Origin of the sequence: Caballeronia sp. AZ10_KS36 (assembly GCF_023631105.1) — a bacterium.
GTDB lineage: Bacteria > Pseudomonadota > Gammaproteobacteria > Burkholderiales > Burkholderiaceae > Caballeronia.
The window spans coordinates 1-111,224 of sequence record NZ_JALQDQ010000001.1 but is presented as its reverse complement, the minus strand read 5'-3'; the positions used below and the strand labels follow the sequence as shown (position 1 = coordinate 111,224).

The window sequence follows — 111,224 nt, the reverse complement described above, 5'->3', positions numbered from 1 at the left end:
TAACCCGAAGACGACAGTGCCGGATCAATGACGGTTCGGCGAGCCGCGTGGCGTGGGCTGCAGGCGATGCGCGGGCAAAATGGACACGGCTAGCACCATGAACAGTTATCAGAAGCAAGATATTGCCGAGGAAGACAGCGACCACAACGTGGATTTCGGACGCCGGAATCCGCTGGAAATCGGCGTGGCGCTGCGCAATCTCGCCAATCGCGGGGATTTCCTGACCGCACAGTACGGCGACGCGCAAATCGTCACACGACTCCTGGATGTCGATGTGACGTCGCACCGCTTCACCTTCGACTGGGGCGGCGTTGCGGAGCAGAACCGCGACGTGCTGCAAGCGCCGAAGCTGATCTTTCACGCAGCGCCGGAAGGCGTGCGCGTCGAGTTCACGACGGCCACGCCGCGCCAGACGACGTTCGACGGCCGTCCCGCTTTCGAGGCGGAGTTTCCGCCGGTGCTGTATTACATGCAACGCCGCGAATATTTCCGCGTGGAAGCGCCGGTGCTCGATCCGTACATTTGCAGCGGATCGCTGCCGGATGGCGAGCGGTTCCGTTTCGAGGTGCATGATTTGTCGCTGGGCGGCGTGGCGTTGCGCACGACCGACGAGCGCGTGGCCGACATGGAACTGGGCGTGGAAATTCAGGATGCCGAACTGCACTTTACCGCGACGGGCAAGGTGACGCTCGACATGAGGCTGGTGTCGCATCGCGAGTCGACTACGCTCAAGGGCGACCGGCGGTTTACGCTCGGCTTCAAGTTCACTTCGATGCCCGGGTCGGCGGAGAATACGCTGCAGCGGCTCATTACTCAGCTCGAGATGAAGCGGCGGGCTTTAGCACGGTAGGGGGTTGCGGTTTGCTTGGAACCGCACTTGGACCGCTTTTTTGCTCTTCTAGCTTTTTGCTGTCTCTCGGGGCGCGCGGTCTTCTCTTCGTGGAACTTGTATTCGCGTCGGTCTATTAGCGTTGCCCCTCCCCGGGGCGGGGGTCACTTTCTTTGCTGCTGCAAAGAAAGTAACCAAAGAAAGCAGCTTTTTCGCCCGCGGTTTTGAATGAGGGTGCACTCCGCAGAACGGCATTGGCACTCAGCTTGAATCAGCCCTGAATCACCCTCCACGCCCGCTGTCCGCCACGTCCTCCGAGCCCCTTGGCTCGACAAAACCAGTGGAACACTTCGCACCACTGAACGACAAATTCAACTAAACGTGTCTTAGACCTGCCGGGCCGCCCTGGGCTCGGCACGCCGACGCCCGACACCTGCCCGCGCGTCGGCGCTCATTGCGACTTCTCTACTCCAGTTGCGAGTCCATTGGCTTGGCTTGGCTTGGCTTGGCTTGGCTTGGCTTGGCTTGGCTTGGCTTGGCTTGGCTTGGCTTGGCTTGGCTTGGCACGAGATTATTTCTACGTGGAGCCGTTGTGTCTAGTTGGTTTTATCGAGCCAAGGGGCTCGGAGGACGTGGCGTTCAGTGGGCGCGGAGGGTGATTCAGGGTTGATTCAAGCTGAGTGCCAATGCTCTTCTGCGGAGTGACCACGCTCTCGCTGCTGCGGGCCAGAGAAAAGCTGCTTTCTTTGGTTACTTTCTTTGCAGCAGCAAAGAAAGTGACCCCCGCCCCGGGGAGGGGCAACGCTAATAGACCGACACGAATACAAGTTCCATGAACGAACGGAACAAAGAAACCGCCGCAGCAGCAAAAAAAACCGCAAGACCAAACCCGCGAATTAGCCCAAGAACGCCCCGTACATCGCCGCATACCCCCCGCAAACATAGAAGCAAAATGCAAGAACCCAAACAACGCCCGCCGCAGGCGACCCTCCAAAAGCGTCAGAAAGGAAACCATTAAATTTCCCCGGCGAACAGCCGATATAACGTGCAATCAAGCGGCAGCGCCAGAAAAGGATTCGTGCATGTCCAACAACATCATCAACATCGGCTTGTCGGGCCTGAATGCGGCCCAGTGGGGCCTCACGACGACCGGCCAGAACATCAGCAACGCCGCCACGCCCGGCTATACGCTGGAGAAGGTCGCGTATCAGGAAGCGTCCGGTCAAAGCACCGGCTCGGGCTATCTCGGCAATGGCGTGCAGACGGTCACCGTCACGCGACAGTACAGCCAGTACCTGACGACGCAAGTCAACAACACGCAGTCGGCGAGCAGCGCGGCGAACACGTATTACACGATGCTCTCGCAGCTCAACAACCTCGTCGGCGATCCGACGTCGGGCATCGCTGCGGGCATCAGCAACTACTTCTCCGGCTTGCAGTCGGTGGCCAACTCGCCGAGCAGCACCGCCTCGCGTCAGTCGCTCGTCAGCAGCGCGCAAACGCTCGCCGATCAGATGACCTCCGCCGGCGAGCAATACGACCAGCTGCGCCAGAGCGTCAACACGCAGCTGTCGAGCGCCGTCTCGTCGATCAATAACTACGCGCAGCAAATCGCCGATCTCAACAAGCAGATCAACGGCGCAAGCGCCTCGGGCCAGCAGCCGAACCAGTTGCTCGATCAACGCGATCAGGCCGTGGCGAACCTCAGCTCGATGATCGGCGTGCAAGTCGTGCAGCAGGACGGCAACTTCAACGTGTTCATCGGCAACGGGCAGCCGCTCGTCGTCGGCAATACGCAGTACGGGCTGCAGACCGTGACGTCGCCCTCCGATCCGAGCGAGCTGACCGTCGCGTTCAAGCGGACCGACGGCACGCCGCAGACCGCCGCGAACACGCAGTACATCGACAATTCCGCGCTGACGGGCGGCGTCGTAGGCGGCCTGATCGACTTCCGCACTCAGACGCTCGATCCCGCGCAGGCGCAACTCGGCGCCATCGCGACGAGCTTCGCCTCGCAACTGAATGGCCAGAACGCGCTCGGCCTGGACCTCAGCGGCAAGGCCGGCGGCGCGCTCTTTTCGACCGGCACGCCCAACGTCTATTCCGACGCGCGCAACAAGGGCAACGGCAACGTGGCCGTCTCGTTCGCCGACGCGTCGCAGCCTTCCACGGGCGACTACACCCTGACGTACAACGGTACGGACTACGAAGTGACGGACCCGGCGTCGGGCAAATCGCTCGGCAGCATTACGCCGCCCGCCAGCAGCGGCACGTTCGACGGCCTCAACATCACCGTGTCCGGCTCGATGCAGAAGGGCGACTCCTTCAGCATTCAGCCCACGCGCGGCGCGCTGGACAACTTCGCGCTGACGACGAAGAGCCCCACCGCGATCGCGGCGGCATCGCCGGCGGTGAGCTCGGCATCGACCTCGAACACGGGCACCGGCTCGATCACGTCAGCGACGGTGGCGGCGGGCTACAGCATGCCGTCGAACATCTCGCTCACGTACGACAAGGCCGCAGGCGGTTTCACGTCGAACGTCGATGTGACCGTGAACGGCACCGCGTACACCGCGAATTCGACGATTCCGTACGACGCTTCGAAGGGACTCACGATCACGTCCAACGGCGTGAGCGCGACATTGAGCGGCGTTCCCGCCGACAAGGACGTGTTCAACATCGCCGCGAACAAGGGCGGCACGAGCGACGGCAGCAACGCGCTCGCGATGGCGAACCTCGTCTCGGCGAAGTCGCTCAATGGCGGCACCGATACGCTCACGGGTTCGTACGCGAGCTACGTGAACGACATCGGCAACCAGGCCAATCAGCTCAAGGCGACGAGTTCGTCGCAGACGGCGCTGCTCAATCAGGCGACAGCGGCACAGCAGTCCGTGCAAGGCGTGAACCTGAACGAGGAAGCGGCCAACCTTATCCAGTATCAGCAGCTCTATCAGGCGAACAGCAAGGTGATTCAAACCGCGTCGTCGCTGTTCCAGACGCTGCTCGGCATCTTCAACTGAGGCAACTCGCGATGCGTATTTCCAGTTCCCAGTACTTCAATCTGAACGTCGCTTCCATGAGCGACCAGCAGAGCACGCTGGCGTCCATGTATCAGCAGATCTCGTCGGGCAAGCGCATCATGACCGCGTCCGACGACCCGCTCGGCGCGGCGCAGGCCGTGCAGCTCACGATGCAGGGCAACGCGCTCACGCAATACGGCACGAATCAGACGAAGGCGCTCTCCTCGCTGCAACAGGAAGACTCCACGCTGAGCGACGTGAGCGACGTGATGCAAAGCATCAAGACGAAGCTCGTGCAGGCCGGCGACGGCTCGCTGACGGACGCAAACCGCTCGGCCATCGCCAATGCGATTCAGGGCTATCGCGATCAGCTCATGAACATCGCGAACACCACGGACAGCGACGGCAATTACATCTTCTCGGGCCTCAAGGGCGGCACCCAGCCGTACACGAACAACCCGTCGGGTGTCGGCGCGACTTATTCGGGCGATGCCGGTCAGCGCACGGTGCAGATCAGCGCGGGACGGTCGATTGCGGTGGGCGATCCGGGCCAGTCGATTTTCGGCAGCGTGTCGCCGACGGAAAGCGCGCCTGTTTCGAGCGCGGCTGCCACGAATACGGGCACCGGCACGATCAGCGGCGTGAGCGTTTCCGACCCGAGCAATCCGAATAACGGCAGCACCTACACGATCCAGTTCGCCGTGGATGCCACCGCTGGCACGACGAGCTACACGGTCACGGCGGTGCCGGCGGATTCGTCGTTGCCGACGACACCGACCGCGTACACGGGCAGCGCGGACATCACGCTCGGCGGCCAGAAGGTGTCCGTTGCAGGAGCGCCCGGCAATGGCGACAGCTTCACGGTGCAGCCCGCGACCGCTGGCAACAACGACATCTTCGCGACACTCGACAACCTCGTGAGCGCGCTGAAGCAGCCGACCGGATCGGACAGCGCGCACGCCGCGCTGACCAATGCGCTGACGACCGCGGGCACGAAGATCACCAACACGTTCAACAACGTGCTGGCGGCGCAGACTGTGGTGGGCGGACGCGAGCAGCAGATTCAATCGACGCAGACGGCGATGCAGACGACGCAGACCCAGAACGCATCGGATCTGGCGAACCTGACGCAGATCGACCTGGTTTCGTCGATCAGCTCGTACGAGTTGACGCAGAACTCGCTTCAGGCGGCGCAGATGGCGTTCACGCAGATTCAGAAGATGTCGTTGTTCGATTATCTGGGCGGGTAAGCGCGGCGGTATCGATAGAAGCGGCAGGAGGTTGCGGGGCATGGCTCGGGAGAGCTTTGCCCCGTTGTTGTTTTCGGCGCCGCGCAACGACGAAGGCGTAGCGTCGTTGCTGACGGTCGGTATGCCGTCTCGACCGCCGCGAGTGAATATGCGTGTAGAACCGTCGATGAAGTGGGAGGAAAATGGAAGACGCTGTACCGGACGAATGAACGCGCCGGGTTTGTAGGGCATTCCTTGGGAGAGCGGTGCGCTGTTGCGGCCTCCGGCATGGCACGGCGACGATGGCGCAGCTTCGTTGCCGGCAGTCGGTATGCCGTGTCGACCGCCGCAATCAGATACGGTGCCGATCGATGGCGTGCGTTGGAAGTCGCAGACGTTGAATTGGACGCATAAGCGCGCGATTTCGCTGAAAGCGATAGCAGTTCGCCGGGCATTGCGCGAAAGAACGGTGCCCCGTTGTTTTCTCTGGCATCGCACGACGACAGTGGCGCAACTTCCTTGCTGAAGCCGATATGCCGTGTCGACCGCCGCAATCAGATACGCGTGTCGATCGACCGATGGCGTGCTAAGGAAATGGCAGACGTTTCGAAGGGGCAGGATCAGCGCGCGGGGCTTGCGGGCGTTGCGCGAGAGAGCGGTCCTCCGTTGCTGTCCCCGACATCGCACGACGACGATGGCGCAACTTCATCGCTGACAGTCGGTCTTCCGCAATCCAATACGCGTGTCGAACAACCGATGATGTGGCAGGAAACTGAATGCCGGGGGCGGCATCCCGCCGCCGACGCCCAAGCTCAATAAAGCGCCCCAGCCACCCGCCCCACTTGCGCGATACCCGCATCGAAGATGCGCAAGAAGAACGGCATCAGATTAGGCAACATGAGTTGCAAGAGCAACAAGCCCACGAGCATCGTGACCGGAAACCCAACCTGAAAAATCCCGATCTGCGGCGCGGCCCGGTTCAGAATGCCCAGCGCCAGATTCGAGATGAGCAGCGCCGCCACGATAGGCAGCGAAAGCAGCAGTCCCGTGCCGAAGATACTGGTGCCGTAGCCGACAAGCACCCGCCAGCCCTGCGCATGCGATGCCGCCGCCACCACGTTCGCCTGGATCGGCACGTTCTGGAACGTCGTCACGAGCGCGCTGATCAATTGCAGATGGCCGTCGAAGACGAGAAACGCGAGCATCGCAAGCGTGTTCAGATAGCGCGAGATGACCACCGCATTGCCGCCCTCGCGCGGATCGTAAAGCATGGCGAAGCCGAGGCCCATTTGCTGGCCGATGAACTCGCCCGCGGCATCGACGGCGGCGAATGCAATCTGCATCGTCATTCCGATGGCCGCGCCGATCAGAAACTGATTGACGATGATCCATATGCCGGCCGCCGAGAACACCGTCGTTTGCGGCATCGCGGGCAAAGTCGGCGCGACGATCAGCGTGATGAACGCGCCGAGCGCAATCTTCACGCGCACCGGTATGGCCATGTGGCTCAGCACCGGCGCGGTGGCGAGGAGCGCGAGAATGCGCACGAACGGCCACAGAAACGCGGTGAGCCAGCCGTTCAGTTGCGCGTAGGTGACGGAGAACATCGAACGCTTTAGCCGGTGATCGCGGGCGTGATCGTGAAGACGTGGCGCATGTAGTCGAGCAGCGTCGATAGCATCCACGGACCGGCGATCACCAGCGTCACGGCGACCGCGATCAGCTTCGGAATGAACGAGAGCGTCGATTCGTTGATCTGCGTGGCCGCCTGAAACAGGCTCACGACGAGACCCACGACGAGCGCGACCAGCAGCAACGGCGCGGCGAGCAACAGCGCGACGACCATCGCCTGATGCGCCATCGTCATGACGGATTCGGGTGTCATGCGCGTCTCCTTACGATACGAAACTTTGAGCCAGCGAGCCGATGAGCAACTGCCAGCCATCGACGAGCACGAACAGCATCAGCTTGAAAGGCAGCGCGATGGTCGTGGGCGACACCATCATCATGCCCATCGACATCAGCACGCTCGCCACCACCATGTCGATGATGAGAAACGGAATGAAGATCGTGAAGCCGATTTGAAAACCGGTCTTCAGCTCGCTCGTGATGAACGACGGCACGAGCAGCGAAAGCGGCACGTCTTCCGGGCCGTTCATCGGCGGAGCCTTGGAAATGCGGGCGAAGAGCGCAAGGTCCGATTCGCGCGTCTGCTTCAGCATGAACTGCTTAAAGGGCGCGACGCCGCGCGTCATGGCCTGATCCATCGCGATCTGGCCTTCGGAGAAGGGCTTGTATGCGTCGTTGTAGGCGCGGTCGAGCACCGGCGACATCACGAAGAACGAAAGAAAGAGCGCGAGGCCGACGAGCACCTGGTTCGGCGGTGTGTTGGACGTGCCGAGCGCCTGGCGCAACAGCGACAGCACGATGATGATGCGCGTGAAGCTCGTCATCATCAGGACCATCGCGGGCAGGAACGAGAGCATCGTCAGCAGCAGCATCGTCTGCACGCTGAGCGAATACGTCGTGCCGCCGTTGGGGCCGGGGCTCGTGTTGAACGCGGGCAAACCCGCCGTGCTTTGCGCGAGTGCCGCGAGCGGCGACAGCGCGATGACGACCGGAAGCGCGAGCTTCACGCCCCGGACAATGTGACGACCGACCTGCATTACTTGCTCCCGCCGACGAACTGCAACAGACGCTTGATTGCGTCGCCAAGCCGCTGACTCTGAAAAATGACGAATGTGATAGCCATGATGTCCTGCCTCTTTCGATGGCATGAATTGTTGACTATCCCGGCCGCAAACGATGGCGCGAACAGAAGGGCAATTCGGCGCTAACTCGTTCTATTGCGAGAGCGCGTCGCCTAAAGCAAATCGGGCGTGGCCCTCGCGGAGCACGCCCGATGAATCGGCTGAACGAACAGGCTTTACTTGCCCGTACTGACGAACTTCTGAAGCCGCTTGTTCGCTTCGCCGGCGAGTGCATCGCGAAAGCGCTGGCCGAACGAGCCCGGCAACGTTTGCGCGGGCGATCCCGCAACGCCGGCCGGCACTTCGGCTTCGGCGGAACCGGCGGGCATCGTGTGAAGCAGCCGCACGTTGCCGGGGCCTGCGCCGAGCACGAGCCACGTATCGCCGACCTCGACCACTGCCACGCGCTCCTTGTTGCCGAGCGATGCGCCGCCCACCACCTTGACGAGCCCGCTGCGCTTGCCGCCCTGATACCCGAACTTGCGGGCGAGCCATGCGCAGCCGAACACGAAGCCGATGACGACGGCGAGCCCCAGCAGCGTTTGCAGCACCGCGCCGAAGCCGAGCGACGGCACCGCGCTGCCCGCGCCGACGCCCGAGGCGATCTGCGCGGCGTGATTCACGGCGTTCATGTCGGCTGCATGGGCGAAGATCGGCGCGGCCAACACGACAACGGTGGCGAGGCGTTTCATCGATTCAGCTTCCGGATACGTTCGGACGGCGTGATGATGTCCGTCAGGCGAATGCCGAACTTGTCGTTCACGACCACCACTTCACCCTGCGCGATCAGACAGCCGTTCACGAGCACGTCCATCGGCTCGCCTGCGAGGCCGTCCAGTTCCACGACCGAGCCCTGCGCCAGTTGCAGCAGGTTGCGGATCGCGATCTTCGTGCGCCCGAGTTCCACCGTCATCTGCACGGGGATATCGAGAATCATGTCGATGTCGTTGCGCGTCGAGGGCGCCGCGGCCTTCGAAAGCGGCTGAAACACGCCCGCCGATGCGACCGGCGCTTCGTTGCCGTTCTGCTCGGCAAGGGCGCTCGCCCAATCGTCCATCGAGAGTTCTTCGTCTTTCATGTCGGTCGCGCCGGGCTGGGTGCCTTCCTGCATCAGATCACTCATAACTACCTTCCTTCGTCGAATCGCTGGCGCTGCTGATCATGTTCTGGACACGCAGCGCATATTGACCATTGAAAATTCCGTAACCGCATTCCATCACCGGCACGCCGTCCACCTTGGCGACCACGTGCTCGGGAATGTCGATCGGCAAGACATCGCCCGCGCGCATGTTGAGCAGCTTCGCGAACGACGAGCGGATCTCGGCGAGCTCCACCGTCAGCTCGACTTCCGCCGACTGCACCTGCTGCGACAGCACGCGCACCCAGCGGCGGTCCACTTCGAGCGCCTCGCCCTGAATCGGCGAGGAGAGCACATCGCGGATCGGCTCGATCATCGAGTACGGGAAGCAGATGTGCAGCGTGCCGCCAATCGAACCGAACTCGATGGTGAACTGCGTCACGATGACGATTTCGTTCGGCGTCGCGACGTTGGCGAACTGCGTGTGCATCTCCGAGCGCATGTATTCGAACTGGAGCGGGCGCACGCTGCGCCATGACGCCGCGTAGTGCTCGAACACGAGGTTCAGCAGCTTGTGAATGATGCGCTGCTCGGTCTGCGTGAACTCGCGCCCTTCGACGCGCGTATGAAACCGCCCGTCGCCGCCGAAGAGGTTATCCACGACGAAGAACACGAGGTTCGGATCGAACACGAACAGCGACGTGCCGCGCAGAGGCTTCACATGGACCAGGTTCAGGTTGGTCGGGATCGGCAGATTGCGCGTGAATTCGCTGTACTTCTGCACCTTCACCGGGCCGACGGAGATTTCCGCCGAACGCCGCATGAAGTTGAAGATGCCCACGCGCATGAGGCGCGCGAAGCGGTCGTTGATGATTTCGAGGCCGGGCATCCGGCCGCGGACGATGCGTTCCTGCGTCGCAATGTTGTAGGGACGGACGCCGGCTGGCTTGTTTTCGTCGGAGACCTGGTCGATCTCGCCGGTGACGCCCTTGAGGAGGGCATCGACCTCCTCTTGCGACATGAACTCTTCGTGGCCCATGACTCTCTCGTTCCTTGGTTGGGTGCCGGGCGCTTACTGAACGACGAATTCAGTAAAGAGCACTTCCTGGATGTGGGCCGGCTGTTCGGGCGTGCTGGCGGCGGCTTCTACGGTTGCGCGCAGTTCGTCTGCGAGCTTGCGTTTGCCGTCGATGCCGGCGAGGTCGTCCGGATGCTTGGCGGAGAGCAGCAGCAGGATGCGGCTGCGGATTTCCGGCATGCGTTCGGTGAGCGCGGCTTGGCCTTTCTCGTCCTTGAGCTTGAGCGTGAGACCGACGCGCAGGTAATGCATGATGCCGTCGTCGGCTTGCAGGTTGACTGTCAGCGACTCGAGCGGGAAGAACACGGGCGGCGGCAGCGGCGCGGGCTTCGCGGGGCCGTGCGCGGACTTGCCGAGCATGAAGTAGGCGCCGCCGGCGCCTGCCCCGAGCAGGACGATCGCCCCGATGGCGATGATCAGAATGCGCTTGAGCTTGCCGCTCTTCGCGGGAACGATGGGTTGCTGGTTTGCAGTAGTGGTAGCCATGAATGCGTGCCTCTTTCGATAGGTTGAATTGTTCGCTATCGCGGCTTGTCGTGATGGGTCGAACAGAGGGGGTTTTTGGTGCCTTTTTGGGGTTCTCGGGCGGGGGCGGGCTTTTGCGGTCGCCCGTTCCGCGAGAGTGCCGTTCGCGGTCTTTGCGCCGTAACGGTTGGGGCGCTCGTTCTTACTTTCTTTCTTTGTTCGTGAAACTTGTATTCGCGTCGGTCTATTTTCGTTGGTGAAACTTGTATCCGTGTCGGTCTATTAGCGTTGCCCCTCCCCGGGGCGGGGGTGCGGACCTACGCAGTAACGCTCGGTGCGGTCTTTCTTTCGGTCGTGAAACTTGTTTTCGCGTCGGTCTATTAGCGTTGCCCCTCCCCGGGGCGGGGGTCACTTTCTTTGCTGCTGCAAAGAAAGTAACCAAAGAAAGCAGCTTTTCTCTGGCCCGCAGCAGCGAGAGCGTGGTCACTCCGCAGAAAAGCATTGGCACTCAGCTTGAAGCAACCCTGAATCACCCTCCACGCCCACTGAACACCACGTCCTCCGAGCCCCTTGGCTCGATAAAACCAACAGGACACAACGGCTCTGCCCGGAAGTAGACACATCGCGAGTCAAGCCAAGGCAAGCCCGAGCAAGCCAAGCCAAGCAGAGCCAAGCCAACGCAAGCCCGAGCAAGCCAAGCCAAGCCAAGCCAAGCCAAGCCAAGCCAAGCCAAGCAGAGCGTAGCCGAGCCAATTCAAACCAAATCACGCCAAGTCGAGTCAAGCCAAGTCACAAACCAAGTCAGGGGAGCCGAGCCAATCAACGGCGTCCAACCGATGTGCAAGAAAAGCATCGTCATTAGCGACGGGCGCGGGCACAGGCGCCGCCGCCATGGCGCCGCGTCCTCGCTGGACTCGGCCCGGCTTGCCGGGCCGTGCCTAAGCCGAAGGTTGGTGGATTAGTGCGAGTGGCAGGAAGTGCCCACTGGTTTTATCGAGCCAAGGGGCTCGGAGGACGTGGTGTTCAGCGGGCGCGGAAGGTGATTCAGGGTTGCTTCAAGCTGAGGGCCAATGCCGTTCTGCGAAGTGATCACGCTCTTACTGCTGCGGGCCAGAAAAAAGCTGCTTTCTTTGGTTACTTTCTTTGCAGCAGCAAAGAAAGTGACCCCCGCCCCGGGGAGGGGCAACGCTAATAGACCGACACGAAAGCAAGTTTCACGAACGAAAAAAAGAGCGGTGCAACGCCATCGACCGAAGCCGAACCAACCAACGCCCAGCGAGAAACAAAAGCCCTTAAGCAAAAGTATCCACAAGCCCCACAGTCCGCCGCACGACCGCAGCAACGCCCCCGCCAGCGGCCTCGAGACCGCCACCGCCACCACCCCGCCCTCCGCGAGACGAAGAAGAACCCCCGCCCTGACCATCCCCCTGCGACTGGCGCGCAAACGCCGACCCATCCGACACACTGGTACTGCCGAGACTAATGCCATTGGCCTCCATCGCCTCGCGAAGCTTCGGCATGGCGGCTTCCACCGCCTCACGCACCTGCGCATGCTGCGACACGAACAGCGCGTGCGCATGATTGTCGGCGACCTGAAGCGTCACCTGCAGCGGCCCGAGATCCTTCGGATTCAGCGTCAGTTCGGCGCTCTGCTGATCCGACTTCGACACGAACACGACCTTCTGGCTGAACGCATCGTCCCAGCCGGATGCGCTCACGTGCGGCGCAATCGCCGCGCTCGTCGCCGATGTCATCGCGCCTTGCGGGCTCGATACGCCCGAGTTCGCCGATGCCGCCTGCAACGCCACCGCATGCGCCGCCGCATCGGCAGACTGCTTGTACGCGGCGCTCGCGCCATCACCGGCCGGCGTCAGCGCATCCTGCGCCGTGGCAAGCGCGGCGGCGTTCGTCTGCGTCGCGCTCGCGGCGGCATTCTTCGCATCGCCCGATGCGCCGTTCGTCAACACGATACCGCGCGCGCCCTTCGCGCCCGCGCCGAGCAAGGCGCCCTGCGTTTCGCCCGTCGTCCCGTCCGTCGCCTTGGCGCCATTCGCCCCATTCGCGCCGCTCGCGGCATTGGCGCCGGCATGCGCAGCCGCAGCTACGGCAGCCGCATTGGCCGGCGCACCGTTCATCGCCGCGAGCGCGGCTTGCAGCGCGTCCTCTGCCGATTTCGCGTCGGTGCTTTTCTTCGCGTCGCCGGCCGCGGATGCGTCGCCGTCCGTCGATGCCGCCGTGACCGCGCCAGTCGCCGCATCGGTGAGGGCGGCGAGGGTCGCGTCGTCGGCATCGGCATTCGCGGGGTCGGCGGCGTCGGCGCGCGCCTTCGCTTCAGCGGCCGCTTTCGCGGCGGTATCGGCTGCATTCGCAGGCTTCGCGCCGGCGTTTGCGCTCGCGGCCGGCTTCGACGCGTCCGCGCCGTCGCTCTTGTCCGCATGCTTCGGCGCGTCGTGCGTCGCGTCGGTCTTGGCGTTCGCATCCGCCGATGTCGACGTCTGCGCGTCATCGCTCTTGCCGGCGTTCGCGCTGTCGTCGGGCTTCGGTGCGTCGTGCACGCTCGACTTGTCGCCGGACGTGAGCGCCTTCGCCGCGAGAGCGTCCGCGTTCGCGCGGTCGGTGATGCCTTGCAGCGTCTGCCCGAACGAAACGCCCGCGCTCGCCGCGCGCTTGGCCGTCGATGCGCTCGACGAGCTCGCGCCCGCAAGCGCGCCGATGGTTGAAACGGAGGGCATATTCGACCTCTGGAATCCTGTAATGAACTACACGCGGCGCTCGCTGCCATGACAGCCGCGCCGCTAAAAATCCGTCAGGCGCGCTCGGCTCGCATGCGCAGCACCTTCGCCGCGTGCTCGTCCGCTTCGCGCTGTTCGACACGCGCCGCTTTGCGCGCGAGAACCGCTTCGCCCCGTGCAGCCAGCACTTCGTAGCTGCCGACCTTCTGCTTCTTGAGCCGCCACTCCGGCTTCGCCGCCTCGATGCGCTGATCCGCCGTCACGAGCAGCATGCGTTGCTGCGCGATGGCCGAATCGAGCGTATCGACGAACGCCTGGAAGTTGCGCAGCGTCTGCGCCGTCGTGCCCTGCTGGGCGGATGCCGTGAAGCGCGCGTGATACTCGTCGCGGTAAGCAACGAGCGATTCGAGCTGTTTCTCGGCTTCGTTGCGTTCCTGCTGCAACTTTCCGAGCTTCTTGGTGGCGGCGTCGAGCTCTTCTTGCGCGAGTTCGATGAGCGTATTGATCGGCAGATTCTTGGACATGACGTGGCGGTTCCTGTGGTCTTCAGGGCTCTACGTGTTCTTATGACGAATGGCTCGAATACTAGTCGAAAAGCTGATGCAACAAATCAAGACTCGGTTCGAAATTTGCCTGCTCACGAAAACCTTGCTGTAAAAACGACTCCATTCGCGGATACAGCGCGATCGCGCGGTCGAGCAGCGCGTCGCGGCCGCTCGAATACGCGCCCACGTTGATGAGGTCGCGGTTGCGCTGGTAGCGCGACAGCATCTGCTTGAAAAGACGCACGCGTTCCAGATGCTTGTCGTCGATGAGCGAAGTCATCGCGCGGCTGATGGACTGCTCGATGTCGATCGCCGGGTAATGCCCCGCCTCCGCCAGCGACCGGTTCAGCACGATATGGCCGTCCAGAATGGCCCGCGCCGAGTCGGCGATCGGGTCTTGCTGGTCGTCGCCTTCGGTCAGCACCGTATAGAACGCCGTAATCGAACCGCCGCCTTCCGGCCCGTTGCCGGTACGCTCGACGAGCGCCGGCAGCTTGGCGAACACCGAAGGCGGATAGCCCTTGGTCGCGGGCGGCTCGCCGATCGCGAGCGCGATCTCGCGCTGCGCCATCGCGTAGCGCGTGAGCGAATCCATCAGCATCAGCACGTGCTTGCCCTGATCGCGGAAATATTCGGCGAGCGAAGTCGTGTACGCGGCGGCCTGCATCCGCAGCACCGGCGACACGTCGGCAGGCGCGGCCACGACGACCGAACGCGCGAGACCGTCCTCGCCCAGAATCTGCTCGATGAACTCCTTCACTTCGCGGCCACGTTCGCCGATCAGCCCGATCACGATCACTTCCGCGCTCGTATAGCGCGCCATCGTGCCGAGCAGCACCGATTTACCGACGCCGGAACCCGCGAAGAGGCCCATGCGCTGGCCGCGCCCGACCGTGAGCAGCGAGTTGATCGCGCGCACGCCCACGTCGAGCACCTTGTGAATCGGCTCGCGGTTCAGCGGATTGATGACGGGCGCGGCGAGCGGCGCATCGACCTTCGCGCCGAGCGGGCCGAGCCCGTCGAGCGGACGGCCGGACGCATCGACCACGCGGCCGAGCATTTCCCAGCCGACCGGCAGACGCTTCGCGCCCGCCATCGGATCGTTGATCGGCGCGCTTTCCAGCGGATAGACGCGCGCGCCGGGCAAGAGGCCGCCCATTTCGGTGGTCGGCATCAGAAAGAGCTTGTCGCCCGCGAAGCCGACGACTTCGGCTTCCGCCGTCGGGATCGCGCTGCCGGGCGGCAGTTCGATCATGCATTCGGAGCCCACGCCCATCTTGAGGCCGACCGCTTCGAGCACGAGGCCGGCGGCGCGCGTGAGCCGCCCGCACGGACGCAGCGGCTTCGCGATGGCGTTGCGCGACTTCATCGCGTCGAGCTTGTCGCGCCACGCGTCGATGTGCGGATTGCCCGCGAGCTTCGCGAGTTCGGCGATGGTGTGCGCGGCGTGCGCATCGGGCGCGGCGTCGCCTGCGGCTTCTTCGCTCGCGAGCGGCCCGAACGACGCCCGCGCGATTTCCTGTTCCAGCGCGGACAGCCCGTCCTGCGTGATGCGATGGTTCACCACGGCTTGTTCCTCCCGAGCGCGGCAGAGACGCGTTCCCAGCGCGACGCGTTGGTCGCGTCGATTTCGCCGGTCGCGGCGTGCGCCTTGCAGCCGCCGCGTTCGATGGCCGGGTCCGGACGCACCGTCCAGCCCGCCGATTCCAGTTCATCCTTCAGATACGAATCGACGATCGGCAAGTCGGCCGGGCTCACGATCAGCGTCGGCGCGCCCGACAGTTCCGGCTCGGCGGCGATCACTTCACGGGCGACTGCGACGAGCGCGGTCGGATCGAGCGCCAGATGCTGACGCACGACCTGCTGCGCGATATCGACAGCCAGCGCGGCCAGCGTTTCGGCGATGGCGGCGTCGGCGGCCTGAAGCGCGGTCTTGAACGCATCGGCGATCTGCGCGAGTTGCGCGGCCTGCGCGAGCGCTTCCTTGCGGCCGTCCTCGAAACCCTTCGCGTGGCCTTGCTCGAAACCCGCCTGATAGCCGAGCGCCTGACCGGCGACGTGCCCCTTGGCGACGCCGTGCGCGTGCGCGTCTTCCTCGATGCGGCGCAGATGCGCTTCGAGCGCCGCCTGTTCCGCCGCGCTGTTATCGACGGTGACGGGATCGAACGACGCCATCTCCCAGCGTTGATACGCGGAGACGGGCGCTTTCTCGCCCCGGTTCTGGGTGGCGGCGTCAGACATACGCGTCCTCCGCCTTGCCGCCTAGCTGAATCTGGCCGTTTTCCGCCAGATTGCGGACGATCTGGAGAATCTTGCGCTGCTGCTGCTCGACTTCCGACACGCGCACCGGACCGCGCGAATCGAGGTCTTCGGCAAGCAGTTCGGCCGCGCGCTGCGACATGTTCGAGAGGAACTTCTGACGCAGCCCGGGCTGCGCGCCCTTCAGCGACACGATCAGCGTTTCGGATTCCACTTCCTTCAGCAGCAACTGGATCGCGCGGTCTTCCAGGTCGAGCAGGTTCTCGAACACGAACATCTGGTCGATGATCTTCTGCGCCAGTTCCGCGTCGTACTCGCGCACGTTCGACAGCACGCCTTCTTCGTGATTGCTCGACATGAAGTTGAGAATCTCCGCCGCCGTGCGGATGCCGCCCATCGGCGCGCGCTTCAGGTTGTCGCTGCCGGAAAGCAGCGTCGTGAGCACGTCGTCGAGTTCGCGCAGCGCGGCGGGCTGAATGCCGTCGAGCGTCGCGATGCGCAGGAGCACGTCGTTGCGCAGGCGGTCGTTCAGGAGCGACACGATTTCCGACGCCTGATCGCGGTCCAGGTGCACGAGAATCGTCGCGATGATCTGCGGATGCTCGTTCTTGATGAGTTCCGCGACCGCGCCCGAGTCCATCCACTTGAGGCCTTCGATACCGCTCGTATCGCTGCCTTGCAGAATGCGGTCGATCAGCGCGCCGGCTTTGTTCTCGCCGAGCGCCTTCGTCAGCACGGAGCGGATGTACTCGCTCGAATCGAGCGACAGCGCCGTGTGCTTCTCGGCTTCCCCGACGAATTCGGTCAGCACGTTGTCGAGCTGCTCGCGCGTCACGTTCTTGAGCGCCGCCATCGTGGCGCCGATCTTCTGCACCTCGCGCGGGGCGAGATACTTGAAAACTTCGGCGGCTTCTTCCTCTCCGATCGACATCAGGAGGAGCGCGGCTTTATTGAGACCTTCAGCGTTCATCGGACACCCAGTTTTTCACGACCGTCGCGACGATTCTCGGGTCCTGGCGCGCGACCATTCGCGCGTAGTCGAGATTTCGATCGAATTTGGCCTTGTTGCTTTCATGGCCGAGGAGGCTGACCTCGGCATCCTTGTCTTCGTCCTGCTTCGCTTCGCCGCTGAGCGTGGGACCGTCGAGCAGCGAGAGTTCGTCGGCTGCGGCAAGCGCGGGCGCTTCTTCCGGCGGCGGCGGGAATGCGCGGCGCATTGCGGGCTTCACCATGCTGAAGTACAGGAACAGCCCGACGATGCCGATACCCACGTACTTCGCGAGCGAGATGCCGCGCGCAATCATGTCCGGCGTGCGCCACCAGGGCACGGCGGGCGTCAGGTCCGAGTCCGACGAGAACGCGCTGTTCACCACGTTGACCGAATCGCCGCGCTTCTCGTCGAAGCCCATCGCGTCCTTCACGAGCTGCTGCACTTGCGCGAGCTTGTCGGCGGCGAGCGGCTTCATCGTGACGTTGCCCTTGGCATCGACCTGGCGCTCGTAGTTGACGACCACTGCCACGGACAGACGCTTGATGCCGCCCGTCGCCTGCTCGTAGTGGCGCACGGTGCGATCCACTTCGTAGTTCGTCGTCGTGTCCTTGCGCAGATTGCTCGGCGCGGAACGCGTGGCGGTCGTGCCCGAGGCGGCGGCGTCGATCGGCGCGGACGCCGGCTGCGGCGGCTGGTTCGACAGCGCGCCCGGCACGCCCGAGGCGCCGCTGCCCGACGTTTCGCTCGATTCGCTCGACTGCTGGCTGCGAATAGCCGTGTTCTGCGGATTGGCGTTCGGGCCGTAGCTTTCGGCGGTCTGTTCGAGCTTCGAGAAGTCGATGTCGGCGCTCACTTGCGAACGCGCATTGCCCGCGCCGAAGAGCGGCGAAAGAATCGCGTCGATGCGCTTTTGCGTGTTGTGCTCGATCTGCTGCACGTACTTCAGTTGCGACGCGTCGAGACCGTTGACGGCGCTCTGGCTCGTGAGCAGGTTGCCGTCCTGATCGGCGATGTTCACGTTCTTGACCGGCATGTCCGGCACGCCCGAGGCCACCATGTGCGCGATCGCGAGCACTTGGCCTTCGTCGAGCACGCGGCCCGGGTAGAGGTTCACCATCACGGAGGCGGTCGGCAATTCCTTGTCGCGCACGAACACGCTCGGCTTCGGAATGGCCAGATGCACGCGCGCCGACTTCACCGACGAAATGGAACCGATGGTGCGCTCCAGCTCGCCTTCGAGCGCGCGCTGGTAGTTGATCTGCTCGGCGAACTGGCTGATGCCGAACTTCTGGTTGTCCATCAGTTCGAAGCCGACCGAGCCGTTTTTCGGCAAGCCCTGGCTCGCGAGACGCAGACGCGTTTCGTGGACCTGCTCGGCCGGCACGAGAATGGCCCCGCCGCCGTCGGACAGCTTGTAGGGAATGTTGCCCTGCTGAAGCGCGGTCACGATCGCGCCGCCGTCGCGATCCGACAGATTGCTGAACAGCACGCGATAGTCCGGCTGGCGCGACCACATCAAGAGGCCGGCGACGACCATCGCCAGAATCGCGACGGCGACGATCAGCGGCACGCGCGGGTTCGAGCGGAACTGCGAAAGCATTGGCACCCGCTGCGCGAAACCGCCGGCGGAAAGGCCCGCGCCCGCTGCGGGCGCACCTGCCGCGCCCGGCTGCGCACCCGCCAGGCCCATTCTGGCGTCGGGCGTGATCAATGAGTTGTTGGGCGTTTCCATTAGCGTCGAGGCTCCGAATCTTGGCTTCTTCCCGCGCCGCAGTGTCGTCCGCGGTAAAGGAAGTCTTTTCACGAGACGGATTATCCGCACTACCTTGCAAGTCGATTCGGTGAATAGAGCGGGGTTTTCCCCGTTCTTCGTACGCTTCGGAACGAGGCCCGCTGCTAATCTTTTTCATACCCGGACGAGCCATTTTTACCGGCCCGTCCGAGCCGGCGAGACGCCGGCATTTCCACGGTCCTGCATCAATTTGCTGTCACACGGAGTCAATATGAACTTTCCGATCAATCCGCTTTCCGCCGCGATGAGCGCCATTCAGTCGATGTCGGCGCAGGCCGCCGGCGGCGCGGGCAGCGCGGCCACGGTGGCGTCCGGCGCGGTGACCGGTCAAAGCGCGGGTTCGGGCGCGGCCACCGCAGGCAGCTTCGCGGACGCGCTGAAGTCGTCCATCGACAAGATCAGCGCCAACCAGACGACCGCGCTCAACGAAGCGCATGCATTCGAAATCGGCGCGCCGAACGTTTCGCTCAACGACGTGATGGTGGACATGCAGAAGGCCAACGTCGGCCTGCAGTTCGGCTTGCAGGTGCGCAACAAGCTCGTGAGCGCCTACAACGACATCATGCAGATCTCCGTCTGACCCCGGCGAGCGCCGCGGACCGCTTCGATCCTGCCTTTACGCGTGGTTTCGCCCTCAAACCCTTGCGCCCTAAAGCTTTTGCGTGTTTCTCCGATAACCCCGTTAGCAGCCCGGCGAACGACGGTTCGCTCGCGAAAGCGAGCCGCGCCTTCGTATTTCAAGCCGGAGCGGACGTTCGCAGGCCGGAATAGAGCCGGCGCAGACGCGGGGACGGCACGGCGACATGCCGCGTGCTTCGCGTCGCGGGGAATACAGGTTGCAGGCGGCGCGGGTGAGGGCTTGGAGCCACGCTCGCCGGCTGCATTGATTTGCACGGGACGAGACGGGGCCGGAACACGCGCGAACGCGCGCGCCGGCTAACCGGGGCGAGAAGCCGTAACAGTCGTCGAGACAGGAGCCATCGATGTTTTCGCAGGGACAGGCGGGAGCCAACGCATATGCGCGCGTGGGCGTTCAGACCGGCGTCATGGGAGCGAGCCCGCACCGGCTCATCGTGATGCTGTATCAGGGCGCGCGGCAGGCCATCGCGCAGGCGCGCATGCATACGCAGCAGAACAACGTGGGCGCGCGCGGCCAGGCGATCGGCAAGGCAATCAACATCGTCGAAAGCGGTCTTCAGCAGGCGCTCAACAAGGACGCGGGCGGCGAAATCGCGCAGCGGCTCGACGCGCTCTATTCGTACATGACGCGGCGTCTCTTGCAGGCGAACATGGAGCAGAGCGAGACGATGCTCGTGGAAGTCGACAATCTGCTGGCCACGCTCGAGGAAGCGTGGGTCGGTATCGGACCGGAAGTGGCGCAAATGACCGCCGCGGCCGTCTGAACGCAAATCGGTGGGCGACTGCCGGAGAAGAATGAAAACGACAGAAGAATATTTCGCTCACTACGAAGCCATTGCCGCGCTGTCCGCCCAGATGCTGAGAGCGGCGCGCGAAGGCGACTGGGGCGATCTGAAGGCGATGCAGGGCACGTATCGCGACCTCGTCGAACAGTTGAAGGACGCCGACCACGGCTCCGCGCTCGACGAGACCGCGCGGGCGCGCAAGCTGGACCTCGTGAAGAAGATTCTCGCCGACGACGCCGCCATTCGCGACCTCACATCGCCGAGTCTCGCGCGCCTGTCCGCGCTCTTCGCGGTCAACAGTCCGGCGCGCGTGCTCAAAAAGATGATAGGACTGCGTTAGGCAGACACGCCGCGATGCTTCGCGGACGTACTTGAGGATCTCGGCATGACAGGATTCGACTCCGCGATAGCAACGCTTCTGGCCGGCCGCTCGGACCTCGTCCTTTCCGCGATCCGCGCAGCCGATGCGGTGAACGGCGCGGCGGGCGCGGCCGCCGGACGCACGACGACGCAGGCGGGCACGTCCGCCACGGTCGATACGCCCGACACGCCCGAATCCGGCGCAGGGGGCGCGGGCCCGGCGGCATCGGCGCAGACCGAGCTTTCCAGCGTCGCGCGCACGCTCGACGTGATCTCGCGCTTGTCCGGCACGGCGTCGGCCGTCGTCGGCGACGCGCCGTTATGGCCGACGCCGCCGCGCCCCGCGAGCGCGTTCGCCGCGCTCACCACCGGCCTTTTCGATACCGCTTTCTCCTCTAACGCTGCCGCCGTCGCGGCCGCGCGCGCCGCGAGCCAGAACTTGCCGCCGCTGCCGGCGTCGGTGCTGGCGGGCGAGCTGGCGAAGACCGTCGGCGAGAGTGGGCTCTTCTACGAATCGCATCTGGCGCAATGGCTCGCAGGCCAGCGCACGGCAGCCTCGCTCGGCAACGAGCCGCAGGCCCGCGTCGATCCGCGCGCGTTGTCGCTGCCGTTCGATCTCGCGAGCGAAGGCGCACCGGACGCCGCGCACACCGCGCCGGCGTTCTCCGCGTCGCCCGCTTTCCCCGATCTTCACGACGCCGCCGCGCCGACGCCCGCGCGCGCCGTCGAGATGCCGCAGACGCCGCAGCAGGCGGCGGCGCTCGCGGCGTCGGTGCGCGACGCGCCCGCGTCGGCCCTATCGAATTCTCAGAGCGGAACCGCGAGTGCGAGCAATGCGAGCGCGCAGCCCGCGCCGTCCGGTTCGGGTTCGGCGATGCAGGCGTCGGTGGCGGCGGGCGTGCATCCCGCGACGCTCGACATCGTGCGCCAGCAGCTCGATCTTCTCGCGAACGGGCAGTTCCGCTGGCAAGGCGAGGCCTGGCCGGGCACGCGCTTCGAATGGGAAATCGCCCGCGAGCCGCGCGACGCCCGCGCGCCGGAACCGTCGGCGGACGAGCGCGCGTGGCGGACCCGCATCACGCTGTCGCTGCCGGCGCTCGGCACCGTGGACGCGGAGCTGGTCTTGAGCGGAGAGAAGCTCGTCGCGCGCATCAATGCGAGCGACAAAGGCGCGGCCCGGCTCGCGGCGGATGGCGCGGCGTTCGCGCGTCAACTGGATGCGGCGGGCATCGCGCTGGCGTCGTTTTCGGTGCGTTCGATCGACGGCGCGGCGGGCACCGAGCTCGCCCACGACGGAGGCCATGCGGCGCCGAAGCCGGTTCGGTCGCCGCTCGAACATCTGTTTCGCGCGCCGCCGCGCAGTGAAGGAGGCGCGACATGAGCACGCCGTATGGCCGCAAGCAGGCGACTGCGCTCACCTACGAAGCCGGCAATCGCGAAGCGACGCCGCGCGTCGTCGCGAAGGGCTATGGAATCGTCGCGGAGATGATCGTGCAGCGAGCGAAAGAGGCGGGCGTCTACGTGCACGAATCGCCGGACATGGTCTCGCTGCTGATGCAGGTGGATCTCGACGCGCATATTCCGCCCGCGCTGTATCAGGCGGTGGCGGAACTGCTTTCGTGGGTGTATCGGCTGGAAAACGAAGAGCCGCTGCGGGAGGCGGGGCGGGCGGTGCGCTGAGCGTGGTCGCGCGTCAATGGCGACGCTGTTCCTGCCCGCAAGCATCGTCGAATGCCGCCCGGCCACGGCAGCCAGGCCGAAGACTGCGGCGTGATCGACCTTGCAAACCGCAAGCTCTTCCAGACCATCGCGGTAGGACGTGCGCGGCAAGGCATCTTTTTCCTCGACCGCGCGCCGGTCACCGCGCCGAACGGCGCCTGAACGCGGCGGCGAACGGTGACAGAAGGGCGCTCGCGGGCGCCCTGTACTACGATTGAGTCACGGGCCGCTATCTGTTTTCCCTGCGACGCGAAAGCGTCGGCGCCCGTTTTCGTGCCGCCGCCGTCGCACTAGCCAAACGCCCGCGCCACGATCCTCGCATGGTCGAAGCGCGCCGGCAGCGTGCCGTAGACGCGCCCCATTTCGCCGCGCGCGTCGCCGAGACGCGTTTCGATGAACGCCTGCGCCACGTCCTCCGGCGCATGACGCGCGAGCAACACGCCCTGCGCACATAACGCCAACTGCTGCGCGATGCGCCGCGCCGACGCTTCCCTTTCCGATGCATCGCCCGTCAACATCCCGACGAGCGCCCCGAGTGCCGCGCCGAGCGCCGGATGCGTGGATGCCGCGTCGCGCCAATCGTCGAGAAGCGCGTGCGCCGCGTCCTGCTCGCGCTCGAACGCGCGCAGCACGTCGAGGCACATCACGTTGCCCGAGCCCTCCCAGATCGAATTGACCGGCGCTTCGCGATAGAACCGCGCCATCGGGCCGGATTCGACATAGCCGTTTCCGCCCCAGACTTCCATGGCTTCGCCGGTGAATTCGAGCGCGCGCTTGCAGACCCAGAACTTCGCGGCCGGCGTCACGATGCGCCGCCACGCGCGCTCGGACGGCGCGCTGCCCGCCGCCGCGCTGCGTTCGAACGCGCCCGCGAGCCGCATGAACAGGAGCGTCGCGGCCTCGGATTCCAGCGCGAGATCCGCGAGCACGTTGCGCATCAACGGTTGATCGACGAGCCGCGCGCCAAACGCGCTCCGATGCCGCGCGTGATGAATCGCCTGCACCAGCGCCGCGCGCATGAGCGCCGCGCTGCCGATCACGCAGTCGAGCCGCGTGAAGTTCGCCATTTCGATGATCGTCGGGACGCCGCGCCCTTCATCGCCGACCATGACGCCGTAGGCATCGAGAAATTCGACCTCGCTGCTCGCGTTCGAGCGATTGCCGAGCTTGTCCTTCAGACGCTGCACGTGAACCGCGTTCTTGCGGCCGTCCGGCGAGAAACGCGGCACATAGAAGCACGACAACCCGCCTTCGCCCGAAGCGCGCGCGAGCACCAGATGCGCGTCGCACTGCGGCGCGGAGAAAAACCACTTGTGGCCGACGAGCCGGTATTCGCCGCCGCGCCCGCCCGCGCCGAGCGGCTCGGCGCGCGTGCGGTTGCTGCGCACGTCGGAGCCGCCCTGCTTCTCGGTCATGCCCATGCCGACCATCATCGAACGCTTGCCGGCTTCGAGCGGAATGTCGCGCGGGTCGTGCTCGCGGGACAGCAGCGGTCCGGCGAGCCGCGCGTACAAGGCGGGCTCGTTGCGCAAGACCGGAATGCTGGCGAACGTCATCGTGATCGGACACAGCGAACCGGATTCGAGCTGGCCGTGCAGAAAGTAGCCCGCGCAGCGCGCGGCCATGGAGCCGGCGCGGGCGTGCGGTTCGAACGGCAGCGCGTGTAGTCCCTCGTGCCGCAACCGGCGCAGCAGTTCGTGCCACGCGGGATGAAATTCGATTGCGTCGATGCGCTCGCCGCGCGCATCGTGCGTCGCCAGTTCCGGCGTATGGCGGTTGGCCAGATCGGCGAGCGCGAGAACATCGGGCTGCGTGAGCACGCAGCCGTCGCGGGAGAGGGCGTCGGCGTGCCAGCCGGCGCCTTCGCGCTCGACCGCCGCCGCGAGCGCGCAATCGGCGGCGAACGCGTCGTAACGCTCGAGCGGCAGCGCCTGATTCGTGACCTCGTGCGTCTGACCGAACCGGCTGGCGGGTGCATCGGCGGATGAAGCATTCATACAGCGGTCTCCTGTCTCGGGCGGCGTCGGAGCCATCTCGAATTCATGAATCATAGGCCGGCGTTTCGGCGCACGGGTAGAGGCATCGCTCTCTTCATTGGCGGCCGGACGCGAGCGCCCGGTTGTCACAACGACGACAACTTTTCTGAGGCGCAGTCCTAAAGGCACGAGAGCTGAGACAAATCCGATTGTTCAGTCCGCCATGCCGACTTGCAGGACCCCGAACCTATAATCGTTCGGCCTGAATCGGGCGCTCGGCCCGGTGCAACAACGCTTTTCTGGAAGTATTCTCAATGAGCATCAACCTCAATCAGTCGGTGCAGGGCGCTTTGAACGAAAGCGTGTTGCAGCATCTCGCCGCGCGCGTCGGCTGCGCGCCCGAATCCGCCAAGCGCGTCGTTTCCCTGTGCGGGCCCGCGCTCATCGGCTCGATGATGAACAAGGCGTCGTCGCTCGACGGCGCGCGCAATCTGTTCAACGCGGTCATGTCGCCGGCCGTCAACACCCATATTGCCGAGGAACTGCCGCACTTCGTGCTGAACGACGACGGCATGCAAACGCTGCTGGCCACGAGCGCATCGGTGGACAGCGCGGTCGCCTCGCACGACAACGTCAACGCGCTCAGCGAACGCATCGCCGAATATTCGGGCGTGCCCGCGCACGTCACGCGCGTCCTGGCCGGCGTGGTCGGCGCGACCATTCTCGGGCTGCTCAAGCGCCACTTCACGCAGCACAACGGTCAGGTCGGCCAGTTGCCCACGCTGCTCGGGCACCAGTTGCCCGTCGTTCGCGCGAACATGACAGACGCCTTCGCGCAGGCGCTCGGCCTCGGCTCGGTCGGCGCGTTTCTGGCGGGCGTGGCGTCGCGGCTGAAGGCGGTGTCGTCGCATCTGGAACATCCGTCCACGCAGGAAGCCGCCGCGTTCCCGATCCACAGCGACCTGTACCCCGCGCCCGAGAGCGAGGAAACCAAGGAGAAGTCGAACAAGCGGAAGTGGCTGTGGGTAGCGAACGCCGCCGCGCTCGCGCTGTTCGCGGCGCTCGTCGCGCGCGGCTGCTCGACGGAAGACAAGCACAAGGACGCCGCGCAGGATGCGCAAGCGGACGCGTCGGCTTCGGGGGCGGCTTCCGGGTCGGCTTCAGATTCCGCTGTTGCCGCCGCGTCGTCCGACGCCGTGGCGAGCGGCGCGGCCGTTGCCAGCCAAGCGTCCGTGCCGACGCTGCTGCCGGGCAAAAACGCGCTCGCCGCGATCACCGTCGATGCGTCCGGCGTGCCGACCGTCAAGGCGACCGTCGGCAGCGACGAGGAGCGTCAACGGCTGATCGACCTGATGTCGGCCAAGTTCGGCGCGGACAAGTTCCATGCGAACGTCTCCGTCGACCCGGACACGAAACCTTCCGCATGGCTCGACAAGCTGGACACCCTCGTGCCCGTGATGACGCTGCCGGGCGCGCGCGTGCAGATCGACGGCGACAAGATCGAACTGGCCGGCAAGGCCGCCGACGCCAAACTCGGCTGGCTGGAAAAGCTGAAGGCGCTCTTTGGCTCGGGCTGGAACATCGGTCTCGCTTCGGCGCATGCGGACGCGGCGGCTTCGGATGCGGCGGCGTCTTCTGCAGCATCGGCGGCTTCAGCGGCATCGGCGGCGGTGCCTGCATCCGCTGTCGCGACTGCTGGAACTTGTTCTGCGCCAGCGATCGCGCGGATGCTGAACCTCAAGCCCATCAACTTCCGCACGGGTTCCAATACGCCGCCCGCAAGCGCGATGGCCGCGCTCGCGAAGTCGGCGCAAGCACTGAAAGACTGCGACGCGCACGGCGCGCCGATCATGCTGCGAATCGCCGGATATTCCGACAACACCGGCAGCGCGGCGCTGAACGTGGAATTGTCGAAGAAGCGCGCGGAAGCCGTGCGCGGCTATCTCGTGAAGCACGGCATTCCGGCCAATTCGTTGAAGGCCGAAGGCCTCGGCGAAGTCAATCCGATTGCCGACAACTCGACGCCGGCGGGCCGCATGGCGAATCGCCGCATCGAGTTCACGGAAGTCAACTGAGCGGGCGAGCAATGCGGGCGCGTTTCTTCGCAACGAAGATCAGCCGCCCGCGTCCGCCTTGTTGCCACGCGTACGCGCGAAACCATCGGCCATGAAGTCCTGATCGAGGTTGGCGGGCAGCACTTCCCGCGCAACCTCGATCCACGCTCGCGCCGCATGCGACAGATAGCCGTTGCGCCGCCAGCCGAGCGCCATATCCCAGTGAATCTCCGGCGCAACGACCGGCCGGCACGTGAACGCGTCGGTGTCGAGGCGTCGGCAATACGGCGCAGGCAGCAGCGCGATGCCGATTCCCGCCTGCACCAGCGCCGCCATGAAATCCCAATGCCCGCTTCGCCCGACGATGGTCGGCGTGAAGCCCGCCGCGCGGCACGCGTTCATCACGATATCGTTGAGCGCCAGGCTTTCGCCGTAGAACACGAACGGCTCGGCGGCGAGATCAGCGAGCGGAACCTCGCGCACGTCCTCCCAGCGCGCCCCTTTCGGCGCCACGAGCCATAGCAGCTGACGGCTGACCGGCAGCACGTCGAACATATCGGTATCGACGGGTTGCAGGACGCCGCCCAGTTCCAGTTCGCCGTCCATCAGCGCGGCCTCGATCGCCTTCGATCCGCGCTCGAACAGTTTCAGCTCGACTTTCGGATACCGCCGCCTGAACGCCGCGATGGCCGGCGTGAAAAGCGAGCCGCCCATCGGCGGAATGCCGATGGTGAGCGTTCCCCGCCCGAACGTGCCGAGGTCGTTGAGTTCCGCCTCCAGGCGGGCGTGCGCCGCGAGTACGTCCAGGCCGCGTTGGTAGACGATCTGCCCGGCATCGGTCAGCACCATCTGCCGGCCTTCGCGCAACAACAGCGGCGAGCCGACTTCGTCTTCGAGCGCCTTCACCATCTTGCTGATGGTCGGCTGCGTGACGAACATGTGCTCGGCGGCAGCGGTGAAGCTCTTCTGTCTGACGACTTCGACGAAATACCGCAACGCGCGCAATTCCATGATCGACTCCGGATTCCGAATTGGAATGAAGCGGATAAGGTTAAGTCATTTTTATTATGCAAACGACGGCTCTATACTCGGCTACAGGTTAACCCTAATCGCCCACAACGCCATGTCCGCCGTCCTTTCGAACGCAAGCACCACGAATACTGCCCGCGCCGCTATCAGCCGGTTCGCCCGCGTCGCGTTGCAGGCCGGCGGCATCGCGGTGATCTGGTTCGTCGCCGATTTCGTCGCGCGCAAGCTCGCGTTGCCGGTGCCGGGCGGCGTGGTCGGTCTGGTCGCGTTGCTCGCGCTGCTGTTCTGCGGCGGCATCGCGCCGCGCTGGGTGAAGGCGGGCGCCGACTGGCTGCTCGGCGACATGCTGTTGTTCTTCATCCCCGCAGCGGTCGCGGCCGTGCAGTACGGCGGCCTGTTCATGGAAGACGGCTGGCGGCTCGCGCTCGTCGTGGTCGCGGGCACGTTGATGGTGATGGTGGCCGTCGCGTTCGCCGTGGATCGCGCCGCGCGCCTCGAACGCCGTCTCGCGTTGCGCCGGGCGCTCGTCGCGCGTCACGCGGCGCGCGCCTGAGCCTGTGCCTGAGCCGACCGCCATGCACGACTTCTACGCCTCGCTCCTCGCCGACGACGCCGCGCGCCTCATCGCCGCCGGCTGCTTCGTGCTGACGGTCGCGCTGTACTTCGCGTCAAAGCGTCTTTACGCGCGATTCCGCAGCCCGTGGCTCACGCCGATGCTCTCGGCTCCCGCCGTGCTCGCGCTGATCGTCGTGACCGCGCGCATCCCGTATTCGGTCTACTTCGCCGATACGCGCTGGCTCATGTGGCTGCTCGGGCCGGCCACCGTCGCGTTCGCGGTGCCGATCTACGAATACCGCGCGCTTTTGAAGCGCCACTGGATCTCCCTGACGGTCGGCGTCACGGTCGGCATTCTGGTTGCCGTGGGCGGGTCGCTCGCGCTCGCGAAGCTCTTGCATCTGTCGCCGGAATTGCAGCGCAGCCTCGCGACGCGCTCGGTGTCCACGCCGTTCGCGCTCGCCGTGTCCGACAAGATTCACGCGCCGAAAGACCTCACCGCGCTTTTCGTGATCGCGACCGGCGTCTGCGGCATGCTTTTCGGTGAGATCGTGCTCGCGCTCGTGCCGCTGCGCACGCGGCTCGCGCGCGGGGCGCTGTTCGGCGCGGCGGCGCATGGCGTCGGCACGGCGAAAGCGCGCGAATTGGGCAGCGAAGAAGGCGTAGTAGCGAGCCTGACGATGATGATCGCGGGCGTCGTGATGGTGCTGCTCGCGCCCGCGCTCTCCGCGCTGCCGTTCTAGGCGCGCGCATCGGTAAAAATGCGGCTCACGCGGCGTCGAGAATTTGAATCAGCGTCTGCTGAAACGCAAACGATCCAATAAGACTTTGCTACAATCGTCCCTCGCCCCCGAGGAGCGTTGCGACGGTTGAGCGGCTTGCAAAAGCCTCATCCGCCAGGCTCGGTGGCATTCAATCCGGACGGTTCGAAAGCGCCTTTGAAAGCGCCCGCCGAGCCACCGCATTCGAACGGCGCTCACGTCAACATTTCTAGTCTTTTTTAGAAAGGAGGGCGTGATGAACGCCGCAGTTCTCGATTCCAACAATACCCAGGATTTCGTTGTCGCCGACATGTCGCTCGCCGCATGGGGCCGCAAGGAACTCGACATCGCCGAGACGGAAATGCCCGGTCTCGTGCAGATCCGCGAAGAATACAAGGCGCAGCAGCCGCTCAAGGGCGCGCGCGTCGCGGGCTCGCTGCACATGACCATCCAGACCGGCGTGCTCATCGAAACGCTGAAGGCGCTGGGCGCGGACGTGCGCTGGGCGTCGTGCAACATCTTCTCGACGCAGGATCACGCGGCCGCCGCTATCGCCGATGGCGGCACGCCGGTGTTCGCGTTCAAGGGCGAATCGCTCGACGAGTACTGGGAATTCTCGCATCGCATTTTCGAATGGCCGAACGGCGAATTCGCCAACATGATTCTGGATGACGGCGGCGATGCCACGCTGCTTCTGATTCTCGGCTCGAAGGCGGAGAAAGACCGCTCGGTTATCGCCAAGCCGACGAACGAGGAAGAAGTCGCGCTGTACAAGTCGATTTCGCGTCACCTCGACGCCGATCCGACGTGGTATTCCACGCGCCTCGCGCATATTCAGGGCGTGACGGAAGAAACGACCACGGGCGTGCATCGCCTGTATCAGATGGAAAAGGACGGCCGCCTGCCGTTCCCGGCCATCAACGTGAACGATTCGGTCACGAAGTCGAAGTTCGACAACCTGTACGGCTGCCGCGAGTCGCTCGTGGACGGCATCAAGCGCGCGACCGACGTGATGATCGCGGGCAAGATCGCCGTCGTGGCCGGTTACGGCGACGTGGGCAAGGGCTGCGCGCAATCGCTGCGCGGTCTGGGCGCAACGGTGTGGGTCACGGAAATCGATCCGATCTGCGCGCTGCAAGCGGCGATGGAAGGCTACCGCGTCGTGACGATGGAATACGCCGCCGACAAGGCCGACATCTTCGTGACGGCGACGGGCAACTACCACGTCATCAACCACGACCACATGAAGGCGATGCGCAATAACGCGATCGTCTGCAACATCGGTCACTTCGATTCGGAAATCGACGTTGCCTCCACGCGCCAGTACACGTGGGACAACATCAAGCCGCAGGTCGATCACATCATCTTCCCGGACGGCAAGCGCATCATTCTCTTGGCCGAAGGGCGTCTGGTGAACCTCGGCTGCGCGACGGGCCATCCGTCGTTCGTCATGTCGAACTCGTTCACGAACCAGACGCTCGCGCAGATCGAACTCTTCACGCAAGGCGACAAGTACGAGAACAAGGTGTACGTGCTGCCGAAGCATCTGGACGAGAAGGTCGCGCGCCTGCATCTGGGCCGCATCGGCGCGGAACTGACCGTGCTGTCGGACGAGCAGGCAGGCTACATCGGCGTCGACAAGAACGGTCCGTTCAAGCCGAACCACTACCGCTATTAATCGCACGCGGCGGCGGGGCCGGCGCGGATGCGCATGCATCCGCGCCGCGCTTTGCCCGAACGACGACAAACCGGAGAACCCTCGATGACCGTGCTGCTGACATGGCTGATCAACGCGCTCGCGCTTCTGATCATCACCTATCTCGTGCCGTCCATTCACATTCGCAGTTTCGGCACGGCGCTGATCGTCGCGGTGGTGCTCGGGCTGATCAACGCCGTGCTGCGTCCGGTTCTCATCATCCTGACGTTGCCGGTGACCATCCTCACGCTCGGCCTCTTCATCCTCGTGGTGAATGCGCTGTGCTTCTGGCTGTGCTCGTCGCTGCTGAAGGGCTTCGAGGTCTCGGGTTTCTGGTCGGCGTTCTTCGGCTCGATCCTGTACAGCATCGTGTCGTGGCTTCTGTCGGCGCTCGTGTTCGGGCAGCGCAACTTCGGCTAGCCGCCGCGCTTCGTGCGCACACATCATCATGAAACCCATCGAACTCTCATTCGAGTTTTTTCCGCCGAAGACGCAGGAAGGCGTGCAGAAGCTGCGCGCTTCCCGAGCTGAGCTCGCCAGGCTCGCGCCGAAGTTCGTCTCCGTGACGTTCGGCGCGGGCGGCTCCACGCAGCAAGGCACGCTCGACACCGTGCTCGAAATGGCGGCCGAAGGCCTGGAGGCTGCGCCGCATCTGTCGTGCATCGGCTCGTCGCGTGAAAGCCTGCGCGCGATTCTCGGCGCGTACCGCGAGCACGGCATTCGCCATATCGTCGCGCTGCGCGGCGACCTGCCTTCGGGCATGGGCGAATTCGGCGAACTGCGTTATGCGTCGGAACTGGTCGCGTTCATTCGCCAGGAACACGGCGACTGGTTCCATATCGAAGTGGCCGCGTATCCGGAGTTTCATCCGCAAGCGCGTTCGCCGCGCGCCGATATGGAGAACTTCGCGCGCAAGGTGAAGGCGGGCGCGAACGCCGCGATCACGCAGTACTTCTTCAACGCGGACGCATATTTCCGGTTCGTCGGCGAAGCGAGGAAGCTGGGCGTGGACGTGCCCATCACGCCGGGCATCATGCCGATCACGAACTTCTCGCAGCTCATGCGCTTCTCCGACATGTGCGGGGCGGAAGTGCCGAGGTGGATCGCGCGGCGTCTGGAAAGCTACGGCGACGATCGCGAGTCCATTCGGGAATTCGGCCTCGACGTGGTGACGGGACTGTGCCGCCGTCTGATCGACGACGGCGCGCCCGGCCTGCATTTCTACACGCTCAACGGCGCAGCCGCGACCAGGACCATCTGCGAACGGCTCGGTTTTCAGAGCGCCTGAATCTCGCGTTTCTTGCATCACCCGCGCGGCGCTCGCCGCGCGGTTCTTTCTCTCCTCCCCTTGACCGACGTTTCGCGCTCCGACGCAATCCAACACGTGAAAAGTGGAGAAAACCCACCACGCGCGTAACTTTTGTTCGTGCTAGTGTTGCGCCCGGTTTTTTCGTCCGCTAACAAGGCGGTGGACGCGATCAAGTAAGATCGCGCTACGCCGGCCAAAAGCTGGCATTGACTTGGAGGAAACATGAAGAAAAATGGCCTGTTGCGAGTCGCCCGCATGTCGGCGCTCATGGGCGCCGTCGCCACGGCAACGCTTTTCGCGGCGAGCGCCGCGAACGCGGCAATCCCGAACAAGACGCTTGTTTACTGCTCGGAAGGCAGCCCTGCCGGTTTCGATCCCGCGCAGTACACCACCGGCACCGATTTCACCGCGAACACCTTCACCGTCTATAACCGCCTCGTCGAATTCGAGCGCGGCGGCACGAAAGTGGAACCGGGTCTCGCGGAAAAGTGGGAAGTCTCGTCGGACGGCCTGACGTACACGTTCCATCTGCGTCACGGCGTGAAGTTCCAGACGACGTCCTACTTCAAGCCGACGCGCGAATTCAACGCGGACGACGTGCTCTTCACGTTCAACCGCATGCTCGACCCGAACCAGCCGTTCCGCAAGGCGTACAACGTGCAGTTCCCGTACTTCACGGACCTGGGCCTCGACAAGCTGATCTCGAAGATCGAAAAAGTCGACCCGTACACCGTCAAGTTCACGCTGAAGGAAGTGAGCGCGCCGTTCATTCAGAACATGGCGATGGAGTACGCGTCCATTCTCTCCGCCGAATACGCGGACAAGCTGCTGAAGGACGGCAAGGCCGCGGACATCAACCAGTATCCGCTCGGCACCGGCCCGTTTATCTTCCGCAGCTATACGAAGGACGCGACCATTCGCTTCGACGGCAATCCGGACTACTGGAAGCCGAACGCGGTGCAGATTTCGAAGCTGATCTTCTCGATCACGCCGGACGCCGCCGTGCGCGTGCAGAAGCTGAAGAGCAACGAGTGCCAGGTGATGAGCTATCCGCGCCCGGGCGATATCGCGGCGCTGAAGTCGGCATCGAACGTGGATACGCCGTCGCAGGCCGGCTTCAACGAAGGCTACGTTGCGTATAACGTGACGAAGAGCAATCTCGGCAACGCCGACGTGCGCCGCGCGCTCGACATGGCGATCAACAAGAAGGCGATCATCGATTCCGTGTATCAGGGCGCGGGCCAGCCGGCCACCGCACCGATGCCGCCGACGCAGTGGTCCTACGACAAGAACCTGAAGGCGAACGCATACGACACCGCGAAGGCCAAGCAACTGCTGACCAAGGCCGGTTTCCCGAACGGCTTCGAGATCACGCTGTGGGCCATGCCCGTGCAGCGCGCCTACAACCCCAACGCGCGTCTGATGGCCGAGATGATTCAGGCCGACTGGGCGAAGATCGGCGTGAAGGCAAACATCGTGTCGTATGAGTGGGGCGAGTATCTGAAGCGCGCGCACGCAGGCGAACACGACGCGCTCTTGATCGGCTGGACGGGCGACAACGGCGACCCCGACAACTGGCTCGGCACGCTGCTCGGCTGCGACGCGGTGAAGGGCAGCAACTTCTCGAAGTGGTGCTACAAGCCGTTCGACGATCTCGTCGTGAAGGGCCGCTCGACCACCGATGTCGCCGCGCGCACGAAGGCGTACACCGACGCGCAGCAGATCTTCGCGCAACAACTGCCGTTCTCGCCGATCGCGCATTCGACCGTCTATCAGCCGGTCAGCAAGAAGGTGACGAACATGAAGATCGAGCCGCTCGGCTATGTGCGTTTCGATGGCGTCGGCCTGCAGTAAGTCTTGCTGGCGGAATGCTTTTTGCACTAAACCATAACTAGTCGAAACACGTCCGGCGGCGCGGGTCGAAACGATCCGGCCGCCGGTAGCGTATTTATCCCCAAGAACGAACCAAAGGGCGATCATGTTCCGATTCGTTTTGCGACGCATAGGAATGGTGATACCGACGTTCATCGGCATTACGATTCTCGCGTTCGCGCTCATCCACCTTATCCCGGGCGATCCCATCGAAGTCATGATGGGCGAACGGGGCGTGGACCCGGCGGCCCACGCCGAAGCCATGAAGCGGCTCGGGCTGGACCAGCCGCTACCGCTTCAATACTTCCATTATGTCGGCCATGCGCTCAAGGGCGATCTCGGCACGTCCATCATCACGAACACCAGCGTGATGGGCGAATTCATGGCGCGCTTTCCGGCGACCGTCGAGCTCTCCATCTGCGCGATGATCTTCGCGCTCGTCGTCGGCTTGCCGGCGGGCGTGGCGGCGGCGCTCAAGCGCGGCACGGCGGTCGATCACGGCGTCATGGGCACCGCGCTCACCGGCTATTCCATGCCGATCTTCTGGTGGGGCTTGATCCTCATCATGTTCTTCTCGGCGAAGCTCGGCTGGACGCCTGTCTCGGGCCGGATCGCGGTGGAATACGACATTCCGCACGTCACGGGCTTCATGCTGATCGACTCGCTCTTTTCGAGCGACGAAGGCGCGTTCACGTCGGCGCTCTCGCATCTGATTCTGCCGACCATCGTGCTCGGCACGATTCCGCTCGCGGTCGTCGCGCGCATGACGCGCTCGTCGATGCTCGAAGTGCTGCGCGAGGACTACATCCGCACGGCGCGCGCGAAGGGGCTTTCGCCGCTGCGTGTGGTCGTCGTGCATGCGCTGCGCAACGCGCTGATTCCGGTCGTGACCGTGATCGGGTTGCAGGTCGGCACGCTGCTCGCGGGCGCGGTGCTGACCGAGACGTTGTTCTCGTGGCCGGGCGTCGGCAAGTGGCTCATCGACGCCATTTCGCGCCGCGATTATCCGGTCGTGCAAGGCGGCATTCTGATGATCGCGACGCTCGTGATCGTCGTGAATCTCGTCGTCGATCTGTTGTACGGCGTGTTGAATCCGCGCATTCGCCATACTCGCTGAGGAAACATGGTCCCCTACGCTCACACTTGTTCGCTGCCCCCAAAGGGGGCGCATGCCTCATTCGAGGCGGTTCGGCGCGAGGCATAACGAATGGCTGACGTTCAAAACAATATCCCGCCCGGCGCATTGACGCCGCCGTCCGGCCGCATGGTCGCGGCGCGCGAGTTCTGGGCGAACTTCTCGCGCAATCGCGGCGCGGTGGCGGCGGGCATCATCGTGCTCGTGCTGCTCGTCATCGCGATATTCGCGCCGTTGATCGCGCCGCATAGCCCGATCGAGCAGTATCGCGACTACGTCAAGATTCCGCCCGCATGGCTCGACGGCGGCAACCGCATGTTCCTGCTCGGCACCGACGAAGCGGGCCGCGACATTCTCTCGCGCCTCATGTACGGGGCGCGGCTGTCGTTCTGGATCGGCTTCGTGTCCGTGGTGCTCGCGCTGATTCCGGGCGTCGTGCTCGGGCTCATGGCCGCGTTCTTCCACTGGCTCGACACGCCGATCATGCGCGTGATGGACGTGCTGCTCGCGCTGCCGTCGCTGCTGCTCGCGGTGGCCGTCGTCGCGATCATCGGGCCGGGGCTCGTCAATACGATGCTCGCCATCGCCATCGTCGCGCTGCCGGGTTACGTGCGTCTCACGCGTGCGTCCGCGCTCGGCGAATTGCAGAAGGAGTACGTGACGGCATCGCGCGTGGCGGGCGCGAGCACCGCGCGGCTCATGTTCTCGCAAGTGCTGCCGAACTGCGCCGCGCCGCTCATCGTGCAGGCGACGCTCGGCTTTTCATCGGCGATTCTGGATGCCGCCGCGCTCGGCTTTCTCGGCCTCGGCGTGCAGCCGCCCGCTGCGGAGTGGGGCGCGATGCTCGCTTCGGCGCGCGATTACATCGAAAGCGCATGGTGGATCGTGACGATGCCCGGCCTCTCGATTCTCGTCTCGGTGCTCGTCATCAACCTGCTCGGCGACGGGCTGCGCGACGCGCTCGATCCGAAACTGAAACGGATGGCATGACATGACCGATCTACTGACTATCCGTAACCTGCAAGTGACGTTCGGCGGCACGCAAGCGGTCGATCGCATCAACCTATCGGTGAAGCCGGGCGAAGTGGTCGGCGTCGTCGGCGAATCCGGCTCGGGCAAGAGCGTCACGATGATGGCGCTGATGGGCCTCATCGACCATCCCGGCAAGGTCACCGCCGATCAGATCACCTTCGACGGCCACGACTTGCTCAAGGCATCGGCGCGCGCTCGCCGCAAGATCATCGGCAAGGACATCGCGATGGTGTTTCAGGACGCGCTCACGAGCCTGAACCCGAGTTACACCGTCGGCTATCAGATCAAGGAAGTGCTGCGGCTGCACGAAGGCCTGCGCGGCGATGCGCTCAACAAGCGCGCGCTCGAACTGCTGGACCAGGTCGGCATTCCGGACGCGAAGAACCGCATCGACACGTTTCCGCATCAGATGTCGGGCGGCATGAACCAACGCGTGATGATTGCGATGGCGGTCGCGTGCAATCCGAAGCTGCTGATCGCCGATGAACCGACCACCGCGCTCGACGTGACCATCCAGGCGCAGATCATGGAACTGCTCGTGCGCTTGCAGAAGGAGCGCGGCATGGCGCTCGTGCTGATCTCGCACGATCTGGCGGTCGTGTCCGAGGTCGCGCAGCGCGTCGCGGTCATGTACGCGGGCGAGATCATCGAAACGAACCACGTGCCGGCGATTTTCAGCGAGCCGCATCATCCGTACACGGAGGCGTTGCTCGCCGCGATTCCGGAGCACAGCCGCGGCGCGGCGCGTCTCGCGGCGCTGCCGGGCATGGTGCCGGGCCGCGACGACCGGCCGAGCGGCTGTCTCTTTGCGCCGCGCTGCAAGTATGTGGTCGATGACTGCTGGAAGGGCAGGCCGCATCTGTATCAGCTAGACGCGCGCGATGCGACAGTGCGCGCGCGCTGCATCAAGCCACTGAATGTGGCGCAGGAAGTCGCGCAGGCGGTGCGCGCCGAACGCGAGGCGCAGATTGTCGAGGAGGGCGCGCGATGAACGCGGTACCGAAGGAAAAGACGCAGGACATCGTGCTCGCCGCCGACCGGCTCACGAAGCACTACACCGTGAAGCGCAGCATGTTCACGCAAGGCACGGTGAAGGCGCTCAACGGCGTGTCATTCGAATTGCAGCGCGGGCGCACGCTCGCGGTCGTCGGCGAATCGGGCTGCGGCAAGTCCACGCTCGCACGGCAATTGACGATGATCGAAGCGCCGACGTCGGGCCGGCTGCTGATCGAAGGCGAGGACGTCGCGGGCGCGAGCAAGGCGAAAATCGCGGAACTGCGTCAGCGCGTGCAGATGGTGTTCCAGAACCCGTTTGCATCGCTGAATCCGCGCAAGACCGTCGAGCAGACGCTCGGCGAGCCGCTCGCCATCAACACTAAGCTCTCGTCGACGGAACGCGCCGGGCGCATCGCGCAAATGATGCGCACGGTCGGCTTGCGGCCCGAACACGCGTCGCGCTATCCGCACATGTTTTCGGGCGGGCAGCGGCAGCGCGTGGCGATCGCGCGGGCGATGATTCTCGATCCGCAGATCGTCGTCGCGGACGAACCCGTGTCGGCGCTCGATGTGTCGATTCAGGCGCAGATTCTCAATCTGTTCATGGACCTGCAACAGCAGTTCGGCACGAGCTACGTGTTCATTTCGCACAACTTGTCGGTGGTCGAGCACATTGCCGACGACGTGATGGTGATGTACTTCGGCGGCATCGCCGAGCTGGGCGACAAGAAGACGATCTTCGCGAATCCACGGCATCCGTACACGCGCTCGCTGATGTCCGCGACGCCCGCGATCTTCGAGGAAGACCGGCGCATCAAGATCAAGCTGGAAGGCGAGATGCCCTCGCCGCTCAATCCGCCGTCGGGCTGCACGTTCCACCAGCGTTGCCCGTATGCGATCGAGCGGTGCCGCGTCGAGGAGCCGGCGCTGCGGATGGTCGATGGCCGTCAGGTCTCGTGCCACCGCGCCGAGGAGGTCGGTGAAGGCGACGCCTGAATTGCAGGCGGCGCGGCCGGTCGCTGACCGGGCGCGCCGCGTTGCATCGAGTGCGGCGGCGCTCGCGGTCTGCGCGGCGCTGTGGGTCGCGGCGTTGTCCGCTCGCGCTCGACGCAAGCTCATGGCGTCAACATTGGCGTTCGCGGTCTGCGTCAGCGTGTCGACCGCGAGTTTCGCCGTCACCGGATCGCGTGCGCCGCCGGGCGGCACGCCGCAGCCCGCCGGCGAGGCCAGCGCGACCGACGTCCCCGATTCGCCCGCGCAGCCGTCGCGCGTGGATCGCAGCAACGGCACCACGGCGAGCGGCCCCGTGCGCGCGCAGCCGCCGCACATGCCGTTCTATGTCGCGACGAAGGGCGCGACGACGCTCTACGTGCTCGGCACGCTGCACGTCGGCTTTTCGAGCGACTATCCGCCCGAGCAGCCTTTCCGCCAGCCCATTCTCGCGGCGCTCTATGCGTCGCCGACACTCGCGCTCGAAATCTCCCCGGACGAACTCCTGTCGTCGCAAGACGACGTGAACCGCTATGGCATGTGCCATAGCGAATGTCTGATCGACTATTTGCCGGATTCGATGTGGAAGAAAGTCGAAGCGCGCATGCGCAGCAATCCGGCGGCGCTCAAGGAACTGCGGCATACGCGTCCGTGGCTCGCGTCGATGCTGATCGAAACCTACGACACGCTGAAGGCCGGCTTCCAGAGCGAGTACGGCACCGAGGCGCAATTGCAGAACGTCTATCTGCGCGTGCGCGGGAAGATCGTCGGCTTGGAGACATTGAACGAGCAGATTTCGACGTTCACGCGGCTCACGTCCGCGCAGCAGCGCGAAATGCTCGCGGAAGATCTGGTGCAGACGCCGGCCGAGAACATCGCGGACGTGAAGGAGCTGCATCGGCTATGGCGTATTGGCGATGCCGACGCGCTGAAAGCCTGGGACGACGCGAAAAGCAGCAAGCTCGCGCGGTCGAAGGCGCTCGCCGCGCAGGTGGACAACCGCGTGGTCTACGAGCGCAACCGGCGCTTCGTCGCGCGGATGGTGCAGCTCGCCGCGCCCGACAAGCCGGTGTTCGTGGCCATCGGCGCGCTGCATCTCGGCGGGCCGCGCGGCGTACTGGAGTTGCTGAGAAAGCGCGGGTTCGTGGTCGCGCCTGCCTGACAATCAAGCGCGACCGCCGCGTCAAATGAACATCAGCCAGTTCAGCAAGAAGATGTTCACGATCAGCAACGTCAGCGCGGTGGGCACCTGCACCTTGATGACCGCGTTCTTGTCCGGCAACTCCAGGAGCGCGGCCGGCACGATGTTGAAGTTCGCGGCCATCGGCGTCATCAACGTGCCGCAGTAGCCCGAGAACATGCCGATGGCGACCATCGTCGCGGGATTGCCGTGGAACACGCCGACGAGAATCGGCACGCCGACGCCGCCCGTCATCACGGGGAACGCGGCAAAGCCATTGCCCATCACCATCGTGAACAGCGCCATGCCGATGCAGTACACCGCCACCGCGACGAGCCGGTAATCCATGTTCACGTAAGCCGTCGTGACGTGCGCGACGGCCTTGCCGACGCCCGCATCCGAGAATACGAGTCCGAGCATGCCGAGCATCTGCGGCAGCACGGCGGCCCATGAAAGCGCGTCGATCAGGCGGCGCGTCTCGCGCATCGACTGGCCGACGGTATCGCGCGTCATCACGCACGCCACCGCCAACGCGATCACGCAGCCGATGCCAAAGCCGATCAGCGTCACGTTCTTCAGTTCGATCAGCGGCTTGCCGCCGAACACGAGATGACTCGCGCCGAGCGTGAGGATCACGGTGACGACCGGAATCGTCAGCGCGGGCACGAAGAGCTTGTTGCCGAGACGCACGGCGCTCTGGCGGCGCGTTTCCTCGGAAAGCATCTTGGGCTTCGCGCCGGTGACGCCGCCGAAGCCCGCGATCAGCGCCATCGCCACGACCAGCACGCCGACGACCGATACCGGCAGCCAGTCGCCGATCAGAAAGATCAGCGCATAGACGAGCCAGAACGTGCCGGCCGAAAGCCGCCGCGGATGCGACTTGTCCGTGAGGATCATGCCCGCGACGACCACGAGCACGATGCCGACGAGATAGAACAGATAGTTGATGGTGAGCGTCATGCCTTTTCTCCCGCGACGTTGCGCGTCAGTGCGTCGAGTTCGCGCGTCAGTTGGCGGTCGAGCAGCCACAGCCGGAAGCCGTGGATGAGGAACGCGCAGATGGCCGTCGGGATGCCCCAGACGGCGACGTGCATCGGCTCCACGACAATGCCCGCTTCCTTCAGGAACGTGACCATCAGCACGATCGCGCCGAACGCCACGAAGATGTCTTCGCCGAAGAAAAGGCCCACGTTGTCGGTCGCCGCCGCGTAGGCGCGCAGCTTGAAGCGCACGGCGTCCGAGAGCTTGCCGTGACGCGCTTCGGTCGCGCCTTCGGCCATCGGCGCGAGGAGCGGCCGCACCATCTGCGGATGACCGCCCAAACCGGTCAGCCCGACCGCCGCCGTCAACTCACGCACGAGCAGATAGACGATCAAGAGGCGTCCGGCCGTCGCCGCGCGAATGCTCGAAATCCAGATCTGCGCGCGCTCGCGCAGCCCGTGGCGTTCGAGCAGGCCGATCACCGCGAGCGGCAGCAGGATGATGAGCGGAATATTGCGCGTCTTCAGAAAGCCGCTGCCGATCGCGGTGAGAATGCGCTCGGGCGGGAAGTGCGCCGCCAGGCCGGTGACGATCGCGGCGGCGGCCACGATCAGCATCGGATTGAAGCGCAGCACGAAGCCCACGATGATGACGGCCACGCCGATGAGCGGCCATAAATTGACTGCGGTTGCCATGAGATCTCCAAACGGTTTGTCGATTCAAACATCGCGCCTCGATGCGAGCGCGTGGTGACAGCGAACGACGGGCGGCTCTTGCGGCCGCTTGCTAAAACGCCCCGGCAAGGCGGGGCGTTCGATGCTCCAAAAAAGGCTCAGGCGGCTCGAGCGGCGCGAACGCCGATGCCCGCATCCGCGAGCGCGCCGCGAATGCGCCGGGCGAACGCCAGCGCGTGCTCGCCGTCGCCGTGCAGGCAGATGGTCTGCGCGTTGAGCGGCACCCAGTCGCCCGAGACGGCCTGCACGCGCTGGTCGCGGACCATCGAGAGCGTGCGTTCGAGCACGGCGTCTTCGTCGTCGAGCAGCGCGCCCGGCTCCTTGCGCGGCACGAGCGAACCGTCCGCGCGATAACCGCGATCCGCGAACACTTCTTCGATGGCGACGAGCCCCGCGCGCCGAGCCGCATCGATCAGGCCGCTATTGGCGAGACCGAAGACGAGCAGCGACGGATCGAAGTCGCGCACGGCGGCAGCGATGGCATCCGCGATTTCCGGCGTCCTGGCCGCCTGGTTGTAGAGCGCGCCGTGCGGCTTCACATGCGCGATGCGCCCGCCTTCCGCCTTCGCAATGGCCGCGAGCGCGCCGAGTTGATACAGCACGCCCGCGTAGATTTCGTCGGGCGGCAGGTCCATTTCCTTGCGGCCGAAGTTCTCCGGATCGTTGAAGCTCGGATGCGCGCCGATCGCCACGCCCTTTTGCACCGCCCAGCGCACGCAGTCGCGCATGGCAGTCGCGCCGCCCGCATGCCAGCCGCACGCGATGTTCGCGGAGCTGACGAGGTCGAGCAGGGCTTCGTCGGAGCCGCAGCCTTCGCCGAGATCGGCGTTCAGATCGATCTGCATGATGATGTCGTTTGAGGTAGTCGTTGCGTTGGGTTGTCCTTCATCGCCCGATGCGTTCTTCGTGCATCGCGATGGCCGTTTCCACCTGGCTCACGTACTGGCGCTCTTCGGCGAGCGCGTGGCGCGCTTCCTCCACCGATGTCTCGACGAAGCGCACGCCGCCGTTCAGCCGCACTTGCGCGAGCTTCCACAAGTCGGCCTTGATGACCGCGCCGATCTTCGGATAGCCGCCCGTGGTCTGCGCGTCGCCCATCAGGATGATCGGCTGGCCGTTCGGCGGGACCTGAATCGTGCCGGGCAGCACCGCGTGAGAGAGCAGTTCCGTCTTCGCGCGGCGTTCCAGCGGCGTGCCCGCGAGCCGGAAGCCCATGCGGTTGCTGTTCGGCGTGATGGTCCATTCGTCGTCCCAGAAGTCGCGCTGCGACTCGTCGGTGAAGCTCGCGTACTCCGGGCCGCGCAGCACGCGAATCGGCGCGGCCCACGCGTGGCCGGGCGCGTGGCGGCCGCGGCGCACGGGTTCATCGACGAGCACGAACTTGCACCACGCGGGCGCTTTCACGCCGAACGCGGGTTCTTCCGGCGAAAACGCGATGCCTTTGTGCGGCTGCGGCACGCCCACCGGCAAGCGATCGCCGTCGCGCAGCGCGCGTCCGCCGAGTCCGCCGAAGCACGCGCCGAGATCGGTGCTGCGCGAGCCGAGCATCGGCAACACGTCGATGCCGCCCGCGATGCACACGTAACAGCGCATGCCGCGCTTGGCCGCGCGCAGCGTCAGTTCCTGGCCCGCGCGCACGGGCAGGCTCCACCACGAATAGACCGGCATGTCGTCGAGCGTCGCGCCGAAGTCCGTGCCCGTGATGGCGATGCGCGTCGCGCGCTTGAAGCGCAGCACGGTCGGCCCGAACGTCACTTCGATGCCCGCCGCATCCGGCCGGTTGCCGACGATGCGATTGCCGATTTCGAGCGACAGCGCATCGAGCGCACCGCCCGAACTCACGCCGAGATGCCGGTAACCGGGGCGGCCGAGATCCTGCACCGAGGAGAGCACGCCCGCGCGAATCACGTCGATCATGCGCGCACCTCCACCGGGATGAAGCGCACGCGGTCGCCGGGCTGCATGAGCGTCGGCGGATTGCGGGCCGGGTCGAAGAGCTTCACGTCCGTGCGGCCGAGCAGTTGCCAGCCTCCCGGCGAGGTCGCCGGATAAATGCCCGTCTGCGCCCCGCCGATGCCGACCGATCCCGCCGGCACTTCGAGGCGCGGCTCGCGGCGGCGCGGCATGTGCAGCGCGGGATCGAGCCCGCCGAGATACGCGAAGCCCGGCTGGAAGCCGAGAAAGAACACGATGTATTCGGCTTGCGTGTGACGCTTCACGACTTCATCGACCGACAAGCCGACGTGCTCGGCCAGCGCCGCGAGGTCGGGGCCGTCGTCGCCGCCGTAGCGCACCGGAATGTCGATCTGCGTGCCTTCCGTGTCGGCGTGGCCGGCCACGTCCCATTGCGCGTCGAGTTGCGCCGCGAGGCTTGCGTAGTCGGCCTCGAGCGGATCGAACACGATCGTCAGGTTGTTCATGCCCGGCACGACCTCCACGACATGCGGCAGCAGGCGCGCGTAATCCGCGAGCGTCCAGATGCGGCGCTGACATTCGATCGTGGCGGGCGGCGCGACGTCGCAGACGAGCGCGCTTTCGCCGAGCGGATAAATTCGTGGTCTGGTCATGCGTTCGAGTATGTCCTTCGAGCACGGCGGCGTTTTCTTGGGAAGACCGCTTTCGCGACGCCGTCTCAGAATGTTACATTGTCAATAAATTATCAAGAAATTATCAATACGCGTTTGTCTGGAGTGTGGCGCGAACGCATTGCGCTACACTGCGACGCACTTTTCTACGGTCATCGCCATGTCGCGTCAGCCAACCAAGATCGTGTCGTCCGAGCACCTCGTCTCCGAAACCAGCGCCGAGCTCTCCGAATTCGAGTACGCGCTCATCATGGCGAGCAACGCGTTCAACCGATGGATGGTGCGCTGCATGTCGGCGGCGGGCGCGAAGGACATGACGGCGGTGGAAGTGTCGCTGCTGCATCACGTGAACCACCGCGACCGCAAGAAGAAGCTCGCGGACATCTGCTTCGTGCTGAATATCGAGGACACGCATGTGGCGACCTACGCGCTCAAGAAACTCGTGACGCGCGGCTATGTGACGAGCGAAAAGGCCGGCAAGGAAGTGTTCTTCACGACGACGCCGGCGGGCCGCGAGCTGTGCGGCAAGTACCGCGAAGTGCGGGAAAGCTGCCTGATTTCCGCGCTGCGCGAAAGCCGGCTGACCAACGAACAGATCGGCGAGGCGGCGCAACTGATGCGCAATGCATCCGGCCTCTACGACACCGCCGCGCGCGCGGCGGCGTCGCTCTAGGCGCGGCTCAGTAGCGGGCCGCTTCGGTGACGATCGCATCGAGCGGCATGTCGTGCGATTCGCGCGGCAGCGCGCCGAGCTTGGCCATTTCATACGCTATGCCGATGGTCGCCGGCTTCTTCGCGACCGGCCACGCGGCGAGCGTGCGGTCGTAATAGCCGCCGCCGTAGCCGAGGCGGTATCGGTCCGCATCGAAACCGACGCACGGCACGAGCAGCAATTCCGGCACGACGACTCTCTCTTCTTCCGGCACGGGAATGCGATAGCGGCCCGGCTTCATCGGCGATTGCGCGTGCCATGCGTGAAAGGCCATCGGCGCATGCGGCTGCACGACGACCGGCAATGCGGCTTCGCGAGCATCGTCCGATGCGAGCCAATCCGCGATGACCGCGCGCGCGTCGAATTCGCCCGCCACCGGCCAGTAAAAGCCGATGCACCGGACCGCGCGCTCATCGAGCAGCGCGCGCAGCCGCTCGGCCAGCGCCGCGTTGCGCGCCGTTTGCGCCGGGCCTTCGGCCTGCGCCTCGCGGCGCGCGAGCAGCGTGGCGCGCAGGGCGCTCTTCGGCTCCGCGCGGACAGGTTCCGCGCAAACGTTGCGTGCTATGCTTTCAACCGATCTTTGGACCACCTCGCGCTCCAGTAATAACGATGTCAAAACGCTTCAACCGAGTATATCTTGCGGTCGGTTACGCCCTTGCCGCCGCGACGCTCGTCGCCTGCGGCACGGCCTCGGCCGTGCGCCCGGACGCCGACTTTTCGCCGTCCCCCGACGACCGCGTCTTCATGCAGTTGCGCGAGGCGTCCCGCGCGAACGATGCCGGCCGTGCCGCCGCGCTCGCCGCGCAGATTCCGAATTACCCGGCGCCGGGTTACGTCGAATACTTCACGATCAAGCCGCAGCTTTTCGATGCGCAAGGCCACGCGCGCCCCGACGCGCCCGACGCGCCGGTGCTCTCGTTCCTGCAACGCTACGACGGCCAGGCCATTGCCGACCGCATGCGCAACGACTACCTCGTGGTGCTCGGCGGCCGTCACGACTGGCGCAACTTCGAGCAGCAGTATTCGCGCTTCGTGTTGAACGACGACACGCAGGTCAAATGCTATGCGCTCGAAGCGCGGCAGTCGCGCGGCGAGAACATCGCGGAGGCCGCGCGCGCGCTGCTCGTCGATCCGAAATGGTACGGCGACGGCTGCGTGGATCTGATCGCGGCGCTCGCGGAGTCCGGCCAGTTCACGAGCGACGACATCTGGCAGCAGATCCGCCTCGCCTACGAGCAAAACTACACGACGACCGGCGCGAATATCGTCGATGCGCTCGGCCAGGAACGGCCGAAGCCCGAACTCCTCGACAACGCCGTCAACAAGCCGCCGCTTTATCTGGCGCGCGGCGTCATGCCGAACACGCCGGCGCATCAACTGACGCTGCTCGCGATCACGCGCCTCGCGCGCAACGATCCGGCGATGGCCGCGGCCACGTTCAGTTCCGTCGCGCCGGGCCTCACGCCAGCCGAGCGCGCGATCGGCTGGGGCACCATCGGCTATCAGGCGGCGCTAAAGCGCATGCCGTCGGCGGCGGACTGGTATCGGCTGTCGGCGAATGCGCCGTTGTCGAATCCGGCGTACGAATGGCGCACGCGCAGCGCGCTGCTCGCGGGCGACTGGAACATGGTCCGCTGGTCCATCGAGCAGATGCCGCCCACGCTGCGCAGCCAGCCCGCGTGGGTCTACTGGCACGCGCGCGCCGTCAAGCAGGCGGGTGACGCGGCCACGGCCAGTCAGGAATTCCAGAGCATCGCGGATCAATACAACTTCTACGGCCAGCTCGCGCTGGAAGAGCTCGGCCAAAAGATCACGCTGCCGCCGCGCACGACCGTCTCCGACGCCGAGATCGCGCAGATGCAGTCGGTGCCGGGCTTCGCGCTGTCGCAGCGTTTCTATGCGCTCAACATGCGGCTTGAGGGCAATCGCGAATGGAACTGGCCGCTGCGCAGCATGACCGACCGTCAGTTGCTTGCCGCCGCGCAATACGCAAAGCGCATCGAGCTGTACGACCGCACGGTGAACACCGCCGACAAGACCAAGACCGAGCACGATTTCACGCTGCGGTATCTCTCGCCATTCCGCGAGATCGTCGAGCGCGACGCGCAAAGCACCGGGCTCGACACCGAATGGGCCTACGGTCTGATTCGCCAGGAATCGCGCTTCATCATCAATGCGCGCTCGGAAGTGGGCGCGGGCGGCCTCATGCAGTTGATGCCCGGCACGGCGCAACTCGTCGCGAAGAAGATCGGTCTCGGGTCGCTGTCGCGCGCGCAGATGAACGACATCGACACCAACATTCTGCTGGGCACGAACTACCTGTCGATGATCTACAATCAGTTCGACAACTCGCCGGTGCTCGCCACCGCCGGCTACAACGCCGGTCCGGGCAGGCCGCGCCAATGGCGGCAGGATTTGCGCGCGCCGGTCGAGGGCGCGGTTTTTGCTGAAACCATTCCGTTTTCCGAGACGCGCGATTACGTGAAGAACGTGCTGTCGAACACCGTGTACTACGCGGCGCTGTTCGAAGGCCGTCCGCAATCGCTGAAGGCGCGGCTGGGTTATATCGCGCCGTAAGCGCGCTTCACGCCACGCCGCGCTCGGCCATCCGTTCATCGGAAGCACGCGCGGCGGCTCGTCCTTACCTCTAGCCCCGCATTCGTCAGCGCAAGCGGACAGCCGCGACACAAGAGGCGAACATGCAACATCAGAACGTGGCGATCATCGGCGGCTCCGGCTTTATCGGCAGCCATCTCGTCAACGCGCTGGTCGATCTCGGCAAGAACGTGCGGATTGCGACGCGCCGTCGCTCGAACGCCGCGCATCTGACGCTACTGCCCGTGGACGTGCTCGAAACCGATGTTCACGATCCCATCAAGCTCGCCGCGTTCGTCGCCGAAGCCGATGCGGTCATCAATCTCGTCGGCGTGTTGCAGGGGCGGCGCGGCGATCCGTACGGCCCCGAGTTCGCGCGAGCGCATGTCGAACTGCCGCGCAAGATCGTCGCGGCGTGCGCGGCGAAGGGCGTGCGCAGGCTCATTCATATGAGCGCGATCGGCGCGGACTCGGAAGGTCCGAGCATGTATCTGCGCTCGAAGGGCGATGGCGAGAAGCAGGTTCGCGAGTCCGGCCTCGACTGGACCATTTTCCGCAGTTCGGTCGTGTTCGGTCCCGAGGACAATCTGCTCAACCAGTTTGCCTTCCTCGAGCGGCTGTTTCCGGTGATTCCGCTCGCGTGCGCGGACGCAGAATTCCAGCCGGTTTTCGTCGGCGATGTCGCGAAGGCCATCGTCAACGTGCTCGACCTCGACGCCGCGAACCGCATGGTCTACGAACTCGCAGGCCCCGCCGTCTATACGCTCGCGGAACTCGTGCGCTTCGCGGGCGCGACCATCGGCAAACATGCGCGCATCGTCAAGCTGCCCGAGAGTCTCGGCCGCCTTCAGGCGATGACGCTGGAAATGGCGCCCGGCGAACCGCTGATGTCGCGCGACAACCTCGATTCGATGAGGACGCCGAGCATCGCGAGCGGGCCGCTTGCGCCGGAACTCGGCATCGGCGAGCCGGCGAGCATCGAGGCGATCGCGCCGCTGTATCTCACCGGCATGTCGCCGCGCTCGCGCTTCAATACTTTCCGCGCCACGGCGCACCGTTGATTTTCAGACCGCATGAAACTCGTTATCGGCGACAAGAATCTCTCTTCCTGGTCCATGCGTCCCTGGGTGCTGCTCAGGCATTTCGGCATTCCGTTCGATGAAGTGCTCATCCGGCTCGGCCAGCCCGGCACCAAGGCGAAGATTCTCGATGTGACGCCCTCGGGCAAAGTGCCGTGCCTTATCACCGATAGCGGCGAGACCGTATGGGAATCGCTCGCCATCATGGAAACGCTTGCCGAGCGGTATCCGCAGCACGCGCTCTGGCCGCGCGATGCCGCCGCCCGCGCGCACGCGCGCAGCATCAGCGCGGAGATGCACGCGGGCTTCGCCGACCTGCGCCAGAACATGCCGATGCACATCACGGCGATGGAGCCGGGCATCGGCGCGACGCCCGGTGCGCTCGCGGATATCGCGCGGATCGACGCGATCTGGAGCCGCTGCGTCGCGCAGTCGGGCGGGCCGTTCCTGTTCGGCGACTTCAGTATTGCGGACGCCATGTTCGCGCCGGTCGTCATGCGCTTCAACTCATATGCGCCCGCCATCAGCGAGTCCGCGCGCGAGTACGCGGCTCGCGTGACGGCGTTGCCCGCCGTGGCCGCGTGGATCGACGACGCACGGAAGGACGACGCGCGATGAATATCTACGCGGTAGGCGGCGCGATTCGCGACGCGTTGCTGGGCGTGCCGGTGGTGGATCGCGATTACGTGGTCGTCGGCGCGACGCCCGAGCAGATGGTCGCGCAAGGGTACAAGGCGGTCGGCAAGGACTTTCCGGTGTTCCTGCATCCGGTGACGCACGAGGAATACGCGCTCGCGCGGACCGAGCGCAAGACGGCGGCGGGCTATCACGGCTTTCAGTTCTACTATTCGCCGGATGTGACGCTGGAGGAGGACCTGGCGCGCCGCGATCTCACGATCAACGCGATGGCGCGCGAGGTCAACGCGGCGGGCGAACTGACCGGCCCGGTGATCGACCCGTTCGACGGACAGAGCGACCTCAGCGAGAAGCGTTTCCGGCATGTGGGCGATGCGTTCATCGAAGATCCCGTGCGGATACTTCGGCTCGCGCGATTCGCCGCGCGCTTCGCGGACTTCACCGTCGCGCCGGACACGGAAGCGTTGATGAAGAAGATGGTCGAAGCCGGCGAAGTCGATGCGCTCGTCCCCGAGCGCGTGTGGCAGGAGATCTCGCGCGGGCTGATGGAGAAGCGGCCGTCGCGCATGTTCGAGGTGCTGCGCGGCTGCGGCGCGCTCGCGCGGATTCTGCCGGAGGTCGATGCGCTATGGGGCGTGCCGCAGCGCGCCGACTATCACCCGGAAGTGGACACCGGCGTGCATGTGATGATGGTGGTGGACTATGCGGCCTCGCAGGGCTATGCGCTGCCGGTTCGCTTTGCCGCGCTCACGCACGATCTCGGCAAGGCGACCACACCGGACGATATCTTGCCGCGGCATCTCGGTCACGAGGGACGCAGTGTCGATTTGCTGAAGCCGTTGTGCGAACGCCTGCGCGTGCCGAACGAATGCCGCGATCTGGCGCTGCTCGTCGCGCGGGAGCACGGCAATATTCATCGCGTGATGGACATGGGCGCGGCGGCGCTCGTGCGGCTTCTCGAACGCACCGATGCGCTGCGCAAGCCGGCGCGCTTTGCCGAGGCGCTACAGGCGTGTGTCGCGGATGCGCGCGGGCGGCTCGGGCTCGAGCAGACGGAGTATCCGCAGGCGGAGCGGCTGCGGGAGGCGCTCGTGGCGGCGCGGTCCGTCGATGCTGGGGCTGTGGCGCAGCGGTTTGCGCATGAGCCTTCACGGATCAAGGATGCGGTGCATGAGGCGCGGGTGGAGGCGGTCGCTAGGGTGTTGAGCGGGGGCCGCTCGGGGGCGCTTTGTTCTTCTTCTTGAACTTTGGGTTCGTGTTGGGCGGGTGGTGCGTTGTCCTATCTTTCTTTCTTTCTTTCTTTCTTTCGTTCGTTCGTTCGTTAGTGAACTTGATTTCGCGTCGGTCTATTAGCATTGCCCCTCCCCGGGGCGGGGGTCACTTTCTTTGCTGCTGCAAAGAAAGTAACCAAAGAAAGCAGCTTTTTTTTGGCCCGCAGCGGCAAGAGCGTGGTCACTTCGCAGAACGGCATTGGCCCTCAGCTTGAATCAACCCTGAATCACCTTCCGCGCCCGCTGACCACCACGTCCTCCGAGCCCTTGGCTCGATAAAACCAACAGGACACAACGGCTCTGCGCGGAAGTAGACACATCGCGAGTCAAGCCAAGGCAAGCCAAGCAAACCAAGCAAGCATCAGCGAGCGCAACCAAATCGATAAAGGACCGCGATCGGCGACGAGCGCGTGCATATACGCGCCGCGTCCCTCCGCGCTTAGGGTAGGGGTTCTCGTTGACTTTGTTGTTCAGTGATGCGGAGTGCCCCACTGGTTTTATCGAGCCAAGGGGCTCGGAGGACGTGGCGCTCAGCGGGCGCGGAAGGTGATTCAGGGTTGATTCAAGCTGAGGGCCAATGCCGTTCTGCGAAGTGACCACGCTTTTGCTGCTGCGGGCCAAAAAAAAGCTGCTTTCTTTGGTTACTTTCTTTGCAGCAGCAAAGAAAGTGACCCCCGCCCCGGGGAGGGGCAACGCTAATAGACCGACACGAATACAAGTTTCACGAAACAAAGCGGCAGAAAACCAAAGCGCTATTACGGAGCTAGCCGAGCCAGCCGCGCCACGCCGAAAGGCAAACAATCAAAGCGCCCGAGCAATCAAAGAAAGCAAAATAGAAATCACCACCGTGGACATAAACGGAAACGAATACTCCCGCCCGAAAATCCGCAAAGTAAAATCCCCGGGCAACCGTCCAATGCCAAACTTCCTGAGCCAAGGCATCGACCCGGAAAGAATCGCAAGCGCGATGAACGTCGTGACTACCCAGCGAATCATGACCGCAGCCTCATAACGCGTGCGACCGATCGCCCGCAGCGAAGGCATCGAGCGTCCCCTCGATGCCGCGTGAAAACGCGATTACCTTGAACAGCTCGCCCATCTCCGCCTCCGAAAGCAGCTTCTGCACCGCATTCGCCGCAGGCAGGAATCGCTTCACGTCCGCAGGATCGAGCGCGCTGAGCACATCGGTGATGCCGGCATTCATCAGAAACCGCGCCTGCGACGTAAAGCCGAGCAAATCCGCGCCCGTTTCCACGCCGGCCTCCGCGATGCCCGTGAACTCGACGTGCGCCGTCAAATCCTGCAATCCAGGATAAAGGAACGGGTCCGCATGCGCGCGATGCCGGTAATGACACATCAACGTGCCGGTCGCGCGCTGTGCATGATAGAACTCACGCCGCGGAAAGCCGTAGTCGATGAAAAACGCCGCGCCGCGCTTGAGCATCGTGCAAACCGTCTTCGTGAACGCGAGCGCGGCCTCGTGCGTCTCCGTCAGATATTCGGTGAATGGCTCGTCGTCGTTCGCCTCGTCGATGGCCGCGTCGATCAGCTCGATCTGCGCATCGGGCGTGACCGCGCGATCATCGAAAGCGAAGCCTTCGTCCTGCATCACGACGCCGCGTTCGTGCCACGCGCCCAGTTTGCGCACGACGAGGCGCACCGGCATCGCGTCCAGCACTTCGTTGCCGACCACCACGCCTTCGAACGCATCGGGCAGCGCGCCCAGCCATTCGACCTTCGCGGCGAAAGCAGGCGCTTGCGCTTCGATCGTCGCGCGCTGACGCTCGCGCAGCTCGCCGGACAGATCGACTATCGCGTAACCGTCAATCTCCACGCCGAGGTCGGCGAGCGCCGTCAGCAAACCCGCCGCGAGCTTGCCCGTGCCCGCGCCGAATTCCATCACGCGCCGCGTGCCGCTCTCCTGCAAAGCCTGCGCGATGGGGCGCGCAAGCGTCGTCGCAAAGAGCGGCGACAACTCCGGCGCGGTGATGAAGTCGCTGCCGTCTTCGGCGCGCCGTCCGAATTTCATGGCGCCGCCGCTGTAGTAGCCGAGGGCCGGCGCGTAAAGCGCAAGTTCCATGTATTGGTCGAACGGCAGCCAGCCGCCCGCCGCCGCGATGCGTTCGCGGATCACTTCAGTCAGCGCCGCCGATTGCGCGAGCGCGTCGGGGCCGGGAGCAGGTAAACTATCGGTTGGTCGATTCGGATTCATCCCAGTATTGTAAATGAGCGCCTCCACGCCGCTTTCTCCCGCCAATTCGCCGTCTTCGGGCGCGAATGCGCCGCTGTCGCCGGCGTCATCCACGCAGCGCGGGCGCGCCGTGCTCGTGACGGGCGCGGGAAAGCGCATCGGGCGGGGCATCGCGCTGGAATTCGCGCGTCAGGGCTGGGACGTCGGCGTGCATTACGGCCGCTCGGAGCAGGAAGCGCGCGAAACCGTCGCGCAAATCGAGTCGCTCGGGCGGCGCGCGGTGGCGCTGAACGCGGATCTCGGCATCGAAGCCGAAGTCGCGCAGCTCGTGCCGGCGTGCGTCGAAACCTTCGGCGCTTTGCATTGCGTCGTCAACTGCGCGTCGCGTTTCGATGAAGACACCGCCGCCGACTTCGGCTACGCGAAGCTCATGCAGATGACCGCCGTCAACGTCGCCGCGCCGCTCACGCTCGCGCGCACGCTGCACGAAGCCACGCCCGATGCCGCCGAAGACGACGAATCGCTGCGCGCCGTGGTCATCAACGTGCTCGACCAGAAGCTCTACAACATGAACCCGGATTACCTGTCCTACACGCTGACGAAGGCGGCGCTCGACACGGCCACCGTCGCGCTCGCGCAGGCGCTCGCGCCGAAACTGCGCGTGGTCGGACTCGCGCCGGGCCTCACGCTGATCTCCGCCGCGCAGACGCCCGAATCGTTCGAAGCGGCGCATCGCGTGACGCCGCTCAAGCGCGCATCGACGGTTGCGGACGTGGCGCAGGCCGCGTGCTATCTGGCGAACGCGCACGGCGTGACCGGCACGACGCTCGTGGTCGATGGCGGCCAGCATCTCGTGCCGAGCCCGCGCGACGTGATGTACATGATCGGCGCGGCAAAAACCTGAACCGCGCCGCGATAACTATTGGATAACGCCATGCTTGCCGCACTTTCTCATCCCCGGCTGACCGATTGCCGGCGGCTTTTTCTGCGCAACTACGAAGTGCGCATCAATATCGGCGTGCATGACTTCGAAAAGCGCGGCGAGCAGCGCGTGGTGTTCAACGTCGAGCTGTTCGTGCCGCTCGCGCTGTCCACGCCCGTTGCGGACAAGCTCTCCGAAGTGGTCGATTACGACTTCATGCGCTCGACCATCGCGGCGCGCGTGAATCGCGGCCACATCCATCTACAGGAAACGCTGTGCGACGACGTCGCCGCCGCCTTGCTCGCGCATCCGAACGTGCGCGCGGTCGCGGTATCGACGCAAAAGCCCGACGTCTATCCCGACTGCGACGCGGTGGGCGTCGAAGTCTTTCGCATCAAAGAGGAACGAGCATGAACGCGCGTGAAGCCATGGAACACGCAGAAGAGCAGAAGCCCGCGCGCGAGGCGTTGACCAGGCGACAGCAGAAAGAAGCGTACGAGAACAACAAGCTCTTCAAGCGGATCGCGCGTCAGGTCGGGCAGGCGATCGGCGACTTCAACATGATCGAGCAGGGCGACAAGGTCATGGTCTGCCTGTCCGGCGGCAAGGACAGCTACGCGATGCTCGACATCCTCATGCGCCTGCGCGAGCGCGCGCCGATCGACTTTGACATCGTCGCCGTCAATCTCGATCAGAAGCAGCCGGGCTTTCCCGAGCACGTGCTGCCCGAGTATTTAGCCAAGCTGGAGATTCCGTTTCATATCGAGAATCAGGACACGTACAGCATCGTCAAGCGGCTCGTGCCGGAAGGCAAGACCACGTGTTCGCTGTGCTCGCGGCTGCGGCGCGGCATTCTGTATCGCGTGGCGGGCGAACTGGGCGCGACGAAGATTGCGCTCGGGCACCATCGCGACGACATTCTGCAAACGCTTCTGCTCAACATGTTCTACGGCGGCAAGCTGAAGGGCATGCCGCCCAAGCTGCAATCCGACGACGGCAAGAACGTCGTGATTCGTCCGCTCGCCTATGTGAAGGAAACGGACCTCGAAAAATTCGCCGAACTGCGCGAATTCCCGATTATTCCGTGCAATCTCTGCGGCAGTCAGCCGAACCTGAAGCGCGCCGAGATGAAGGCGCTGATTCGCGAGTGGGACAAGCGTTTCCCGGGCCGCGTCGAGAACATGTTCAATGCACTTTCCAACGTCGTGCCGTCGCATCTGATGGATCCCGCCCTCTTTCCGTTCGCGAGCCTGCGCGCCACCGGCGAGGCCGATCCACAAGGCGATATCGCGTTCGACGAAGAACCGTGCGCAAGCGAACCGTCAGCATCGCGAAACGCCATTTCAATTGTTCAGTTCGACGATCTGTGAAAGCGCGTAGCACGAGACGCGGCGCGGCTTTCACGGGCGTTTTCGAAAAAGTTCGCATGCTATATTGGCGCGACCTGAAACCTGCAGAACTCAAGCGATGAACATCGTGATTCTGGCTGCCGGCATGGGCAAGCGCATGCGCTCCGCCCTGCCGAAAGTCCTTCATCCTCTGGCGGGCCGGCCGCTCCTCGCGCATGTCATCGACACGGCGCGCACGCTGTCGCCCACGCGCCTCGTCGTGGTGGTCGGACACGGCGCCGAGAAGGTGCGCGAAGCCGTCGGCGCGCCCGACGTGCAATTCGCCGTGCAGGAGCAGCAGCTCGGCACCGGACACGCCGTACAGCAGGCGCTGCCGCTTCTTGTTTCTTCCGTGCCGACGCTCGTTCTGTACGGCGACGTGCCGCTCACGCGCGCCAGCACGTTGAAGCGTCTGCTCGATGCCGCCGGGACCGAACGCTACGGCGTGCTGACCGTGGCGGTGGACGATCCGACCGGCTACGGGCGCATCGTGCGCGACGCGGGCGGCGCGGTGCGAAAGATCGTCGAGCAGAAAGACGCGAGCGAAGCGGAGCGGCGCATTACCGAGATCAACACGGGCATCGTCGTTTCGCCGACGCGCACGCTCGAACAATGGCTCGCGTCGCTGAAGAACGACAACGCGCAAGGCGAGTTCTATCTGACGGACGTGGTCGAGCGCGCGATCGAAGCGGGCGTCGAGGTCGTCACCGCGCAGCCGGACGCCGAATGGGAAACGCTCGGCGTGAACAGCAAAGTGCAACTGGCAGAACTGGAGCGCATTCATCAGCGCAACGTCGCGTATGCCTTGCTGGACGCGGGCGTGACGCTCGCTGATCCGGCGCGCATCGACGTGCGCGGCACGCTCGAATGCGGCGCGGACGTGACCATCGACGTCAACTGCGTGTTCGAAGGCCGCGTGACGCTTGGCGACAACGTGAGCATCGGGCCGAACTGCGTGATCCGCGATGCGTCGATCGGCGCGGGAACGCGCGTGGATGCGTACACGCATATCGAAGGCGGCACGGCCGGCGCGAACGTCGTGCTCGGACCGTACGCGCGGCTGCGTCCGGGCGCCGTGCTCGGCGACGAAGCGCATGTCGGCAATTTCGTCGAAGTGAAGAACGCGGTGATGGGCCGCGGCTCGAAGGCGAACCATCTCACGTACATCGGCGATTCGGATATCGGGGCGCGCGTGAACGTGGGCGCGGGCACGATCACCTGCAATTACGACGGCGCGAACAAGCATCGCACCGTGATCGGCGACGACGTGTTCATCGGCTCGGATACGCAGCTCGTGGCGCCGGTGCGCGTGGGGCGCGGCGTGACCATCGCGGCGGGCACGACCGTCTGGAAGGATGTCGGCGAAGGCGAACTGGTGCTGAACGAAAAGCGCCAGGTCAGCAAGACGGACTACATCCGGCCGACCAAGAAGAAAGTATGAAGCGCGCGAGGCCGGGCCGGAAGGCTCGGCCTTTTTTCATTGTGCGTTCGGTTTTGACATCAAAGGAATAACGCCATGTGCGGAATTGTCGGCGCGGTTGCGCAACGGAATATCGTCTCGGTGCTCGTCGAAGGATTGCGGCGGCTCGAATATCGCGGCTACGACTCGTGCGGCGTGGCCGTGCTGAGCAACGGCGAGCCGCGCCGGGCGCGCAGCGTCGCGCGCGTGTCGGATCTCGACGCGCAGGTGCGGGAAACCGGCATAGGCGGCATGACGGGCATTGCGCACACGCGCTGGGCGACGCACGGCGCGCCGGTCACCGACAACGCGCACCCGATCTTTTCGCGCGATACCGTCGCGCTCGTGCATAACGGCATCATCGAGAATTACGAGTCGCTGCGCACGATGCTGCGCGACAAGGGCTACGAGTTCGTGTCGCAGACGGATACCGAAGTCATCGCGCATCTGATTCACAGCATGTATCGCGGCGATCTGTTCCAGACCGTGCGCGAGGCCGTCAAGCAACTGCACGGCGCGTATGCCATCGCGGTGATGCACAAGGATCAGCCGCATACGGTGGTGGGCGCGCGCCAGGGTTCGCCGCTCGTGGTGGGCGTGGGCCAGGGCGAGAACTTTCTGGCATCGGACGCGCTCGCGCTTGCCGGCAGTACGGACCGCTTCGCGTTTCTGGAAGAAGGCGATGTCGTCGAGATCTCGCTCGACGGCGTGAAGATTGCCGACCGCGACGGCCTGCCCGCCGAGCGCGAAGTGCGCGTCGTGACGGCTTACGGCGGCGCGGTGGAACTCGGGCCGTATCGCCATTTCATGCAGAAGGAGATCTTCGAGCAGCCGCGCGCGATCACGGACACCATTCCGCAAGCCGACAGTTTCGAGCCGCGTCTCTTCGGCGAGGAAGCGGGCGACGTGTTCGCCGGCATCGACAGTCTCTTGATTCTCGCGTGCGGCACGAGCTACTACTCGGGGCTGACGGCGAAGTACTGGCTCGAATCCATCGCGAAGATTCCGACGCAAGTCGAGATTGCGAGCGAGTACCGGTATCGCGAATCGGTGCCGAATCCGAAGGCGCTGGTCGTCGTGATTTCGCAGTCGGGCGAAACCGCCGATACGCTCGCCGCGCTCAAGCACGCGCAATCGCTCGGGCACGCGCATACGCTTGCTGTCTGCAATGTGGGGACGAGCGCGATGGTTCGCCAGACGGAACTCGCGTTTCTGACGCACGCGGGGACGGAAATCGGCGTGGCGTCGACCAAGGCGTTCACGACGCAGCTCGTCGGCCTGTTCGTGCTGGCCGTGACGCTGGCGAAGATGCGCGGCCGCGTCGATGCGAAGCAGGAAGCGGCGTATCTCGGTCAGTTGCGTCACTTGCCTGCGGCGCTGAACAGCGTGTTGGCGTTGGAGCCGCAGATCATCGCGTGGTCGGAAGAGTTCGCGCGCAAGGAGAATGCGCTGTTCCTCGGGCGGGGGCTGCATTATCCGATCGCGCTCGAAGGCGCGCTGAAGTTGAAGGAGATCTCGTATATCCACGCCGAGGCGTATCCGGCGGGCGAACTGAAGCACGGACCGCTCGCGCTCGTGACCGAGGCGATGCCGGTTGTCACCGTCGCGCCGAACGACGCGCTGCTGGAGAAGCTGAAGTCGAACATGCAGGAAGTGCGCGCGCGTGGCGGCGAACTGTATGTGTTCGCGGATGCCGATACGCGCATCGTCAGCGAGGACGGGATTCATGTGATCCGCATGCCGGAGCACTACGGGGCGCTGTCGCCGATTCTGCATGTCGTGCCGCTGCAGCTGCTCGCGTATCACACGGCTTGCGCACGCGGGACCGATGTCGATAAGCCACGCAATCTGGCGAAGTCGGTGACGGTGGAGTGAGTTTGGAGAAATAGAAGCGTTTAGAGATAAACGCTTCTCCCTTTGCACGCAATTCGGTCCTCGTTCTCGGTTGCCAAATCCTTGGCGTTCGAGGCGAGGGCGCGCCGCATACTCAGTCATGCGAAAGAAATTGCAGCAGGAACTTCGCACCCGCTCTGGCACAGCCCGAGGACTAAGCAACAGCACCGCCCCAGCGGACGAACAATGCGAAGGCGTCGATCACGCTGTGCCTGGCAGCGGACTCGATCCCAGTACTGCCGCAGCGATGAGCACCGTCACAAGAACGATTGACTCGAGATGCAATACCCTCGAGAAGCGCTTCAGCGCGAGAGCGACTTGGCGCAGGCTGCCTCCGTGGAGCGAGGCGAGCAGTTGCGGCATCGCGAAGAATCGATTGTGCCCCCCGAGAGCGGCCGCGAGCAGGACAAGCCCCAGCTTCAACAAAAGGATTTGCCCATAAGCTGATGCGATGAAGCCGGCCGGGCTTCCTATGCTGCGCCACCCGTTATATGCGCCTGTCGCGAACAGGACGACGAGCGAGACCGTAGCGGTGTCGGATAGCGTCTGGATGAACGAGGCGCCGTTCTCACGGTCCGTCTCCTCCGCAGACACAAGGCGCGGAGCGACAACATAGCTCGTTGCGATCACGAGCCCAACCCATACGCTGATGCTGAGGAGATGGATCCAATCCGCCCAGACGCGCAGCGAGAAGAAGCCTGCGTCGACGGAGTGCCCGGTATTGCTTCTTGCCAGCGCGACTCCGGCAATACACAGCCAAGCGACGGGCATCCGTCGGGCGCGCGTCGTCGGCGGCAACGACAACAGCACGAGCGCCCCGAAGCCGAGCAAGCCCGCTGCAAACCACGCATGGCCATACCCCGTTTCTCTCAGCATCATGTAGACCGCTGGTCCGGCTTCGGCAAGTGTCGATTCGCTCATCAATGCGCAGTGAATCCAGAATGCCGCAGTACTGAACAATAACGATGCGAGGCATGCCAGCCGCGCGGCGAGCATCAGCCGTTTGCCGACGTCTGCCTGCCAGTGAGATGCGCTCCGAAGAAGCCACCTGTCGCAGAGCAGCGCACCCACCAGCGCCGCAAAGCCGATGTTCTGCAGGACGACCAGCGTCAGTCGTAGCACGCCGAGGAAACCGTCGTTCATCACTTCACCGTGAAAGTGTAGGTGCCCTTGGTCCTGTGCGAGTCACTCGTCATTACGCTCCACTGCACGGTGTACACGCCCGATTCCAGCTTGGGCAACGAAACCTCGAGCACCCGGGGGTTCGTCGAGTCGATCGTCGCCTTCTTGTTCGTCGCCGATGCACCGGCCGCATTCAAGACCTTGATGGCGCTGAACGAGGACTCGACGTTTTCGTTGAACCTCAAGCGCAACACGTCGGGCGGGGCGTCGACCGTGCTGCCTGCCGCGGGTGTCGCGCTTTCGAGCTTTCCATGCGCCGACGCAGCAACGGGCAGCCCCAGGACCGCCGTCGCCAGAATAGGCGCGAGGCCCTTGTTGATCACCTTTCTCATGCTTACCTTTTCGTACGAAATGTTGGAGGTTGCGAGCCGTTCGTTGTTACTGCTTTTGCAGCTTGGTGACGGTGAGGGCTCCGTTCACTTCTTCGGCGACGAAATCGATGTTGTCACCGACTTTGACTTGCGACAGCATCGCCGGGTCTTTCACCCTAAAGACCATTGTCATGCCTTCCATACCGAGGTTTTCGAGCGGGCCGTGTTTGATGGTGAGCTTGCCGACTGCGTTATCGACCTTTTTCACCTCGCCATGCGACATGCTGTTTGCCGAGTCGGCGCTTTGCTGGGCGCCTCTTTGCATGCTCGTGTCTTCCATGTCGCCCGCTGCGTACGCGGTCGCGGACAGCGCTGCCGCGCAACCGAAGACCATGGAAGCAATCGCGTTTCTCATCGCTTTCTCCTATCTATTGATGAACGACCAGCCGTGCGCTCGCACGGCGTTTCTTGACTCAGCCCTCCGGCAAGTCGCCGGTGTACTCGTATGCGACGGTTCCATTCGGGTGCCTGAACCAGCCTGGGTCTCGGTAGTCGTTTCGGCCAAGGCCTTGCCGCACCTTGACCACAGTGAACATCCCGCCCATTTCGAGCGGACCGAAGGGGCCGCTGCCCGTCATCATCGGCAGCGTGTTGTCGGGAAGGGGCATTTCCATATCGCCCATCGCGCCTCCCGTGCTGCCCATGGCCATGTAGTCGGGAACGAGCTTGTTGATGCGCTTGGCGAGGTCCTTCTGCGGCACGCCGATCATGTTCGGAACCTGATGCCCCATCGCATTCATCGTGTGATGCGACTTGTGGCAGTGAAATGCCCAGTCGCCGGGGCGGTTCGCGGTGAACTCGATCGCGCGCATCTGACCGACCGCAACGTCAACCGTCACTTCCGGCCAGCGCGCCGACGGGGGAATCCATCCGCCGTCGGTTCCTGCGACTTCGAAGCTGTAGCCATGTAGATGAATCGGGTGATTGGTCATGGTCAGGTTGCCGAAGCGGATGCGCACGCGGTCGCCGGCGCGCACCGGTAGCGCGTCGATACCGGGAAAGACTCGCGAATTCCACGTCCACATGTTGAAGTCCGTCATCTCGTTGACGCGCGGCGTGAAGCTGCCCGGGTCGATGTCGTAGGCGGACATGAGGAACACGAAGTCGCGGTCGACCGGCATGACGCTGCGGTCCTTCGGATGCACGATGAACGTGCCCATCATCCCCATGGCCATCTGAACCATCTCGTCCGCATGGGGGTGGTACATGAATGTTCCGTGTTTCTCGAGCTGGAACTCGTAGACGAAGGTCTTGCCCGGCGGAATGTGCGGTTGCGTCAGTCCTCCGACGCCGTCCATCCCTGATGGCACGAGCATTCCATGCCAGTGCACGGTGGTGTGCTCCGGCAGTTTGTTCGTCACGAAGATGCGGACCTTGTCGCCTTCCACCGCTTCGATGGTCGGGCCCGGCGCCTGGCCGTTGTATCCCCAGAGATTCGCCTTCATGCCCGGCGCCATTTCACGGACCACGGGCTCGGCAGTCAGATGGAATTCTTTCCATCCGTTCTTCATCCGCCACGGCAGTGACCAGCCGTTCAGCGTGGCGACTGGCGTATAGGGGCGGCCATTGGGTGGAACCAGCGGTGGCTGCGTGGTGGTCGCTTCCATCGTCGGCGCTTCGGGAAGCGACGCCGCGCCGGCCTTGCTGACCAACGCGGCGCCGAGGAGCGCAGCGCCCGAGCCGCCGAGGAAATTTCGACGTGAAACCATGTTCATTTACCTTGTGAATGCGTCGGCGACGCCGGTTGCGTCGGAGAAGCGGGCAGCGGCGCATCCTGCACCGGTCCCTGAGGCGGGAGTCGTCCGCCAAGCGACTGCTGCAAGTCGGTCTCCGCGGCCCAGTAGTCTTTGAGCGCGTCGATGTATCCATTGACGGCCGCGACCTGGTCGCGAGAATCGGCAAGCAGTTCGAACACACTCGTGAGCATGCCGTTGTAGCGCAGCAGCGTTTCATCCGAGATGGTCTTGCGCAGAGGCACGACCTCGTCGCGATAGTGCTTCGCAACGTCGTAGCTAGTCACGTAACTGGCGTACGACTCGCGCACCTCGGAGCGGGCGTCGATTGCCGTTTGAGCCAGCCGGTTCGCCGACTGCATATAGATGGCTTCGGCCCGCGCCACCTTCGCGCTACCCCAATCGAAGATGGGAATCTCGACACTGATTTCGTACCCCTGCTCGCGCCCCTTGTCCGTCTCGAAGTTGTTGAGATAGCCGACATCGAGCGCATTGATGAAGCGTGTCGCCTTGCTGACTCCCAAGGAGGTGGCAACGCTTTGCGTCCTCAGCTTCGCCGCCTGAATGTCGAGGCGGTTCAGCATCGCAAAGCGTTCGAGCTCGTCGAGTCGAGGCCTCTCCTTCGGCAGATCGGGCAGCCGGTCCGGCAACTGGTACTGAGTCCCCGAACCCCACAGGCCCATCGTTCGAGTGAGCTTCTCGCGAGCCGCGACCGACCGTTGCCGGGCTTTCGCCAACTGTGCGACCGACTCCGCGTAAAAGGCCTGCTCGCGTGCATAGTAGAGCTTGCTGAAATTGCCCGCCTGCCGCATGCGCAACGCGAGTTCGGCGCCGGCCTCGGCCGAGTCCCTGACCTGAGCGGCATAGAGGGCTGCCTGCTCCGCAGCGACAGCGTTGACGTAGGCTTTGCGGGAGTCGGCGGCTACGAGCAGCATCGCGTTGGCCGTCTCGAGCTTCGTCTGTTCGAAGCGGCTACTCTCGATGCGCGTTGCCACAGGCAGCGTGAGAATCCCCAATATGCCCATGGAGAACGTCCGGCTGATTCCGAAGCCATCGCTCCAGTGCGTCCGGCTGAACGTAAAGCCCGGATTAGGCAGGCGGCCCGCCTGCACGAGATCTGCCTCGGAAAGGCCTAGCTCCGCGTATGAAGCCTGGAGTCCGCGGTTGTTCAACAGCGCGACCTGGACAGCGTCGTCCATTCCGAGCGGCTTCGATAGCAGTTCCTGCGTGCGCTTGGTTGCAGCGTCGCGGTCCTCGTCAGTCCTGATGTAGACCGCATCCTTGCCAAGGCGCTCGGACGCGGTCGTCGACACGGCGGTGAATCCTCCGTCCTTCGAAAACGTCGTGCAGCCGGCCAGCAACAGCGTGGCAACGGCGAGGGACGCCACGCGGTCCGGTGAGAGCTTCCGAATCATCTGGACTCGCTCCCGTGTTCGTGACCGCTTGGCCTGTCCTGTGTCGCAGCCGGTCGATGACCGTGCTTCATGGCGGTCTGACCTCGGCTGGGCGCGACAGCACGGTTCAACTGCTGCCAGCTCGGAGCTTCGCCGTCCTGCCAGGGCTTATAGCCGTCGAACGCGGACTGCACGGTGACTGCCGGAACCGATGCGTCCGCATCTGTCGGGTCGGGCACCACGGCTGTGGCGTGCGCGAGCAACGGCAACACTGCGCTTGCGCTCAGGAGCGCCGCAGAGAGTGTTCGCATGAGTTTTTTTCTCGTCGTAAATCATCCGGCGTCCGTGAAGGAGCCGGAGAAACATGCCGGTCGCAGCGAATGGCTGCGAGTGCGCGGATTAGACGAGAATGGAGCGGGGAGGCCGTTCGATGCCGCCGGTCAGAAACAACGCGACACCGGCATCCTTGGGCAATGGGATGGAGAAGTGAGTCAGATCAACAGAAGCGGTCGCCGTAGGTACGACGGGTAGCGCTGCACCGACACAGCAGGAAGCGCACGTCGAACAGGTATGAACATGATGGCCGCCGTTGTGATGATGACCAGCATGCTCATCATTGTCGGCTATGACCGTATGGTCGCCTGCTGCCTCGGACTGATGGAGGTGTTGATGCGACGATGCTTCGTCATCGGCCACCTCAGACGGTGCGCAAACCATCGAGACGGCCGCGAACGACTGAACCGGAAGGCTCAGTGCCAGCAACACGACGATAATGAATTTGCGCCAGTAAGACATAGTCGCAAAGTCTAGCACGGGGTGGCGAGTTCTGAAGAACGCGCCAGGGCGCGATGATGTGACTCGCGCGCTCGTCTTGACATTACCACGATGGGAAGGTGCATGCTACGAAGCATCACAGACGAGCGGAGGCTGAAATGGAATTCAAGGTGGCGGATATGTCGTGCGGAGGATGTGCGAACGCAATAAAAAACGCCGTCGCGAAGCTCGACCCGGATGCGAAAGTGCGAATCGACATCGCAGAGAAAACGGTCACGGTCGAGTCGTCGTTCAAGCAGGGTGAGATTGCCTCTGCCATCGAACAGGCTCGCTTTCATCCGGTCGCCATCGCGCCGTCCGCGTAAGCAAGCGCCCGGGCGGATGCTTATCGCTCTCTGATCCGGGTCATTCGCTGGAACGGTAGCCTGCCGCTGCGGCCGTGCGGTCATGTTCGTGCCTTGCGCAGCCGCAGCGCATTGCCGACGACGGAAACTGAACTCAGTGCCATCGCGGCGCTTGCGATGATCGGGCTTAACAAGATCCCCAGCCACGGATAAAGGATACCGGCGGCAAGCGGTATGCCGATGGCGTTGTACGCGAACGCGAAGAACAGGTTCTGCCTGATGTTCCTCATCGTTGCGACGCTGAGCGAGCGGGCGCGCGCGATACCGCGCAGGTCACCCTTCACGAGCACGACCCGGGCGCTGTTCATCGCTACGTCGGTGCCCGTTCCCATTGCAATGCCGACGTTTGCCTGAGCGAGCGCGGGTGCGTCGTTGACGCCGTCGCCGGCCATCGCCACGATGCGTCCCTGCTGCTGCAGTTCCTGCACGTGCCGGTACTTGTCCTCGGGCAGGACGCCCGCCTTGACATCGTCGAGGTCCAGGGACTCGGCAACAGCCGTTGCAGTAACCCGATTGTCGCCGGTCAGCATGACAATTCTCACGCCGGACGCTTTCAGCTGGCGCACGGCCTCTGGCGTCGTGCCCTTGACCGGGTCCGCAACGCCGATATAGCCAGCGAGCTCGCCGTCTACCACGACATACATCACCGTCTGGCCGGCCTCGCGCAATCTGTCCGTCTCTTTTCCGGCCGATGCGCAATCGACGCCCAGATCCGCCATCAGTCGAGCGTTACCCAATGACACGGTGTGTCCGCCGATTCGTCCGGTGACGCCCTTCCCGGGAATGGAGTCGAATGCCTCGACCTGTGATGTCTTCGCACCGGACTCCTTCGCATAGGATGTGATGGCCTGCGCAAGGGGATGCTCGCTGGCGCTCTCCAGACTTGCCGCGTAGCCGATCACCGCCCGTTCCTGAGCCGAGTCGAGGGCGACTACCCGTTGAACGCGCGGCTTGCCCTCCGTCAGCGTTCCGGTCTTGTCGACAACGACGGTGTCGACCTTTTCCATCAGTTCCAGGGCTTCCGCATCTTTGATGAGTACGCCTTCCTGCGCGCCGCGACCGACGCCCACGATAATCGATACAGGCGTCGCGAGGCCGAGTGCGCAAGGGCACGCAATGATGAGAACGCTAATGGCAACGACCAGCGCGTTAGCGAGCGCCGGAGCCGGCCCTGCGACGGCCCAGACGAGGAAAGCGCCGGCCGAGATGCCGATGACCGCCAGCACGAACCATCCCGAGACCTGGTCGGCCAGCTTCTGTATGGGGGCGCGCGAACGCCCCGCCTCGGCGACCATCTGCACTATTCGCGCGAGCAGCGTATCAGCGCCGATTTTCTCCGCGCGCATCAAAAAGGTCCCCGTCTGATTGACTGTCGCACCGGTAACCTTGCTTCCCGCGATCTTTTCTGCCGGAATCGACTCACCGGTAATCATCGACTCATCGACACTGGAACGTCCATCGACGACCATGCCATCGACTGGGATCTTCGAGCCGGGCTTCACGCGCAGCAAATCGCCCACGGCGACCGCTTCGAGAGCGATGGTCTCTTCGCTACCGTCTTGTCGAATGCGAAGTGCCGTATGCGGTGCAAGGTTGAGCAGATCGCGGATCGCAGTCGACGTGCGCGACCGCGCGCGAAGTTCGAGAACCTGACCAAGAAGTACCAACGTAACGATGACTGCCGCTGCCTCGAAGTACAGCGGGAGTTCGTCGCCTTGCCTGAGAGCGCGTGGTAGCTGATCCGGAAAGAACAGTGCGAAGACGCTGAACAAGTAGGCCGCAGCCACGCCCAGCCCGATGAGGCTAAACATGTTCAACTGCCGGGTCTTGAACGACTTCCAGCCGCGCGTCAGAAACGGCCAGCCGCACCACAGCACGACCGGCGTCGCCAACACGCCTTGGACGCACTGGGACCACGACGCTTTCATCCAGTGAGGCCATCCGGAGAACAATCCGTTCAGTATCGCATCGAGGTCGAATGGCAAGATCATCTTGCCCATCGTCATCAGCAGCAGCGGAACGGACAGGACGAGCCCTACCCAGAAGCGGCGGGACATCGACTCAAACTCGACGTTTCGCTCCTCAGTGACGGCCGGAGTCAGTGGCTCCAGCGCCATGCCGCAAAGAGGGCATGCGCCCGGCGCGGCGGCCCGTATCTGCGGATGCATCGGGCAGGTATAGACGACGCCAGTAACAGGTACAGGCGCTGGCGCCTTCGGGTTCGTTCCGGTCTTGGGTCGCAGGTATGCGTCGGGGGCTGACTGGAACTTCCGTCTGCAGTCGTCGCTACAGAAATAGTACGTGTGTCCCCGGCAGGTCTGGCGATACGCCGAGTCGCGTTCGACCTCCATGCCGCAAACCGGGTCGGTCGTTCGCCCCGCGACAGCGCCGTCGTGCTCATGAATGGCACCGTCGCGTGCGTGCGTATGTGACTGAACCATGGAAGCAGGCCGCCGGCATCAATGGACGTGAATCGTATCGTCTTGTGAGAGTCGCGGAACGAAGCGCGGCGTACGTGCCGCGTATGCGCGCCACGCGTCGCCGAATCGCGCCTCGGAGTCCCGCTCTTCCTGTATCGCGAGTCGCACGTACATAAACACCAGCACGGGGAACATGAGCAGGGTGACGAGCGTCGGCCATTGCAGCAAAAAACCGGACATGATGACCACGAGGCCGACGTACTGCGGATGGCGAATCTTCGCGTAGGGGCCCGTGGTCGCCAGTCTGCCGTTTCGCTGGGCGTCGTACAGCACATGCCAGGCGCTGGCCAAAAGGTAGTACCCGGCGAACAGGAGGGCGATGCTCAAGATGTGCGGCATGCCGAAATGCGGGTCGCCGTGCCGCCCGGTGATCATCCACCAGATATGGCCCGAATCGTGTGAGAACAGGTTCGTCTGCGGATAGCGCGTTTGCAGCCACCCGGAAAGCAGATAGATGGTGAGCGGAAACCCATACATCTCGGCAAAGAGCGCACCGATGAACGCTGAAAAGCATCCGAACGTCCGCCAATCGCGCTTTGTCGCTGGTTTCACGAAGCTGAACGCGAAGATGATGAACACCAGGGAGTTGATGACCACCAAACTCCACAGGCCGTAGCCCGGACCCATGTTAGTCATGGTTGCCTCCTGCTTCCGGCCGCCGTTGCTTGCTCGATGAATCGTCATGTGCACGTCCATGTGCATGTCCATGCCCGTGACCGCGATGCATGAAGAGATGCATCAGCGGACAGGAAAGCAGCAACAGGTAAGGCAACACGCCGAGCAAGTGGGCACGATGCTCCGAGAACAGCAGAAATCCCGCGATTGCCGTGAACACCAGCATTGCGATCGAAGCACGCGATTTGAAGAAGGGCCGCGTGTCGTGGCTGAACTCGTTCATCGAATCTCTCCCTAGCCGATGCCCGACAGTGTCCTCACGATAATTGCCCGCAACCTTCAAACAACTGACGCAGGTCAACGGAACGCGGGAACGGGCGGCGGCACGACCGCGCCTCTGTGGACAACCCTGTGATCACTGCGCCGGGAAACCTGTTCGCCGTTTCTGCATAAGTCGGCGCTTCGCTGAAGACGGTGAAAGTTGTCCTCTCCTCGCGCCGCAAACCGCACGGCCGTACCGAAGTTGTTTACTTCGCAAGTGCCTGACGCCAAACGCAAGAAGTCGGTTATCCACTGATTCGTGCGAGGCTTGTTAACTACTACCACGTATACATATGCGATCCTTTTGGTTTACTTAGAACGGCAGTTGAGCAGATGAGAGCCGAATTCGACGCGGAGCGATTACGTCAGACGTCCTACAACGCATGGCACAGCGACATCGGCGCGGTAGCTGGCCCTTTCCGGGTTAACGAGCGTGTCGCGTTACCGCTAATTCACGGTAGTCTACATAGGACGTCATACAACCAGTCAGCGCGCAGCCACCCCAAGGAGGCACCATGCCGTCGTCGACCGCGTACCAACCGTTGCCCAACGCCTTCAGGGCGTCTCTACGTGCCCGCGAGAAGCTCATCGGCTGCTGGGCGTCGCTGGCAAGTCCGATCGTCACTGAACTGCTCGGCGTCGTCGGCTTCGACTGGATGCTTCTCGATGCCGAGCATGCGCCCAACGACACGCTCACGCTCATCCCGCAATTGATGTCGCTCAAGGACAGCGTGAGCGCGCCGGTCGTGCGGCCGCCCGCGAACGAGCCCGTCGGCATCAAGCGGCTGCTCGACGCCGGCTTCGTCAACTTCCTGATTCCGTTCGTCGACAGCGCCGCCGACGCGAGCCGCGCGGTCGCTGCGACGCGCTATCCGCCGGAAGGCATTCGAGGCGTGTCGGTCGGGCATCGCGGGAATCGTTACGGCACCGTCGCGGATTACTTCAAGGTGGCGAACGACAATATCAGCGTCGCCGTGCAGATCGAGAGCCGCGCAGCCGTCGATGCCATCGACGAAATCGCGGCCGTAGACGGCGTCGATGCGCTCTTCGTCGGTCCATCGGATCTCGCCGCCGCATACGGTCAGCTCGGCAACGCGAATCATCCGGACGTGCAGGCGGCCATCGCGCACGTCTTCGAGCGCGCGCACGCGGCCGGCAAGGCGAGCGGCATTCTCGCTCCCGTGCAGCAGGACGCCGAGCGTTATCTGTCGATGGGCTGTACGCTCGTCGCAGTGTGCGCCGATCTCGGCATGCTCAGAAACGCGGCGCAGGCCGTGAAAAAACACTTCATCGCACAATGAGGCGCGAGCGGCACGCTCGCCCGACTCGAACCCGAATACAAGGAGCAGATTCATGACGACGAAAGCAGGCTTCATCGGTCTCGGCATCATGGGGCATCCCATGGCGGCGAATCTCGTCAAGAACGGCGTGGAGCTGGCCGCGTTCACGCGCAGCGGCGTGCCGGCCGAGTTGACGCAAGCGGGCGCCACCGCGTGCAACAGCCCGGCGGAAGTCGCGCAGAATGCTGACATCGTGTTCCTGATGGTGCCGGACACGCCCGATGTCGAGCGCGTGCTCTTCGGCGAGAACGGCGTCGCGGATTCGCTGCACGCCGGTCAGATCGTCGTGGACATGAGCTCGATTTCGCCGATCGCGACGCGCGAGTTCGCCGCGAAGGTCCGCGAGCGCGGCGCGGATTATCTGGATGCGCCCGTGTCCGGCGGCGAAGTCGGCGCGAAAGCGGCATCGCTCACGATCATGGTCGGCGGCGCGCAAGCCACGTTCGACAAGGTCAAGCCGCTCTTCGACATGATGGGCAAGAACGTCTCGCTGATCGGCGACGTCGGCGCGGGACAGGTCTGCAAGGTCGCGAATCAGGTGATCGTCGCGGCGACCATCGAGGCGGTCGGCGAGGCGCTCCTGCTCGCGTCGAAAGCAGGCGTCGATGCCGAGAAGGTCCGCACCGCGTTGATGGGCGGCTTCGCGTCGTCGCGGATTCTCGAAGTCCACGGCGAGCGCATGACCAAACGCACGTTCAATCCGGGCTTCCGCATCGAACTGCATCAGAAGGATTTGAATCTGGCGCTCTCGACGGCGCAATCGCTCGGCGTCTCGCTGCCGAACACGGCGACGTGCCAGGCGCTCTTCAACGCGTGCGCGGCGCACGGCGGCAAGGCGTGGGACCACTCGGGGATGGTGCGGGCGCTCGAGCTTCTGGCGAACCATGAGATCGGGCAGGGAGCGAAGTAAGGGCGCTGCGGTTCGCGACCGCTACGTCGTCCGCTACGCCGCCTGCTTCAACCGCTCGATCAGCGCCATCGCGGCCGCAGGATTAGCGGCCTTATGCCCGCTGATGACGTAGAGATAAACATCGCGCGCCGACGCCTTCGTCGGCGCCTTCCCGACCGTCTGCAAGTCTTCCGGCGCACCGCCCGCCGCCCATTCCGTCGCGCGGGCGGCCCAGCGGTCGAGCGCGGCCTTCGAGTAGCCGAGCTTTTGCTTCTCGGTCGTGCCCATGATGCGGGCATAGACGAACGGCGCCGTGATATCCGCGATTTGCGGATACGCCGAATCTCCCGCCACGACGACCGCGATCCCGTACTTCCTGAGCAGCGCGACGAACGCGGCATCGGCGAAACTCTCGTGCCGCACTTCCACGGCATGACGAATCGCGCGGCCCTCGACGGTGGCGGGCAGCAGCTTCAGAAAGCGCTCGAAGTCTTCGGGATCGAAGTGCTTCGTCGGCGCGAACTGCCAGTTGATCGCGCCGAGCTTGTCCTGCAATTCGAGCACGCCGCTCGCGAAGAAGCGTTCGATGGAATCGCCCGCTTCGGCCAGCACGCGGCGATTCGTGGCATAGCGCGGCGCCTTCAGCGAGAACACGAAGTCGTCGGGTGTTTCATCGCGCCACTTGGCGAACGTGTCCGGCTTCTGCAAACGGTAGAACGTGCCGTTGATCTCGATGCTCGTCAGCGCGCGGCTCGCGTATTCGAGCTCGCGCTTGTGCGTGAGACCTTCGGGATAAAAGGTGCCGCGCCACGGCTCGAAATCCCATCCGCCGATACCGACACGAATGCGTGCCGCGTTCTCCGTCTTCTTCTTCGCCGCCATCGGGCCTCCGGTCTCATGCAAGATCGCTGGATGACACGAGTGTAGCGAACCCTCGGCGAACCGGCACGAGCGTGCGCCGCGCGGCTTGACGCTATTTGCGCCCGACGAGATAGCTCACGCCTCGCGGCCCGTATTGTTCGGAATGCTCGACGTTGGCCGGCAGATGAAAGACATCGCCCGCGCGATACAGCCGCGCCTCGTCGCCGACGCGCAAGGTGATTTCGCCATCGACGATAAGCGCCTTCGCTTCGAACGGATGTGCGTGTACGCCGAGCGAGACGTCCGGTTCGCGGGTGACCGTGACGACTTCGTGAAAGCCTTCGGCGGAAAGCTGGGCGAGGAACGCGTCGCGGTGCATGAGGGCGGTCTCGGCTGGGAGAGTGGGAAGGGCGGGTCGCGTGGACGAGAAGACGCGCCCTCCATGCACCGATGTTAAGGCAAGCGTTTATCAGTTGCCGAAGAAGATGTCGCACTGCGGGCCGCGCACGCACGGCTTCGAGATCGGGTCGCGCCGCATGGCGGCGGAGCCTGTATCGCTGCGCGTGGAAGGAACGCCGCCGTAGGACATGTCGCCGGTCTGGCTCTGGGTGTCGGCGGACTGCGTCCACGTGTCGGGCGTGGCCTGGCCCGGCACCTGTGCCGTCCGATAGTAGCTCTGCTGCGCCGAGGCGACGCCCGCGGTAGAAAGCAACGAGGCGGCGACGGCCGCCATGACGAGACGTGATTTCATGTTGTGCTCCTAGATAGTGACGCGCTGGCGCGCAGGCCGCGCATCTGACTCGCGGCACGGTGTCATTTCGCTGGATCGCGTTCAGCAACCTGTGCGCCGCGCGCAATTCAAGTTATAGGCCGCGTTTGTCCAATGAACAGCCAATTTGCTTATACGCTCGCGATCCTGTCGGCGACATGACGCGACGCCGACAAGAACGACATGCACCGTGTACGTGCCGCGCCGCGCGGCCCTAGAATGCGAGCATCCACAGTCACACGGAGCGCGCCATGACCGTCACCATCTATCACAACCCGCAGTGCGGCACCTCGCGCAACACGCTTGCGCTGATTCGCAATGCGGGGATCGAGCCGAATGTCGTCGAATATCTGACGGCGCCGCCGAGCCGCGAGACGCTCGTCGCGTTGATCGCGCGTTCGGGCCTCAGCGTGCGCGACGCGCTGCGGGAAAAGGGCACGCCATACGCGGAACTCGGGCTCGACGATCCATTGCTCAGCGACGATCAACTCATCGACGCGATGCTCGCGCATCCGATCCTGATCAACCGGCCGTTCGTCGATACGCCACTCGGCGCGCGGCTGTGCCGGCCGTCGGAACTCGTGATCGATCTGCTGCCGTCGCCGCAGAAGGGACCCTTCGCGAAGGAAGACGGCGAAGTGATCATCGACGAGACCGGCAAGCGCGTGCGCTAGCGCTCCAAGCCGTTACGTCGCGTTACCTTTCTGGCATCGCTGTTGCACCTGTGTCAGGCGTCGCTCTCTAGACTGCATCTGACTCACACGGCACTCGGTGCAGGGAGGAAAGCGAAATGAAAAAGAAACTTCTTGGTACGGTTATCGGGCTGGCGGGCATGGCGGCGCTGGCCGCGTCGGCATCGGCGTCCGCGCATGTCGATGTCGCAGTGGGAATCGGCGTTCCGGCCTACGGGGTGCCTTACTATGCGCCGGCCCAACCGGTGTACGTGCAGCCGGCGGTGCCCGTCGCCTACGGCTACGGTTATGGCGATGGCGGCGACCGCTGGCGCGAGCGCCAATGGCGTGAGCGGCGCGAATGGCGCGAGCATGAATGGCGGCGCGAGCGTCGCGAAGAGCGCTGGCACGATCGCCACGGCTGGTAATGAAAGACGCTACGGGACGACGCGGCGGGCTTGAGAGTTCGCCGCGTTTTTGTTTTGCCGACTCGTCATGCAAGCCGCGCCGTTTTTGACGCGTTACCGTAGCTTCCCCTGCACTCGATACCACGCCATGAGCCAGCCACCCAAGTTCTCGATGATTGACGGCGCGCCCACGCCCGTCGGCCCGTTCTCTCACGCGGCCGAAGCCGACGGCTGGGTGTTTCTCACCGGCCAGATGCCGACCGATCCCGACGACGACAGCGCGCCGCTGCCCGAAGGCGTCGCGGCACAAACGCGGCGCGTGATGAACAACCTGATTCTCGTGTTGACCGGCCTCGGCCTGACGCTCGATCACGTGGTGAGCGCGCGCATCTTCCTGACGGAATTCAAGCGCGACTACGACGCGATGAACGCCGTCTACCGCTCGTATTTTCAGCCGAAGCCGTTGCCGGCGCGCACCTGCATCGGCGTGACGGGGCTCGCGCGCGATGCGCTCGTGGAGATCGACTTCATCGCGCGGCGGCCTTGATTCGACGGTTCACTTGCGCGCCTTCGACGCGTCCACCCAGCGGAACGTGAGATTGATGCGCTCGCCGCGCGCGCCCGGCTCTTTCGGCACGCGATGCACCCATTCCTGCTGCGTGCGTCCGCGCATCACGAGCAGGCTGCCGTGCGTCAGCGAAAGCGCGTGCGTGGCGTGCGTGCGCGCGTGACGGAATTCGAACGTGCGCGTCGCGCCAAGGCTCACCGATGCGATCACCGGCTCCGGGCCGAGCTCGCGCTCCTTGTCGGCGTGCCAGCCCATGCTGTCCTGCCCGCCGCGGTAACGGTTGATGAGCACGCTGTTGAAGCGCGCGCCGCACGTGGCTTGCGCGGCGTCGCGTAACTGCGCGACGGCGGGCGTCCACGGCTGCGGCACGTTGCGGATGCCCGAATAGACGTAGACCGCGTCGGGCTCGCCTTGCCACGCAGTGAGGCGCGGCAGCGGCACGCGGCCGCCCGGCGTGTTCATGGTGTCCTGCTGCCAGCGCACTTCGTCGATTAGCGCAGCCATCAGGTCGGAGCCGGCGTCCGCGTCGATCCAGTCCGGATGCCACGCGATATCGGGCTTGGGAATGTCGTCGAAGAGATCGAACATGGCAGTGCGGATGCAGCCGAAAGAATCACGATAGCAGAGCCGTCGCGCGGCGGCATTGCGCTCTCACCCTGTCCGACTGTGCCGCATGTGCTACAGTCGGCCGACTATCTCGATAAAATGCGAAGACTGCGCATGACTCTCAACGCCGAAACGAATCACGGCGCGCTGGGCCGCCGTATCCTCCTCGTCGATGACAGCGCCGATGCGGCCTTCGCCCTGTCGATGCTGCTGGAGGCGCTCGGCCACGAAGTGCGCACCGAGTCCGACGGCGTGTGCGCGCTCGACTCCATCGACGACTTCCGGCCGGACGTGGTGGTGCTGGACATCGGCTTGCCGGGCATGAACGGGTTCGAGGTGGCGCGCGAGATGCGCAAACGCGATGCGACCCGCGGCGCGCTGCTGCTCGCGCTCACCGGCTACGGCAGCGAGGAAGACCGGCAGACCGCGCTCGATGCCGGCTTCGATCATCATCTGACCAAGCCGGTTTCCATCAACGATCTCGAGGCGCTGATCACGCGCCCTTGAGCGGCCGTTTTAATCCGCGATCCGCAGCTTCGCCATGTACGGCAAGTGATCGGAGAGCCACGCGGTATCCTGCGTCGGCACGATCCACTGCACCGGCTTCAGACCGCGCACGAACATCTTGTCGAGCGCGAGCGCCGGCGAGAAGGCCGGGAATGTGCGGCCGGATTCACCGAGCATCGTGGCCACTTCGTTCATGCCGAGTTCGCCGAAGAGTGGCACCGAATCGTTGCGCCAGTCGTTGAAGTCGCCCGCCAGCACGAGCGGGCCTTCTGGCGCTTCCTTCGCGATCCAGTGCGCGATCCAGTTCATCTGACGCAACCGCGCGGCGCGCGTGAGCGCGAGGTGCGCGCACAAGAGCGTGATCGAGTGTCCCCCGAACGTCGCGCGCGCGACGAGCAGCCCGCGCTTTTCGAACCGATGCGCCGAGATATCCCAGCGTCCGGACAGATCCAGCGGATGCGGCGAAAGAATCGCGTTGCCGTGCCGCCAAGACGGCTTGAAGACGTTCGGCCCGAGCGCGATTTGCAGCTCCAGCGCAGTGGCGATTTCGGTGGCCTGGCAATGCCAGACATCGTCGAGCGGAGCGGAAAGCGGCTTGCCGAAGCCGCTTGCGAGCACCGGCTGCGGCAGCCGCCGCGCCATGGCTTCCTGAAGAAAATAGACGTCCGCGTTGGTGGTCTGCACCCACCGCTGCATGGCGTTCCAAGCGCGCAGGCCGAGCGGCGAGCGGCCCTTATGCAGATTCCAGCTCACCGCCGTGAAATCCGGCGTGACCGCATTCGCGGACGGTGCTGGCGGAAGATGTTCTGGATTTCGCATGCGTTCGTTCTTGTGTGCGTGGTGCGCCGGCTTACTGCGCCGACGCGGACGAAGCCAGGCTCCCGCGCACCCGGTAAAGGAGCGACGGATTGCTGTCGATGATCTGCCACTGCGCCCATTCCCCCGGTTTCAACACGAGTCCGGGATGCGACGCGGCCACCTGACGCGGCGTCGGCGGCACCTTGCAGCCCGAGGCCGACGTCTGCGAGGCGTCGCTTTCCAGCGTCTCCTGCGCTTCGATGGCGAGCGTGATGTCGTCGGTGCTCGCGTGCGTCGGCGAAACGGTGAGCGTGCGTAGCAGGTCGATGTCGCCGGCCGGCTTGTCCGCGCAGCCGACGCGGTTTTGCACGATGTTGTGATGCGTATCGGTTTTCGCCTGGCCGACGTTCGTGGTGGCAGAGAAAGAGTCGATCTGCTGGCCGTCGCGCACCACTTGCAACTCCCAGTCGACCGGTTGCGGCGTGCTTTGCGCAAAAACGCCGTGGCTCGCGGCGAGACACGCGCAGGCGACGAGCGCGGATCGGATGAAACGCGCAAAGGCGATGCGATTCGTTTTAGTCATTGAAAGCTTCTCCGGCGCGGGCTGATCGGATGGCGGCCGACGCGCGCAACTCACAGGGCGCGGCGGCCGCCGAACGCGTGTTGCCCGGCGACTTCGTTCTGACAAGACGGACGGGGCGCGGTTCAGCGCATGAGCGGTTCATGTGAGGCCGCGTCCCGTCGATTCCAACCTCGCGGCTTGGTGAGCACGTTCCGAACCCGCCCGCCGCGGCATCGCGACGATGATACTCGCGTGCGCCGTGCGCGCCCCGCTTTCTCAAAATTGGCAGCAGACGCCCGCGACTGCTCGCTTGCGCGCGATTCTTTCGTCGATACACTGGACTCGTCGAAGCGAAAAAAGACGGGGTGCGACATGACGACGGCCGTGGTCAAACAAGAACTGGCAGTGGCGTCGTTCAGCAAGGTCTACAGTCTCGACGATGTCGAGGCCGCGCTGAACGATCTCTCCGAAGGCGCGAGCGAAGCCTTGCGCGCGACTTACGAAAAGATGCTGAAGGTGGGCAATCTGCGCTTCTGCGTGAAGCCCAACCGCATGCCTTCCATCGACGATCTCGCGGCATCGCTGCCGAATTTCGAGGAACCGCTCGACGATATCCGCAAGCAGATCGCGCTGTGCCTCGAAACCGAAGACCGCCTCGAACTCATGCCGATGCTTCTGCTCGGCGAACCGGGCATCGGCAAGACGCACTTCGCGAAGCAGCTTGCGCGGCTGCTCGGCACGTCCTGCCACTACGTCGCGATGAGCTCGCTCACGGCGGGCTGGATTCTGTCGGGCGCGTCGTCGCAATGGCGCAATGCCAAGCCCGGCAAGGTGTTCGACGCGCTCGTGAACGGCAGTTACGCGAACCCCGTGATGACCGTCGATGAAATCGACAAGGCCACCGGCGACGCGCAATACGATCCGCTCGGCGCGCTCTACGCTTTGCTGGAACGCGACACAGCGCAGAGCTTCATCGACGAATTCGCCGAGGTGCCCATCAACGCGGGCAATGTCGTGTGGATCGCCACGGCCAACGACGCGCGCGCGATTCCCGAGCCGCTTCTCAACCGCATGAACGTGTACGAAATCCCGGCGCCGGACCGCGAGGGCGCGCGCCGCATCGCGCAGGCCATCTACGCGGAGATTCGCGAGGCGCACGCGTGGGGCAGCCGCTTTCCCGAGACGCTCGGCGACGCGCCGCTCGATGCGCTCACGCAGGCGTCGCCGCGCGGCATGCGGCGGGCGATGTTGAACGCGTTCGGCAACGCGCGCATCGACGGCAGGCACCATGTCGAGGCGCGCGACATCGAACTGGACCGGCAGTCGCGCCGCAAATTCATGGGCTTCTAGCCGGCTGCGGTTCCCCGAAAACCCGCTATTTGCAGCGCCTGGCGGTCATATCCTTGCCTTTTTCCGATTTGCACCGGAAAACGATGCTCGCTGCGTGCGTTATTGTGCGACGCGCAATAATCCCGCACGTAGAATAGGTCGCATCGGGAAGGCGCGGGAAAGGACATGGATCGGATCGAATGCGTGGTAATCGGGGCGGGCGTCGTCGGGCTCGCCATCGCGCGGGCGCTCGCGTTGCGCGGGCGAGAAGTGATGGTGCTGGAAGCGGGCGAAGCCATCGGCATCGGCACGAGTTCGCGCAACAGCGAGGTGATACACGCGGGCATCTACTATCCGCGCGGTTCGCTCAAGGCGGAACTGTGCGTGCGCGGGCGCGAAATGCTGTACGCGTTCTGCGAGGCGCACGGCGTGCCGCACCGGCAATGCGGCAAGCTGCTCGTCGCGACGGCGCGCAATCAGATTCCGCAGCTCGCCGCGATCGAGCAAAAGGGAGTCGAAAATCGCGTGGAAGGGCTCGTGCGGATCAGCGGCGCAGCGGCGCGGGAGATGGAGCCGCAACTGCAATGCGTCGAAGCGGTGTATTCGCCGCGCACGGGCATTGTCGATAGCCATCAGTACATGCTCGCGCTGCAAGGCGACGCCGAGAATCGCGGCGCAGGCGTGGTGTTTCATACGCCGGTTACGAGCATCGAGGCGCGCGAAGGCTGCTTCATCGTGGAAACGGGCGGGGAAGCGCCGGCGCGTTTCCGGGCGTCGTATCTGATCAACAGCGCGGGGCTGCACGCGAACGACATCGCCCGGCGCATGCGCGGCCTCGACGACCGTCACGTGCCGCCGCTCTACTTCGCGAAGGGCAATTACTTCAGCGTAAGCGGACGCGCGCCGTTCGAGCGCCTCATCTATCCGATGCCGAACGAGGCGGGACTCGGCGTGCATCTGACGATCGATATGGGCGGGCAGGCGAAGTTCGGCCCCGACGTGGAATGGGTGCCGTCGATCAACTACGATGTCGATCCGCGCCGCGCCGATTCCTTCTACGCGGCCATTCGCGCGTATTGGCCCGGCTTGCCGGACGGCGCGCTGCAACCGGCGTACGCCGGCATTCGGCCGAAGCTCTCCGGTCCCGGCCAGGCGGCGGCGGATTTCATGATCCAGGGCAAATCGGCGCATGGCGTGCCGGGACTCGTGAACCTGTTCGGCATGGAATCGCCGGGGCTGACGGCGTCGCTCGCCATCGGCGAACGGGTCGCCGACATGTTGCGCTGAGCGTTCGCCCGCGCTTATCTCCGACATTTGTCCTCATCGAAACGCTTGTGTGTTGTTATGCTCGGGCATCGCCGTCGTCAGAACGGCGCTTTCCCCCAATACAACATGGAGCGAGTCACCATGAAGACATCCCGTCGCACATTTTTGATGACGAGCGTAGGCGTTGCGTCGACGCTCGCGCTCGGCTCACGCGTCGCTTTCGCCGATGCGCCGAAGGTCGAGGAAAGCGATCCGACCGCGCAGGCGCTCGGCTACAAGCTGGACGCGAGCAAGGTCGACAAGGCCAAGTTCCCGAAGTACGCGGCGGGCCAGGATTGCGGCAACTGCCAGTTCTATCAGGGCAAGGCGTCCGATCCGTTCGCGCCGTGCCCGATGTTCGGCGGCAAGCAAGTCGCCGCGAAGGGCTGGTGCAGCGCCTACGCAAAGAAGGCCTGAGCTAGAACCGACGACCACGACAAAGCGCGCCCGGCTGCGAAGCCCGGCGCGCTTTTCTTCGTTGCGTGTCGCTTGATAAGGCCACGTGCGGTCTTTACACTCGCCAAGGAAAAAAATATCCCGGCCGCGCACGCCCGGCGCCGATCGATCAATCTACAGGGACTTGCATGGCAGACAGACCATTGAATGCGCGCGCGGTGAGCGCGGCGGTGATCGGCAACGCGCTGGAATGGTACGACTTCGTCGTATTCGGCTTCATGACGGTGGTGATCGCGCGGCTCTTCTTCCCGAGCGACAACGACTACTCGTCCATTCTTCTCACCACGGCCAGCTTCGGCGTGGCCTTCGTGATGCGGCCTGTGGGCGGCATCGTGCTCGGGCTGTACGCCGACCGCGCCGGGCGCAAACCGGCGCTCACGCTCGTGATCGCGCTGATGACGCTCGGCATTCTGCTGCTCGCGATTGCGCCGCCTTACTCGGCCATCGGCATCGGCGCGCCCATTCTGATCGTCGTCGCGCGGCTGTTGCAGGGCTTCTCGGCGGGCGGCGAGTTCGGCAGTTCCACCGCGCTTCTGATCGAGGCCGCGCCGTTTTCCAAGCGCGGTTTCTACGGCAGCTTCCAGATGGCGAGTCAGGCGGCGGCGCTCTTGCTCGGCGCGGTCGTGGGCGCGGCTATCTCGCGCGGGCTGTCGCCGCAGGCGCTGGAGTCGTGGGGCTGGCGCGTGCCGTTCATCATCGGGCTCGTGATCGGACCGATCGGCCTGTATATCCGCCGCAACATGTCGGACACGGAAGCGTTCATGCACGTGAAGAAGACCGCGCGCCGCGCGACGCTCGGCGAGGTCTTCCGCACGCATGGCCGTGAAGTGCTGTGCGGTCTCGGCGCGGTGATCGCGCTGACGGTGACGGTCTATGTGCTGATCGCGTATCTGCCGACCTTCGCCGTCAAGCAACTCAAGCTGCCGTACGGCCAGTCGTTCACGGCGCTGATCGTCGGCAATCTGCTGCTGACGGTGCTTTCTCCGGTGGCGGGCGCGTGGTCCGACCGCATCGGACGCAAGGCGCTCACGCTGTGGTCGCTCGCGATCACGCTCGTCATCATCTATCCGCTCTTCGCGTGGCTCGCGGCGGAGCCGAGCGTGATGCGTCTCGTGATCGTGCAGGCTGCGCTCTCGATCGTGCTGTCGGGCTACTACGGGCCGTTCGGCGCGCTGCTCTCCGAGCTGTTTCCCGCGCACCTGCGCTCGACGGGACTCTCGCTCGCGTACAACATCGCGGTGATGATCTTCGGCGGCTTCGGCCAATTCATCGTGACGTGGCTCATTCGCGTCACCGGCTCGCAACTCGCGCCGACGTTCTATGTGATGGCCGGCGTCGTGCTCTCGCTGATTGCGGTGGCGGCGATCCCCGCGACGCGCCACGCGGACGTCGACGTCGACGAAGCGCCCGAACCCACTCGCTAGGCGGCATCGCATGAAAGTGATCGAAAGCGGCAAGTTCACCGCCGAGCGCGCGTGGGGCGCGCTCGATATCTGCGTGATGAACGGCACGTCGTGCCGTCTGCACTGGACGGATGCGCCGTACAAGTGGCACGTGAACGACGGCGAGGAAGTGTTCGCCGTGATGGACGGCGTGGTGCGGATGCACGTGCGCGACGCAGAGGGCGAGCGCACGCTGACGCTGAAGGCGGGCGATATCTTCCACGCCCAGGCCGGCGACGAGCATTACGCCGAGCCGGTCGGCGCGGCGCGCATTCTGGTGATCGAGAAAGAAGGCAGCGTCTGAGCGACGCTCAGCGCGAAAGGCCCGCCGCGACCAGCAGTTCGGCGAGCGCTTCGGTCATGCCGCCTTCCTTCGTTTCGGCGCGTTCCTTCAGTTGCTTCACGAGCTTTTCGTCGAGCTTGCACGCGAAGGGGACGAGCCCTTTCGCTTGATCGAGCTTGCGCTGCTCGCGTCGGTCGGCTTTCGGCGCGTCGGCCGCGCCGACGCGTGCGCGCCCGCCTTGCTTGAGATCGTTGGCGAGCTTGAACGCCTTGTTCTGTTCCAGCTGAAATTTGTTCACGTGATGCTCCGGGGCCGCAGTGTCGATGGAGCCGTATTGTACTGGCCCGGCTGCCGCGCTCGCCCGTGCCCGCTTTAAGCCGGACCGGTTTCCGCCATCGCGTCGATGCGCGCGCGCATGCGCCGCCAGTGCGAGCCTTCCCAGAAGACGCGCCGGCAGACGTCGCAGGTGACGAAGCGCGTGTGGCGTTCGCGCACGCCGTCGGGCACGCGGCCGTCGATCTCGTCGGGCGCGGCGGCACGCAGCGGCGCGTTGCACATCAGGCACAGGCGGAACGCGCGCACATGGGCGGCGAGATTCAGCCGGTCCGCGATCTCGCGCCATTGTTCGTCCGGTTGCAGCGCGCGCACGTAGCAGCCGTGCAGCACGGTGCGGCGCTTCAGCAACTCGCGGTCGCGGGTAAGCACGACGCGCGATTCTTCGTGCGCGAGGCGCTCGATTTCATCGTCGGGGAAGTTGTTGTCGTAGCGCGTGTCGAAGCCCGCGAGCCGCAGCAGTTGCGCGAGCCCGCCGAGATGCGCGTCCGCGATGAAGCGCAGATTCGCCGGCTGCAAAGGCGGGCGCAGCAGCGAGCCGCCATCCGCTCGGCTCGGCGGCGCGTGGCCCGCCGGATACACCTCGATGAAGTCGCCGGGCTGAATCTGCGCGTCGAAGCCGGCGGGCATGCCGTTACGCACGATCAAGCCGACTTCGGTGTGCGGCACGCCGAGCGCTTCGATCATGTGCTTGGTCGACGATGTCGGCGGGCACGCGCACTCGAACGTTCGCCCTCGCTGCGGCCGGGCGAGGAAGTCGTTCAGTTCATCGTGAAAATGAAAGCGCGCGTTGACCATGCGAGCAAGTATGGCATTGCGCGCCGCTGCGTGCTGCCGGGCGATGTGCTCTACTGGCGCACGGCCGCGCGCCGGGGGCGCGACGGGAACTCATGAAAGGAGCACAGGCAATGGATATCGGATTCATCGGATTGGGCGAAATGGGCGGCGCGATGGCGAGCAACGCGCTGAAAGCGGGCCACTCGGTGCGCGTATGGAACCGCTCGCGCGAGAAAACGCGGGCATTGGCGGACCAGGGCGCGTCCGTGGTCGATACGCCGGAGCAGGCGTTTTCCGGCGATGCCGTCTTCTCCATGCTCGCCGACGACAACGCGCTGCGCTCGGTTCTCGTCGAAGGCGGCTTGCTCAAGCATGCTTCGAAGGATGCTTCGAAGCGCCTCGTGCACGTGAACATGGCGACGATCTCGACTGCGCTCGCCGTCGAGCTCGCGCAGTTGCACGCGCAGCACGGCGTCGGCTATGTGGCGGCGCCGGTGCTCGGCCGGCCGGATGTCGCCGCGGCGGGCAAGCTCAACATTCTCGCGGCGGGCGCGGATGCGGACATCGAACGCGTGCAGCCGGTGCTGGACGCAATGGGCCAGAAGACGTGGCGCGTCGGCCAGCAGCCCGAGCACGCGAACGTGCTGAAGCTCGCGGCGAATTTCATGCTGGGCTCGGCTATCGAGACCGTCGGCGAAGCGGCGGCGCTCGTCACGGGTCACGGCATCGAGGCGCAGACCTTTCTCGATGTCATCACGAACTCGCTGTTTCCGGGGCCGGTGTATCAGGGCTACGGGAAGATGATCGCGGAGCGCCGCTATGAACCTGCGCTCTTCAAGGCGCGTCTCGGGCTGAAGGACGTGCGCCTCGCGATTGCAGCCGGCGAAGCCGTGAACGTGCCGTTGCCCGTGGCGAGCGTGGTGCGCGATAACCTGGTCGATGCTCTCGCTCACGGCGACGGCGAGAAGGACTTCGCGGTGCTGGGTCAAGTGGCGGCGCGGCGCGCGGGGCAGTGACTTCGGGGCGGGGAAGACGCGGCATAATCGACGCCCCGCTGTTTTCCAATGATCCGCAATGAGTCTGCATGTCTGATGGTTATTCGTCGCCACGGCGTTCGTCGTATCCGCGATTCCGGGGCCCAGCATGCTGCTCGTGATGACGCACGGCGCGCGCTTCGGGCTGCGCCGCTCCGTCGCGACGATGGCCGGCAGTCTCAGCGCGCTCGTTCTGATGTTGTCGATATCGGCGGCGGGGCTCGGCGTTTTTCTGCAAGCGTGGCCGCGTCTCTTCGACGCGCTGCGCCTGACCGGCGCGGCGTATCTCGTTTGGCTCGGCGTGAAGAGCTGGCGCGCGAAGGCGAGCGCGGTCGAAGTGCGCGACGAGGGCTACGGTACGCGTGCGTGGTCGGTGCCGCCATCCGCGCTCTTTCGCAACGGCTTTCTGATTGCGGGCAGCAATCCAAAGTCGATCTTCTTCGCGGCAGCGCTTCTGCCGCAATCCATCGATGCGTCGCGGCCCATGCTGCCGCAATTCGCATTGCTCGCCGCGACGCTGGCGGTCATCCAAGTCGGTTGGTCTGCGGTCTACGCGGGGTTCGGCTCGCGCATCGGCGACAAGCTGAAAAGCGCGGCGGTCGCGCAGGCGTTCAACCGGCTGACCGGCGGACTCTTCGTGGGCTTCGGCGCGATGATGGCGCTTCTTCGGCATTGAATTTTCACCGCCGAAGTTATGTGCGCTAGCGCTCCAAGCGTCGAGCGAACGGGCGCACGGTTTGCTCGACTTGTGTCGAAGTTTGATTCGGTTCCGAACAGACGAGAGCAGGCGGGCGATGGATAGTGGCTCGGACATCGGTCTTACGTTTGCGGCAAACGGTGCGCGGGCTCGTGGCCTGGTGAGGCCGTTTGGGCGGGACTCCGATGCAGGCTTGCGCCGTAGCGGCGGCAGACTGCGCGGCGTGAATGCCGAGACGAAGAAGGCGTGCAGTGAAGCGTCGGTTCTGGATGCAGTTGCGAAGCGGACAGCGGCCGACCGCGATGCATGGCGCCGCACGAATGGCTGAAGCCCTAAGTGCGGCCGACCGCGATGCATGGGGCGCACGAAGGGCTAAAGCCCTAAGTGCAGCCGACCGCGATGCATGGGGCCGCACTAAGGGCTAAAGCCCTGACTGCCGCCGACAGGAGACACGGATGCAAGCGAAGATTTCAGGCGTCGCGCTCGCCGCACTTTATTGCGGTGTGCTGACGACCGCGCCCGCCGCCCGCGCCGACGATACGCCCAGCCCCTGCGATGCGCTCAAGCGCATCGTCGCGGCATCGCCGACTTTCTCCTCGCTCACGGCCAGCGACGGCCGGCCGCTCGCGCTGCCTTACGGCGACGACGCCCAGTGCGCCGCCTCGCAGACGAACTATCGCTGCACCTGGACGCCGCGCGGCGGCTCCAGCGCCGACGCGCTGCAAGGCGTCGCCGCTGACATCGCCTCGTGTCTGCCGGACGCGACGCACGATCAAAACTCGCCCGCGCGTCAGCATTTCTATATCGGCGCACGCGGCGCGCGCACCGAAATCACGGCGGCACAGGCCGGTTCCAACAAGCTGAACCTCGAAATCCACGCGAACCGGTGAGGCCATCATGACCAAGCGCATCCTGATAGCCGATGACGACGACGACGCGCTCGCCGGCCTCGCCAATCTGCTCAACGGCATGGGTCACGAAGTGGCGCTCGCCGCCGACGGCGCGCAGGCCGTGGAAGTGGCGGCGCAGTTCGCGCCGGAAGTGGTCATTCTCGATCTCGGCATGCCGCTCGTCGACGGGCTCGCCGCCGCGCGGGCGCTGCGCGAATCGCCGAACGGGGCCGCCATGCTGCTCGTCGCGCTAACGGGGTGGGGCCAGCCGCAGCATCGCGATATGACGTTGGAGGCGGGCTTCGACATCCACCTCGTCAAACCTGTTTCGGCGGATCAGCTGCAATTCATCCTGTCGATGACACAGCCCTGATCGCTCTTGTTGCATCGCACCAAATTTCTTGCTATAGTGGTTCCCGTCTCCTCCATGTCTCCACTGATATGGATTCAGCCCGCCAACCTAGGCGGGCTTTTTTTCGTCCGTCGGTTTCGTGTTGCGGCGCATGAAAAAGCCGGCCCGCAGGCCGGCTCGTCCTCGACACGTGCGCGAATCAGCGCGATCAGCGCGCCAGCCCAGTCGCTTCGTCCGCGCCGATGGCAAGATTCATGCACTGAATCGCCGCACCCGACGCGCCCTTGCCCAGATTGTCCAGCCGCGTCACGGTGACAAACCGCTCGTCGTTGCCGAACACGAAGACGTCGACGCGATTCGTGTCGTTGCAGGCTTGGGCGTCGAAGAAGCCGTTGTCCAGATTGCTCTCGGCGTCGAACGGCATCACGCGCACGAACGGCTCACCCGCATAGTATTCGGCGAGCATGTCGCGCACGTCCTGCGGCTTGGCGGCGCGCGCAAGCTGATCGGGGGAGAAGTAGGTCGTGACCGCGAGACCCTTCAGGAACGGTCCGACGATCGGCGTGAAAATCGGCGCGCGCGACAAGCCGGTGCGCACCGACATTTCCGGCAGATGCTTGTGCGTCAAGCCGAGCGCGTAGGCGCGCGGGCTATTGAGGCGCGCGTCGCCGCCCGCTTCGTATTCCGCGATCATCTTTTTGCCGCCGCCGCTGTAGCCGGTGATCGAATAGGCGTGCGCGTGAAAATCGGCCGGCACGAGCCCGCCCGCGACGAGCGGCTGCATGGACAGCACGAACGCCGATGCGTGGCAGCCCGGCACCGCGATGCGTTTGGCCGTGCGCAGCCGTTCACGCTGCGCGCGGGAAAGCTCGGGCAGGCCGTACGCCCAGTCGTCGTGCGTGCGAAACGCGGTGCTCGCGTCGATCACGCAGGTCCGGTCGTTGCCCGGCTCCACGAGCGACACCGACTCGCGGGAGGCGACATCCGGCAGGCACAGGAACGTCACGTCCGACGCGTTGATCAGACGGCGGCGCTCCTCGACATCCTTGCGCTTCGCCTCGTCGATGCGCAGCACTTCGATGTCACGGCGCTGCGACAGATATTCGAAAATCTTCAGGCCGGTGGTGCCTTCCTGTCCGTCGACAAATACTTTCGTGGTCATCTCGATCTCGCTGGTTCGTGGCCGCCGCGCGTGCGCCGCCGCAAAACCGCCATTTTAAGTCGATTTCGGGACGGGTTGATGTCGATTGCTGCGCGGAATTCGAAGGTGCGAGAGCGCGGCAGCGAAGCGTACGCGCCGTCGATTCGCGAGACTACCCGCCGAAACCGCGCGGCTGCTGCTCACGCGTCAAGGCGTGACCGGAGCCGCTTACGATGCGCCCGGACGGTCCGCCCACCGCGCGGCGACGGCGGCGATGCGCGCGCCGAACGTCTTCGCCGTCTCGATGTCGCCGGGCGGCGGCGCTTCTTCCGGCGACGCATCCGCAGGCGCTTGCGTGAGCAGGCCCGTGAAGCCGCCGACGAAGTTCAGGTCGTTGCGCGTGGCCGCTTTAGTGTTCGACGGCATGATGCCCGCGCCGACCCAGATCATGCCGTGCTGCATCGCCAGCGTGACGAAGTAGGAAATGGTCAGGAACTTGTCGCCGTTCATGTGCGCGGAGTTGGTAAAGCCCGCCGCGATCTTGTCTTTCCACTTCTGCTCGAACCACGGTTTGGAACTGGCGTCGGCGAATTTCTTGAAGTCGGCGGACGGTCCGCCCATGTAGGTCGGTGCGCCGAACACGATGGCGTCGGCGGCTTCGAGCTCGGCCCAGGCGGCGTCGTCCATCTCGCCGACGGGCATCAGCCTGCCGTTCGCGCCGGCGTCGGTTGCGCCGGTGAGCACGGCTTCCGCGACCTTCTTCGTGTGACCGTAGCCGCTGTGATAGACGATGACGATGTTCGGCATGATTCCCTCTTGCCGCGCGTGGCGGCGCGCGCCAGCGACGCGCGTGTTGCATGGTGAGCGGCGGTCGTGTCCCGGTGCGCGGTTTCGCGGCGATGCATGGCGCACGCGGCGGCCGAAACATGGACGCACGGACGCAGTCAGTCTAGCGCAGCCGTTTTCCGTGCTACCGGGGCTACCGCACGCTCACCCGCACGCGGCGAAACAATCGCGCGGGCGCTATCGTCCGGCGGAAAAGGTCAATTGCGCGCTCGCGATGGCCGTCGCGCGGATTTCGTGATCGAACATGAGCGCCGGCGTGCCTTGGCGCAGGCGCAAGTCGGAGCTGTTCAGCGCGTACACGGTCACGATGTAGCGATGCGGCTTGCCGGGCGGCGGGCAGGGGCCGCCGTAGCCGTCCGCGCCCCAGTCGTTGCGCGCCTCGACCGCGCCGATCTTGCGCAGCGCGCCCGAGGCGCTCGCATTCGCCGGCAAGTGCGTCACGGTCGGCGGAATGCCGGCGACGGCCCAGTGCCACCAGCCGCGTCCCGGCGCGTCGGGATCGAAAATCGTCACCGCGAAACTGCGCGTCTGCGCGGGCGCGCCGCGCCACGAAAGCTGCGGCGAGCGGTTGCCGCCCTTGCAGTCCGAATCGCTGAATAGCAGTTCGCGCCCGATGGTCTTGCCCGGCGTCAGTTCCGGGCTCGTCACGGAGAAGACGTCTTGCGCGGCCGCGCCGCGCGCATGACATAGAAGCGCCGCCGCACTTGCGACGCCGAACGTGAATGCAGCGACAGCGTGACCGGAACGCACGTTCCGACTTGCGAGGCGCATGGCTGACTCCTGGCAGCGGGTGGAACCCATATAGCAGCGTTTCGCCGGCTGCAACGATGTTTTTTGTCTCAGTGATGCGCTTCGTAGGAGGATGCAGTTTAACATTGCAACAAAGCATTAAAAGCTTGATCCTTGGGCCAAACCTATGGCGCGAAATCAGTCGTCTTTCTTTGTGCGCGCGGCTGATGGTGAAGACTCAAACTCGTAGATCAACATATGAACCATTTGAACTTGATTCGCGTGGCAGTCAGTCGACCGGATTTGGGAGAAGAATAAATGAGCCAGCGAATTCAGGTCATCATTGCGGACGACCATCCCGTGATTTTGTTCGGCGCCGCGCAGGCGCTCAGCAAGTTCCCGGAAGTCGATGTCGTTGGCCAGGCGCGTCAATCCACCGAGCTCGTCCAGCTACTGCAAAAAACGCCGTGCGACGTGCTGGTGACGGATCTCGCCATGCCCGGCGGTTCATACGGCGACGGCATGCCGCTCCTCGGCTACATCGGCCGCCAGTTCCCGAAGGTGCGGCTCGTCGTGCTGACCATGCTCGAAAATCCGGCTTTGCTCAAACGTTTGCGCGAAGTCGGCGTCGTGTCGATCATCAACAAGGCCGACGACATGAATCACATCGGCTGGGCGATCCAGCACGTGATGCGCGGGCAGGAGTATCTGGGGCCGTCGGTGAAGGCGGCGCTCGACAGCATGGGCATCGGCGCGTCCGGGCAGCAGCGCGGCGTCATCCTGTCGAAGCGCGAACTCGAAGTGGTGCGCCTTTTCGTGTCCGGCATGACCATTACGGAAATCGCGGGGCAACTGCGGCGCAGTATCAAGACCATCAGCACGCAGAAGAACACGGCAATGCGCAAACTCGGAATCGAACGAGATTCCGAATTATTCCAGTACGCGCAAAGCAACGGATTAATGAACCTCTCTGCCTATACGGGCGACGGTACGCTGGAAGATACGCCGCTGTCGGATTCGAAATCGTTATAGATGCCAATCTGCAAAAATAAAAAAGCCGCTGACTGAAATCAGCGGCTTTTTGTTTTAATCGCCTAACAGCAACGATTAATTATTGCGGCGTGGCAGTGGCGCCGCCGTGCGCTGCCGACCATTCGGCCGGCGCGTGCAGGAATTTCTCGACTTCATCGAGCGTCTTGGTTTCGAAATAGCCTTCTTCCTTCGCGACGCGCAAGACGTCCCACCACGTGGCGAGCGCGTGGAGATCCACGTCGATGTCCTTCAGCACGGACACGCTCTCCTTGAAGATGTTGTAGTGGAAGAGCACGAAGCAGTGGTTGACCGTCGCGCCAGCCGTGCGCAACGCGTTGATGAAGTTGATCTTGCTGCGGCTGTCCGTGGTCAGGTCTTCGACCAGCAGCACGCGCTGGCCTTCGGTCAGCAGACCTTCGATCTGCGCGTTACGGCCGAAACCCTTCGGCTTCTTGCGCACGTACTGCATCGGCACCATCAGACGGTCGGCGATCCACGCGGCAAACGGGATGCCGGCGGTCTCGCCACCCGCGACGGCGTCGATCTGCTCGTAGCCGACATCGCGCAGGATGGTGGCTTCGGCCATTTCCATCAGGCCGCGGCGCACGCGCGGATACGAGATCAGCTTGCGGCAGTCGATGTACACCGGGCTCGCCCAGCCGGACGTGAAGATGAACGGTTTTTCCGCGTTGAAGTGCACCGCCTGCACTTCGAGCAGCATCTTGGCGGTGGTGTCGGAGATCGTCTGGCGATCGAAGCCTGTCATGGGCGAATCCTTGGACTGATGTGGCGCTTCTGGAAGCGGAAGGCGGCCGCGAGGGCCCTGGCGCATGAACCGGACGCCGACGAGCCGTCTTTCGAAGGGCTGTCCGGCGTTTTTCTGCGCGCGTGTCGACGGGACCGGGCGCTGGAAGCGCCTGCGTTGTCCCATGCACAGCTAACCCGCGATTTTACCCGAGCCTGCGCGGCGGGGCGAGCAGCGCGGCGGCGCGCGTCCGGGCGACTTTTTTTGCGGTTGTGACGGCGGGCCGCTCGCCAGTACACTCGCCGCGCCTTCCGATTCATTTTCGCGATGAGACCCGCTTCCCGCCCGACCGATTCTTCCGACTTGCCTGCTCCGTTGCCTCGCCACGCGTGGCATGCGCTCGCCGCATCCGTGCTCGGCTACGCGATGGACGGCTTCGACTTGCTGATTCTCGGCTTCATGCTTCCCGTCATCGCTGCCGACTTGCATCTGACGCCCGCGCAATCCGGCGCGCTCGTCACGTGGACGCTCGCGGGCGCGGTGGCGGGCGGCGTCGTGTTCGGCGTGCTGTCGGACTACGTCGGGCGCGTGCGCATGCTCACGTGGACCATTCTGGTGTTCGCCGTCTTCACGGGCCTCTGCGCGCTCGCACGCGGATACGGCGACTTGCTGTTCTATCGGACGCTGGCAGGCGTCGGGCTGGGCGGCGAGTTCGGCATCGGCATGGCGCTCGTCGCGGAAGCGTGGCCCGCTCGGCAGCGGGCGCGCGTGTCGTCGTATGTGGGGCTCGGCTGGCAGCTCGGCGTGCTCGCCGCTGCGCTCCTCACGCCGCTGCTTCTGCCGATGATCGGCTGGCGCGGCATGTTCGCCGTCGGCCTGATGCCGGCCGTCGTCTCGTTTCTGGTGCGGCGGCGCGTGGCCGAACCCGCGCTTTTCACCGCGCGCCGCACGGAAAGCGCCGCGCGCAAGCTGCCGCTCAAGCGCCTGTTCGACAATGCGCGCACCGCACGCGCGAGCCTCGGCGTGATCGTGCTGTGTTCGGTGCAGAACTTCGGTTATTACGGGCTGATGATCTGGCTGCCGAGCTATCTGTCGAAGACGTTCGGCTATTCGCTCACGAAGTCCGGCGTTTGGACGGCCGCAACGGTGCTCGGCATGGCGCTCGGCATCTGGCTGTTCGGCATCGCGGCCGACCGCTTCGGACGGAAGCCCGCGTTTCTCGTCTATCAGATCGGCGCGGTCGCCATGGTTTTCGTCTATTCGAACCTGACGAGCCCGGCTGCGCTCCTGATCGGCGGCGCGGCGATGGGCGTGTTCGTCAACGGCATGATCGGCGGCTACGGCGCGCTGATTTCCGAGATCTATCCGACCGAAGCGCGCGCCACCGCGCAGAACGTGCTGTTCAACATTGGGCGCGCGGTCGGCGGACTCGGGCCGGTGGTCGTGGGCGCGCTCGCGGCGCGCTATACGTTCGCGGTGGCGCTCGCATTTCTCGCCAGCATCTATCTGCTGGATGTCGCGGCGACGCTCTTTCTGATCCCCGAAAAGCGCGGCGCGGAACTCGACTGAAAGGCGCGGCGTGCGTCTTCTTCCGACGAAACGCACGCCCAGCAACGCTTCCGCGTGAAATGCTGCTTCGCGCCATTTGGGATACGCGGTGTACACTGAACGACCCAAAACAAGGCTCCGTTCGCCCGCTTCATCCCTGCCGGGCGGCACGCTGCGTCTATCCGACGCGCCGGGTGACTACAACATTGGTCCATCGATTCACATCCCGCCCACAGTGCCGAGCGGCCGCCGGCTGTGAACCCTGTTCAAAAAATCTCTAACGTCTCAGGCTAATCATGGACGAACAACTGAAGCAAAGCGCTCTCGCGTACCACCAGAATCCGCGTCCCGGCAAGATTTCCGTCACGCCGACCAAGCCGCTATCCAACCAGCTCGACTTGTCGCTCGCGTATTCGCCGGGCGTCGCGGCTGCGTGCATGGCGATCTACGACGAACCGCTCGACGCGCAGAAGTACACGTCGCGCGCGAACCTCGTCGGCGTCGTGACGAACGGCACCGCCGTGCTCGGCCTCGGCAACATCGGACCGCTCGCGGCCAAGCCGGTCATGGAAGGCAAAGGGTGCCTGTTCAAGAAGTTCGCGGGCATCGACGTGTTCGACATCGAACTGAACGAGACGGACCCGGACAAGCTCGTCGACGCCATCGCGATGCTCGAACCGACGCTCGGCGGCATCAATCTGGAAGACATCAAGGCGCCGGAATGCTTCTACATCGAAAAGAAGCTGCGCGAGCGCATGAAGATTCCCGTCTTCCATGACGATCAGCACGGTACGGCGATCATCGCGTCGGCGGCGATACTCAACGGCCTGAAAGTGGTCGGCAAGACGCTCGACAACGTGAAGCTGGTCTGCTCGGGCGCGGGCGCGGCGGCCATCGCGTGTCTGGACCTGCTCATCGATCTGGGCCTGAAGAAGTCGAACACGATCGTCGTCGACTCGAAGGGCGTGATTTACGAAGGGCGCGGCAATCTGGATGCGTCGAAGGAGCGGTATCAGGCGAGCACCGACGCGCGCACGCTCGGCGACGCGATGCACGGCTGCGACGTGTTCCTCGGCTGTTCGAGCGCGGGCGTGCTCAAGCCGGAAATGGTCGCGACCATGGCCGACAAGCCGCTGATTCTCGCGCTGGCGAATCCCGAGCCGGAAATCCGGCCGGAAGAGGCGAAGAAGGTGCGCCCGGACTGCATCATCGCGACGGGCCGTTCGGACTATCCGAACCAGGTCAACAACGTGCTGTGCTTCCCGTTCATCTTCCGTGGCGCGCTCGACGTCGGCGCGACGACCATCACGGAAGAGATGAAGCTCGCGTGTGTGCGGGCGATCGCGGAACTCGCCGAAGAAACCGATCAGGGCGATGAAGTCGCGAAAGCGTACGAGGGCCATTCGCTCGAATTCGGTCCGGAGTATCTGATTCCGAAGCCGTTCGATCCGCGTCTCATCATCAAGATTGCGCCGGCTGTCGCGCAAGCCGCGATGGACTCAGGCGTCGCGACGCGCCCGATTCAGGACATGGACGCGTACCGCGAGACGCTCGGCGCGACCGTCTACCGCACGGGCATGGTGATGCGCCCGGTGTTCGCGGCGGCGAAGGCGGCGCCGGCGCGCATCGCGTTTGCGGAAGGCGAGGACGAGCGCGTGCTGCGCGCCGCGCAGTTCGTGCTGCTGGAGAAGATCGCGAAGCCGATCATCATCGGCCGGCCCGCGGTCGTCGAAATGCGTTTGCAGAAGATGGGCTCGAAGCTGAAGCCGGGCGTCGATTTCGAGGTCGTGAATCCGGAAGACGATCCGCGCTATCAGAAAAGCTGGCAGGCGTATCACGAGATCGCCGCGCGTCAGGGCGTGACGCCGGACAGCGCGAAGGCGGCGCTGCGCAAGTTCAACACGCTGATTGGCGCGATCCTCGTTCATATGGGCGATGCGGACGGCATGATCTGCGGCCTCATCGACACGTATCAGGATCACCTGAAGTTCATCGACCAGGTGCTCGGCAAGGCGGAAGGCGCGGACAACTTCGCGGCGATGAACCTGCTGATGCTGCAAGGGCGCAATATCTTCATCAGCGACACGTACGTCAACGAATTGCCGACGCCCGAGCAACTCGCCGACATGACGATTCTCGCGGCGCGCGAAATCGAGCGATTCGGCATTCAGCCGAAGGTCGCGCTGGTGTCGAACTCGAACTTCGGCAGCGTGCCGAGCGCATCGAGCAAGCGCATGGCCGAGGCGCGCAAGCTGATCGCGGAACGCGCCCCGGATCTCGAAGTCGATGGCGAAATGCACGGCGATGCGGCTTTGTCGGAAAGCGTGCGTAAGGCGGCGTTCCCCGGCACGACGCTTTCGGGCGAGGCGAATCTGCTCATCATGCCGAACGTGGAAGCGGCGAATATCACGTACAACTTGCTGAAGATGGTGAGCGGCGAGGGCGTGACGGTCGGGCCGTTCCTGCTCGGCGCGTCGAAGCCGGTTCATATTCTGACGCCGGCGGCGACCGTGCGGCGGATTATTAATATGACGGCGGTGGCGAGTGCAAATGCCAGCGTGATGAAGGCGAAATAACGCGGTTTAGCGAAGAAGTAATGGACGGCGATTCGGGAGACTGGATCGCCGTTTTTTTTTCGTTGGCGGCTTATCCTGAACAGTCGAATCTCTACGGTCTCGCCCATGATTCAATTCGGAATACGAATCAAGGAATGGAGCAGGCGTTGGAGATTATCGTTGAAACGTTCCGTGCACGCGGCGAGAACTCGGCTTCACCCGTGCGCGTGCGTCCGCTAGCGGGCCAAGGATTCAGCACGGAACTCCGTGTCGAGTGCAGCAAAAGCATGCGTGCCCAGTATCCGGTCGGTACGCTGTTTCGCCTGGACGTGAGGTTGATTCATCGTCTGGCAACGCCGTTGCTTTACGCGCACCACGCAGCGCCGTTCGAGCGAGTCGGCTCAGACGAAGCGTACCGATTCATCGAAACGATGTTCGGCAACGGGGACGCATCGAAATAAAAAAGGCGATTCGCTTTCGCGAATCGCCTTCGAACGTGTATCGCCGAAGATCAAGCCACCTGCCGCTTTTCCCCACTCTGATCCCGCCACCGCGCCAGCAACTTCTCCCACTTCACCTTCGCCGCCTTGACGTTGTTTTCCTTGATGTGCCCATAACCGCGCATTGAATCCGGAAGGCTCGCCATTTCGATGGCCAGCGGCAGCTTCTGCGGCGTCAATCCAGCGATCACTTCCTGGATCAGCGCTTCATATTCGCCGATCAAGGCCCGCTCCATCTTCCGTTCTTCCGTGCGGCCGAACGGATCGAGCGCCGTCCCGCGCAGGAACTTCAGCCGCGCGAGAACGCGCATCGCGGACATCATCCACGGACCGTACTGCTTCTTCACCAGATGCCCATGCGCGTCCTTCTTCGAGAAAGACGGCGGCGCGAGATGCATCTTGATCTTCCAGTCGCCTTCGAAGCTGCTCTTCACCTTCTCGATGAACGCCGGATCGGCATACAAACGCGCGACTTCGTACTCGTCCTTGTAGGCCATCAATTTGTGCAGATTCTTCGCAACGGCCTCGGTCAGCAGATAATCGCCGACGCCCAGTTCCGCTTCCGCCGCGCGCACTTGCGCGACGAGCCGTCCGTACTTCGCGGCATACGCGGCGTTCTGATACTTCGAGAGATAGTCGAGGCGCTTGTCGATCAGCGCATCCAGCGCCTTCGGCGTATGCAGCGCGATGACCTTGGCCGGCGTCGCATCGTGCGTCCCTTGCGCGAGACGCGTGACAGCCGGGAGATCGTGCGCGGCGCGGCGGCCCCATTCGAACGCGGCGAGATTCTTCTCGACCTGCACGGCGTTCAGCTCGATCGCGCGCACGATCGACTCATGCCGCAGCGGCACCCAGCCCATCTGCCACGCATAGCCGAGCACGAACGGATTCGTGTAGATCGCGTCGCCCATCAGCGCGACGGCGAAGCGGTTCGCATCGACGAGCGCGACATGCTCGCCCGCGGCGGCGCGAATATTGGCTTCCGCGCTCGCGCCCGGAAAGCGCCAGTTCGGGTCCTTGATGAACGCGGCCGTCGGCGTCTGCGCGCTGTTCACGACCACGCGCGTGCGGCCCGGCTGCATCCGCGAGCCGCATTCGTCGCTGGCCGTGACGATCGCATCGCAGCCGATGACGAGATCCGCCTCGCCCATCGCGATGCGCGTCGCGTGAATGTCGGTCGGTTGGTTCGCGATCTGCACGTGGCTCATCACGGCGCCGCCTTTCTGCGCGAGGCCGGTCACGTCCAGCACAGTGACGCCCTTTTGCTCCAGATGCGCCGCCATGCCGAGCAGCGCGCCGATGGTCACCACGCCCGTTCCGCCCACGCCCGTCACCAGCACGCCGTACGGCCGGCCGATTTCGGGCAGTTCGGGCGTCGGGACGGGCGGCATCGCGTCGCCGGCCACGCTCGTCGCCTTCGGCTTTTTCAACTGGCCGCCTTCCACCGTCACGAAGCTCGGGCAGAAGCCGTTCAGGCACGAGTAGTCCTTGTTGCACGTCGACTGGTTGATCTGCCGTTTCGTGCCGTACTCGGTGTCGAGCGGCTCGACGGACAGGCAGTTCGACTTCACCGAGCAATCGCCGCAGCCTTCGCACACGGCCTCGTTGATGACGACGCGCTTCGCCGGATCCGGAAACGCGCCGCGCTTCCTGCGGCGGCGCTTCTCGGTGGCGCAAGTCTGGTCGTAGATCAGAATCGACGTGCCGGGAATCTCGCGCAATTGGCGCTGTACGTCGTCGAGTTGTTCGCGATGATGCACGTCGATGCCCGGCGCGAGGCCGACGTCCGGCGTGTACTTCTCCGGCTGATCCGTGACGATGACGATCTTCGCCGCGCCTTCCGCCGCGAGCTGATGCGTGATCTGCGGCACGGTCAGCACGCCGTCGACCGGCTGGCCGCCTGTCATCGCGACCGCGTCGTTGTACAGAATCTTGTACGTGATGTTGACCTTCGACGCGATCGCCGCGCGAATGGCGAGCAGGCCGGAGTGGAAGTACGTGCCGTCGCCGAGATTGGCGAACACGTGCTTGTCGTTGGTGAACGGCGCTTGCCCGACCCACGCCACGCCTTCGCCGCCCATCTGGCTGAACGTGCTCGTGTTGCGGTCCATCCAGACCGTCATGTAGTGACAGCCGATGCCCGCCATCGCGCGCGATCCTTCCGGCACGTTCGTCGACGTGTTGTGCGGGCAGCCGGAGCAGAACCACGGCTTGCGCTCGGCGTCGACGCGCGGCCGCGCGAGCGCCTTTTCCTTCGCCTCGATCACGGCGATGCGCGCCGCGATGCGGGCGCGCACGTCGGCGGGCAGGTCGAACTTCGCGAGCCGCGCGGCGATGGCTTTCGCGATGATCGCCGGCGAAAGCTCGTAGTGCGCGGGCAGCAGCCAGTTGCCCATCGGCACGGACCATTCGCCGCCCGCGCCGTCTTTCTCGTCGAACTTGCCGAAGACGCGCGGACGCTGCGCATCCGGCCAGTTGTACAGTTCTTCCTTGATCGCGTATTCCAGAATCTGGCGCTTCTCTTCGACGACCAGAATTTCCTCTAGGCCGCGCGCGAATTCCTGCGCGCCTTGCGCTTCCAGCGGCCACACGCAGCCGACCTTGTACAGGCGAATGCCGATCTGCGCGCAGGTTTCATCGTCGAGGCCGAGATCGGTCAGCGCCTGACGCACGTCGAGATATGCCTTGCCGCCCGTCATGATGCCGAAGCGCGCGTGCGGCGCATCGATCTCGATGCGGTCCAGCTTGTTCGCGCGCACGTAGGCGAGCGCGGCGTACCACTTGTAGTCGAGCAGACGCGCTTCCTGCACGAGCGGCGGATCGGGCCAGCGGATGTTGAGGCCGCCGTCGGGCATCGCGAAATCGGTCGGAATCACGATTTGCGTGCGATGCGGGTCGATGTCCACCGACGCCGACGATTCCACCACGTCGGTCACGCATTTCATCGCGACCCAGAGGCCGGAGTAGCGGCTCATCGCCCAGCCGTGCAGGCCGAAGTCGAGATATTCTTGCACGTTCGACGGAAACAGCACCGGCAGCCCGCAGGCCTTGAAGATGTGCTCGGACTGGTGCGCGAGCGTCGATGACTTCGCCGCGTGGTCGTCGCCGGCGAGAACGAGCACGCCGCCGTGCTGCGACGATCCGGCCGAATTGCCGTGCTTGAAGACATCGGCGGAACGGTCGACGCCGGGGCCCTTGCCGTACCACATCGAAAAGACGCCGTCGTACTTCGCGCTCGGGTAGAGGTTGACTTGCTGCGATCCCCAGACGGCGGTCGCCGCGAGATCTTCGTTCACGCCCGGCTGAAACACGACCTGATGCGCGGCGAGGTACTTCTTCGCCTTCCAGAGCGACTGGTCGAGACCACCGAGGGGAGAACCGCGATAGCCGGAGATGAACCCGGCGGTGTTGAGACCTGCGGCTCTGTCGCGTTCTTGCTGGAGCATCGGCAGGCGAACCAGCGCCTGGATGCCGCTCATGTACGCGCGGCCGCGTTCGAGGGTGTACTTGTCGTCGAGCGTGACGGATTTCAGCGCGGCTTCTAGCGAAGCTCTTTGTTCTGCGTCTAGCGGGGCGTTCATTCTGTGTGCTCCTCCACCCGGAGTTTGGGATCGCCAAAGCATGATTCGGGCCGTTGCGTCTTGTGAACGCGCAGGCCGGGACTTCAAGTTTGCCGACGCCCGCCATTTCGAGACAGTGGTGGAAACCCGTTGAAAAATCCTCACTTAGATGCCGTTTGCGTCAAAACGATGAAGCGCGGCGCGGGGCGTCGAGACGTTTGTTACAGGGTGTAAATGTGACCGATACGCGGAACCCCCGGTCGCGGCTCTGTCTAAACGGGCGCTTGCGCAGTTTCGCGCACGGTTTTGGAAGGCGCGGAACGGCGGGCAGCCGTACACACGCAGTCAGAAGGAGAAAATAATGAAGCAACGCCACATCCAGAGTTTCCTGATGGTCTCGGCGGCCTTTTTCGCTATCAGCGCGCCGATGGGCGGCGCGCGAGCGAACGGCGCGCCGTTCGGTGCCACTTCCGTGCCGCCGGTCGCCCAAGTGCGCACGCAGACGCCGCAGATGCGCGGCAGCGAGCGCCGCGAGTCCGAGCGCAGCAACGACGATAGCGCCGCCTGAAAGCATCTCTAGAAAACGAAAGGGACAGGAACGCTGCGTTCATGTCCCTTTTTTTGCGCCTTTTCGGTTTTTAGGCGCTCGTGTCCTTCAACACACCGCGCCGCATCTGATCGAGTTCGATCGATTCGAACAGCGCCTTGAAATTGCCCTCGCCGAAGCCCTGATTGCCCTTGCGCTGAATGATCTCAAAGAAGATCGGGCCGATCTGATTCTCCGTGAAGATTTGCAGCAGGATTTCGTCGCGCACGCCGTCGATCAGGATCTTGCGCTTCTTCAGTTCCGCGACCGATTCGCCGTGATTCGGCACGCGCCGGTCGACGAGTTCGTAATACGTGTCGATGGTGTCCAGCAGCGCAATGTTCGACGCGCGCAGGCCGTCGACCGTCTCATAGATATTGTCGGTGCCGAGCGCGATGTGCTGAATGCCTTCGCCGCGATACGCGTCGAGATATTCCTGAATCTGGCCGGCGTTTTCCGAACCTTCTTCGTTGATCGGAATGCGAATCTTGCCGCACGGCGAGGTCATCGCTTTCGACTTCACCGCCGTCACCTTGCCTTCGATGTCGAAATAGCGCACTTCGCGGAAATTGAAGAGGCGCTCGTAAAACTCCGCCCATTCGATCATCCGGCCGCGATGCACGTTGTGCGTCAGATGGTCGATGTACGTTAGTCCGTGGCCGACCGGATTCGGATTTGCGCCGGGAATGGGCTCGAAGTCGACGTCGTAAATGCTGATATCGCCGATGCTGCCCGGCTCCGCGCCGTTCTTGCCGCGCCAGCGGTCCACGAAATAAATCAGCGAATCGCCGATGCCTTTGATCGCCGGAATGTTCAGTTCCATCGGGCCGGTCTTGTTGTCGAAGCCCCACGCGCCGAGTTCGAGCGCGCGCTTGTACGCTTTCGCCGCGTCCGCGACGCGAAACGCGATCGCGCAGATCGACGGTCCATGCAGGCGCGCGAAGCGTTGCGCGAACGAGTCCGGCTCCGCATTGACGATGAAGTTGATTTCGCCCTGCCGGTACAGCGTCACATTCTTGTGCCGATGCCGCGCAATCGCCGTGAAACCCATCTGCTCGAACAGCTTGCCGAGCGCGACCGGGTCCGGCGCGGTGTATTCGATGAATTCGAAGCCGTCGGTGCCGACGGGGTTCTCCCAGGTCGTAGTGCTCATGCGTGTCTCCCGTTTTCTATGCGGCGCTTTGCCGCGACGTGGAGAGAAGTTTAGCCAGCCAACGGCGGCAAAAACTTGCGAAAGAAATCGCGTCTTCCTAAGATGGCGCACGAAACTGCCACCGATTCGCCGAATGGAGACCGAAAATGGCCGAGCCCGAACTCGATACGATCGACCGAAGAATCCTCGCGATCCTTCAGGAAAACGGGCGCCTGTCGAATCAGGAGATCGCGGATCGCGTGAATCTTTCGCCGAGTCCGTGCTTGCGGCGAATCCGGCGGCTGGAGGAGACGGGCGTGATTCGCGGCTACGTCGCGCTGCTGGACGCGAAGAAGATCGGTCTGGGCTTGCTGGCTTACGTCAACGTGCGGCTGGAGAAGCGCGGCGGCATGCCCGCGTCGGCCGGCACGCCGAATCCGCCGACGCACGGCGATCTCTTCCGCGAAGCCGTGCGGTCATGGCCGGAAGTAGTGGCCTGCGACGCGATGACCGGGGAGATGGATTTCCTGCTGCGCGTGCAGGTGCGCGACATGGACCACTTCTCGCGCTTCGTGCAGGATCAACTGCTGCATCACCCTTCGGTGATCGACGTGCGTTCGAGCTTTTCGCTGGAACGCATCAAGGAGACGACCGCGCTGCCGCTGCGTTGAGCGCGCTCCGGCAACGAAAAGGGCGGCCTGAGCCGCCCTTCGCATGGTATCGCTCGCAGCGCCGACCGCGCTGTGGATGAACTCAGGCCGCGTTGGCCGTCGGCATGAACGCCCGGAAAACTTGCGACGCGCGATGCGCCTGACGCTTGATGGCGTAATCGAACACGGCGGCTTGCTCTTGCAGCATTTCAGCCATGATGCTCGTCTGATCCGCGGGCGGCAGCGAGAGATACGCGTCGGCTTCGCCGTAGGCGTATTCGATCTTCATGCCCGACTTGCGCGCGATGTGCATCATCCGCGAGTTGCGCGACAGGCAATGCATGTACAGCACGGAAACGCGCGTATTGCGGCTGCGCATGGCGGCGCGCTCGAACAGCTTGCTGCCGATGCCGCGACCGCGCGCGCTTTCGAGCACCGAGACGCCGAATTCGGCAGTGCGCTTCTCGCCCTCGGCCGGCAAATACGCCAGATGACCGACGCCGAGCAGTTCCAGCGAATTGCCGAACACGCCGAACACCGTGTCACTCGTGAAGTTCAGGTTCTGGACGTAGTTTTCGATGACGTGGTCCGGCACGATCTGCCCGAAGCGCAGCAGGCGGTCGTCTTCGTCGAGGGCGAGGAAGTGGGTGAGCAGGCGTTCGCGGTCGGCGGAGGACAACTCGCGAACGAGAACCGGCAAGCGCGCGGCGTCCGGCAGCGGCCGATCAGAGGCGGCGGCGGTCTGCGGCGCGGTGCGGTTGAAGGTCAGTTCCACGGTGTTCTCCTTGTTCGTATGCTGCAAAGCAAAACGAAGTTTATCGCTTTCAAGGAAAACGCGTACGGGAAAACCCTTAAAAGTAGTGGAGGAGTCGTTCTAGCTTCGGATTATCGCCAACGAAATCAGGCGTTTAGGCGGAAACGGACACGGTGACGCAGCGCAACACGGGTCAATCTGCGGCGAGTCCGTGCTCGATCATCTGAACGACCTGTTCCGCGAAATCGCGATAACCGAGCTTGCCGCCCGGCTTTAGCCACGTGAATGTCCAGTTGATCATGCCGAAGACCATCATCGTGAGCGCGGTCTGATTCTCCTTCGTCACGCGCTTCGGATAGGCGCGCGCCAACTGGCGCGTGAACGCAGCGACGATATCCCGCTGACGGTCGAGCACGATCTCGCGCTGCGCGTCTTCGAGGTATTTCACGTCGTTCAGAAGCGCCACGTGCCGGCTATGCGACGTCTCGTATTCCGCCAGGAACGCGCGCACGAGTTCCGCGAAGGCTTCGCGCTCGCCCAGGCCGCGCCGCTGGCTCGCGCCTTCCACTTCCGCGATGATCAGCATGAGCCGCTTCGTGTAGCGGTCGAGCAGATCGAAGAGAATCGCTTCCTTGCTCTCGTAATAGTGATAGAGCCGCGCCTTCGAGGTGCCGCTCGCGGCGGCGAGGTCCGACATCGACGTGCTCGGATAGCTGGTCTGCGCGAATTTGGCGGCGGCGAGTTCGAGAATCTGTTCGCGTTGAGTGTCGTGGTCAGGCGCTTTGGTGCGGGCCATGTGTCGGAAGCGTTCTTTCGGCTTATTCGGCCTGAGTCGATGAGCGTCGCAATTCGGCGTGAGCCATATCCGACGGCGTGCCGCGTATTTTAAGCCGGCCCGCCGTGACGAGTTCCCGGCAGCGCCAGAACGCGACCGAATCGCTCATCAGAAAGTCGAAGCGCCGCGCCATCGCGCCCGCAGCGATGCGCTTGGCCGGCTGCCACTCGGGCGTGGCGAGTTCGAGGAGCGTTTCATCGACATCCAGCCATGTTCCGGACACCAGCATGTTGTCGCGCAGCCGACGGTTTTCCGCGCTCGAATGCTTCGCCTCCTGCCATTCGAGCGCGAGCCGGCTGATGCGCAGCACGGAGATAGGCGCCGCGCTCGGCAGCTTCGCGAGCAGTTGTCTGGGCGGGAACATGCCGACGGACGTCGCGCGGTCCGCCCGGCGCACGGTTTCCGAATGCGCGTCCGGCGCCTCGATGGCGAGGTCGTCGAAGGTCAGTTTCGCTTCGTTCAGACGCTGGGGCGCATTGCGCAGGGAGTACGCCACGCGCCGAAGCGTGAGTTGATCCGCCGCGCTTTGGCCGTGCCAGACGACGACTTGTCCGTCGCCGCGCGCAAGCCGCCCGAGCACCGCAAGCTGGCTCTGCAGTTGATCTTCGATATCGCCGGGCGTGCTGGACACCTGACGCCAGAACGCGGCGCGCGCGACAGGCGATTCGTCGATGTCCCGCAGCGGCCCAACAGCGAGATCGTCGCGCAGCGCAATGACCTGTTCGGTGCGTTCGGCGAGCCGCAGCGCATGCGTGAGAGCGTCGGCCGCGCAGTCGCCATTGGTGACGTGGATCGTATTCATGGGTGTCGGCTTGCCGGAAAGACGAAGGACCGCTCGGAAAGAGCGATCCCAGTTTAGCCAATCCCGCTACGCGCCGGTGTGGGGTGCCGCGCGCATCAGCGCTCGTCGAAGCTCACGACCACGCGCTCGCTCACCGGATGGCACTGGCACGTCAGCACGAAGCCGTCGTCGATTTCGTGCTGCTCCAGCGTGTAGTTCTTGTCCATTTTGACTTCGCCTTCGAGCACCTTCGCGCGACACGTGCAGCAGACGCCGCCCTTGCACGCGTACGGCAGCGCGAGGCCCGCTTTCAGGCCGACGTCGAGCACGCTCACGCCTTCGTACGGCAGCCGCAGCTTGCGCTTTTTCCCGTCGATGACGAGTTCCAGATCGGCCGCAGGCGTGCTTTCCGTGATCTCGATTTGCGGCGCGCCCGCCTGCGGCAACGGCGTGCCGAACCGTTCGACGTGAATGCGCTCCTGCGCGACGCCCGATTCCTTCAGCGCGGCTTCGGCGGCGTCCATCATCGGGCCGGGGCCGCAAATGAACGCTTCGTCGATCTCGCCGGGCGGCAAGAGGGAATCGAGAAACGCCTTGCATTTGGCCTTGTCGAGGACGCCGTTGAAAAGCTCGACGTCCTGCAAATCGTCGGACAGCACGTGATACAGCGAGAACCGGCTCATATAGCGGTTCTTCAGGTCTTCCAGTTCCTCGGCGAACATGATCGCGTCCACGCTGCGGTTGCCGTAGACGAGCGTGAAGCGGCTCGTCGGCTCCATGTCGAGCGTGGTCTTTATGATCGCCAGCACCGGCGTGATGCCCGAGCCGCCGGAAAACGCGACGTAATGCTTCGCGTGGTCCGGGTTCAGATGCGTGAAGAAGCGGCCATCGGGCGTCATCACGTCTATTTCGTGGCCGGGCTTGAGCGTGTCGAACGCGAAGTTCGAGAATCGCCCGCCGCGCACCCGCTTGATGCCGATGCGCAGTTCGCCGTCGCGGTCATAGTCGGTCACGCCGACGCAGATGGAATACGAGCGGCGCGTCTCCTCGCCGTCGATATGCGTTTTCAGCGTCACGAACTGGCCCTGCGTGAAGCGAAACGCGTCGCGCAGTTCGGGCGGCACGTCGAAGGAAACCGTGACCGCGTCGGCCGTCTCGGGGCGCACGTCGCGGATACGCAGCGGGTGAAATTGCGGAGTCGCCATAGGAGTCGTGTCGTGGAGAGGTCAGTACGGCTTGAAGTAATCGAACGGCTCGCGGCAATCGAGACAGCGATAGAGCGCCTTGCAGGCCGTCGAGCCGAACTGCGCGAGCTTTTCCGTATGCGAGGAGCCGCAGCGCGGACAGGCGATGACTTCCTTTTTGTACGGCACGAAGCGCATCGGCTTTTCCGTGCTGCTGCATGCGCCCGCCGGCGGCGCGATGCCGTAGCGGCGCAGCTTGGCGCGCGCTTCGTCCGTGATCCAGTCGGTGGTCCACGCCGGCGCGAGCACCGTTTCCACGCGATGCGCGCCGAGTTGCGCCCGGTCGATAGCCTCGGCGATGTCCTCCGCGATCTGCGACATGGCCGGACAGCCGGAGTACGTCGGCGTGATGACGACTTCGAGCACGCCGTCGTCGCCGTGGCGCACGTCGCGCAGAATGCCCAGTTCGCGGATCGACACCACCGGGATTTCAGGGTCCGGCACGGCTTCGAGCACGGACCACGCGCGGGCTATCGTCGTGTCCATGATCACCACGTCGCGCCCGGATGCTGCCGCGCAAGGCTTTGCATTTCCGCGAGCAGATAGCCCATGTGCTCGGAATGCTCGCCGAGCTTGCCCGTGCTGACGTGCTTGACCTCGGCGGGCGCTTGCAGCGTGGCTTCGTCGAGCGCGGATTGCACTTCGTCCCGCCATGCGGCTTCCAGATCGCTCGGGAGCGGCGCGATGCCGGCTTCCGCGACCGCGCGCTCGACGGCGTCCGGATGGAAAAACTCGCGCGTGTACGGCATCAGATAGTCCAGCGCCGCTTGCGCTCGGCGATGCGATTCCTCTGTGCCGTCGCCGAAACGCACGAGCCAGTCGCGGGCGTGATGCACGTGGTAGCGCGTTTCCTTGATCGACTTCGCCGCGATGGCCGCGAGCTGCGTGTCCGACGAAGCCTGAAGCGCGGTCCAGACGTGCGCCATGAAAGCCGAGTACAGAAAGTTGCGCACGATGGTCACGGCGTAATCGCGCTCGGTGCGCGCGGTGCCTGCGAGCGGGCCGAAGTGCGGCAGCTCGACCAGCGTGTAGTTCGCGAACTCCCGTTCCGTGCGGAAATAGGCGTAGTCGTCCTCGGTCTTCGCCGCGCCCGTCAGCGCCGATTCGAGCGTGGCCGCATGCGAATACAGCAGCCGCGCCTGCCCGATCAGATCGAGGCTGATGTTCGCCAGCGCAATGTCCTCTTCCAGCGCGGGACCGTGGCTGCACCATTCGGCGTTGCGCTGACCGAGAATCAGCGCGTTATCGGCGAGGCGCAGCACATAGGCGAGATGTTCGGTGCTCATGTCGCGCGCTCACATATGGTTAATTTCGTCGGGCAGCACGAAAAACGTCGGATGCCGGTAGATCTTGTCGCCTGCCGGTTCGAAGAATTCGCCTTTGTCCGCCGGGTCCGACGCCGTGATCGCCGACGACGGCACCACCCAAATGCTCACGCCTTCCTGGCGGCGCGTGTAGACGTCGCGCGCCATGCGCAGCGCGGTGGCGGCGTCGGCGGCGTGCAGGCTGCCGCAGTGCTTGTGATCGAGCCCCTGCTTGCTGCGCACGAAGACTTCCCAGATCGGCCATTCCTTGTTCATGTCGATGTCTCCCGTTCAGGCGGCTTGCTTGTGCGCACGCGCCTTCTGTTTTTCGGCGTAGGCGAGCGCGGCTTCGCGGACCCATGCGCCGTCGTCGTGCGCCTTCACGCGCGTGGCGAGACGCTCCTTGTTGCACGGGCCGTCGCCGTTGACGACACGCCAGAATTCTTCCCAGTCGATCTCGCCGTAGTCGTGCGCGCCGCGCGCCGCGTTCCACTTGAGGTCGGGATCGGGCAGCGTCACGCCGAGAATCCTGGCCTGCTCGACGGTGGCATCCACGAACTTCTGGCGCAGGTCGTCGTTCGAAATGCGCTTGATGCCCCACGCGAACGACTGCCCGCTGTGGATGGAATCCTTGTCGCTCGGGCCGAACATCATCAGCACGGGCCACCACCAGCGGTTCACCGCCTGTTGCACGAGGTCCTTCTGCGCCTGCGTGCCTTTCATCATGGCGAGCAGCGCGTCGAAACCCTGCCGCTGATGGAACGACTCTTCCTTGCAGATGCGGATCATCGCGCGGGCGTAGGGCCCGTAAGTGCAGCGGCAGAGCGGAATCTGGTTCATGATCGCGGCGCCGTCGACCAGCCAGCCGATCACGCCGACGTCCGCCCAGGTGGGCGTCGGATAGTTGAAGATGCTCGAGTATTTCGCCTTGCCCGCGTGCAGCGCGGCGACGAGCTGATCGCGCGAGACGCCGAGCGTTTCGGCGGCGCTATATAGATAGAGGCCGTGACCGCCTTCGTCCTGCACCTTCGCGAGCAGGATCGCCTTGCGCTTGAGACTCGGCGCGCGGCTGATCCAGTTGCCTTCCGGCTGCATGCCGATGATTTCCGAATGCGCGTGCTGCGAGATTTGCCGGATGAGCGTCTTGCGGTAAGCCTCGGGCATCCAGTCCTGCGGCTCGATTTTGCCGTCGGCTTGCATGACCGCGTCGAAACGTAGCTGCTGCGCGGAGGCGTCGACGGGCGCGTCGGGCGCGGTCGGCTGGCCGGGAAGGTCGAGAGATTGGGTGTACATGGCGGACACTCGCTCGTAGGAAAGTCGCTGTGCGCCGATTATAAACCGACCGGCCGGTCGGTGAATCGCCTTTTTCGGGATGGGCGGGTTTTTCCTGAGGCGATCGAGCGGCGAAAAAACCGCTTCGCTGGACCTGACGTTCTCCTGTCCTGTTCGCCTTATCGGGCGCGTTGTCTCTTGAGGCTGAGGCGGTTGGCCGATGCATCGGCGCGAGACAAAAGCCGCACGGCCGTTTCGCGGCGCACGGCTTCCCTGAACCAGAATTTCTGCTGTCTTGTTCGGCTTCTCGCGCGTTGTCTCTCGAAGGAAGGCGCATGGCCGATGCATCGAGGCATTACAAAAAAAGCGGCGCGGCCGTTCCCGGTCGCACCGCTTCCTTATAGCCAGATTGCTCCGAGCGCGTTACTCGACGCGTTGCCCCTCGAAGTCTTCGGCGTCCACGTCATAGCCGGACGGTTCCCAGCGCACCGCCATCAGGGCGACGAGCCCGGCGAGCGGCGCGACCGCGATGATCCAGAACACTTTCGTCCCGAGCGCCGCCGACAGCACCGGAAACAGGAAGAGCGAGACGGTCGAACTGGCGCGCATCAACGTCTGATTGAAGCCGACGCCGACGCCGCGGAACGACGTCGGATAGCTCAGCGAGGCGAACGTCATGCTGTGCGAGCCCGGCCCGACGCCTTGCCCGAGCAGGAACGCGGCGAGCAGCGCTATCGCGATGACGACCTGCGCGCCCGTCGCCGGCTTGCCGACCACCGCCAGCCCGACCAGCGCCACAAGCTGGAACGCGTAGCCGACGACCGTCAGCTTCCACGCGCCGAACTTCGGCACCGTGCGCACCGCGAACAGCCCGCCGGCAAATGCGAAGCAGAGATTCAGCGCGAGCGAGGCGAGAATCGTGGTGAGCATCGACTGCGCGAGGAAACTCGAGATGATGACCGGCAGACCGAACGCCACCGCGTTGTACGCGAACGACGACGCAATCGCGATGACGGTCGCCAGCACGGTGCGCCGCAGATACTTGCCGCGCAGCAGCGCGCCGTAGTTGCTCCACGTCGCGCCGCGCGGTTTCGCCGCTTTGGATGCGGCCAGCGCATCCGGATCGACGCGGGCATCGACGCCATACGAGCGTTTCAGGATCGCGGCGGCGGCCGGCAGATCGCCCTGGTTCGCGGCCCAGACGGGCGATTCGCTCATGTAGCGGCTGCGAATGGCGATGATCGCGATGGCCGGCACCGCGCCGAAGCCGAGAATCAGCCGCCAGAGCCAGCCCGCGTTGTGCGCGGGCAGCGCCGCGTACAGACCGAGCACGAGCAAATACGAGATGCTGATCGCGGCGTACCACGTGGGGCACCACATCGCGACGCGAGCGGCCTTGTTCCCTCGCCCTTGCAGCCGCGAGAACTCGGCGAGAAACGCCATCGCGACCGGCAAGTCGATCCCGACGCCGAGTCCCATCACGAAGCGCGCTCCGCCGAGCACCCAGGCGTTCGGCGCGAGCGCGCAGGCGATTGCCGCGACGACAAAAAAGAACATGTCGGCCATGAAGACGCGGTAGCGGCCGATCTTGTCAGTGAGATAGCCGCCGAAGAACGCGCCGATGATCGCGCCGAACGTGATCGCCGAGGCGACGAAACCGGTTCCGGTCGGCGTCAGCGAGAACTCGCGGGCGATGTCCTTGACGCCGAATGCCAGTGCGCCGAGGTCGTAGGCGTCGAGAAAGATGCCGCCGAGCGCGATCGCGACGACGATGCGCGCATCGCTGCCGATGGCCGCGCCGCGATTGACGAGATTCGAGACGTCGGCGGCGCTGCGGATGACGGGACGCGCATCGGCGGCGCCGGCCCGGGAAGGTGTTCGCTCGGGCGCGATAGATACGGACATGATCGACGGAATGTAGGAATTTGTGGATGCAACGAATCGCCGGATCGTATCCGGCTGGCGGGCGCTCACCAAATTCTTTTTTGTTATTTAATGACTTACGGCCAGGCGCACGCCTTCGTCCGCCAGATTGGACGCGATGCGACAATGTCGCTCCTCGTTTTCTCGCTACCTCGCATGACCTCAGTTGAAAACATCGAATCCGTGCAAGTCGCGGTCGTCGGCGGCGGACCGGCCGGACTCATGGCGGCGGAGACGCTCGCGGCCGGCGGCGCGAGCGTCGATGTGTTCGACGCGATGCCGTCGGTCGGGCGCAAGTTCCTGATGGCGGGCAAGGGCGGGATGAATCTGACGCATTCCGAGCCTGCCGACGCGTTCATCGCGCGCTACGGCAAGCGCCGCGCGGAGATTGCGCCGCTGCTCGCGCGCTTCGACGCCGCCGCGTTGCGGGAGTGGGTGCACGGGCTGGGCGTGGAGACCTTCGTGGGAAGCTCGGGCCGCGTCTTTCCGACGGACATGAAAGCCGCGCCGATGCTGCGGGCATGGCTGCATCGGCTGCGCGCGTCGGGTGTCAGGCTGCATATGCGGCATCGCTGGCTCGGCTGGACCGACGGGGGCGTGGGCGAATCCAGATTCGCGACGCCCGATGGCGAAAAGCGCGTGCGCCACGACGCGCTAGTGCTGGCGGTCGGCGGCGCGAGCTGGCCGCAGCTCGGCTCGGACGGCAGCGCGATGATGCATCTGGCGGCGCGCGGCGTCGACGTGCGGCCGTTTCTGCCATCGAATTGCGGTTTCGACGTGGAGTGGTCGCCGCATTTTCGCGAACGCTTCGCGGGCGAGCCGCTGAAATCGGTCGCGATCGGCCTTGAGCGGGCTGACGGGGCGGTGGACTGGCGCGTCGGTGAATGCTTGCTGACGGAGCATGGCATCGAAGGCAGTCTGATCTACGCGCTTTCCGCGCAGATCCGCGATCGTCTGATGGAGCAGGGCGACGCCGGCGCGCGCATTCTGCTGGATCTTACGCCGCAGCTTTCCGCCGAGCGCGTCAGGGCCGAAGTGCTGCATCCGCGCGGCGCTCGGTCTCTGTCGAGCCATTTGCAGAGTCGGCTGCATCTCGCGGGCGCGAAGGCCGGCCTGCTGCGCGAATGTCTGACGAAAGACGAGTTCGCCGACCTCGACACGCTCGCCGCGCGCATCAAGGCGTTGCCGGTGCGCGTGCGACGTCCGCGGCCGATCGCGGAAGTGATCAGCAGCGCGGGCGGCGTTGCGTTCGAATCGCTCGATGCGCGCTCGATGCTCGTCGCACTGCCCGGCGTGTTCTGCGCGGGCGAAATGCTCGACTGGGAAGCGCCAACCGGCGGTTACCTGTTGACGGCGTGCTTTGCGAGCGGGCTCGTCGCGGGGGAGGGGGCGCTTGCGTGGCTCGGCGAGCGAGCGTGACTAGCGGATGCGAGCATGCGCTGCGAGGTGGACGGTCAACGTTCGGGCGGTGAAGCGGCTTCTGACGCTCGTTCGGCAACGGCCGCAATGCCTCTAGCCACGTGCACGAAGCGGCCGGAGTTCCGGCGTCGAACCGTCGCGTCGCGCAGGACCAAGCGCACGCCGGATGCGAGGAGGCCGAGCCGCAAGCGTCATTCAGTAACAAGCCGAAACCCGGCAACCCCGCGCCTCACGCCGCAACCAGCCGCCAAAGCGACGTCACCTCCGCCGATCGCGCGGCGTGCAGCGGGTCCGATTTGTCCGCCGCGCGCGGGTGGTGCGGTTTCACGTCGATGCGGCCATCGACTTTCAACCCCGCTGCGTCGATCCATTCCTGAAGCTGCGCGCGCGTGCGCAGCCCGAGATGCTCGGCGAAGTCGGACAGAATGAGCCAGCCTTCGCCGCCGGGCGTCAGATGCGCGGCGAGGCCGCCGAGAAAACCGCGCAGCATGCGGCTTTCCGGATCGTAGATCGCGTGCTCGATGGCCGAACTCGGGCGCGCCGGCAGCCACGGCGGATTGCACACGACGAGCGGCGCGCGTCCTTCGGGGAAGAGGTCGGCCTCGACGACCTGAACTTGCTTGCCCAGGCCAAGCCGGTCGATGTTCTCGCGAGCGCAGGCGAGAGCGCGCGCATCGACATCCGTGGCCACGACGCGCTCCACGCCGCGCCGCGCCAGCACCGCCGCGAGCACGCCGGTACCGGTGCCGACGTCGAACGCGAGCGATGTCGAGGGCAACGGCTGATTCGCGATCAGATCGACATACTCGCCGCGCACCGGCGAAAAGACGCCGTAGTACGGATGAATGCGGCCGCCCGTCGCCTTGATTTCGACGCCCTTCTTGCGCCACTCGTGCGCGCCGATCAGACCGAGGACCTCGCGCAGCGAGACGACTGACTGTTCCTGCGGCGGGCCGTACGCTTCCTCGCAGGCTTCACGCACGTCCGGCGCGCGGCGCAGCGGGATGACGTACTGCTCGTCGAGCGGAAGCACGAGCATCGCGAGGGTGCGCGCCCGCTGCGACTGAGCCAGACGATGCATATTGAACGCATCGACCGGGGACGTCGGTTTGTCTTTATCCGACGCCGCTTTTTTTGCCTTGCGCGGCTTGTTGTCGATTCGCCGGGCCATCGCCTGCAATAGCTGCCGCGCGTTCTGGAAGTCGCCGCGCCAGAGGATCGCCGTGCCCTCGCAGGCGAGGCGGTAGGCGTGATCCGCGGTCATTTGATCGTGACCGATGACGAGACGCTTCGGCGGTTGATTACCGCTTTCGGAGCGCCAGCGGGCAGAACGGCTTTCGCCGTCCTCTTCCCAATGGAGTCGGGGCGTGGAGCTTTCGGGTTGCATAGAGGTACGTCGTGAAAGGATTGGCTGCATTGTGAGGCCAATCGATGCGGGCGGGTCGGTGACGCGCGTTTTCTTCCGGATTCGGCGGCGCGCTTGCTGTGACGATCGGGCACAATTTGGACTTTTTCCGAACGCCAACGCCGAATGAAGTCTAAGCTCCTCACCGCACTCTGCGCGGCCGCGCTTGCTTTCCCGTTCACCGCCGCGTCGCTCGCGTTCGCCGCCGAGACGGCCGGATCCCCCGCAAACGACCATTGGGTCAGCGCCTGGGGCACGGCGCTTCAATCGATTCCGCAACTCGCGAATCTGCCGCCGCTTTATCGCGCGCCGGAAGTCGGAGGCCGAACGGTCCGGCAAGTGATCTATCCCCAGATTGCGGGCAAGCAAATCCGCTTGCGCATCAGCAACGTATATGGAACGGCGCCGCTCGTCGTCGAGTCGATGAGCGTTGCGCGCGCCGTCAGCGGCAGCAGCCCCGCGTTTCAGGGCGGCAGCGCTCGGCCCGTGCTATTCGCCGGCAACAAAACGGTGACGGTCGCGCCGGGCGGGCAAGCCACGAGCGATCCGCTCGCGTTCGACGTGGCCGCCGGTCAGCCGCTCGCGGTCAGCATGTTCATGGGGAAAGACCAAAAGCTCGTCGCGTGGCATCGCGTTGCAAGCCAGGTCAATTACGTTTCGACGCCCGGAGACCGTACGGGCGATGCTTCTCCCGCTGCCTTCCGGACTCGTTTCACGCAGTACGCGTGGCTGACGAACGTGTCAGTGGAAAATCCGTCGGCCAAGGCAGTCGTCGCCATCGGGGATTCGATTACCGACGGCATGCGCTCGACGCTGAACGCCAATCGGCGCTGGCCCGACGCTCTCGCACGCGAGATCGTGCAAAAGAACGGCGGGCAGGCGGCGGTCATCAACGCGGGCATCAGCGGAAACCGGCTGCTCAGTAATTCGCCTTGCTACGGCGAAGCGCTCGTGAGCCGATTCGATCGGGACGCGCTGCGGCAGCCGGGCGTGCGCGCGGTGATCGTGCTGATCGGCATCAACGATATCAATTTCGCCGCGATGCCGGCGCACGGCGGCCTCGACTGCGATGCGCCGCATACCGAGGTCAACACCGACGCGCTACTGCGCGGGTATCAACGACTCATCGCGCAGGCGCACCAGCGCGGCCTCAAGATTTACGGCGCGACGCTTACGCCGGCGTCGCTGCCGCCGGAGCGCGAGGCGATTCGCACGGCGGTCAATGCGTCGATTCGCGCGAGCCGCGCCTTCGACGGCGTCATCGACTTCGATCAGGCGCTGCGCGATCCGGCCCGGCCGAGCGCGCTGCAGCGGCGTTTCGACAGCGGCGACAACATTCACCCGAGCGACGCCGGTTACGCCGCGATGGCGGCTGCGGTGCCTATGGACGTCGTCATCGGAACGGGGAAGTAAGGGTCTCGCGTTAGCCCGCAAAAAAACTTGCGTCATCACCTTGTCATTGGCGTTTGCTTGGCCTAGAATTCCGCTCCTCGTCGCAAGATGAGCGCCGCCAAAGAAACAGGCGGTCTCCAAAGTCCTCAGTTTTGAAAGCGAAAGCAGAAAAAAGCTGTTGACAAGGAGAAAAAGATTCCTCATAATCTCGTTTCTCTGCTGCTGATGCAGCGACGCAAGACGAAGCGGTGCTGAGCCAGGTGCTCGGTACGGTGAAGTAAAAAGTCTTGGCGGATTGCTCTTTAAAAACTAACAGCCGATAAGTGTGGGCGCTTGATGGTGAGTGCGGCCGGTTCTTCGGAGCCGGGCAAGCAAAAGTATCAAGAGTCTCACACGAAGTATCAGAGGAAGGTTTATCT

Annotated in this window: 111 protein-coding genes, 2 pseudogenes and 1 riboswitch; of the genes and pseudogenes, 55 read left to right on the top strand and 58 right to left on the bottom strand. The window is 64.4% G+C overall.

The genetic code is table 11. From position 1 onward, the window contains the following. The first annotated feature begins 97 nt into the window (after positions 1–97). From NCR35_RS00565 to flgL, 3 genes are all read left to right on the top strand, one after another. A complete protein-coding gene (locus NCR35_RS00565; protein WP_244847485.1) occupies positions 98–850 on the top strand; it encodes a flagellar brake protein in 753 nt (250 codons plus the stop codon). A 1,061-nt stretch (positions 851–1,911) separates the two neighbouring features. Continuing rightward, positions 1,912–3,849 (top strand): flagellar hook-associated protein FlgK, encoded by a 1,938-nt coding sequence (gene flgK, locus NCR35_RS00560; protein ID WP_250532602.1) that lies wholly within the window; start codon positions 1,912–1,914, stop codon positions 3,847–3,849. 11 nt (positions 3,850–3,860) lie between these two features. Then, complete coding sequence (gene flgL / locus NCR35_RS00555; RefSeq protein ID WP_250532599.1) at positions 3,861–5,099, top strand: flagellar hook-associated protein FlgL; 1,239 nt, start codon at positions 3,861–3,863, stop codon at positions 5,097–5,099. A gap of 791 nt (positions 5,100–5,890) precedes the next feature. Here flgL and fliR read toward each other — a convergent pair. The 13 genes from fliR to fliF all read right to left on the bottom strand — a co-directional run bounded on the left by fliR (position 5,891) and on the right by fliF (position 18,708). Next, positions 5,891–6,685: a flagellar biosynthetic protein FliR gene (gene fliR / locus NCR35_RS00550; RefSeq protein WP_250532598.1), complete on the bottom strand. Its 795-nt coding sequence runs from the start codon at positions 6,683–6,685 to the stop codon at positions 5,891–5,893. 8 nt (positions 6,686–6,693) lie between these two features. Next, positions 6,694–6,963: a flagellar biosynthesis protein FliQ gene (gene fliQ, locus NCR35_RS00545; RefSeq protein WP_175938546.1), complete on the bottom strand. Its 270-nt coding sequence runs from the start codon at positions 6,961–6,963 to the stop codon at positions 6,694–6,696. A gap of 10 nt (positions 6,964–6,973) precedes the next feature. Then, positions 6,974–7,744: a flagellar type III secretion system pore protein FliP gene (gene fliP / locus NCR35_RS00540; RefSeq protein ID WP_250532597.1), complete on the bottom strand. Its 771-nt coding sequence runs from the start codon at positions 7,742–7,744 to the stop codon at positions 6,974–6,976. A gap of 260 nt (positions 7,745–8,004) precedes the next feature. After that, entirely contained in the window at positions 8,005–8,520 is a 516-nt protein-coding gene (fliO, locus tag NCR35_RS00535; RefSeq protein ID WP_244847480.1) for a flagellar biosynthetic protein FliO, read from the bottom strand. Then, positions 8,517–8,951: a flagellar motor switch protein FliN gene (gene fliN, locus NCR35_RS00530; protein ID WP_175938540.1), complete on the bottom strand. Its 435-nt coding sequence runs from the start codon at positions 8,949–8,951 to the stop codon at positions 8,517–8,519. Before fliN ends, fliO begins: the two co-directional genes overlap by 4 nt. Then, positions 8,944–9,945: a flagellar motor switch protein FliM gene (fliM, locus tag NCR35_RS00525; RefSeq protein ID WP_244847479.1), complete on the bottom strand. Its 1,002-nt coding sequence runs from the start codon at positions 9,943–9,945 to the stop codon at positions 8,944–8,946. The genes fliN and fliM overlap by 8 nt, the downstream gene beginning before the upstream one ends. Before the next feature lie 33 nt (positions 9,946–9,978). After that, a complete protein-coding gene (fliL, locus tag NCR35_RS00520; RefSeq protein ID WP_250532596.1) occupies positions 9,979–10,470 on the bottom strand; it encodes a flagellar basal body-associated protein FliL in 492 nt (163 codons plus the stop codon). 1,271 nt (positions 10,471–11,741) lie between these two features. Beyond that, entirely contained in the window at positions 11,742–13,181 is a 1,440-nt protein-coding gene (locus NCR35_RS00515; protein WP_250532595.1) for a flagellar hook-length control protein FliK, read from the bottom strand. Positions 13,182–13,255: 74 nt separating this feature from the next. Further along, a complete protein-coding gene (gene fliJ, locus NCR35_RS00510) occupies positions 13,256–13,705 on the bottom strand; it encodes a flagellar export protein FliJ (RefSeq protein ID WP_175938533.1) in 450 nt (149 codons plus the stop codon). A gap of 61 nt (positions 13,706–13,766) precedes the next feature. After that, positions 13,767–15,293: a flagellar protein export ATPase FliI gene (gene fliI / locus NCR35_RS00505; protein WP_206467219.1), complete on the bottom strand. Its 1,527-nt coding sequence runs from the start codon at positions 15,291–15,293 to the stop codon at positions 13,767–13,769. Further along, complete coding sequence (gene fliH, locus NCR35_RS00500) at positions 15,287–15,967, bottom strand: flagellar assembly protein FliH (RefSeq protein WP_244847471.1); 681 nt, start codon at positions 15,965–15,967, stop codon at positions 15,287–15,289. The genes fliI and fliH overlap by 7 nt, the downstream gene beginning before the upstream one ends. Then, entirely contained in the window at positions 15,960–16,955 is a 996-nt protein-coding gene (gene fliG, locus NCR35_RS00495) for a flagellar motor switch protein FliG (RefSeq protein ID WP_175938527.1), read from the bottom strand. The genes fliH and fliG overlap by 8 nt, the downstream gene beginning before the upstream one ends. Continuing rightward, positions 16,945–18,708, bottom strand: coding sequence for a flagellar basal-body MS-ring/collar protein FliF (fliF, locus tag NCR35_RS00490; RefSeq protein ID WP_250532594.1), 1,764 nt, complete (start codon positions 18,706–18,708; stop codon positions 16,945–16,947). The genes fliG and fliF overlap by 11 nt, the downstream gene beginning before the upstream one ends. A gap of 271 nt (positions 18,709–18,979) precedes the next feature. Between fliF and fliE the strand changes: the two genes are divergently transcribed. From fliE to NCR35_RS00460, 6 genes and pseudogenes are all read left to right on the top strand, one after another. Then, positions 18,980–19,348, top strand: coding sequence for a flagellar hook-basal body complex protein FliE (fliE, locus tag NCR35_RS00485; RefSeq protein WP_175938523.1), 369 nt, complete (start codon positions 18,980–18,982; stop codon positions 19,346–19,348). A 403-nt stretch (positions 19,349–19,751) separates the two neighbouring features. Further along, entirely contained in the window at positions 19,752–20,171 is a 420-nt protein-coding gene (gene fliS, locus NCR35_RS00480) for a flagellar export chaperone FliS (RefSeq protein ID WP_244847469.1), read from the top strand. A 31-nt stretch (positions 20,172–20,202) separates the two neighbouring features. Continuing rightward, positions 20,203–20,532, top strand: a complete 330-nt coding sequence (locus tag NCR35_RS00475) for a flagellar protein FliT (protein WP_250532593.1) — start codon at positions 20,203–20,205, stop codon at positions 20,530–20,532. A gap of 45 nt (positions 20,533–20,577) precedes the next feature. Then, positions 20,578–21,933, top strand: a complete 1,356-nt coding sequence (fliK, locus tag NCR35_RS00470; RefSeq protein WP_250532592.1) for a flagellar hook-length control protein FliK — start codon at positions 20,578–20,580, stop codon at positions 21,931–21,933. Continuing rightward, entirely contained in the window at positions 21,930–22,232 is a 303-nt protein-coding gene (locus NCR35_RS00465) for an EscU/YscU/HrcU family type III secretion system export apparatus switch protein (RefSeq protein ID WP_206467213.1), read from the top strand. The genes fliK and NCR35_RS00465 overlap by 4 nt, the downstream gene beginning before the upstream one ends. Positions 22,233–22,307: 75 nt before the next feature. Next, positions 22,308–22,433, top strand: a pseudogene (locus tag NCR35_RS00460) (YncE family protein); the annotation flags it as partial. A gap of 128 nt (positions 22,434–22,561) precedes the next feature. On the opposite strand, the gene NCR35_RS00455 reads toward NCR35_RS00460, so the two are convergent. Then, positions 22,562–24,268: an isovaleryl-CoA dehydrogenase gene (locus tag NCR35_RS00455; protein ID WP_250532591.1), complete on the bottom strand. Its 1,707-nt coding sequence runs from the start codon at positions 24,266–24,268 to the stop codon at positions 22,562–22,564. A gap of 293 nt (positions 24,269–24,561) precedes the next feature. Here NCR35_RS00455 and NCR35_RS00450 point away from each other — a divergent pair, with 293 nt between their 5' ends. Continuing rightward, a complete protein-coding gene (locus NCR35_RS00450; protein WP_250532590.1) occupies positions 24,562–26,322 on the top strand; it encodes an OmpA family protein in 1,761 nt (586 codons plus the stop codon). Positions 26,323–26,361: 39 nt separating this feature from the next. On the opposite strand, the gene NCR35_RS00445 is transcribed toward NCR35_RS00450, so the two are convergent. Then, positions 26,362–27,312 (bottom strand): LysR family transcriptional regulator, encoded by a 951-nt coding sequence (locus NCR35_RS00445; protein WP_250532589.1) that lies wholly within the window; start codon positions 27,310–27,312, stop codon positions 26,362–26,364. A 112-nt stretch (positions 27,313–27,424) separates the two neighbouring features. Between NCR35_RS00445 and NCR35_RS00440 the strand changes: the two genes are divergently transcribed. The 11 genes from NCR35_RS00440 to NCR35_RS00390 all read left to right on the top strand — a co-directional run bounded on the left by NCR35_RS00440 (position 27,425) and on the right by NCR35_RS00390 (position 38,838). Beyond that, positions 27,425–27,883, top strand: a complete 459-nt coding sequence (locus tag NCR35_RS00440) for a CidA/LrgA family protein (RefSeq protein WP_250532587.1) — start codon at positions 27,425–27,427, stop codon at positions 27,881–27,883. 22 nt (positions 27,884–27,905) lie between these two features. Continuing rightward, a complete protein-coding gene (locus NCR35_RS00435) occupies positions 27,906–28,628 on the top strand; it encodes an LrgB family protein (RefSeq protein ID WP_244847462.1) in 723 nt (240 codons plus the stop codon). A 103-nt stretch (positions 28,629–28,731) separates the two neighbouring features. Further along, a riboswitch (S-adenosyl-L-homocysteine riboswitch) is annotated at positions 28,732–28,870 on the top strand. Positions 28,871–28,902: 32 nt separating this feature from the next. After that, on the top strand, positions 28,903–30,324 hold the full coding sequence (gene ahcY, locus NCR35_RS00430; RefSeq protein ID WP_244847461.1) for an adenosylhomocysteinase: 1,422 nt from the start codon (positions 28,903–28,905) through the stop codon (positions 30,322–30,324). 84 nt (positions 30,325–30,408) lie between these two features. Continuing rightward, positions 30,409–30,762, top strand: coding sequence for a phage holin family protein (locus tag NCR35_RS00425; protein WP_175938503.1), 354 nt, complete (start codon positions 30,409–30,411; stop codon positions 30,760–30,762). Positions 30,763–30,790: 28 nt separating this feature from the next. Continuing rightward, entirely contained in the window at positions 30,791–31,630 is an 840-nt protein-coding gene (metF, locus tag NCR35_RS00420) for a methylenetetrahydrofolate reductase [NAD(P)H] (RefSeq protein WP_250532586.1), read from the top strand. Positions 31,631–31,873: 243 nt separating this feature from the next. Beyond that, positions 31,874–33,505, top strand: coding sequence for an ABC transporter substrate-binding protein (locus NCR35_RS00415; protein WP_250532585.1), 1,632 nt, complete (start codon positions 31,874–31,876; stop codon positions 33,503–33,505). A 124-nt stretch (positions 33,506–33,629) separates the two neighbouring features. Then, a complete protein-coding gene (locus NCR35_RS00410) occupies positions 33,630–34,640 on the top strand; it encodes an ABC transporter permease subunit (protein ID WP_175938496.1) in 1,011 nt (336 codons plus the stop codon). Between the two features lie 90 nt (positions 34,641–34,730). Next, positions 34,731–35,648 (top strand): ABC transporter permease subunit, encoded by a 918-nt coding sequence (locus NCR35_RS00405; protein ID WP_250532584.1) that lies wholly within the window; start codon positions 34,731–34,733, stop codon positions 35,646–35,648. A gap of 1 nt (position 35,649) precedes the next feature. Continuing rightward, on the top strand, positions 35,650–36,681 hold the full coding sequence (locus NCR35_RS00400) for an ABC transporter ATP-binding protein (RefSeq protein ID WP_250532583.1): 1,032 nt from the start codon (positions 35,650–35,652) through the stop codon (positions 36,679–36,681). Further along, on the top strand, positions 36,678–37,682 hold the full coding sequence (locus NCR35_RS00395) for a peptide ABC transporter ATP-binding protein (RefSeq protein ID WP_250532582.1): 1,005 nt from the start codon (positions 36,678–36,680) through the stop codon (positions 37,680–37,682). The genes NCR35_RS00400 and NCR35_RS00395 overlap by 4 nt, the downstream gene beginning before the upstream one ends. Beyond that, positions 37,627–38,838 (top strand): TraB/GumN family protein, encoded by a 1,212-nt coding sequence (locus NCR35_RS00390; protein ID WP_250532581.1) that lies wholly within the window; start codon positions 37,627–37,629, stop codon positions 38,836–38,838. The genes NCR35_RS00395 and NCR35_RS00390 overlap by 56 nt, the downstream gene beginning before the upstream one ends. A gap of 21 nt (positions 38,839–38,859) precedes the next feature. Here NCR35_RS00390 and NCR35_RS00385 read toward each other — a convergent pair whose 3' ends face one another. From NCR35_RS00385 to pxpB, 5 genes are all read right to left on the bottom strand, one after another. Next, positions 38,860–39,816 (bottom strand): DUF979 domain-containing protein, encoded by a 957-nt coding sequence (locus NCR35_RS00385; protein ID WP_244847454.1) that lies wholly within the window; start codon positions 39,814–39,816, stop codon positions 38,860–38,862. Beyond that, positions 39,813–40,532, bottom strand: coding sequence for a DUF969 domain-containing protein (locus NCR35_RS00380; protein ID WP_175938485.1), 720 nt, complete (start codon positions 40,530–40,532; stop codon positions 39,813–39,815). Before NCR35_RS00380 ends, NCR35_RS00385 begins: the two co-directional genes overlap by 4 nt. Positions 40,533–40,669: 137 nt before the next feature. Further along, positions 40,670–41,416, bottom strand: coding sequence for a 5-oxoprolinase subunit PxpA (gene pxpA / locus NCR35_RS00375; RefSeq protein WP_250532580.1), 747 nt, complete (start codon positions 41,414–41,416; stop codon positions 40,670–40,672). A gap of 40 nt (positions 41,417–41,456) precedes the next feature. Then, the gene (locus NCR35_RS00370; RefSeq protein WP_250532579.1) at positions 41,457–42,488 is read right to left on the bottom strand and encodes a 5-oxoprolinase subunit C family protein; all 1,032 of its coding nucleotides are present in this window, start codon (positions 42,486–42,488) and stop codon (positions 41,457–41,459) included. Further along, positions 42,485–43,138, bottom strand: coding sequence for a 5-oxoprolinase subunit PxpB (gene pxpB, locus NCR35_RS00365; protein WP_250532578.1), 654 nt, complete (start codon positions 43,136–43,138; stop codon positions 42,485–42,487). The genes NCR35_RS00370 and pxpB overlap by 4 nt, the downstream gene beginning before the upstream one ends. A 178-nt stretch (positions 43,139–43,316) precedes the next feature. Here pxpB and NCR35_RS00360 point away from each other — a divergent pair, with 178 nt between their 5' ends. Beyond that, positions 43,317–43,829 carry a winged helix DNA-binding protein gene (locus NCR35_RS00360; protein WP_175938477.1) on the top strand — a complete coding sequence of 171 codons (513 nt, stop codon included), beginning with the start codon at positions 43,317–43,319 and terminating at the stop codon, positions 43,827–43,829. A 7-nt stretch (positions 43,830–43,836) separates the two neighbouring features. Here the strand turns inward: NCR35_RS00360 and NCR35_RS00355 are convergent, their stop codons facing one another. Then, positions 43,837–44,469: a 5-formyltetrahydrofolate cyclo-ligase gene (locus NCR35_RS00355; protein WP_502801633.1), complete on the bottom strand. Its 633-nt coding sequence runs from the start codon at positions 44,467–44,469 to the stop codon at positions 43,837–43,839. A gap of 8 nt (positions 44,470–44,477) precedes the next feature. Here NCR35_RS00355 and NCR35_RS00350 point away from each other — a divergent pair, with 8 nt between their 5' ends. The 4 genes from NCR35_RS00350 to NCR35_RS00335 all read left to right on the top strand — a co-directional run bounded on the left by NCR35_RS00350 (position 44,478) and on the right by NCR35_RS00335 (position 49,422). After that, positions 44,478–46,445, top strand: coding sequence for a lytic transglycosylase domain-containing protein (locus NCR35_RS00350; RefSeq protein WP_250532576.1), 1,968 nt, complete (start codon positions 44,478–44,480; stop codon positions 46,443–46,445). 122 nt (positions 46,446–46,567) lie between these two features. After that, entirely contained in the window at positions 46,568–47,524 is a 957-nt protein-coding gene (locus NCR35_RS00345; protein WP_250532575.1) for a complex I NDUFA9 subunit family protein, read from the top strand. A 12-nt stretch (positions 47,525–47,536) separates the two neighbouring features. Beyond that, positions 47,537–48,160, top strand: a complete 624-nt coding sequence (locus tag NCR35_RS00340; RefSeq protein ID WP_250532574.1) for a glutathione S-transferase family protein — start codon at positions 47,537–47,539, stop codon at positions 48,158–48,160. Continuing rightward, entirely contained in the window at positions 48,157–49,422 is a 1,266-nt protein-coding gene (locus NCR35_RS00335) for a multifunctional CCA addition/repair protein (protein ID WP_250532573.1), read from the top strand. Before NCR35_RS00340 ends, NCR35_RS00335 begins: the two co-directional genes overlap by 4 nt. A gap of 828 nt (positions 49,423–50,250) precedes the next feature. Here NCR35_RS00335 and NCR35_RS00330 read toward each other — a convergent pair. Beyond that, positions 50,251–50,445, bottom strand: a complete 195-nt coding sequence (locus NCR35_RS00330; protein WP_175940549.1) for a DUF2905 domain-containing protein — start codon at positions 50,443–50,445, stop codon at positions 50,251–50,253. A gap of 10 nt (positions 50,446–50,455) precedes the next feature. Then, positions 50,456–51,661: a class I SAM-dependent methyltransferase gene (locus NCR35_RS00325; RefSeq protein ID WP_250532572.1), complete on the bottom strand. Its 1,206-nt coding sequence runs from the start codon at positions 51,659–51,661 to the stop codon at positions 50,456–50,458. Positions 51,662–51,674: 13 nt separating this feature from the next. Between NCR35_RS00325 and NCR35_RS00320 the strand changes: the two genes are divergently transcribed. From NCR35_RS00320 to glmS, 5 genes are all read left to right on the top strand, one after another. After that, positions 51,675–52,544, top strand: coding sequence for an SDR family oxidoreductase (locus NCR35_RS00320; protein ID WP_250532570.1), 870 nt, complete (start codon positions 51,675–51,677; stop codon positions 52,542–52,544). Between the two features lie 30 nt (positions 52,545–52,574). Next, positions 52,575–52,976 carry a dihydroneopterin aldolase gene (locus tag NCR35_RS00315; RefSeq protein WP_175938461.1) on the top strand — a complete coding sequence of 134 codons (402 nt, stop codon included), beginning with the start codon at positions 52,575–52,577 and terminating at the stop codon, positions 52,974–52,976. Further along, entirely contained in the window at positions 52,973–53,932 is a 960-nt protein-coding gene (ttcA, locus tag NCR35_RS00310; protein ID WP_250532569.1) for a tRNA 2-thiocytidine(32) synthetase TtcA, read from the top strand. Before NCR35_RS00315 ends, ttcA begins: the two co-directional genes overlap by 4 nt. A gap of 97 nt (positions 53,933–54,029) precedes the next feature. Continuing rightward, on the top strand, positions 54,030–55,391 hold the full coding sequence (gene glmU, locus NCR35_RS00305; RefSeq protein WP_250532568.1) for a bifunctional UDP-N-acetylglucosamine diphosphorylase/glucosamine-1-phosphate N-acetyltransferase GlmU: 1,362 nt from the start codon (positions 54,030–54,032) through the stop codon (positions 55,389–55,391). 75 nt (positions 55,392–55,466) lie between these two features. Then, on the top strand, positions 55,467–57,284 hold the full coding sequence (glmS, locus tag NCR35_RS00300) for a glutamine--fructose-6-phosphate transaminase (isomerizing) (protein ID WP_244847439.1): 1,818 nt from the start codon (positions 55,467–55,469) through the stop codon (positions 57,282–57,284). A 219-nt stretch (positions 57,285–57,503) separates the two neighbouring features. Here the strand turns inward: glmS and NCR35_RS00295 are convergent, their stop codons facing one another. From NCR35_RS00295 to NCR35_RS00265, 7 genes are all read right to left on the bottom strand, one after another. Next, positions 57,504–58,445, bottom strand: coding sequence for a CopD family protein (locus tag NCR35_RS00295; RefSeq protein WP_250532567.1), 942 nt, complete (start codon positions 58,443–58,445; stop codon positions 57,504–57,506). Then, positions 58,445–58,816 carry a copper homeostasis periplasmic binding protein CopC gene (copC, locus tag NCR35_RS00290; protein WP_250532566.1) on the bottom strand — a complete coding sequence of 124 codons (372 nt, stop codon included), beginning with the start codon at positions 58,814–58,816 and terminating at the stop codon, positions 58,445–58,447. Before copC ends, NCR35_RS00295 begins: the two co-directional genes overlap by 1 nt. Positions 58,817–58,862: 46 nt before the next feature. Next, entirely contained in the window at positions 58,863–59,210 is a 348-nt protein-coding gene (locus NCR35_RS00285; RefSeq protein WP_250532565.1) for a copper-binding protein, read from the bottom strand. Positions 59,211–59,268: 58 nt separating this feature from the next. Beyond that, entirely contained in the window at positions 59,269–60,564 is a 1,296-nt protein-coding gene (locus NCR35_RS00280) for a copper oxidase (RefSeq protein ID WP_250532564.1), read from the bottom strand. Positions 60,565–60,566: 2 nt separating this feature from the next. Beyond that, on the bottom strand, positions 60,567–62,003 hold the full coding sequence (locus NCR35_RS00275) for a TolC family protein (protein WP_250532563.1): 1,437 nt from the start codon (positions 62,001–62,003) through the stop codon (positions 60,567–60,569). Further along, entirely contained in the window at positions 62,000–62,293 is a 294-nt protein-coding gene (locus NCR35_RS00270) for a hypothetical protein (RefSeq protein ID WP_250532562.1), read from the bottom strand. The genes NCR35_RS00275 and NCR35_RS00270 overlap by 4 nt, the downstream gene beginning before the upstream one ends. Positions 62,294–62,381: 88 nt before the next feature. Further along, positions 62,382–62,777: a hypothetical protein gene (locus NCR35_RS00265; protein ID WP_250532561.1), complete on the bottom strand. Its 396-nt coding sequence runs from the start codon at positions 62,775–62,777 to the stop codon at positions 62,382–62,384. 137 nt (positions 62,778–62,914) lie between these two features. Between NCR35_RS00265 and NCR35_RS00260 the strand changes: the two genes are divergently transcribed. Next, entirely contained in the window at positions 62,915–63,121 is a 207-nt protein-coding gene (locus tag NCR35_RS00260; RefSeq protein WP_250532560.1) for a heavy-metal-associated domain-containing protein, read from the top strand. An 80-nt stretch (positions 63,122–63,201) separates the two neighbouring features. Here NCR35_RS00260 and NCR35_RS00255 read toward each other — a convergent pair whose 3' ends face one another. The 3 genes from NCR35_RS00255 to NCR35_RS00245 are packed head-to-tail and all read right to left on the bottom strand — an operon-like array spanning position 63,202 to position 66,481. Then, entirely contained in the window at positions 63,202–65,601 is a 2,400-nt protein-coding gene (locus tag NCR35_RS00255; protein WP_350029171.1) for a heavy metal translocating P-type ATPase, read from the bottom strand. 18 nt (positions 65,602–65,619) lie between these two features. Next, positions 65,620–66,276 carry a methyltransferase family protein gene (locus tag NCR35_RS00250; RefSeq protein ID WP_250532987.1) on the bottom strand — a complete coding sequence of 219 codons (657 nt, stop codon included), beginning with the start codon at positions 66,274–66,276 and terminating at the stop codon, positions 65,620–65,622. Next, on the bottom strand, positions 66,269–66,481 hold the full coding sequence (locus NCR35_RS00245; protein WP_350029175.1) for a DUF2933 domain-containing protein: 213 nt from the start codon (positions 66,479–66,481) through the stop codon (positions 66,269–66,271). The genes NCR35_RS00250 and NCR35_RS00245 overlap by 8 nt, the downstream gene beginning before the upstream one ends. A 610-nt stretch (positions 66,482–67,091) precedes the next feature. Here NCR35_RS00245 and garL point away from each other — a divergent pair. Beyond that, the gene (gene garL / locus NCR35_RS00240) at positions 67,092–67,877 is read left to right on the top strand and encodes a 2-dehydro-3-deoxyglucarate aldolase (RefSeq protein WP_250532558.1); all 786 of its coding nucleotides are present in this window, start codon (positions 67,092–67,094) and stop codon (positions 67,875–67,877) included. A 40-nt stretch (positions 67,878–67,917) separates the two neighbouring features. Then, a pseudogene (locus NCR35_RS00235) lies at positions 67,918–68,826 on the top strand (2-hydroxy-3-oxopropionate reductase); the annotation flags it as partial. A gap of 33 nt (positions 68,827–68,859) precedes the next feature. On the opposite strand, the gene NCR35_RS00230 reads toward NCR35_RS00235, so the two are convergent. The 3 genes from NCR35_RS00230 to NCR35_RS00220 form a co-directional block, all read right to left on the bottom strand. Then, a complete protein-coding gene (locus NCR35_RS00230; protein ID WP_250532556.1) occupies positions 68,860–69,687 on the bottom strand; it encodes a DUF72 domain-containing protein in 828 nt (275 codons plus the stop codon). A gap of 91 nt (positions 69,688–69,778) precedes the next feature. Continuing rightward, positions 69,779–70,045, bottom strand: coding sequence for a cupin domain-containing protein (locus NCR35_RS00225; RefSeq protein WP_250532555.1), 267 nt, complete (start codon positions 70,043–70,045; stop codon positions 69,779–69,781). Between the two features lie 90 nt (positions 70,046–70,135). Beyond that, positions 70,136–70,417: a hypothetical protein gene (locus NCR35_RS00220; RefSeq protein ID WP_250532554.1), complete on the bottom strand. Its 282-nt coding sequence runs from the start codon at positions 70,415–70,417 to the stop codon at positions 70,136–70,138. A gap of 269 nt (positions 70,418–70,686) precedes the next feature. Here NCR35_RS00220 and arsC point away from each other — a divergent pair, with 269 nt between their 5' ends. From arsC to NCR35_RS00205, 3 genes are all read left to right on the top strand, one after another. After that, a complete protein-coding gene (gene arsC, locus NCR35_RS00215; protein WP_250532553.1) occupies positions 70,687–71,109 on the top strand; it encodes an arsenate reductase (glutaredoxin) in 423 nt (140 codons plus the stop codon). Positions 71,110–71,225: 116 nt separating this feature from the next. Further along, positions 71,226–71,534, top strand: coding sequence for a hypothetical protein (locus NCR35_RS00210; protein ID WP_250532552.1), 309 nt, complete (start codon positions 71,226–71,228; stop codon positions 71,532–71,534). Positions 71,535–71,661: 127 nt separating this feature from the next. Next, a complete protein-coding gene (locus NCR35_RS00205) occupies positions 71,662–72,060 on the top strand; it encodes a RidA family protein (RefSeq protein WP_244847431.1) in 399 nt (132 codons plus the stop codon). A gap of 9 nt (positions 72,061–72,069) precedes the next feature. Here NCR35_RS00205 and NCR35_RS00200 read toward each other — a convergent pair whose 3' ends face one another. Beyond that, positions 72,070–72,669 (bottom strand): alpha-ketoglutarate-dependent dioxygenase AlkB family protein, encoded by a 600-nt coding sequence (locus tag NCR35_RS00200; protein WP_175938331.1) that lies wholly within the window; start codon positions 72,667–72,669, stop codon positions 72,070–72,072. 132 nt (positions 72,670–72,801) lie between these two features. Here NCR35_RS00200 and NCR35_RS00195 point away from each other — a divergent pair, with 132 nt between their 5' ends. Beyond that, the gene (locus tag NCR35_RS00195; protein WP_244847430.1) at positions 72,802–73,194 is read left to right on the top strand and encodes a response regulator; all 393 of its coding nucleotides are present in this window, start codon (positions 72,802–72,804) and stop codon (positions 73,192–73,194) included. A gap of 9 nt (positions 73,195–73,203) precedes the next feature. On the opposite strand, the gene NCR35_RS00190 is transcribed toward NCR35_RS00195, so the two are convergent. Together NCR35_RS00190 and NCR35_RS00185 are read right to left on the bottom strand one after the other, a co-directional pair. Beyond that, complete coding sequence (locus NCR35_RS00190; protein ID WP_244847429.1) at positions 73,204–74,013, bottom strand: endonuclease/exonuclease/phosphatase family protein; 810 nt, start codon at positions 74,011–74,013, stop codon at positions 73,204–73,206. Between the two features lie 31 nt (positions 74,014–74,044). Further along, complete coding sequence (locus NCR35_RS00185) at positions 74,045–74,575, bottom strand: hypothetical protein (protein WP_250532551.1); 531 nt, start codon at positions 74,573–74,575, stop codon at positions 74,045–74,047. A gap of 351 nt (positions 74,576–74,926) precedes the next feature. On the opposite strand from NCR35_RS00185, the gene NCR35_RS00180 reads away from it, so the two are divergent. From NCR35_RS00180 to NCR35_RS00160, 5 genes are all read left to right on the top strand, one after another. Continuing rightward, positions 74,927–75,904, top strand: coding sequence for an AAA family ATPase (locus NCR35_RS00180; RefSeq protein ID WP_250532550.1), 978 nt, complete (start codon positions 74,927–74,929; stop codon positions 75,902–75,904). Between the two features lie 165 nt (positions 75,905–76,069). Next, positions 76,070–77,170, top strand: coding sequence for an NAD(P)/FAD-dependent oxidoreductase (locus tag NCR35_RS00175; protein WP_250532549.1), 1,101 nt, complete (start codon positions 76,070–76,072; stop codon positions 77,168–77,170). A 120-nt stretch (positions 77,171–77,290) separates the two neighbouring features. Beyond that, positions 77,291–77,605: a high-potential iron-sulfur protein gene (locus NCR35_RS00170; RefSeq protein WP_175938319.1), complete on the top strand. Its 315-nt coding sequence runs from the start codon at positions 77,291–77,293 to the stop codon at positions 77,603–77,605. A 167-nt stretch (positions 77,606–77,772) separates the two neighbouring features. After that, a complete protein-coding gene (locus tag NCR35_RS00165; protein WP_250532548.1) occupies positions 77,773–79,068 on the top strand; it encodes an MFS transporter in 1,296 nt (431 codons plus the stop codon). A 10-nt stretch (positions 79,069–79,078) separates the two neighbouring features. Next, positions 79,079–79,390, top strand: coding sequence for a cupin domain-containing protein (locus NCR35_RS00160; protein ID WP_206467172.1), 312 nt, complete (start codon positions 79,079–79,081; stop codon positions 79,388–79,390). 7 nt (positions 79,391–79,397) lie between these two features. On the opposite strand, the gene NCR35_RS00155 is transcribed toward NCR35_RS00160, so the two are convergent. Together NCR35_RS00155 and NCR35_RS00150 are read right to left on the bottom strand one after the other, a co-directional pair. Next, entirely contained in the window at positions 79,398–79,667 is a 270-nt protein-coding gene (locus tag NCR35_RS00155) for a hypothetical protein (RefSeq protein ID WP_250532547.1), read from the bottom strand. A 74-nt stretch (positions 79,668–79,741) separates the two neighbouring features. Then, positions 79,742–80,500, bottom strand: a complete 759-nt coding sequence (locus NCR35_RS00150) for a Mut7-C RNAse domain-containing protein (protein ID WP_250532546.1) — start codon at positions 80,498–80,500, stop codon at positions 79,742–79,744. Positions 80,501–80,610: 110 nt separating this feature from the next. Here NCR35_RS00150 and NCR35_RS00145 point away from each other — a divergent pair, with 110 nt between their 5' ends. The 4 genes from NCR35_RS00145 (at position 80,611) to NCR35_RS00130 (ending at position 83,473) form a co-directional block, all read left to right on the top strand. Continuing rightward, a complete protein-coding gene (locus NCR35_RS00145) occupies positions 80,611–81,495 on the top strand; it encodes an NAD(P)-dependent oxidoreductase (protein WP_250532545.1) in 885 nt (294 codons plus the stop codon). Positions 81,496–81,607: 112 nt separating this feature from the next. Further along, on the top strand, positions 81,608–82,189 hold the full coding sequence (locus tag NCR35_RS00140) for a LysE family translocator (RefSeq protein WP_250532986.1): 582 nt from the start codon (positions 81,608–81,610) through the stop codon (positions 82,187–82,189). Positions 82,190–82,665: 476 nt separating this feature from the next. After that, positions 82,666–83,100 carry a hypothetical protein gene (locus NCR35_RS00135; protein WP_250532544.1) on the top strand — a complete coding sequence of 145 codons (435 nt, stop codon included), beginning with the start codon at positions 82,666–82,668 and terminating at the stop codon, positions 83,098–83,100. 7 nt (positions 83,101–83,107) lie between these two features. Then, positions 83,108–83,473 (top strand): response regulator, encoded by a 366-nt coding sequence (locus NCR35_RS00130; protein WP_244847419.1) that lies wholly within the window; start codon positions 83,108–83,110, stop codon positions 83,471–83,473. Between the two features lie 187 nt (positions 83,474–83,660). Here NCR35_RS00130 and argC read toward each other — a convergent pair whose 3' ends face one another. The 3 genes from argC to NCR35_RS00115 form a co-directional block, all read right to left on the bottom strand. After that, positions 83,661–84,614: an N-acetyl-gamma-glutamyl-phosphate reductase gene (gene argC, locus NCR35_RS00125; protein WP_250532543.1), complete on the bottom strand. Its 954-nt coding sequence runs from the start codon at positions 84,612–84,614 to the stop codon at positions 83,661–83,663. A gap of 207 nt (positions 84,615–84,821) precedes the next feature. After that, entirely contained in the window at positions 84,822–85,400 is a 579-nt protein-coding gene (locus tag NCR35_RS00120) for a flavodoxin family protein (RefSeq protein WP_250532542.1), read from the bottom strand. Positions 85,401–85,616: 216 nt separating this feature from the next. After that, on the bottom strand, positions 85,617–86,210 hold the full coding sequence (locus tag NCR35_RS00115; protein WP_250532541.1) for a YbhB/YbcL family Raf kinase inhibitor-like protein: 594 nt from the start codon (positions 86,208–86,210) through the stop codon (positions 85,617–85,619). Between the two features lie 276 nt (positions 86,211–86,486). On the opposite strand from NCR35_RS00115, the gene NCR35_RS00110 reads away from it, so the two are divergent. Beyond that, positions 86,487–87,200 (top strand): response regulator, encoded by a 714-nt coding sequence (locus NCR35_RS00110; RefSeq protein WP_250532540.1) that lies wholly within the window; start codon positions 86,487–86,489, stop codon positions 87,198–87,200. 79 nt (positions 87,201–87,279) lie between these two features. Here NCR35_RS00110 and NCR35_RS00105 read toward each other — a convergent pair whose 3' ends face one another. Further along, complete coding sequence (locus NCR35_RS00105) at positions 87,280–87,966, bottom strand: orotate phosphoribosyltransferase (RefSeq protein WP_250532539.1); 687 nt, start codon at positions 87,964–87,966, stop codon at positions 87,280–87,282. A gap of 306 nt (positions 87,967–88,272) precedes the next feature. On the opposite strand from NCR35_RS00105, the gene NCR35_RS00100 reads away from it, so the two are divergent. The 3 genes from NCR35_RS00100 (at position 88,273) to NCR35_RS00090 (ending at position 92,509) form a co-directional block, all read left to right on the top strand. Continuing rightward, positions 88,273–89,514, top strand: a complete 1,242-nt coding sequence (locus NCR35_RS00100) for an MFS transporter (RefSeq protein ID WP_250532538.1) — start codon at positions 88,273–88,275, stop codon at positions 89,512–89,514. A gap of 275 nt (positions 89,515–89,789) precedes the next feature. After that, positions 89,790–92,069, top strand: a complete 2,280-nt coding sequence (locus NCR35_RS00095; RefSeq protein WP_250532537.1) for an NADP-dependent malic enzyme — start codon at positions 89,790–89,792, stop codon at positions 92,067–92,069. A 20-nt stretch (positions 92,070–92,089) separates the two neighbouring features. Then, a complete protein-coding gene (locus NCR35_RS00090; protein ID WP_250532536.1) occupies positions 92,090–92,509 on the top strand; it encodes a hypothetical protein in 420 nt (139 codons plus the stop codon). A gap of 50 nt (positions 92,510–92,559) precedes the next feature. Here the strand turns inward: NCR35_RS00090 and NCR35_RS00085 are convergent, their stop codons facing one another. Continuing rightward, a complete protein-coding gene (locus tag NCR35_RS00085) occupies positions 92,560–96,129 on the bottom strand; it encodes an indolepyruvate ferredoxin oxidoreductase family protein (protein WP_250532535.1) in 3,570 nt (1,189 codons plus the stop codon). A 340-nt stretch (positions 96,130–96,469) separates the two neighbouring features. Here NCR35_RS00085 and NCR35_RS00080 point away from each other — a divergent pair, with 340 nt between their 5' ends. Then, a complete protein-coding gene (locus NCR35_RS00080; RefSeq protein ID WP_244847410.1) occupies positions 96,470–96,676 on the top strand; it encodes a hypothetical protein in 207 nt (68 codons plus the stop codon). A gap of 70 nt (positions 96,677–96,746) precedes the next feature. Here the strand turns inward: NCR35_RS00080 and hppD are convergent, their stop codons facing one another. After that, on the bottom strand, positions 96,747–97,847 hold the full coding sequence (gene hppD, locus NCR35_RS00075; protein ID WP_250532534.1) for a 4-hydroxyphenylpyruvate dioxygenase: 1,101 nt from the start codon (positions 97,845–97,847) through the stop codon (positions 96,747–96,749). Between the two features lie 146 nt (positions 97,848–97,993). On the opposite strand from hppD, the gene NCR35_RS00070 reads away from it, so the two are divergent. Further along, positions 97,994–98,497, top strand: a complete 504-nt coding sequence (locus tag NCR35_RS00070) for an Lrp/AsnC family transcriptional regulator (protein WP_250532533.1) — start codon at positions 97,994–97,996, stop codon at positions 98,495–98,497. Between the two features lie 82 nt (positions 98,498–98,579). Here NCR35_RS00070 and NCR35_RS00065 read toward each other — a convergent pair whose 3' ends face one another. The 9 genes from NCR35_RS00065 to NCR35_RS00025 form a co-directional block, all read right to left on the bottom strand. Beyond that, positions 98,580–99,245, bottom strand: coding sequence for a GNAT family N-acetyltransferase (locus NCR35_RS00065; RefSeq protein ID WP_502801632.1), 666 nt, complete (start codon positions 99,243–99,245; stop codon positions 98,580–98,582). A 178-nt stretch (positions 99,246–99,423) separates the two neighbouring features. Continuing rightward, positions 99,424–100,026, bottom strand: coding sequence for a TetR/AcrR family transcriptional regulator (locus tag NCR35_RS00060; RefSeq protein WP_244847407.1), 603 nt, complete (start codon positions 100,024–100,026; stop codon positions 99,424–99,426). Between the two features lie 22 nt (positions 100,027–100,048). After that, on the bottom strand, positions 100,049–100,867 hold the full coding sequence (locus NCR35_RS00055; RefSeq protein WP_250532532.1) for a DUF1835 domain-containing protein: 819 nt from the start codon (positions 100,865–100,867) through the stop codon (positions 100,049–100,051). A gap of 95 nt (positions 100,868–100,962) precedes the next feature. Further along, positions 100,963–102,051, bottom strand: coding sequence for a 1,2-phenylacetyl-CoA epoxidase subunit PaaE (gene paaE, locus NCR35_RS00050; RefSeq protein WP_250532531.1), 1,089 nt, complete (start codon positions 102,049–102,051; stop codon positions 100,963–100,965). 21 nt (positions 102,052–102,072) lie between these two features. After that, positions 102,073–102,576, bottom strand: coding sequence for a 1,2-phenylacetyl-CoA epoxidase subunit PaaD (gene paaD, locus NCR35_RS00045; RefSeq protein WP_250532530.1), 504 nt, complete (start codon positions 102,574–102,576; stop codon positions 102,073–102,075). A gap of 2 nt (positions 102,577–102,578) precedes the next feature. Further along, positions 102,579–103,376 carry a 1,2-phenylacetyl-CoA epoxidase subunit PaaC gene (gene paaC / locus NCR35_RS00040; RefSeq protein WP_250532529.1) on the bottom strand — a complete coding sequence of 266 codons (798 nt, stop codon included), beginning with the start codon at positions 103,374–103,376 and terminating at the stop codon, positions 102,579–102,581. Positions 103,377–103,385: 9 nt separating this feature from the next. After that, positions 103,386–103,670: a 1,2-phenylacetyl-CoA epoxidase subunit PaaB gene (gene paaB, locus NCR35_RS00035; protein ID WP_250532528.1), complete on the bottom strand. Its 285-nt coding sequence runs from the start codon at positions 103,668–103,670 to the stop codon at positions 103,386–103,388. Between the two features lie 15 nt (positions 103,671–103,685). After that, positions 103,686–104,687 (bottom strand): 1,2-phenylacetyl-CoA epoxidase subunit PaaA, encoded by a 1,002-nt coding sequence (gene paaA / locus NCR35_RS00030; RefSeq protein WP_250532527.1) that lies wholly within the window; start codon positions 104,685–104,687, stop codon positions 103,686–103,688. Between the two features lie 402 nt (positions 104,688–105,089). Beyond that, on the bottom strand, positions 105,090–106,571 hold the full coding sequence (locus NCR35_RS00025) for an MFS transporter (RefSeq protein ID WP_250532526.1): 1,482 nt from the start codon (positions 106,569–106,571) through the stop codon (positions 105,090–105,092). Positions 106,572–106,745: 174 nt separating this feature from the next. Here NCR35_RS00025 and NCR35_RS00020 point away from each other — a divergent pair, with 174 nt between their 5' ends. Then, entirely contained in the window at positions 106,746–108,008 is a 1,263-nt protein-coding gene (locus NCR35_RS00020; protein ID WP_250532525.1) for a TIGR03862 family flavoprotein, read from the top strand. Positions 108,009–108,237: 229 nt separating this feature from the next. Here the strand turns inward: NCR35_RS00020 and NCR35_RS00015 are convergent, their stop codons facing one another. After that, positions 108,238–109,395 (bottom strand): methyltransferase, encoded by a 1,158-nt coding sequence (locus NCR35_RS00015; protein WP_250532524.1) that lies wholly within the window; start codon positions 109,393–109,395, stop codon positions 108,238–108,240. A 144-nt stretch (positions 109,396–109,539) separates the two neighbouring features. Between NCR35_RS00015 and NCR35_RS00010 the strand changes: the two genes are divergently transcribed. Beyond that, positions 109,540–110,826, top strand: coding sequence for an SGNH/GDSL hydrolase family protein (locus tag NCR35_RS00010; RefSeq protein WP_250532523.1), 1,287 nt, complete (start codon positions 109,540–109,542; stop codon positions 110,824–110,826). Positions 110,827–110,869: 43 nt separating this feature from the next. Here the strand turns inward: NCR35_RS00010 and NCR35_RS00005 are convergent. Then, on the bottom strand, positions 110,870–111,224 hold a 355-nt coding region (locus NCR35_RS00005), incomplete at its 5' end, for a hypothetical protein (RefSeq protein ID WP_250532522.1).

Bases quoted from the DNA above. Each gene is read 5' to 3' on its own strand.
- NCR35_RS00565 (WP_244847485.1), top strand. From the start codon at position 98: ATGAACAGTTATCAGAAGCAAGATATTGCCGAGGAAGACAGCGACCAC.
- flgK (WP_250532602.1), top strand. From the start codon at position 1,912: ATGTCCAACAACATCATCAACATCGGCTTGTCGGGCCTGAATGCGGCC.
- flgL (WP_250532599.1), top strand. From the start codon at position 3,861: ATGCGTATTTCCAGTTCCCAGTACTTCAATCTGAACGTCGCTTCCATG.
- fliR (WP_250532598.1), bottom strand. From the start codon at position 6,685: ATGTTCTCCGTCACCTACGCGCAACTGAACGGCTGGCTCACCGCGTTT.
- fliQ (WP_175938546.1), bottom strand. From the start codon at position 6,963: ATGACACCCGAATCCGTCATGACGATGGCGCATCAGGCGATGGTCGTC.
- fliP (WP_250532597.1), bottom strand. From the start codon at position 7,744: ATGCAGGTCGGTCGTCACATTGTCCGGGGCGTGAAGCTCGCGCTTCCG.
- fliO (WP_244847480.1), bottom strand. From the start codon at position 8,520: ATGAAACGCCTCGCCACCGTTGTCGTGTTGGCCGCGCCGATCTTCGCC.
- fliN (WP_175938540.1), bottom strand. From the start codon at position 8,951: ATGAGTGATCTGATGCAGGAAGGCACCCAGCCCGGCGCGACCGACATG.
- fliM (WP_244847479.1), bottom strand. From the start codon at position 9,945: ATGGGCCACGAAGAGTTCATGTCGCAAGAGGAGGTCGATGCCCTCCTC.
- fliL (WP_250532596.1), bottom strand. From the start codon at position 10,470: ATGGCTACCACTACTGCAAACCAGCAACCCATCGTTCCCGCGAAGAGC.
- NCR35_RS00515 (WP_250532595.1), bottom strand. From the start codon at position 13,181: ATGCCCTCCGTTTCAACCATCGGCGCGCTTGCGGGCGCGAGCTCGTCG.
- fliJ (WP_175938533.1), bottom strand. From the start codon at position 13,705: ATGTCCAAGAATCTGCCGATCAATACGCTCATCGAACTCGCGCAAGAA.
- fliH (WP_244847471.1), bottom strand. From the start codon at position 15,967: ATGTCTGACGCCGCCACCCAGAACCGGGGCGAGAAAGCGCCCGTCTCC.
- fliG (WP_175938527.1), bottom strand. From the start codon at position 16,955: ATGAACGCTGAAGGTCTCAATAAAGCCGCGCTCCTCCTGATGTCGATC.
- fliF (WP_250532594.1), bottom strand. From the start codon at position 18,708: ATGGAAACGCCCAACAACTCATTGATCACGCCCGACGCCAGAATGGGC.
- fliE (WP_175938523.1), top strand. From the start codon at position 18,980: ATGAACTTTCCGATCAATCCGCTTTCCGCCGCGATGAGCGCCATTCAG.
- fliS (WP_244847469.1), top strand. From the start codon at position 19,752: ATGTTTTCGCAGGGACAGGCGGGAGCCAACGCATATGCGCGCGTGGGC.
- NCR35_RS00475 (WP_250532593.1), top strand. From the start codon at position 20,203: ATGAAAACGACAGAAGAATATTTCGCTCACTACGAAGCCATTGCCGCG.
- fliK (WP_250532592.1), top strand. From the start codon at position 20,578: ATGACAGGATTCGACTCCGCGATAGCAACGCTTCTGGCCGGCCGCTCG.
- NCR35_RS00465 (WP_206467213.1), top strand. From the start codon at position 21,930: ATGAGCACGCCGTATGGCCGCAAGCAGGCGACTGCGCTCACCTACGAA.
- NCR35_RS00455 (WP_250532591.1), bottom strand. From the start codon at position 24,268: ATGAATGCTTCATCCGCCGATGCACCCGCCAGCCGGTTCGGTCAGACG.
- NCR35_RS00450 (WP_250532590.1), top strand. From the start codon at position 24,562: ATGAGCATCAACCTCAATCAGTCGGTGCAGGGCGCTTTGAACGAAAGC.
- NCR35_RS00445 (WP_250532589.1), bottom strand. From the start codon at position 27,312: ATGGAATTGCGCGCGTTGCGGTATTTCGTCGAAGTCGTCAGACAGAAG.
- NCR35_RS00440 (WP_250532587.1), top strand. From the start codon at position 27,425: ATGTCCGCCGTCCTTTCGAACGCAAGCACCACGAATACTGCCCGCGCC.
- NCR35_RS00435 (WP_244847462.1), top strand. From the start codon at position 27,906: ATGCACGACTTCTACGCCTCGCTCCTCGCCGACGACGCCGCGCGCCTC.
- ahcY (WP_244847461.1), top strand. From the start codon at position 28,903: ATGAACGCCGCAGTTCTCGATTCCAACAATACCCAGGATTTCGTTGTC.
- NCR35_RS00425 (WP_175938503.1), top strand. From the start codon at position 30,409: ATGACCGTGCTGCTGACATGGCTGATCAACGCGCTCGCGCTTCTGATC.
- metF (WP_250532586.1), top strand. From the start codon at position 30,791: ATGAAACCCATCGAACTCTCATTCGAGTTTTTTCCGCCGAAGACGCAG.
- NCR35_RS00415 (WP_250532585.1), top strand. From the start codon at position 31,874: ATGAAGAAAAATGGCCTGTTGCGAGTCGCCCGCATGTCGGCGCTCATG.
- NCR35_RS00410 (WP_175938496.1), top strand. From the start codon at position 33,630: ATGTTCCGATTCGTTTTGCGACGCATAGGAATGGTGATACCGACGTTC.
- NCR35_RS00405 (WP_250532584.1), top strand. From the start codon at position 34,731: ATGGCTGACGTTCAAAACAATATCCCGCCCGGCGCATTGACGCCGCCG.
- NCR35_RS00400 (WP_250532583.1), top strand. From the start codon at position 35,650: ATGACCGATCTACTGACTATCCGTAACCTGCAAGTGACGTTCGGCGGC.
- NCR35_RS00395 (WP_250532582.1), top strand. From the start codon at position 36,678: ATGAACGCGGTACCGAAGGAAAAGACGCAGGACATCGTGCTCGCCGCC.
- NCR35_RS00390 (WP_250532581.1), top strand. From the start codon at position 37,627: ATGGCCGTCAGGTCTCGTGCCACCGCGCCGAGGAGGTCGGTGAAGGCG.
- NCR35_RS00385 (WP_244847454.1), bottom strand. From the start codon at position 39,816: ATGACGCTCACCATCAACTATCTGTTCTATCTCGTCGGCATCGTGCTC.
- NCR35_RS00380 (WP_175938485.1), bottom strand. From the start codon at position 40,532: ATGGCAACCGCAGTCAATTTATGGCCGCTCATCGGCGTGGCCGTCATC.
- pxpA (WP_250532580.1), bottom strand. From the start codon at position 41,416: ATGCAGATCGATCTGAACGCCGATCTCGGCGAAGGCTGCGGCTCCGAC.
- NCR35_RS00370 (WP_250532579.1), bottom strand. From the start codon at position 42,488: ATGATCGACGTGATTCGCGCGGGCGTGCTCTCCTCGGTGCAGGATCTC.
- pxpB (WP_250532578.1), bottom strand. From the start codon at position 43,138: ATGACCAGACCACGAATTTATCCGCTCGGCGAAAGCGCGCTCGTCTGC.
- NCR35_RS00360 (WP_175938477.1), top strand. From the start codon at position 43,317: ATGTCGCGTCAGCCAACCAAGATCGTGTCGTCCGAGCACCTCGTCTCC.
- NCR35_RS00350 (WP_250532576.1), top strand. From the start codon at position 44,478: ATGTCAAAACGCTTCAACCGAGTATATCTTGCGGTCGGTTACGCCCTT.
- NCR35_RS00345 (WP_250532575.1), top strand. From the start codon at position 46,568: ATGCAACATCAGAACGTGGCGATCATCGGCGGCTCCGGCTTTATCGGC.
- NCR35_RS00340 (WP_250532574.1), top strand. From the start codon at position 47,537: ATGAAACTCGTTATCGGCGACAAGAATCTCTCTTCCTGGTCCATGCGT.
- NCR35_RS00335 (WP_250532573.1), top strand. From the start codon at position 48,157: ATGAATATCTACGCGGTAGGCGGCGCGATTCGCGACGCGTTGCTGGGC.
- NCR35_RS00330 (WP_175940549.1), bottom strand. From the start codon at position 50,445: ATGATTCGCTGGGTAGTCACGACGTTCATCGCGCTTGCGATTCTTTCC.
- NCR35_RS00325 (WP_250532572.1), bottom strand. From the start codon at position 51,661: ATGAATCCGAATCGACCAACCGATAGTTTACCTGCTCCCGGCCCCGAC.
- NCR35_RS00320 (WP_250532570.1), top strand. From the start codon at position 51,675: ATGAGCGCCTCCACGCCGCTTTCTCCCGCCAATTCGCCGTCTTCGGGC.
- NCR35_RS00315 (WP_175938461.1), top strand. From the start codon at position 52,575: ATGCTTGCCGCACTTTCTCATCCCCGGCTGACCGATTGCCGGCGGCTT.
- ttcA (WP_250532569.1), top strand. From the start codon at position 52,973: ATGAACGCGCGTGAAGCCATGGAACACGCAGAAGAGCAGAAGCCCGCG.
- glmU (WP_250532568.1), top strand. From the start codon at position 54,030: ATGAACATCGTGATTCTGGCTGCCGGCATGGGCAAGCGCATGCGCTCC.
- glmS (WP_244847439.1), top strand. From the start codon at position 55,467: ATGTGCGGAATTGTCGGCGCGGTTGCGCAACGGAATATCGTCTCGGTG.
- NCR35_RS00295 (WP_250532567.1), bottom strand. From the start codon at position 58,445: ATGAACGACGGTTTCCTCGGCGTGCTACGACTGACGCTGGTCGTCCTG.
- copC (WP_250532566.1), bottom strand. From the start codon at position 58,816: ATGAGAAAGGTGATCAACAAGGGCCTCGCGCCTATTCTGGCGACGGCG.
- NCR35_RS00285 (WP_250532565.1), bottom strand. From the start codon at position 59,210: ATGAGAAACGCGATTGCTTCCATGGTCTTCGGTTGCGCGGCAGCGCTG.
- NCR35_RS00280 (WP_250532564.1), bottom strand. From the start codon at position 60,564: ATGGTTTCACGTCGAAATTTCCTCGGCGGCTCGGGCGCTGCGCTCCTC.
- NCR35_RS00275 (WP_250532563.1), bottom strand. From the start codon at position 62,003: ATGATTCGGAAGCTCTCACCGGACCGCGTGGCGTCCCTCGCCGTTGCC.
- NCR35_RS00270 (WP_250532562.1), bottom strand. From the start codon at position 62,293: ATGCGAACACTCTCTGCGGCGCTCCTGAGCGCAAGCGCAGTGTTGCCG.
- NCR35_RS00265 (WP_250532561.1), bottom strand. From the start codon at position 62,777: ATGTCTTACTGGCGCAAATTCATTATCGTCGTGTTGCTGGCACTGAGC.
- NCR35_RS00260 (WP_250532560.1), top strand. From the start codon at position 62,915: ATGGAATTCAAGGTGGCGGATATGTCGTGCGGAGGATGTGCGAACGCA.
- NCR35_RS00255 (WP_350029171.1), bottom strand. From the start codon at position 65,601: ATGGTTCAGTCACATACGCACGCACGCGACGGTGCCATTCATGAGCAC.
- NCR35_RS00250 (WP_250532987.1), bottom strand. From the start codon at position 66,276: ATGACTAACATGGGTCCGGGCTACGGCCTGTGGAGTTTGGTGGTCATC.
- NCR35_RS00245 (WP_350029175.1), bottom strand. From the start codon at position 66,481: ATGCTGGTGTTCACGGCAATCGCGGGATTTCTGCTGTTCTCGGAGCAT.
- garL (WP_250532558.1), top strand. From the start codon at position 67,092: ATGCCGTCGTCGACCGCGTACCAACCGTTGCCCAACGCCTTCAGGGCG.
- NCR35_RS00230 (WP_250532556.1), bottom strand. From the start codon at position 69,687: ATGGCGGCGAAGAAGAAGACGGAGAACGCGGCACGCATTCGTGTCGGT.
- NCR35_RS00225 (WP_250532555.1), bottom strand. From the start codon at position 70,045: ATGCACCGCGACGCGTTCCTCGCCCAGCTTTCCGCCGAAGGCTTTCAC.
- NCR35_RS00220 (WP_250532554.1), bottom strand. From the start codon at position 70,417: ATGAAATCACGTCTCGTCATGGCGGCCGTCGCCGCCTCGTTGCTTTCT.
- arsC (WP_250532553.1), top strand. From the start codon at position 70,687: ATGACCGTCACCATCTATCACAACCCGCAGTGCGGCACCTCGCGCAAC.
- NCR35_RS00210 (WP_250532552.1), top strand. From the start codon at position 71,226: ATGAAAAAGAAACTTCTTGGTACGGTTATCGGGCTGGCGGGCATGGCG.
- NCR35_RS00205 (WP_244847431.1), top strand. From the start codon at position 71,662: ATGAGCCAGCCACCCAAGTTCTCGATGATTGACGGCGCGCCCACGCCC.
- NCR35_RS00200 (WP_175938331.1), bottom strand. From the start codon at position 72,669: ATGTTCGATCTCTTCGACGACATTCCCAAGCCCGATATCGCGTGGCAT.
- NCR35_RS00195 (WP_244847430.1), top strand. From the start codon at position 72,802: ATGACTCTCAACGCCGAAACGAATCACGGCGCGCTGGGCCGCCGTATC.
- NCR35_RS00190 (WP_244847429.1), bottom strand. From the start codon at position 74,013: ATGCGAAATCCAGAACATCTTCCGCCAGCACCGTCCGCGAATGCGGTC.
- NCR35_RS00185 (WP_250532551.1), bottom strand. From the start codon at position 74,575: ATGACTAAAACGAATCGCATCGCCTTTGCGCGTTTCATCCGATCCGCG.
- NCR35_RS00180 (WP_250532550.1), top strand. From the start codon at position 74,927: ATGACGACGGCCGTGGTCAAACAAGAACTGGCAGTGGCGTCGTTCAGC.
- NCR35_RS00175 (WP_250532549.1), top strand. From the start codon at position 76,070: ATGGATCGGATCGAATGCGTGGTAATCGGGGCGGGCGTCGTCGGGCTC.
- NCR35_RS00170 (WP_175938319.1), top strand. From the start codon at position 77,291: ATGAAGACATCCCGTCGCACATTTTTGATGACGAGCGTAGGCGTTGCG.
- NCR35_RS00165 (WP_250532548.1), top strand. From the start codon at position 77,773: ATGGCAGACAGACCATTGAATGCGCGCGCGGTGAGCGCGGCGGTGATC.
- NCR35_RS00160 (WP_206467172.1), top strand. From the start codon at position 79,079: ATGAAAGTGATCGAAAGCGGCAAGTTCACCGCCGAGCGCGCGTGGGGC.
- NCR35_RS00150 (WP_250532546.1), bottom strand. From the start codon at position 80,500: ATGGTCAACGCGCGCTTTCATTTTCACGATGAACTGAACGACTTCCTC.
- NCR35_RS00145 (WP_250532545.1), top strand. From the start codon at position 80,611: ATGGATATCGGATTCATCGGATTGGGCGAAATGGGCGGCGCGATGGCG.
- NCR35_RS00135 (WP_250532544.1), top strand. From the start codon at position 82,666: ATGCAAGCGAAGATTTCAGGCGTCGCGCTCGCCGCACTTTATTGCGGT.
- NCR35_RS00130 (WP_244847419.1), top strand. From the start codon at position 83,108: ATGACCAAGCGCATCCTGATAGCCGATGACGACGACGACGCGCTCGCC.
- argC (WP_250532543.1), bottom strand. From the start codon at position 84,614: ATGACCACGAAAGTATTTGTCGACGGACAGGAAGGCACCACCGGCCTG.
- NCR35_RS00120 (WP_250532542.1), bottom strand. From the start codon at position 85,400: ATGCCGAACATCGTCATCGTCTATCACAGCGGCTACGGTCACACGAAG.
- NCR35_RS00115 (WP_250532541.1), bottom strand. From the start codon at position 86,210: ATGCGCCTCGCAAGTCGGAACGTGCGTTCCGGTCACGCTGTCGCTGCA.
- NCR35_RS00110 (WP_250532540.1), top strand. From the start codon at position 86,487: ATGAGCCAGCGAATTCAGGTCATCATTGCGGACGACCATCCCGTGATT.
- NCR35_RS00105 (WP_250532539.1), bottom strand. From the start codon at position 87,966: ATGACAGGCTTCGATCGCCAGACGATCTCCGACACCACCGCCAAGATG.
- NCR35_RS00100 (WP_250532538.1), top strand. From the start codon at position 88,273: ATGAGACCCGCTTCCCGCCCGACCGATTCTTCCGACTTGCCTGCTCCG.
- NCR35_RS00095 (WP_250532537.1), top strand. From the start codon at position 89,790: ATGGACGAACAACTGAAGCAAAGCGCTCTCGCGTACCACCAGAATCCG.
- NCR35_RS00090 (WP_250532536.1), top strand. From the start codon at position 92,090: ATGGACGGCGATTCGGGAGACTGGATCGCCGTTTTTTTTTCGTTGGCG.
- NCR35_RS00085 (WP_250532535.1), bottom strand. From the start codon at position 96,129: ATGAACGCCCCGCTAGACGCAGAACAAAGAGCTTCGCTAGAAGCCGCG.
- NCR35_RS00080 (WP_244847410.1), top strand. From the start codon at position 96,470: ATGAAGCAACGCCACATCCAGAGTTTCCTGATGGTCTCGGCGGCCTTT.
- hppD (WP_250532534.1), bottom strand. From the start codon at position 97,847: ATGAGCACTACGACCTGGGAGAACCCCGTCGGCACCGACGGCTTCGAA.
- NCR35_RS00070 (WP_250532533.1), top strand. From the start codon at position 97,994: ATGGCCGAGCCCGAACTCGATACGATCGACCGAAGAATCCTCGCGATC.
- NCR35_RS00060 (WP_244847407.1), bottom strand. From the start codon at position 100,026: ATGGCCCGCACCAAAGCGCCTGACCACGACACTCAACGCGAACAGATT.
- NCR35_RS00055 (WP_250532532.1), bottom strand. From the start codon at position 100,867: ATGAATACGATCCACGTCACCAATGGCGACTGCGCGGCCGACGCTCTC.
- paaE (WP_250532531.1), bottom strand. From the start codon at position 102,051: ATGGCGACTCCGCAATTTCACCCGCTGCGTATCCGCGACGTGCGCCCC.
- paaD (WP_250532530.1), bottom strand. From the start codon at position 102,576: ATGGACACGACGATAGCCCGCGCGTGGTCCGTGCTCGAAGCCGTGCCG.
- paaC (WP_250532529.1), bottom strand. From the start codon at position 103,376: ATGAGCACCGAACATCTCGCCTATGTGCTGCGCCTCGCCGATAACGCG.
- paaB (WP_250532528.1), bottom strand. From the start codon at position 103,670: ATGAACAAGGAATGGCCGATCTGGGAAGTCTTCGTGCGCAGCAAGCAG.
- paaA (WP_250532527.1), bottom strand. From the start codon at position 104,687: ATGTACACCCAATCTCTCGACCTTCCCGGCCAGCCGACCGCGCCCGAC.
- NCR35_RS00025 (WP_250532526.1), bottom strand. From the start codon at position 106,571: ATGTCCGTATCTATCGCGCCCGAGCGAACACCTTCCCGGGCCGGCGCC.
- NCR35_RS00020 (WP_250532525.1), top strand. From the start codon at position 106,746: ATGACCTCAGTTGAAAACATCGAATCCGTGCAAGTCGCGGTCGTCGGC.
- NCR35_RS00015 (WP_250532524.1), bottom strand. From the start codon at position 109,395: ATGCAACCCGAAAGCTCCACGCCCCGACTCCATTGGGAAGAGGACGGC.
- NCR35_RS00010 (WP_250532523.1), top strand. From the start codon at position 109,540: ATGAAGTCTAAGCTCCTCACCGCACTCTGCGCGGCCGCGCTTGCTTTC.